At 54.3% G+C, this 113664-nt stretch carries 118 protein-coding genes, 3 tRNA genes and 4 rRNA genes (2 of these 125 only partly in view); 43 read left to right on the forward strand and 82 right to left on the reverse strand.

The features are described from left to right. Window positions 1–439 carry the start of an LPS export ABC transporter permease LptF gene (lptF, locus tag C2U54_RS02120; protein ID WP_103177199.1) on the reverse strand. Its footprint begins 662 nt before the window's first position, so the window shows 439 of its 1101 coding nt (coding positions 1–439); its start codon is at window positions 437–439; the stop codon falls past the left edge of the window. 266 nt (window positions 440–705) lie between these two features. Between lptF and pepA the strand changes: the two genes are divergently transcribed. The 5 genes from pepA to ahr all read left to right on the forward strand — a co-directional run bounded on the left by pepA (window position 706) and on the right by ahr (window position 7253). Next, window positions 706–2217: a leucyl aminopeptidase gene (gene pepA, locus C2U54_RS02130; RefSeq protein WP_103177200.1), complete on the forward strand. Its 1512-nt coding sequence runs from the start codon at window positions 706–708 to the stop codon at window positions 2215–2217. Window positions 2218–2337: 120 nt separating this feature from the next. Next, window positions 2338–2781, forward strand: a complete 444-nt coding sequence (holC, locus tag C2U54_RS02135) for a DNA polymerase III subunit chi (protein WP_103177201.1) — start codon at window positions 2338–2340, stop codon at window positions 2779–2781. Further along, a complete protein-coding gene (locus C2U54_RS02140) occupies window positions 2781–5636 on the forward strand; it encodes a valine--tRNA ligase (protein ID WP_103177202.1) in 2856 nt (951 codons plus the stop codon). The genes holC and C2U54_RS02140 overlap by 1 nt, the downstream gene beginning before the upstream one ends. 11 nt (window positions 5637–5647) lie before the next feature. After that, complete coding sequence (locus tag C2U54_RS02145) at window positions 5648–6151, forward strand: GNAT family N-acetyltransferase (RefSeq protein ID WP_103177203.1); 504 nt, start codon at window positions 5648–5650, stop codon at window positions 6149–6151. A gap of 82 nt (window positions 6152–6233) precedes the next feature. Beyond that, the gene (ahr, locus tag C2U54_RS02150) at window positions 6234–7253 is read left to right on the forward strand and encodes an NADPH-dependent aldehyde reductase Ahr (RefSeq protein WP_103177204.1); all 1020 of its coding nucleotides are present in this window, start codon (window positions 6234–6236) and stop codon (window positions 7251–7253) included. 86 nt (window positions 7254–7339) lie between these two features. Here the strand turns inward: ahr and C2U54_RS02155 are convergent, their stop codons facing one another. After that, entirely contained in the window at window positions 7340–8980 is a 1641-nt protein-coding gene (locus tag C2U54_RS02155) for a dihydroxyacetone kinase subunit DhaK (protein ID WP_103177205.1), read from the reverse strand. Window positions 8981–9117: 137 nt separating this feature from the next. On the opposite strand from C2U54_RS02155, the gene C2U54_RS02160 reads away from it, so the two are divergent. Beyond that, window positions 9118–10620, forward strand: coding sequence for a helicase HerA-like C-terminal domain-containing protein (locus C2U54_RS02160; protein WP_103180992.1), 1503 nt, complete (start codon window positions 9118–9120; stop codon window positions 10618–10620). On the opposite strand, the gene C2U54_RS02165 is transcribed toward C2U54_RS02160, so the two are convergent. After that, entirely contained in the window at window positions 10597–11541 is a 945-nt protein-coding gene (locus tag C2U54_RS02165) for a TIGR01212 family radical SAM protein (protein ID WP_103177206.1), read from the reverse strand. The two genes, C2U54_RS02160 and C2U54_RS02165, sit on opposite strands and share 24 nt — an antisense overlap. A gap of 681 nt (window positions 11542–12222) precedes the next feature. Between C2U54_RS02165 and gltB the strand changes: the two genes are divergently transcribed. Both gltB and gltD read left to right on the forward strand, forming a co-directional pair. Further along, window positions 12223–16683 carry a glutamate synthase large subunit gene (gene gltB / locus C2U54_RS02170; RefSeq protein ID WP_139156369.1) on the forward strand — a complete coding sequence of 1487 codons (4461 nt, stop codon included), beginning with the start codon at window positions 12223–12225 and terminating at the stop codon, window positions 16681–16683. Between the two features lie 9 nt (window positions 16684–16692). Then, the gene (gene gltD / locus C2U54_RS02175) at window positions 16693–18111 is read left to right on the forward strand and encodes a glutamate synthase subunit GltD (RefSeq protein ID WP_103177208.1); all 1419 of its coding nucleotides are present in this window, start codon (window positions 16693–16695) and stop codon (window positions 18109–18111) included. Between the two features lie 35 nt (window positions 18112–18146). Here the strand turns inward: gltD and C2U54_RS02180 are convergent, their stop codons facing one another. The 10 genes from C2U54_RS02180 to zapE all read right to left on the reverse strand — a co-directional run bounded on the left by C2U54_RS02180 (window position 18147) and on the right by zapE (window position 27456). After that, window positions 18147–18848: a DUF1120 domain-containing protein gene (locus tag C2U54_RS02180; RefSeq protein WP_231736565.1), complete on the reverse strand. Its 702-nt coding sequence runs from the start codon at window positions 18846–18848 to the stop codon at window positions 18147–18149. Then, window positions 18845–19375: a hypothetical protein gene (locus C2U54_RS02185; RefSeq protein WP_103177209.1), complete on the reverse strand. Its 531-nt coding sequence runs from the start codon at window positions 19373–19375 to the stop codon at window positions 18845–18847. Before C2U54_RS02185 ends, C2U54_RS02180 begins: the two co-directional genes overlap by 4 nt. Then, window positions 19372–21744 carry a fimbrial biogenesis usher protein gene (locus C2U54_RS02190; protein WP_103177210.1) on the reverse strand — a complete coding sequence of 791 codons (2373 nt, stop codon included), beginning with the start codon at window positions 21742–21744 and terminating at the stop codon, window positions 19372–19374. Before C2U54_RS02190 ends, C2U54_RS02185 begins: the two co-directional genes overlap by 4 nt. A 20-nt stretch (window positions 21745–21764) precedes the next feature. Beyond that, window positions 21765–22436 carry a fimbria/pilus chaperone family protein gene (locus tag C2U54_RS02195; protein ID WP_103177211.1) on the reverse strand — a complete coding sequence of 224 codons (672 nt, stop codon included), beginning with the start codon at window positions 22434–22436 and terminating at the stop codon, window positions 21765–21767. A 160-nt stretch (window positions 22437–22596) separates the two neighbouring features. After that, the gene (locus tag C2U54_RS02200; protein ID WP_103177212.1) at window positions 22597–23310 is read right to left on the reverse strand and encodes a DUF1120 domain-containing protein; all 714 of its coding nucleotides are present in this window, start codon (window positions 23308–23310) and stop codon (window positions 22597–22599) included. 449 nt (window positions 23311–23759) lie between these two features. Further along, a complete protein-coding gene (gene sspB, locus C2U54_RS02205; protein ID WP_103177213.1) occupies window positions 23760–24251 on the reverse strand; it encodes a ClpXP protease specificity-enhancing factor in 492 nt (163 codons plus the stop codon). Window positions 24252–24256: 5 nt separating this feature from the next. After that, the gene (gene sspA, locus C2U54_RS02210) at window positions 24257–24895 is read right to left on the reverse strand and encodes a stringent starvation protein SspA (protein ID WP_103177214.1); all 639 of its coding nucleotides are present in this window, start codon (window positions 24893–24895) and stop codon (window positions 24257–24259) included. A 312-nt stretch (window positions 24896–25207) separates the two neighbouring features. Then, complete coding sequence (rpsI, locus tag C2U54_RS02215; RefSeq protein WP_003860436.1) at window positions 25208–25600, reverse strand: 30S ribosomal protein S9; 393 nt, start codon at window positions 25598–25600, stop codon at window positions 25208–25210. 15 nt (window positions 25601–25615) lie between these two features. Continuing rightward, on the reverse strand, window positions 25616–26044 hold the full coding sequence (rplM, locus tag C2U54_RS02220; RefSeq protein WP_024551131.1) for a 50S ribosomal protein L13: 429 nt from the start codon (window positions 26042–26044) through the stop codon (window positions 25616–25618). A 287-nt stretch (window positions 26045–26331) separates the two neighbouring features. After that, window positions 26332–27456, reverse strand: coding sequence for a cell division protein ZapE (gene zapE, locus C2U54_RS02225; protein ID WP_103177215.1), 1125 nt, complete (start codon window positions 27454–27456; stop codon window positions 26332–26334). 190 nt (window positions 27457–27646) lie between these two features. On the opposite strand from zapE, the gene zapG reads away from it, so the two are divergent. The 3 genes from zapG to degS all read left to right on the forward strand — a co-directional run bounded on the left by zapG (window position 27647) and on the right by degS (window position 30739). After that, window positions 27647–28045, forward strand: coding sequence for a Z-ring associated protein ZapG (gene zapG, locus C2U54_RS02230; RefSeq protein ID WP_103177216.1), 399 nt, complete (start codon window positions 27647–27649; stop codon window positions 28043–28045). 170 nt (window positions 28046–28215) lie between these two features. Next, window positions 28216–29583: a serine endoprotease DegQ gene (gene degQ, locus C2U54_RS02235; RefSeq protein WP_103177217.1), complete on the forward strand. Its 1368-nt coding sequence runs from the start codon at window positions 28216–28218 to the stop codon at window positions 29581–29583. A gap of 88 nt (window positions 29584–29671) precedes the next feature. After that, window positions 29672–30739 (forward strand): outer membrane-stress sensor serine endopeptidase DegS, encoded by a 1068-nt coding sequence (degS, locus tag C2U54_RS02240; RefSeq protein ID WP_103180994.1) that lies wholly within the window; start codon window positions 29672–29674, stop codon window positions 30737–30739. Between the two features lie 68 nt (window positions 30740–30807). Here degS and mdh read toward each other — a convergent pair whose 3' ends face one another. Then, entirely contained in the window at window positions 30808–31746 is a 939-nt protein-coding gene (mdh, locus tag C2U54_RS02245; protein ID WP_103177218.1) for a malate dehydrogenase, read from the reverse strand. A gap of 404 nt (window positions 31747–32150) precedes the next feature. On the opposite strand from mdh, the gene argR reads away from it, so the two are divergent. The 3 genes from argR (at window position 32151) to yhcN (C2U54_RS02260) (ending at window position 33639) form a co-directional block, all read left to right on the forward strand. After that, complete coding sequence (argR, locus tag C2U54_RS02250; protein WP_103177219.1) at window positions 32151–32621, forward strand: transcriptional regulator ArgR; 471 nt, start codon at window positions 32151–32153, stop codon at window positions 32619–32621. 378 nt (window positions 32622–32999) lie between these two features. After that, complete coding sequence (gene yhcN, locus C2U54_RS02255) at window positions 33000–33263, forward strand: peroxide/acid stress response protein YhcN (RefSeq protein ID WP_103177220.1); 264 nt, start codon at window positions 33000–33002, stop codon at window positions 33261–33263. 112 nt (window positions 33264–33375) lie between these two features. After that, window positions 33376–33639 (forward strand): peroxide/acid stress response protein YhcN, encoded by a 264-nt coding sequence (yhcN, locus tag C2U54_RS02260; protein ID WP_103177221.1) that lies wholly within the window; start codon window positions 33376–33378, stop codon window positions 33637–33639. A gap of 61 nt (window positions 33640–33700) precedes the next feature. On the opposite strand, the gene C2U54_RS02265 is transcribed toward yhcN (C2U54_RS02260), so the two are convergent. The 5 genes from C2U54_RS02265 to aaeX form a co-directional block, all read right to left on the reverse strand. Then, window positions 33701–33970 (reverse strand): barstar family protein, encoded by a 270-nt coding sequence (locus C2U54_RS02265; protein ID WP_103177222.1) that lies wholly within the window; start codon window positions 33968–33970, stop codon window positions 33701–33703. Between the two features lie 44 nt (window positions 33971–34014). Next, window positions 34015–35469 carry an NAD-dependent succinate-semialdehyde dehydrogenase gene (locus C2U54_RS02270; RefSeq protein WP_103177223.1) on the reverse strand — a complete coding sequence of 485 codons (1455 nt, stop codon included), beginning with the start codon at window positions 35467–35469 and terminating at the stop codon, window positions 34015–34017. A gap of 87 nt (window positions 35470–35556) precedes the next feature. Continuing rightward, window positions 35557–37524: a p-hydroxybenzoic acid efflux pump subunit AaeB gene (gene aaeB, locus C2U54_RS02275; RefSeq protein ID WP_103177224.1), complete on the reverse strand. Its 1968-nt coding sequence runs from the start codon at window positions 37522–37524 to the stop codon at window positions 35557–35559. 5 nt (window positions 37525–37529) lie between these two features. Then, on the reverse strand, window positions 37530–38462 hold the full coding sequence (gene aaeA / locus C2U54_RS02280; protein WP_103180995.1) for a p-hydroxybenzoic acid efflux pump subunit AaeA: 933 nt from the start codon (window positions 38460–38462) through the stop codon (window positions 37530–37532). A 7-nt stretch (window positions 38463–38469) separates the two neighbouring features. After that, a complete protein-coding gene (gene aaeX / locus C2U54_RS02285; protein WP_032614553.1) occupies window positions 38470–38673 on the reverse strand; it encodes a p-hydroxybenzoic acid efflux pump operon protein AaeX in 204 nt (67 codons plus the stop codon). Window positions 38674–38850: 177 nt separating this feature from the next. Here aaeX and aaeR point away from each other — a divergent pair, with 177 nt between their 5' ends. Next, window positions 38851–39774 (forward strand): HTH-type transcriptional activator AaeR, encoded by a 924-nt coding sequence (aaeR, locus tag C2U54_RS02290; RefSeq protein ID WP_103177225.1) that lies wholly within the window; start codon window positions 38851–38853, stop codon window positions 39772–39774. A gap of 34 nt (window positions 39775–39808) precedes the next feature. Here aaeR and tldD read toward each other — a convergent pair whose 3' ends face one another. From tldD to csrD, 8 genes are all read right to left on the reverse strand, one after another. Next, entirely contained in the window at window positions 39809–41254 is a 1446-nt protein-coding gene (gene tldD / locus C2U54_RS02295) for a metalloprotease TldD (protein ID WP_103177226.1), read from the reverse strand. 86 nt (window positions 41255–41340) lie between these two features. Next, complete coding sequence (gene yhdP, locus C2U54_RS02300; protein WP_103177227.1) at window positions 41341–45138, reverse strand: AsmA2 domain-containing protein YhdP; 3798 nt, start codon at window positions 45136–45138, stop codon at window positions 41341–41343. Window positions 45139–45180: 42 nt separating this feature from the next. Continuing rightward, window positions 45181–46650, reverse strand: coding sequence for a ribonuclease G (gene rng, locus C2U54_RS02305; protein WP_103177228.1), 1470 nt, complete (start codon window positions 46648–46650; stop codon window positions 45181–45183). Continuing rightward, the gene (locus tag C2U54_RS02310) at window positions 46640–47233 is read right to left on the reverse strand and encodes a Maf family protein (protein WP_103177229.1); all 594 of its coding nucleotides are present in this window, start codon (window positions 47231–47233) and stop codon (window positions 46640–46642) included. The genes rng and C2U54_RS02310 overlap by 11 nt, the downstream gene beginning before the upstream one ends. Before the next feature lie 9 nt (window positions 47234–47242). Continuing rightward, on the reverse strand, window positions 47243–47731 hold the full coding sequence (gene mreD / locus C2U54_RS02315) for a rod shape-determining protein MreD (protein ID WP_103177230.1): 489 nt from the start codon (window positions 47729–47731) through the stop codon (window positions 47243–47245). Beyond that, on the reverse strand, window positions 47731–48747 hold the full coding sequence (gene mreC / locus C2U54_RS02320) for a rod shape-determining protein MreC (RefSeq protein WP_103177231.1): 1017 nt from the start codon (window positions 48745–48747) through the stop codon (window positions 47731–47733). Before mreC ends, mreD begins: the two co-directional genes overlap by 1 nt. A 62-nt stretch (window positions 48748–48809) precedes the next feature. Then, window positions 48810–49853: a rod shape-determining protein MreB gene (gene mreB / locus C2U54_RS02325; RefSeq protein ID WP_000913396.1), complete on the reverse strand. Its 1044-nt coding sequence runs from the start codon at window positions 49851–49853 to the stop codon at window positions 48810–48812. A 280-nt stretch (window positions 49854–50133) separates the two neighbouring features. After that, a complete protein-coding gene (gene csrD, locus C2U54_RS02335) occupies window positions 50134–52074 on the reverse strand; it encodes an RNase E specificity factor CsrD (protein ID WP_103177232.1) in 1941 nt (646 codons plus the stop codon). Between the two features lie 183 nt (window positions 52075–52257). Here csrD and acuI point away from each other — a divergent pair, with 183 nt between their 5' ends. The 14 genes from acuI (at window position 52258) to C2U54_RS02410 (ending at window position 65210) form a co-directional block, all read left to right on the forward strand. Beyond that, window positions 52258–53232: an acrylyl-CoA reductase (NADPH) gene (gene acuI, locus C2U54_RS02340; protein WP_103177233.1), complete on the forward strand. Its 975-nt coding sequence runs from the start codon at window positions 52258–52260 to the stop codon at window positions 53230–53232. 77 nt (window positions 53233–53309) lie between these two features. Continuing rightward, window positions 53310–54311 (forward strand): protein-methionine-sulfoxide reductase catalytic subunit MsrP, encoded by a 1002-nt coding sequence (gene msrP / locus C2U54_RS02345; RefSeq protein ID WP_103177234.1) that lies wholly within the window; start codon window positions 53310–53312, stop codon window positions 54309–54311. Continuing rightward, entirely contained in the window at window positions 54312–54911 is a 600-nt protein-coding gene (msrQ, locus tag C2U54_RS02350) for a protein-methionine-sulfoxide reductase heme-binding subunit MsrQ (RefSeq protein WP_103177235.1), read from the forward strand. A 233-nt stretch (window positions 54912–55144) separates the two neighbouring features. Next, on the forward strand, window positions 55145–55597 hold the full coding sequence (aroQ, locus tag C2U54_RS02355) for a type II 3-dehydroquinate dehydratase (RefSeq protein ID WP_103177236.1): 453 nt from the start codon (window positions 55145–55147) through the stop codon (window positions 55595–55597). Window positions 55598–55619: 22 nt separating this feature from the next. Beyond that, window positions 55620–56090, forward strand: a complete 471-nt coding sequence (gene accB / locus C2U54_RS02365; RefSeq protein ID WP_103177237.1) for an acetyl-CoA carboxylase biotin carboxyl carrier protein — start codon at window positions 55620–55622, stop codon at window positions 56088–56090. 10 nt (window positions 56091–56100) lie between these two features. Then, window positions 56101–57450: an acetyl-CoA carboxylase biotin carboxylase subunit gene (accC, locus tag C2U54_RS02370; protein WP_103177238.1), complete on the forward strand. Its 1350-nt coding sequence runs from the start codon at window positions 56101–56103 to the stop codon at window positions 57448–57450. Between the two features lie 108 nt (window positions 57451–57558). After that, complete coding sequence (locus tag C2U54_RS02375; protein WP_103177239.1) at window positions 57559–57804, forward strand: YhdT family protein; 246 nt, start codon at window positions 57559–57561, stop codon at window positions 57802–57804. Then, window positions 57794–59245 carry a sodium/pantothenate symporter gene (gene panF / locus C2U54_RS02380; RefSeq protein WP_103177240.1) on the forward strand — a complete coding sequence of 484 codons (1452 nt, stop codon included), beginning with the start codon at window positions 57794–57796 and terminating at the stop codon, window positions 59243–59245. Before C2U54_RS02375 ends, panF begins: the two co-directional genes overlap by 11 nt. 11 nt (window positions 59246–59256) lie before the next feature. Further along, a complete protein-coding gene (gene prmA, locus C2U54_RS02385) occupies window positions 59257–60138 on the forward strand; it encodes a 50S ribosomal protein L11 methyltransferase (RefSeq protein WP_103177241.1) in 882 nt (293 codons plus the stop codon). Between the two features lie 142 nt (window positions 60139–60280). Further along, window positions 60281–61021: a carbonic anhydrase gene (locus C2U54_RS02390; protein WP_103177242.1), complete on the forward strand. Its 741-nt coding sequence runs from the start codon at window positions 60281–60283 to the stop codon at window positions 61019–61021. A gap of 329 nt (window positions 61022–61350) precedes the next feature. Beyond that, window positions 61351–62316 (forward strand): tRNA dihydrouridine synthase DusB, encoded by a 966-nt coding sequence (gene dusB, locus C2U54_RS02395; RefSeq protein WP_103177243.1) that lies wholly within the window; start codon window positions 61351–61353, stop codon window positions 62314–62316. 23 nt (window positions 62317–62339) lie between these two features. Next, the gene (gene fis, locus C2U54_RS02400; protein WP_000462905.1) at window positions 62340–62636 is read left to right on the forward strand and encodes a DNA-binding transcriptional regulator Fis; all 297 of its coding nucleotides are present in this window, start codon (window positions 62340–62342) and stop codon (window positions 62634–62636) included. 200 nt (window positions 62637–62836) lie between these two features. Further along, entirely contained in the window at window positions 62837–63001 is a 165-nt protein-coding gene (locus C2U54_RS02405; protein WP_039030652.1) for a DUF2556 family protein, read from the forward strand. Window positions 63002–63128: 127 nt separating this feature from the next. After that, entirely contained in the window at window positions 63129–65210 is a 2082-nt protein-coding gene (locus C2U54_RS02410) for a putative bifunctional diguanylate cyclase/phosphodiesterase (RefSeq protein ID WP_103177244.1), read from the forward strand. Window positions 65211–65220: 10 nt separating this feature from the next. Here C2U54_RS02410 and envR read toward each other — a convergent pair whose 3' ends face one another. Next, window positions 65221–65859 carry an acrEF/envCD operon transcriptional regulator gene (gene envR / locus C2U54_RS02415; protein ID WP_103177245.1) on the reverse strand — a complete coding sequence of 213 codons (639 nt, stop codon included), beginning with the start codon at window positions 65857–65859 and terminating at the stop codon, window positions 65221–65223. A 395-nt stretch (window positions 65860–66254) separates the two neighbouring features. On the opposite strand from envR, the gene C2U54_RS02420 reads away from it, so the two are divergent. From C2U54_RS02420 to C2U54_RS02450, 7 genes are all read left to right on the forward strand, one after another. Further along, window positions 66255–67394, forward strand: a complete 1140-nt coding sequence (locus C2U54_RS02420) for an efflux RND transporter periplasmic adaptor subunit (RefSeq protein WP_103177246.1) — start codon at window positions 66255–66257, stop codon at window positions 67392–67394. A gap of 10 nt (window positions 67395–67404) precedes the next feature. Beyond that, window positions 67405–70518: an efflux RND transporter permease subunit gene (locus C2U54_RS02425; protein WP_103177247.1), complete on the forward strand. Its 3114-nt coding sequence runs from the start codon at window positions 67405–67407 to the stop codon at window positions 70516–70518. Between the two features lie 319 nt (window positions 70519–70837). Continuing rightward, a complete protein-coding gene (locus C2U54_RS02430; RefSeq protein ID WP_103177248.1) occupies window positions 70838–71059 on the forward strand; it encodes a lipoprotein in 222 nt (73 codons plus the stop codon). Between the two features lie 366 nt (window positions 71060–71425). Further along, window positions 71426–72451 carry an amino acid ABC transporter substrate-binding protein gene (locus C2U54_RS02435; RefSeq protein ID WP_103177249.1) on the forward strand — a complete coding sequence of 342 codons (1026 nt, stop codon included), beginning with the start codon at window positions 71426–71428 and terminating at the stop codon, window positions 72449–72451. Window positions 72452–72519: 68 nt separating this feature from the next. After that, window positions 72520–73701 (forward strand): amino acid ABC transporter permease, encoded by a 1182-nt coding sequence (locus tag C2U54_RS02440; RefSeq protein ID WP_103177250.1) that lies wholly within the window; start codon window positions 72520–72522, stop codon window positions 73699–73701. A 9-nt stretch (window positions 73702–73710) separates the two neighbouring features. Continuing rightward, complete coding sequence (locus tag C2U54_RS02445; protein ID WP_103177251.1) at window positions 73711–74814, forward strand: amino acid ABC transporter permease; 1104 nt, start codon at window positions 73711–73713, stop codon at window positions 74812–74814. Window positions 74815–74821: 7 nt separating this feature from the next. After that, on the forward strand, window positions 74822–75580 hold the full coding sequence (locus tag C2U54_RS02450) for an amino acid ABC transporter ATP-binding protein (RefSeq protein WP_103177252.1): 759 nt from the start codon (window positions 74822–74824) through the stop codon (window positions 75578–75580). 102 nt (window positions 75581–75682) lie between these two features. Here the strand turns inward: C2U54_RS02450 and rrf (C2U54_RS02455) are convergent. From rrf (C2U54_RS02455) to C2U54_RS02485, 7 genes are all read right to left on the reverse strand, one after another. Further along, window positions 75683–75798: ribosomal RNA gene (gene rrf, locus C2U54_RS02455) — 5S ribosomal RNA — on the reverse strand. A 43-nt stretch (window positions 75799–75841) separates the two neighbouring features. Then, window positions 75842–75917, reverse strand: a tRNA-Thr gene (locus tag C2U54_RS02460). Window positions 75918–75931: 14 nt separating this feature from the next. Beyond that, a 5S ribosomal RNA gene (rrf, locus tag C2U54_RS02465) occupies window positions 75932–76047 on the reverse strand. Between the two features lie 196 nt (window positions 76048–76243). Then, window positions 76244–79148 (reverse strand): 23S ribosomal RNA (locus C2U54_RS02470). 195 nt (window positions 79149–79343) lie between these two features. After that, window positions 79344–79419: transfer RNA gene (locus tag C2U54_RS02475), tRNA-Ala, on the reverse strand. 104 nt (window positions 79420–79523) lie between these two features. After that, window positions 79524–79600 (reverse strand) — tRNA-Ile (locus tag C2U54_RS02480). Between the two features lie 70 nt (window positions 79601–79670). Next, a 16S ribosomal RNA gene (locus C2U54_RS02485) occupies window positions 79671–81210 on the reverse strand. The 16S, 23S and 5S rRNA genes sit together here with 3 tRNA genes alongside, the layout of an rRNA operon. A gap of 469 nt (window positions 81211–81679) precedes the next feature. On the opposite strand from C2U54_RS02485, the gene C2U54_RS02495 reads away from it, so the two are divergent. Then, window positions 81680–82234, forward strand: coding sequence for a gamma carbonic anhydrase family protein (locus tag C2U54_RS02495; RefSeq protein WP_103177253.1), 555 nt, complete (start codon window positions 81680–81682; stop codon window positions 82232–82234). Here the strand turns inward: C2U54_RS02495 and C2U54_RS02500 are convergent. The 6 genes from C2U54_RS02500 to dprA are packed head-to-tail and all read right to left on the reverse strand — an operon-like array spanning window position 82210 to window position 85993. After that, complete coding sequence (locus tag C2U54_RS02500; RefSeq protein WP_103177254.1) at window positions 82210–82458, reverse strand: DUF1488 domain-containing protein; 249 nt, start codon at window positions 82456–82458, stop codon at window positions 82210–82212. The genes C2U54_RS02495 and C2U54_RS02500 overlap by 25 nt on opposite strands. Further along, entirely contained in the window at window positions 82455–83273 is an 819-nt protein-coding gene (gene aroE / locus C2U54_RS02505; protein WP_103177255.1) for a shikimate dehydrogenase, read from the reverse strand. The genes C2U54_RS02500 and aroE overlap by 4 nt, the downstream gene beginning before the upstream one ends. A 4-nt stretch (window positions 83274–83277) precedes the next feature. Then, a complete protein-coding gene (gene tsaC / locus C2U54_RS02510) occupies window positions 83278–83850 on the reverse strand; it encodes an L-threonylcarbamoyladenylate synthase type 1 TsaC (RefSeq protein WP_103177256.1) in 573 nt (190 codons plus the stop codon). Window positions 83851–83854: 4 nt separating this feature from the next. Then, window positions 83855–84397, reverse strand: a complete 543-nt coding sequence (locus tag C2U54_RS02515) for a DNA topoisomerase family protein (protein WP_103177257.1) — start codon at window positions 84395–84397, stop codon at window positions 83855–83857. A 26-nt stretch (window positions 84398–84423) separates the two neighbouring features. After that, complete coding sequence (gene smg / locus C2U54_RS02520; RefSeq protein WP_039032055.1) at window positions 84424–84897, reverse strand: DUF494 family protein Smg; 474 nt, start codon at window positions 84895–84897, stop codon at window positions 84424–84426. Next, the gene (gene dprA / locus C2U54_RS02525; RefSeq protein WP_103177258.1) at window positions 84869–85993 is read right to left on the reverse strand and encodes a DNA-protecting protein DprA; all 1125 of its coding nucleotides are present in this window, start codon (window positions 85991–85993) and stop codon (window positions 84869–84871) included. The genes smg and dprA overlap by 29 nt, the downstream gene beginning before the upstream one ends. A gap of 127 nt (window positions 85994–86120) precedes the next feature. Between dprA and def the strand changes: the two genes are divergently transcribed. From def to mscL, 5 genes are all read left to right on the forward strand, one after another. After that, on the forward strand, window positions 86121–86630 hold the full coding sequence (gene def / locus C2U54_RS02530) for a peptide deformylase (RefSeq protein WP_039032057.1): 510 nt from the start codon (window positions 86121–86123) through the stop codon (window positions 86628–86630). 25 nt (window positions 86631–86655) lie between these two features. Then, a complete protein-coding gene (gene fmt, locus C2U54_RS02535; RefSeq protein ID WP_103177259.1) occupies window positions 86656–87603 on the forward strand; it encodes a methionyl-tRNA formyltransferase in 948 nt (315 codons plus the stop codon). A 52-nt stretch (window positions 87604–87655) separates the two neighbouring features. Beyond that, a complete protein-coding gene (rsmB, locus tag C2U54_RS02540; RefSeq protein WP_103180997.1) occupies window positions 87656–88942 on the forward strand; it encodes a 16S rRNA (cytosine(967)-C(5))-methyltransferase RsmB in 1287 nt (428 codons plus the stop codon). A gap of 22 nt (window positions 88943–88964) precedes the next feature. Continuing rightward, complete coding sequence (gene trkA, locus C2U54_RS02545; protein ID WP_103177260.1) at window positions 88965–90341, forward strand: Trk system potassium transporter TrkA; 1377 nt, start codon at window positions 88965–88967, stop codon at window positions 90339–90341. 148 nt (window positions 90342–90489) lie between these two features. Beyond that, window positions 90490–90906: a large-conductance mechanosensitive channel protein MscL gene (gene mscL, locus C2U54_RS02550; RefSeq protein WP_103177261.1), complete on the forward strand. Its 417-nt coding sequence runs from the start codon at window positions 90490–90492 to the stop codon at window positions 90904–90906. Here mscL and C2U54_RS02555 read toward each other — a convergent pair. The 31 genes from C2U54_RS02555 to rpsJ form a co-directional block, all read right to left on the reverse strand. Continuing rightward, entirely contained in the window at window positions 90874–91119 is a 246-nt protein-coding gene (locus C2U54_RS02555; protein ID WP_103177262.1) for an alternative ribosome-rescue factor A, read from the reverse strand. The two genes, mscL and C2U54_RS02555, sit on opposite strands and share 33 nt — an antisense overlap. A gap of 55 nt (window positions 91120–91174) precedes the next feature. Then, window positions 91175–91600 carry a Zn(2+)-responsive transcriptional regulator gene (gene zntR / locus C2U54_RS02560; protein WP_103177263.1) on the reverse strand — a complete coding sequence of 142 codons (426 nt, stop codon included), beginning with the start codon at window positions 91598–91600 and terminating at the stop codon, window positions 91175–91177. Between the two features lie 2 nt (window positions 91601–91602). Beyond that, window positions 91603–91971: a DUF1992 domain-containing protein gene (locus tag C2U54_RS02565; RefSeq protein WP_103177264.1), complete on the reverse strand. Its 369-nt coding sequence runs from the start codon at window positions 91969–91971 to the stop codon at window positions 91603–91605. 105 nt (window positions 91972–92076) lie between these two features. Continuing rightward, window positions 92077–92460, reverse strand: a complete 384-nt coding sequence (gene rplQ, locus C2U54_RS02570; protein WP_001216368.1) for a 50S ribosomal protein L17 — start codon at window positions 92458–92460, stop codon at window positions 92077–92079. A 40-nt stretch (window positions 92461–92500) separates the two neighbouring features. Continuing rightward, the gene (locus tag C2U54_RS02575; RefSeq protein ID WP_002919219.1) at window positions 92501–93490 is read right to left on the reverse strand and encodes a DNA-directed RNA polymerase subunit alpha; all 990 of its coding nucleotides are present in this window, start codon (window positions 93488–93490) and stop codon (window positions 92501–92503) included. A gap of 25 nt (window positions 93491–93515) precedes the next feature. Continuing rightward, the gene (gene rpsD / locus C2U54_RS02580) at window positions 93516–94136 is read right to left on the reverse strand and encodes a 30S ribosomal protein S4 (protein ID WP_032614687.1); all 621 of its coding nucleotides are present in this window, start codon (window positions 94134–94136) and stop codon (window positions 93516–93518) included. Between the two features lie 34 nt (window positions 94137–94170). Then, complete coding sequence (gene rpsK, locus C2U54_RS02585) at window positions 94171–94560, reverse strand: 30S ribosomal protein S11 (RefSeq protein ID WP_003863312.1); 390 nt, start codon at window positions 94558–94560, stop codon at window positions 94171–94173. A 16-nt stretch (window positions 94561–94576) separates the two neighbouring features. Continuing rightward, window positions 94577–94933 carry a 30S ribosomal protein S13 gene (gene rpsM / locus C2U54_RS02590; RefSeq protein ID WP_003031135.1) on the reverse strand — a complete coding sequence of 119 codons (357 nt, stop codon included), beginning with the start codon at window positions 94931–94933 and terminating at the stop codon, window positions 94577–94579. 146 nt (window positions 94934–95079) lie between these two features. After that, complete coding sequence (gene rpmJ, locus C2U54_RS02595) at window positions 95080–95196, reverse strand: 50S ribosomal protein L36 (RefSeq protein WP_000868187.1); 117 nt, start codon at window positions 95194–95196, stop codon at window positions 95080–95082. Between the two features lie 31 nt (window positions 95197–95227). Beyond that, window positions 95228–96559 carry a preprotein translocase subunit SecY gene (gene secY / locus C2U54_RS02600; protein ID WP_103177265.1) on the reverse strand — a complete coding sequence of 444 codons (1332 nt, stop codon included), beginning with the start codon at window positions 96557–96559 and terminating at the stop codon, window positions 95228–95230. Between the two features lie 7 nt (window positions 96560–96566). Beyond that, the gene (gene rplO / locus C2U54_RS02605) at window positions 96567–97001 is read right to left on the reverse strand and encodes a 50S ribosomal protein L15 (protein ID WP_039032065.1); all 435 of its coding nucleotides are present in this window, start codon (window positions 96999–97001) and stop codon (window positions 96567–96569) included. Window positions 97002–97004: 3 nt separating this feature from the next. Next, on the reverse strand, window positions 97005–97184 hold the full coding sequence (gene rpmD / locus C2U54_RS02610) for a 50S ribosomal protein L30 (RefSeq protein ID WP_003863301.1): 180 nt from the start codon (window positions 97182–97184) through the stop codon (window positions 97005–97007). A 6-nt stretch (window positions 97185–97190) separates the two neighbouring features. Continuing rightward, the gene (gene rpsE / locus C2U54_RS02615) at window positions 97191–97691 is read right to left on the reverse strand and encodes a 30S ribosomal protein S5 (protein ID WP_007369821.1); all 501 of its coding nucleotides are present in this window, start codon (window positions 97689–97691) and stop codon (window positions 97191–97193) included. Between the two features lie 14 nt (window positions 97692–97705). Further along, window positions 97706–98059, reverse strand: coding sequence for a 50S ribosomal protein L18 (rplR, locus tag C2U54_RS02620; RefSeq protein ID WP_039076817.1), 354 nt, complete (start codon window positions 98057–98059; stop codon window positions 97706–97708). A 9-nt stretch (window positions 98060–98068) separates the two neighbouring features. Then, complete coding sequence (rplF, locus tag C2U54_RS02625) at window positions 98069–98602, reverse strand: 50S ribosomal protein L6 (protein WP_103177266.1); 534 nt, start codon at window positions 98600–98602, stop codon at window positions 98069–98071. Between the two features lie 12 nt (window positions 98603–98614). Continuing rightward, window positions 98615–99007 (reverse strand): 30S ribosomal protein S8, encoded by a 393-nt coding sequence (gene rpsH / locus C2U54_RS02630; RefSeq protein WP_003031127.1) that lies wholly within the window; start codon window positions 99005–99007, stop codon window positions 98615–98617. A 33-nt stretch (window positions 99008–99040) separates the two neighbouring features. Further along, window positions 99041–99346, reverse strand: coding sequence for a 30S ribosomal protein S14 (gene rpsN / locus C2U54_RS02635; RefSeq protein WP_042396030.1), 306 nt, complete (start codon window positions 99344–99346; stop codon window positions 99041–99043). A 14-nt stretch (window positions 99347–99360) separates the two neighbouring features. Continuing rightward, window positions 99361–99900, reverse strand: a complete 540-nt coding sequence (rplE, locus tag C2U54_RS02640) for a 50S ribosomal protein L5 (RefSeq protein ID WP_007702494.1) — start codon at window positions 99898–99900, stop codon at window positions 99361–99363. 14 nt (window positions 99901–99914) lie between these two features. Next, window positions 99915–100229 carry a 50S ribosomal protein L24 gene (gene rplX / locus C2U54_RS02645; protein WP_000729185.1) on the reverse strand — a complete coding sequence of 105 codons (315 nt, stop codon included), beginning with the start codon at window positions 100227–100229 and terminating at the stop codon, window positions 99915–99917. Between the two features lie 10 nt (window positions 100230–100239). Continuing rightward, the gene (gene rplN, locus C2U54_RS02650; protein WP_002919748.1) at window positions 100240–100611 is read right to left on the reverse strand and encodes a 50S ribosomal protein L14; all 372 of its coding nucleotides are present in this window, start codon (window positions 100609–100611) and stop codon (window positions 100240–100242) included. 165 nt (window positions 100612–100776) lie between these two features. After that, entirely contained in the window at window positions 100777–101031 is a 255-nt protein-coding gene (gene rpsQ / locus C2U54_RS02655) for a 30S ribosomal protein S17 (protein ID WP_008457160.1), read from the reverse strand. After that, window positions 101031–101222 carry a 50S ribosomal protein L29 gene (gene rpmC, locus C2U54_RS02660; protein ID WP_032614707.1) on the reverse strand — a complete coding sequence of 64 codons (192 nt, stop codon included), beginning with the start codon at window positions 101220–101222 and terminating at the stop codon, window positions 101031–101033. Before rpmC ends, rpsQ begins: the two co-directional genes overlap by 1 nt. Beyond that, complete coding sequence (gene rplP, locus C2U54_RS02665) at window positions 101222–101632, reverse strand: 50S ribosomal protein L16 (RefSeq protein ID WP_002919759.1); 411 nt, start codon at window positions 101630–101632, stop codon at window positions 101222–101224. Before rplP ends, rpmC begins: the two co-directional genes overlap by 1 nt. 12 nt (window positions 101633–101644) lie before the next feature. Next, entirely contained in the window at window positions 101645–102346 is a 702-nt protein-coding gene (gene rpsC, locus C2U54_RS02670) for a 30S ribosomal protein S3 (protein WP_000529945.1), read from the reverse strand. Between the two features lie 17 nt (window positions 102347–102363). Next, window positions 102364–102696, reverse strand: coding sequence for a 50S ribosomal protein L22 (gene rplV, locus C2U54_RS02675; protein WP_002919773.1), 333 nt, complete (start codon window positions 102694–102696; stop codon window positions 102364–102366). A gap of 14 nt (window positions 102697–102710) precedes the next feature. Further along, complete coding sequence (rpsS, locus tag C2U54_RS02680) at window positions 102711–102989, reverse strand: 30S ribosomal protein S19 (protein ID WP_001138115.1); 279 nt, start codon at window positions 102987–102989, stop codon at window positions 102711–102713. 16 nt (window positions 102990–103005) lie between these two features. Further along, entirely contained in the window at window positions 103006–103827 is an 822-nt protein-coding gene (gene rplB, locus C2U54_RS02685; protein ID WP_000301859.1) for a 50S ribosomal protein L2, read from the reverse strand. A 17-nt stretch (window positions 103828–103844) separates the two neighbouring features. Then, window positions 103845–104147 (reverse strand): 50S ribosomal protein L23, encoded by a 303-nt coding sequence (gene rplW / locus C2U54_RS02690; RefSeq protein WP_000617546.1) that lies wholly within the window; start codon window positions 104145–104147, stop codon window positions 103845–103847. Further along, the gene (gene rplD, locus C2U54_RS02695) at window positions 104144–104749 is read right to left on the reverse strand and encodes a 50S ribosomal protein L4 (protein ID WP_003031119.1); all 606 of its coding nucleotides are present in this window, start codon (window positions 104747–104749) and stop codon (window positions 104144–104146) included. The genes rplW and rplD overlap by 4 nt, the downstream gene beginning before the upstream one ends. 10 nt (window positions 104750–104759) lie before the next feature. Continuing rightward, complete coding sequence (rplC, locus tag C2U54_RS02700) at window positions 104760–105389, reverse strand: 50S ribosomal protein L3 (RefSeq protein ID WP_006817279.1); 630 nt, start codon at window positions 105387–105389, stop codon at window positions 104760–104762. Window positions 105390–105421: 32 nt separating this feature from the next. Continuing rightward, on the reverse strand, window positions 105422–105733 hold the full coding sequence (gene rpsJ / locus C2U54_RS02705; protein ID WP_001181005.1) for a 30S ribosomal protein S10: 312 nt from the start codon (window positions 105731–105733) through the stop codon (window positions 105422–105424). Window positions 105734–106122: 389 nt separating this feature from the next. Between rpsJ and C2U54_RS02710 the strand changes: the two genes are divergently transcribed. Then, window positions 106123–106596 carry a prepilin peptidase gene (locus C2U54_RS02710; protein WP_103177267.1) on the forward strand — a complete coding sequence of 158 codons (474 nt, stop codon included), beginning with the start codon at window positions 106123–106125 and terminating at the stop codon, window positions 106594–106596. Here the strand turns inward: C2U54_RS02710 and bfr are convergent. The 10 genes from bfr to C2U54_RS02760 form a co-directional block, all read right to left on the reverse strand. After that, window positions 106580–107056 carry a bacterioferritin gene (bfr, locus tag C2U54_RS02715; RefSeq protein ID WP_103177268.1) on the reverse strand — a complete coding sequence of 159 codons (477 nt, stop codon included), beginning with the start codon at window positions 107054–107056 and terminating at the stop codon, window positions 106580–106582. The genes C2U54_RS02710 and bfr overlap by 17 nt on opposite strands. A gap of 71 nt (window positions 107057–107127) precedes the next feature. Continuing rightward, window positions 107128–107322: a bacterioferritin-associated ferredoxin gene (gene bfd, locus C2U54_RS02720; protein WP_059180778.1), complete on the reverse strand. Its 195-nt coding sequence runs from the start codon at window positions 107320–107322 to the stop codon at window positions 107128–107130. A gap of 176 nt (window positions 107323–107498) precedes the next feature. Then, window positions 107499–108683, reverse strand: coding sequence for an elongation factor Tu (gene tuf / locus C2U54_RS02725; protein WP_059307073.1), 1185 nt, complete (start codon window positions 108681–108683; stop codon window positions 107499–107501). 67 nt (window positions 108684–108750) lie between these two features. Next, the gene (gene fusA / locus C2U54_RS02730) at window positions 108751–110865 is read right to left on the reverse strand and encodes an elongation factor G (RefSeq protein ID WP_103177269.1); all 2115 of its coding nucleotides are present in this window, start codon (window positions 110863–110865) and stop codon (window positions 108751–108753) included. Between the two features lie 96 nt (window positions 110866–110961). Further along, window positions 110962–111432 (reverse strand): 30S ribosomal protein S7, encoded by a 471-nt coding sequence (rpsG, locus tag C2U54_RS02735; RefSeq protein ID WP_004106370.1) that lies wholly within the window; start codon window positions 111430–111432, stop codon window positions 110962–110964. 96 nt (window positions 111433–111528) lie between these two features. Beyond that, window positions 111529–111903: a 30S ribosomal protein S12 gene (gene rpsL, locus C2U54_RS02740; RefSeq protein ID WP_003023654.1), complete on the reverse strand. Its 375-nt coding sequence runs from the start codon at window positions 111901–111903 to the stop codon at window positions 111529–111531. Window positions 111904–112027: 124 nt separating this feature from the next. Then, complete coding sequence (gene tusB / locus C2U54_RS02745) at window positions 112028–112315, reverse strand: sulfurtransferase complex subunit TusB (protein ID WP_103177270.1); 288 nt, start codon at window positions 112313–112315, stop codon at window positions 112028–112030. Between the two features lie 7 nt (window positions 112316–112322). Then, window positions 112323–112682 carry a sulfurtransferase complex subunit TusC gene (gene tusC / locus C2U54_RS02750; RefSeq protein ID WP_103177271.1) on the reverse strand — a complete coding sequence of 120 codons (360 nt, stop codon included), beginning with the start codon at window positions 112680–112682 and terminating at the stop codon, window positions 112323–112325. Next, window positions 112682–113068 carry a sulfurtransferase complex subunit TusD gene (gene tusD, locus C2U54_RS02755; RefSeq protein WP_103177272.1) on the reverse strand — a complete coding sequence of 129 codons (387 nt, stop codon included), beginning with the start codon at window positions 113066–113068 and terminating at the stop codon, window positions 112682–112684. The genes tusC and tusD overlap by 1 nt, the downstream gene beginning before the upstream one ends. Then, window positions 113068–113664 carry the 3' portion of a helix-turn-helix transcriptional regulator gene (locus tag C2U54_RS02760; RefSeq protein WP_103177273.1) on the reverse strand. 126 nt of this gene lie beyond the right edge of the window, so only the last 597 of its 723 coding nucleotides appear in the window; its start codon lies off the right edge, out of view; it ends in the stop codon at window positions 113068–113070. The genes tusD and C2U54_RS02760 overlap by 1 nt, the downstream gene beginning before the upstream one ends.

Below are 113664 nucleotides of genomic sequence, written 5' to 3' on the forward strand. Positions count from 1 at the left end.
CCTGGGCCAGCGCGGCCATACCAGGGTTGGCTTTCGCCTCAGCCAGCACTTCATCCTGATGACGAGAAGAGACAGGACCGGCCCACATAACGTTCACGGCGGCCACGATGCCGGTGAATAACGCCAGGAGCATAGCGGCTTTAACCAGAACCGCTTTGCTCAGACCGCACGCATGCATGACGGTGATTTCACTTTCGGTATAGAGTTTACCGAGCGTCATCAGCAGTCCGAGGAAAAGGCTAAGTGGCAGGATAAGCTGCGCCATTTCCGGCACGCCCAGCCCAAGCAGGGAAAGCACCAGATTTGTGGGAATTTCGCCATCAACAGCCGCGCCGAGGATCCTTACCAGTTTCTGACAGAAAAAGATCAGAAGCAGGATGAAGAGTATCGCCAGCTGGCTTTTGAGCGTCTCCCGCACCAGATATCTTATGATTATCACATTAAATACGCCCGTAAAAACCCGTCTCTTTGCAGGAAAATCGCTTGTTTCATGGCTTAAACGTCATTTATTCTCTTGAGTCGTCGAAATCATCGCTAAGATTAGAACACCCGACGGATTCGCGCTTCAGGAGTTATTATGACGTGCCGAAACCGTAATAACGTAAGATTAACACGAAGTCACCGCAACAGCGGGTACGAGTTACGAAAGGTTTCAATTCTATCCGTAGCTGTCGCTGTTGTCTTTAAGATTCAGGAGCGTAGTTCATGGAGTTCAGTGTAAAAAGCGGTAGCCCGGAGAAACAGCGGAGTGCCTGCATCGTTGTCGGCGTGTTTGAACCCCGCAGACTCTCTCCAATCGCCGAACAACTCGATAAAATCAGTGACGGCTACATCAGCGCCCTGCTGCGCCGCGGCGAGCTGGAAGGCAAACCGGGCCAAACATTGCTGCTGCATCATGTGCCAAACGTCCTCTCCGAGCGTATCCTGCTGATTGGCTGCGGCAAGGAGCGTGAGCTGGACGAGCGCCAGTACAAACAGGTCATTCAGAAAACGATCAATACGTTGAATGATACTGGCTCAATGGAGGCCGTCTGCTTCCTGACCGAACTGCACGTTAAAGGCCGCAACACCTACTGGAAAGTACGCCAGGCGGTTGAAACGGCCAAAGAGACCCTTTATAGCTTCGATCAGCTGAAAACCACCAAAAGCGAACCGCGTCGTCCGCTGCGTAAGATGGTCTTTAACGTCCCGACCCGTCGCGAGCTGACCAGCGGTGAACGCGCCATTCAGCATGGCCTGGCTATCGCAGCCGGTATCAAGGCCGCGAAAGATCTGGGCAATATGCCGCCAAACATATGTAACGCGGGCTACCTTGCGTCGCAGGCGCGTCAGCTGGCTGACTCCTACAGCAAAAATGTCGTCACCCGCGTAATTGGCGAACAACAGATGAAAGAGCTGGGGATGCACTCCTACCTCGCCGTCGGCAACGGTTCACAAAATGAATCCCTGATGTCGGTCATTGAGTACAAAGGCAACCCGGCGGAAGATGCACGCCCGATTGTGCTGGTGGGTAAAGGCCTGACCTTCGACTCCGGCGGTATCTCCATCAAGCCTGCCGAAGGCATGGACGAGATGAAGTACGACATGTGCGGCGCGGCGGCGGTTTACGGCGTAATGCGCATGGTGGCCGAGCTGCAGCTGCCAATTAACGTCACTGGCGTGCTGGCGGGCTGCGAAAACATGCCGGGCGGGCGCGCCTATCGTCCAGGCGACGTCCTCACCACCATGTCCGGGCAGACCGTTGAAGTCCTGAACACTGACGCCGAAGGCCGTCTGGTGCTGTGCGACGTGCTGACCTACGTTGAGCGCTTCGATCCGGAAGCGGTTATCGATGTTGCCACCCTGACTGGCGCCTGCGTGATTGCCCTGGGTCACCACATTACCGGCCTGATGTCGAACCACAACCCGCTGGCGCATGAGCTGATTGGTGCCTCTGAGCAGGCGGGCGATCGCGCATGGCGTCTGCCGCTGGGTGACGAGTATCAGGAGCAGCTTGAGTCTAACTTTGCGGATATGGCAAATATCGGCGGTCGTCCTGGCGGTGCAATTACCGCGGGCTGCTTCCTGTCGCGCTTTACCCGCAAGTATAACTGGGCACACCTGGATATCGCGGGCACCGCATGGCGCTCCGGTAAAGCCAAAGGCGCAACCGGCCGTCCAGTGGCTCTGCTGTCGCAGTTCCTGCTCAATCGCGCCGGTTTTAACGGCGACGAGTAAGGGTAAATGCCGGGTGGCGACTTCGCCTTACCCGGCCAACAAACGGCAGTAAACCGTAGGCCCGGTAAGCGTAGCGCCACCGGGCTTAAGCATTTAAAGTCACCACAAGAAACCCCATATATGAAAAACGCAACGTTCTATCTTCTGGACAATGACACCCAACAGGATGGCTTAAGCGCCGTTGAACAACTGGTGTGTGACATTGCCGCAGAACGTTGGCGCGCGGGTCTTCGCGTGCTGATTGCCTGCGAAGATGAGCAGCAGGCCATCCGTCTGGATGAAGCGCTGTGGGCACGACCGCCGGAAAGTTTTGTTCCGCATAATCTGGCGGGAGAAGGACCGCGCGGCGGTGCGCCGGTGGAGATCGCCTGGCCGCAAAAGCGTAACAGCAGTCCACGCGATATTCTGATTAGCCTGCGCAGCGGCTTTGCAGATTTTGCCACCGCTTTCACAGAAGTGATAGACTTTGTCCCTCACGAAGATTCCCTGAAACAACTGGCGCGCGAACGCTATAAAGCGTACCGCCTGGCTGGTTTTAACCTGAATACGGCAACCTGGAAATAATGGAAAAGACATATAACCCACGCGATATCGAACAGCCGCTTTACGAGCACTGGGAACAGCAGGGCTATTTCAAGCCTAACGGCGATGAAAGCAAAGAGTCCTTCTGCATCATGATCCCGCCGCCGAACGTCACCGGCAGTTTGCATATGGGGCATGCCTTCCAGCAGACCATCATGGATACCATGATCCGTTACCAGCGCATGCAGGGCAAAAACACCCTGTGGCAGGCCGGTACTGACCACGCGGGTATCGCTACCCAGATGGTGGTTGAGCGTAAGATTGCCGCTGAAGAAGGGAAAACCCGCCACGACTACGGTCGCGACGCCTTTATCGACAAAATCTGGCAGTGGAAAGCAGAATCCGGCGGCACCATTACCCGTCAGATGCGCCGTCTCGGCAACTCCGTGGACTGGGAGCGCGAGCGCTTCACCATGGATGAAGGCCTCTCCAATGCCGTGAAAGAAGTGTTTGTCCGTCTGTATAAAGAAGACCTGATTTACCGCGGCAAGCGCCTGGTAAACTGGGACCCGAAACTGCGCACCGCCATCTCTGACCTGGAAGTGGAAAACCGCGAGTCGAAAGGCTCCATGTGGCACATCCGCTATCCGCTGGCCGATGGCGCAAAAACGGCAGACGGTAAAGATTACCTGATTGTCGCGACCACCCGACCGGAAACGCTGTTGGGCGATACCGGCGTGGCCGTTAACCCGGAAGATCCGCGTTACAAAGATCTGATTGGTAAATTTGTGGTGCTGCCGCTGGTGAACCGCCGTATTCCGATTGTGGGCGACGAACACGCCGACATGGAAAAAGGTACCGGCTGCGTGAAGATCACCCCGGCACACGACTTTAACGACTACGAAGTGGGTCGTCGTCACGCCCTGCCAATGATCAACATCCTGACCTTTGACGGCGATATCCGTGAAAGCGCAGAGGTGTATGACACCAAAGGTAACGAATCCGACGTTTACTCAAGCGACATTCCGGCTGAGTTCCAGAAGCTGGAGCGCTTCGCCGCGCGTAAAGCGATCGTTGCCGCTGTCGACGCCCTGGGCCTGCTGGACGAAATCAAGCCACACGACCTGACCGTCCCTTATGGCGACCGTGGCGGCGTGGTGATCGAGCCGATGCTGACCGACCAGTGGTACGTCCGTGCTGACGTACTGGCGAAACCCGCGGTTGAAGCGGTCGAAAACGGCGACATCCAGTTCGTGCCAAAACAGTACGAAAACATGTACTTCTCCTGGATGCGCGATATTCAGGACTGGTGTATCTCCCGTCAGTTGTGGTGGGGTCACCGTATCCCGGCATGGTATGACAACGAAGGCAATGTCTACGTTGGCCGTACTGAACACGAAGTGCGTCAGGAAAACAACCTGAGCGCTGACGTTGCCCTGCGTCAGGACGAAGACGTACTGGACACCTGGTTCTCCTCCGCGCTGTGGACCTTCTCCACCCTCGGCTGGCCAGAAAACACCGATGCGCTGCGTCAGTTCCACCCAACCAGCGTGATGGTCTCCGGCTTCGATATCATCTTCTTCTGGATCGCCCGCATGATCATGATGACCATGCACTTCATCAAAGATGAAAACGGCAAGCCGCAGGTTCCGTTCCATACCGTCTATATGACCGGTCTGATTCGTGACGACGAAGGCCAGAAGATGTCCAAGTCGAAGGGTAACGTTATTGACCCTCTGGATATGGTTGACGGTATCTCTCTGGAAGAGCTGCTGGAGAAACGTACCGGCAACATGATGCAGCCGCAGCTGGCTGAGAAGATCCGCAAGCGCACCGAGAAACAGTTCCCGAACGGCATTGAGCCGCACGGTACTGACGCCCTGCGTTTCACTCTGGCGGCGCTGGCCTCTACCGGCCGTGATATCAACTGGGACATGAAGCGCCTGGAAGGTTACCGTAACTTCTGTAACAAGCTGTGGAACGCCAGCCGCTTTGTGCTGATGAACACCGAGGATCAGGATTGCGGCTTTAACGGCGGCGAAATGACCCTGTCCCTGGCAGACCGCTGGATCCTGGCTGAATTCAACCAGACCATCAAAGCGTTCCGCGAAGCGCTGGATAACTATCGCTTCGATATCGCGGCAGGCATTCTGTACGAATTCACCTGGAACCAGTTCTGCGACTGGTACCTGGAGCTGACCAAGCCGGTCATGAACGGCGGCACTGAAGCGGAACTGCGCGGCACGCGCCATACGCTGATTACCGTTCTGGAAGGTCTGCTGCGCCTGGCGCACCCGATCATCCCGTTCATCACCGAAACCATCTGGCAGCGTGTGAAGGTCATTGCGGGCATCAATGCTGATACCATCATGCTGCAGCCGTTCCCGTCCTTCGATGCCACGCAGATTGATGAAGCCGCCGCATCCGATACCGAATGGCTGAAGCAGGCAATCATTGCGGTGCGTAATATCCGTGCCGAAATGAACATCGCCCCGGGCAAACCACTGGCGCTGTTGCTGCGCGGTTGCAGCGAAGCGGCACAGCGTCGCGTGACCGAGAACAGTACCTTCCTGCAGACCATGGCACGTCTGGAGAGCATCACCGTGCTGCCAGCCGATGATAAAGGTCCGGTTTCCGTGACCAAAATCATCGACGGCGCCGAGCTGCTGATCCCGATGGCAGGCCTGATTGACAAAGATGCTGAGCTGGCACGTCTGGCGAAAGAAGTGGCTAAAGTCGACGATGAAATTGGCCGTATCGAAAGCAAACTGTCCAATGAAGGCTTCGTTGCCCGTGCCCCGGAAGCGGTGATCGCCAAAGAGCGTGAAAAGCTGAACGGTTATGCACAAGCAAAAGCGAAGCTGATTGAACAGCAGGCGATCATTAGTGCGTTGTAATGAGTGAAGCAATGCGTGTAAATGCTCCAGTAACGGCGCACCTGCGCCGTATCACCGCCACGGATAACCCGGCCATTGCCGGCGTTATCCGCCGGGTATCTGCCGAATACGGCCTGACGGCCGATAAAGGTTATACCGTTGCGGACCCCAATCTCGACGAACTGTACGCCCTGTACAGCCAGCCGGGACATGCCTATTGGGTTGTCGAGCAGAACGGGCAGGTTGTGGGCGGCGGTGGTATTGCACCGCTCGCCTGCAGCGAACCCGATATCTGCGAGCTGCAAAAAATGTATTTCCTGCCCGTCGTCCGTGGACAAGGCCTGGCGAAAAAACTGGCGTTACAGGCGCTCGATCATGCCCGCGCGCAAGGGTTTAAGCGCTGCTACCTTGAAACCACCGCCTTTCTGACCGAAGCCATCAGGCTGTACGAGCATCTCGGCTTTGAGCATATTGACCAGCCGCTGGGCTGTACCGGCCATGTTGATTGCGAAGTGCGGATGCTGAAAACGCTGTAACCTCTCTCCTGCCCCCTTCTGTTAAGCGGTTGTAAACTGAATGCTCTACACTCTCAGTTCAACACCACGAAGGGGAAAACTGATGTCAAAGATAAAAAGCTACGCCGCACCGCAGGCGGGTGCAGAGCTTGAGCTGTACGAATACGATGCAGGCGAGCTGAAAGCAGAAGACGTCGAAGTGCAGGTGGATTACTGCGGCATTTGCCATTCCGACCTGTCGATGATCGATAACGAGTGGGGCTTCTCACAATACCCGCTGATTGCCGGTCATGAAGTGATCGGTCGCGTTGTTGCCCTGGGCGATGCCGCACAGGATAAGGGGCTGAAAATTGGTCAGCGCGTGGGCATTGGCTGGACCGCCCGTAGCTGTGGTCATTGTGATGCCTGTATCAGCGGCAACCAGATCAACTGTCTGCAAGGGGCCACACCCACCATCCTCAACAACGGCGGCTTCGCCGACAAACTGCGTGCCGACTGGCAGTGGGTCATTCCTCTCCCTGAGCAGATGGATATTGAATCTGCCGGTCCGCTGCTGTGCGGCGGGATCACGGTCTTTAAACCGCTGCTGATGCACCACGTCACCGCCACCAGCCGCGTGGGGGTGATTGGCATCGGTGGTCTGGGCCACATTGCCATTAAGCTGCTGCATGCGATGGGCTGTGAAGTGACCGCCTTCAGCTCAAACCCGGCCAAAGAGCAGGAAGTGCTGGCGATGGGGGCTGACAAAGTGGTCAACAGCCGCGATCCCGAGGCGCTGACCGCTCTGGCGGGGCAGTTCGATCTGATCATCAACACCGTAAATGTCGATCTCGACTGGCAGCCCTACTTTGAAGCGCTGGCCTATGGCGGAAACTTCCATACCGTCGGTGCCGTGCTGAAGCCGCTCCCGGTTCCCGCCTTTACGCTGATCGGTGGCGACCGCAGCATCTCCGGTTCCGCAACGGGCACGCCGTACGAGCTGCGTAAACTGATGAAGTTTGCCGGCCGCACCGGTGTCGCGCCGACCATCGAGATGTACCCGATGTCGAAAATCAACGAAGCGATCCAGCATGTTCGTGACGGCAAAGCCCGTTACCGTGTGGTATTGAAAGCGGATTTTTGACGTGAATGTGCCGGGTGGCGGCTACGCCTTACCCGGCCTACATGTGCTTTGTAGGCCCGGTAAGCGTAGCGCCACCGGGCGTTTCTCTACAACCGCACCAGAGCCGTAAACACCTCGGCCACCGCAACCGCGCCAGGATCGGCAACGCCCTGCAGATTCTCTTTGTTCACATAGGATGAGCGCCCCGCTCCGGCTTTGCCCATGCTCGTCGTGGCATCTGCCCCCTCTTTTGCCGCCCTGACGGCAGCCTGAAGCCCCTCTTTCTGCCACGCTTCCAGCGCGGGCTGCAGCGCATCGATCAAGGTGCGATCGCCCAGATCGGCGCCGCCATAGTGCTTCATTTGCGCAAGCCCGGTCAGCAAAGCATCCGGCAGAGGCTTGCCGCTACGCAGCGCCTGCCCGGCGGCGGTAAAGAAGATCGACATCAACACCCCGCTCGACCCGCCCATCACCGTTGCCAGCCGCTCCCCCACCACCAGCAGCAGCTGCGGCAGATCGTTCAGCGGCAGGCGATCCTCCTCCAGCCATTGCGCAATGTCCCGCGCACCTTGCGCAAAGGTTGAACCGGTATCGCCATCCCCCACTTTCGCGTCCAGGGCGTTAAGGCGGTTTTCCAGGGCAATTAACCGCTCCGCCACCGCAGCGACGTGCTGCGCCACCTGCGCATTTGCCGACGGGGTAAATTCTACGCTGTCGTGCAGCGGGGTATGGGTCAGCGTACGCAGCGGCGCAAAGGCGACGGGCTTTTGCCAGCCCAGCGTCTCCACCGGGGCGTTCAGCGCCTGCTCAAATGCCGCGTTCAGCTTCAGCAACGATAACGAAAAGCCTTTCATGTCCAGCGAGCTCACCAGCGGCGCCGGGCCAATCAAATACGCAATCTGATCCTTCAGGGCGGAATGGGCCAGCTCTTTGGTCAACAGCGCCATCTCCAGGGCCGACACGCCGCCGAGGTTGTTGATCAGGATCGCCAGTCGCCCCTGCCCCGCCTGCGCCAGCAGGGGTTGCACCAGCGTATCGATAATGGCTTTGCTGTTTTGTGTCTCTACCACCGAGGCCCCGGGCTCGCCGTGGATCCCCAGCCCCAGCTCGACATGGCCTTTTTTGATGCGCCCTTCTTCGTCATCGCTGCCCGGCAGGTTGCAGGTCTGCATAGCCACACCCAGGCTCCAGAGATTATCGCAGGCCTGGCGGGCCATATCGCGCACCTCGTTTAGCGACTTGCCCTGTTCGGCAGCATACCCGGCTACCTTATGCACCAGCGCGGTTCCGGCGATGCCGCGCGGCTGCTTGTTATCCGGCAGGGCAATGTCATCGGCCACGATCACCATCTCCACTTTGAGCCCGTAGCGTTTGGCCTTTTCTGCCGCGAGGCCAAAGTTGAGACGATCCCCGGTGTAGTTTTTGACGATCAGCAGACAGCCCCGATCGCCCGTGACGGCCACAATGGCGCTGAGCACCGCCTCGACGCTGGGGGACGCAAACAGATCGCCGCAGACGGCCGCGGTCAGCATCCCTTTACCAACAAAGCCCGCGTGCGCCGGTTCATGGCCGGAGCCCCCGCCGGATATCACCGCCACGCGACTTTTATCCCAGTCGGCACGCACCACCACGCGGATAGCCGGATCGATATCCAGCCTGGCGAGATTGCCGTGCGGGGCGGAGATCAGCATCCCTTCAATGGCATCATTCACCAGCTGTTTGCGGTCGTTAAAGAAGAATCTGGACATAGCTTTCCAATATGTTGTTAACCGTATGCAAAAGCATAGTCCGCGCTGCGTAATGCGCTGCAAACTAAGAAATTGACACATTCATTTTGCCGTCAGGTTGCCTATACTCCACCCAGGATTCCACGAGGATGCGCATCATGAGTACACCCCTGCTGATTGCCCGGACGCCGGACACTGAGCTGTTTTTGCTGCCCGCGATGGCAAACCGTCATGGTCTGATCACCGGCGCAACGGGCACGGGGAAAACGGTAACGTTGCAAAAGCTGGCCGAGTCATTTTCCACTATTGGCGTGCCGGTGTTTATGGCTGACGTGAAAGGCGATCTCAGCGGCGTTGCCCGGGAGGGGGCCGCATCGGATAAGTTACTCGAACGGCTGAAGAGTATTGGCGTGACCGACTGGCAGCCGCAGGGCAACCCGGTGGTGGCGTGGGATATTTTCGGCGAGCATGGGCACCCGGTACGGGCGACCGTTTCCGATCTCGGCCCGCTGCTGCTGGCACGTCTGCTCGATCTGAACGAGGTGCAGACCGGCGTGCTGAACATTATCTTCCGCATTGCCGATGACCAGGGGCTGTTGCTGCTCGATTTCAAAGATCTGCGGGCCATTACGCACTATATCGGGGATAACGCCAAAGCCTTCCAGACGCAGTACGGCAATATCAGTCCCGCCTCCATCGGCGCCATCCAGCGTGGCTTACTCTCCCTGGAGCAGCAGGGAGCTGAACACTTCTTTGGCGAGCCGATGCTCGATATCAGGGACTGGATGCGAACCGACAGCAACGGCAAAGGTATTATCAACATCCTGAGCGCGGAAAAGCTCTACCAGATGCCGAAGCTCTACGCGGCCAGCCTGCTCTGGATGCTCTCAGAGCTCTATGAACAGCTACCGGAAGCGGGCGATCTGAACAAACCGAAGCTGGTCTTCTTCTTCGACGAAGCCCATCTGCTGTTCAGCGATGCGCCGCAGGTGCTGCTGGATAAGATCGAACAGGTGATCCGCCTGATCCGCTCTAAAGGCGTGGGCGTCTGGTTCGTTTCGCAAAACCCGGCCGATATTCCTGATAACGTCCTGGGCCAGCTGGGTAACCGCGTCCAGCATGCCCTGCGCGCCTTTACGCCGAAAGATCAGAAAGCGGTCAAAGCCGCGGCGCAGACCATGCGCGCCAATCCGGCCTTTGATACCGAGTCCGCTATTCAGGCGCTCGGCACCGGCGAAGCGCTGATATCTTTCCTGGATGCCAAAGGCAGCCCATCTATGGTGGAGCGCGCGATGGTCATTGCGCCCTACTCCAGAATGGGGCCGATTAGCGACGACGAGCGTAACGGGCTGATCAACCATTCCCCGCTCTACGGAAAATATGAAGACCAGGTGGACCGGGAGTCCGCGTTTGAGATGCTGCAAAAAGGGGTGCAGGCCACCACAGAGCAGCAGCAGGCGCCAGCCGCTAAAGGCCAGTCCGTGGCGGTCGATGAGGGCATTCTCGGCGGGTTAAAAGAGATTCTGTTTGGCAGCACCGGGCCGCGCGGCGGTAAACGCGACGGGGTGGTGCAAACCATGGCGAAAAGCGCGGCACGTCAGGTGACGAATCAGATTGTCCGCGGTGTGCTGGGCAGTTTACTGGGCGGACGCCGGAGATAGCGTGGGTACCCAGGGTGTGCCCAGCGCCGAGCCCTGCACGCCCTGCTCGTTCAGATAGCGGTCCAGTTCCACCATCCCCGTCCAGCGATTCTCACACCACAGCGGTGCCAGTAGCGTTGGGCGACGGGCGCTGGCGGAGATGCGGTGATAGACCACTTCCGGTGGTGTGTGGCGAATCATCTCCCCGGCGGTGAGAACATACTCGTCCAGCTCAATCCCGTTCAGCCGCCCGGCTTCCCACGCTTTCGCCATAATGCTGCCTCTGACGATATGCAGCGGGTGCAGCTTGATGCCATCCACGCCGGTCTCTACCACACTGTGCAGGGTTTCCAGTGCGTGATGCCGCCCTTCTCCCGGCAGGCCAACAATAAGGTGGGTACAGACCTTCAGCCCGCGCTCGCGCGCCAGCCGGGTGGTGCGCTGATAGCAGGCAAAATCGTGACCACGGTTGATGCGGTGCAAAGTTTTATCGTGGGCGGTCTGCAATCCCAGCTCCAGCCAGATCTCGTACCCCTGCGCTTTATATTCGCTGAGCAGATCCAGTACCGCTTCCGGTACGCAGTCGGGGCGGGTGCCGACGCAGAGCCCGACGATATTCGCCTGGCTCACCGCCTGTTGATACATCGACCGCAGCACCTGTACTTCAGCCCAGGTACTGGTATAAGCCTGGAAATAGGCCAGATACTGCTTCGCCCGGTTAACCCGCGTGGACTGATGGGCGAGCTGGGCAGCGATAGACTGGTACTGCTGCGCTTCGTCAGCAAAAGAGGCCACATTACAGAAGGTACAGCCGCCGCGTCCGATAGTGCCGTCGCGGTTCGGGCAGCTAAATCCCCCGTGGAGCGACAGCTTATGAACCTTTTGCCCGTACCGGCGCGAAAGATCCCCACCAAACATATTGACTAATTTCTGTAACTGCATAATCTGTTAGACCGCCCCGTTGAAAGGGGACAAGCCTGCCATTTTTAACCGCCGTCGGCGATGACCTGGATCAATCGCCCCGGCGCGCTTTTATCTTTTGAATAATTAACCAGGATAATTGCAATTTCATTCACCGCCTGCTTAATTACTTTTCCTTATGTTCTGATGGTTTTTTTCATTTATATCGTCTTTGCTGAAAAACAGTGACATCATGCGGGCTTTAGTAGCGTGACAGCATTTAATCCTGCTTAAATCGCACTATTTAGCATGCTACAGCGATAATACCGCTTTCATATAGTGAGTCAGATCACACTCCCCAAAAGCCCACAGCAAGGTTACAGTGATGTGAAAGCAGCTAAATATATATTTAAATCAATAACATAACCTATTAGTAGCACATATCTGGATAAATAAGATTGCCATTTGACCTGTGTACAGATTCCCGATAAGTTGGAAATCCGCTGGAAGCTTTCTGGATGAGCAGCCTGCTCATCATATTTATGCAGTAATTGAGATTCCCTCTGAAGCAAGTCCTCAAACTTGTTTACCTGCGCGAAAAGGATATTAAGAGGGCGAATGCGAGGTACGCGTATGAAGCGCAAACCCCGTCGCCATGCTCTTTCTGTGCCTGTGCGCCACGGTTCAGTGGGAAGCCCGACGAGCCTGGGGAGGTTCACTGATATGTTGTACGATAAATCCCTTGAGAAGGATAACTGTGGTTTCGGCCTGATCGCCCACATAGAAGGCGAACCTAGCCACAAGGTAGTGCGTACCGCTATACACGCACTGGCCCGTATGCAGCACCGTGGCGCTATCCTTGCGGATGGTAAAACCGGCGACGGTTGCGGTCTGCTGCTGCAAAAACCGGATCGTTTCTTCCGTATCGTGGCGGAAGAGCGCGGCTGGCGTTTAGCCAAAAACTACGCTGTCGGCATGCTGTTCCTGAATCAGGACGCTGAAAAAGCCGCCGTATCACGCCGCATCGTCGAAGAAGAACTTCAACGTGAAACCCTCTCTATTGTCGGCTGGCGCGATGTGCCAACCAACGAAGGGGTGCTCGGTGAAATCGCCCTCTCCTCGCTGCCTCGTATCGAGCAAATCTTTGTCAACGCGCCTGCGGGCTGGCGTCCGCGTGATATGGAACGCCGCCTGTTTATCGCCCGCCGCCGCATTGAAAAACGTCTCCAGGACGATAAAGAGTTCTACGTTTGTAGCCTCTCGAACCTGGTGAACATCTATAAAGGTCTCTGTATGCCGGCTGACCTGCCGCGCTTCTACCTGGACCTGGCGGACCTGCGTCTGGAATCGGCCATTTGCCTGTTCCACCAGCGCTTCTCCACCAACACCGTACCTCGCTGGCCGCTGGCTCAGCCGTTCCGCTATCTGGCGCACAACGGCGAGATCAACACCATCACCGGTAACCGCCAGTGGGCCCGCGCCCGTACCTATAAATTCCAGACCCCGCTGATCCCGGATCTGCACGATGCCGCGCCGTTCGTTAACGAAACCGGCTCGGACTCCAGCTCTATGGATAACATGCTGGAGCTGCTGCTCGCCGGCGGGATGGATATCGTCCGCGCCATGCGCCTGCTCGTTCCACCAGCATGGCAGAACAACCCGGATATGGATCCGGAGCTGCGTGCCTTCTTCGACTTTAACTCCATGCACATGGAGCCGTGGGATGGCCCGGCGGGTATCGTCATGTCCGACGGTCGCTTTGCCGCCTGTAACCTCGACCGTAACGGTCTGCGTCCGGCGCGCTATGTCATCACCAAAGACAAGCTGATCACCTGTGCCTCCGAAGTAGGCATCTGGGATTACCAGCCTGACGAAGTGGTAGAAAAAGGCCGCGTTGGCCCTGGCGAGCTGATGGTCATCGACACCCGTGGCGGTCGCATCCTGCACTCCGCGGAAACCGACAACGATCTGAAGAGCCGTCACCCGTATAAAGAGTGGATGGAGAAAAACGTCCGCCGTCTGGTGCCGTTCGAAGATCTGCCGGATAACGACGTGGGCAGCCGCGAGCTGGATGACGATACCCTCGCCAGCTACCAGAAACAGTTTAATTACAGTGCGGAAGAGCTGGACTCTGTTATCCGCGTACTGGGTGAAAACGGCCAGGAAGCGGTCGGCTCTATGGGTGACGATACCCCGTTTGCCGTGCTCTCCAGCCAGCCGCGCATTATTTATGACTATTTCCGTCAGCAGTTCGCGCAGGTCACCAACCCGCCGATCGACCCGCTGCGTGAAGCCCACGTAATGTCGCTGGCGACCAGCATTGGTCGCGAGATGAACGTCTTCTGCGAAGCCGAAGGCCAGGCCCACCGTCTGACCTTTAAATCGCCGATCCTGCTCTACTCCGATTTTACCCAGCTGACCACCATGCAAGAGGAGCACTACCGCGCCGACACGCTCGATATCACCTTCGACGTGACCGAAGCGAACCTCGAAGAGACGGTGAAAGCGCTGTGCGATAAGGCCGAACAGATGGTGCGTAACGGTACCGTTCTGCTGGTGCTGTCCGACCGTAATATCGCGAAGAACCGTCTGCCGGTTCCGGCGCCTATGGCGGTGGGTGCAATCCAGACCCGCCTGGTGGAGAAGAGCCTGCGCTGCGACGCCAACATCATTGTTGAGACCGCAAGTGCGCGCGACCCGCACCACTTTGCCGTGCTGCTGGGCTTTGGTGCGACGGCGATCTACCCGTACCTGGCCTACGAAACGCTGGCAAAACTGGTCGACACCAACGCCATCGAAAAAGATTACCGTACCGTGATGCTGAACTACCGTAACGGCATCAACAAAGGTCTGTACAAGATCATGTCCAAAATGGGCATCTCGACCATCGCCTCTTACCGCTGCTCGAAGCTGTTCGAAGCCGTTGGTCTGCATGATGATGTCGCCGATCTCTGCTTCCAGGGCGTGATCAGCCGTATCGGCGGAGCGGGCTTCAGCGACTTCCAGCAGGATCTGCTGAATCTCTCCAAACGCGCCTGGCTGGCACGTAAGCCGCTGGATCAGGGCGGACAGCTGAAGTACGTGCACGGCGGCGAATACCACGCCTATAACCCGGACGTGGTTCGCACCCTGCAACAGGCTGTCCAGAGCGGCGAGTACAGCGATTATCAGCAGTATGCTGAGCTGGTTAACAACCGCCCGGCGGCCACACTGCGTGACCTGCTGGCGCTGAACCCGGGTGACGAGGCTGTGAGCATTGACGACGTAGAGCCTGCGTCTGAACTGTTCAAACGCTTCGATACCGCTGCGATGTCCATCGGTGCGCTGAGCCCTGAAGCCCACGAGGCGCTGGCCGAAGCGATGAACAGCATCGGCGGCAACTCTAACTCCGGCGAAGGCGGTGAAGATCCGGCGCGCTACGGCACCAATAAAGTGTCGCGTATCAAGCAGGTGGCATCCGGTCGCTTCGGTGTGACCCCAGCGTACCTGGTCAACGCCGACGTGATTCAGATTAAAGTCGCTCAGGGTGCAAAACCGGGCGAAGGCGGCCAGTTACCGGGTGACAAAGTGACCCCATACATCGCCAAACTGCGCTACTCGGTACCGGGCGTGACGCTCATCTCCCCGCCGCCGCACCACGATATCTACTCTATCGAGGACTTAGCGCAGCTGATTTTCGATCTGAAACAGGTCAACCCGAAAGCGATGATCTCCGTGAAGCTGGTTTCCGAACCGGGTGTCGGCACCATCGCCACCGGCGTGGCAAAAGCCTATGCGGATCTCATCACCATCGCCGGTTACGACGGCGGCACCGGCGCAAGCCCGCTCTCCTCCGTGAAGTATGCGGGCTGTCCGTGGGAGCTGGGCCTGGTGGAAACCCAGCAGGCGCTGGTGGCTAACGGCCTGCGTCACAAGATCCGTCTGCAGGTGGATGGCGGCCTGAAAACCGGTCTCGACATCATTAAAGCGGCGATTCTGGGTGCAGAGAGCTTTGGTTTCGGTACCGGCCCGATGGTGGCGCTGGGCTGTAAATACCTGCGTATTTGTCACCTGAACAACTGCGCAACCGGTGTTGCTACCCAGGACGAGAAGCTGCGTAAGAACCACTATCACGGTCTGCCGTTCAAAGTGACCAACTACTTTGACTTCATCGCCCGCGAAACCCGCGAGCTGATGGCGCAGCTGGGCGTAACGCGTCTGGTGGATCTGATTGGCCGTACCGACCTGCTGAAAGAGCTGGACGGGTTCACGGCTAAACAGCAGAACCTGAAGCTTTCCCGCCTGCTGGAAACGGCTGAGCCTAAGGCGGGCAAAGCGGTCTACTGCACCGAGAACAACCCGCCGTTCGACAATGGCGTGCTGAATGCGCAGCTGTTACAGCAGGCGAAGCCGTTTGTGGATGAGAAGCAGAGCAAAACCTTCTGGTTTGATATTCGCAACACCGACCGTTCCGTAGGCGCGTCGCTCTCTGGCTACATCGCGCAGACGCACGGCGACCAGGGCCTGGCTGCCGATCCGATTATCGCGCACTTCAGCGGTACCGCGGGCCAGAGCTTCGGCGTCTGGAACGCCGGCGGCGTTGAGCTGTACCTGACTGGCGATGCCAACGACTACGTCGGTAAAGGCATGGCGGGCGGTCTGCTGGCGGTACGTCCTCCGGTGGGTTCTGCCTTCCGCAGCTGTGATGCGAGCATCATCGGCAACACCTGTCTGTACGGTGCCACCGGTGGTCGTCTGTTCGCCGCAGGCCGTGCAGGTGAGCGTTTTGCGGTGCGTAACTCCGGTGCTATCACCGTGGTGGAAGGTATCGGCGATAACGGCTGTGAATACATGACCGGCGGGATTGTCTGCGTACTGGGCAAAACGGGCGTTAACTTCGGTGCAGGTATGACCGGTGGTTTCGCCTACGTACTGGATGAAGACGGTGAGTTCCGCAAACGCGTGAACACGGAACTGGTGGAAGTGCTGGAGGTTGATAGCCTGGCGATCCACGAAGAGCACCTGCGTGGTCTGATTACCGAGCACGTGCATCATACCGGTTCCGTGCGCGGCGAAGAGATCCTGGCCAACTGGCCGGCGTTCTCTGCGAAATTCGCGCTGGTTAAACCGAAGTCCAGCGATGTTAAAGCCCTGTTGGGTCACCGTAGTCGTAGCGCAGCAGAGCTGCGTGTGCAGGCGCAGTAAGGAATTCAGATGAGCCAGAATGTTTACCAGTTTATCGACCTGCAGCGTGTGGATCCGCCGAAGAAGCCGCTGAAGATCCGTAAAATTGAATTTGTTGAAATTTATGAGCCGTTTTCCGAAGGCCAGGCCAAAGCACAGGCAGACCGTTGCCTCTCCTGCGGCAACCCGTACTGCGAATGGAAATGTCCGGTGCATAACTACATCCCGAACTGGCTGAAGCTGGCTAACGAAGGACGTATTTTTGAGGCCGCCGAGCTCTCTCACCAGACCAACACCCTGCCGGAAGTGTGCGGCCGCGTGTGTCCGCAGGACCGTCTGTGTGAAGGCTCCTGCACCCTGAACGACGAGTTCGGCGCGGTGACCATCGGCAATATTGAACGCTATATCAACGATAAAGCGTTTGAGATGGGCTGGCGCCCGGACATGACCGGCGTGCGTCAGACGGATAAACGCGTGGCGATCATCGGTGCCGGTCCGGCAGGCCTGGCCTGTGCCGACGTGCTGACCCGCAACGGCGTGAAGGCGGTGGTGTTTGACCGTCATCCGGAGATCGGCGGTCTGCTGACCTTCGGCATCCCGGCCTTCAAGCTGGAAAAAGAGGTGATGACCCGCCGCCGTGAAATCTTCACCGGCATGGGCATTGAGTTCAAACTCAACACCGAAGTGGGCCGCGACGTGATGCTCGACGATCTGCTGAAAGATTACGACGCCGTATTCCTGGGCGTGGGTACCTATCAGTCGATGCGTGGCGGGCTGGAGAACGAAGAGGCGCCGGGCGTATACGACGCGCTGCCGTTCCTGATTGCCAACACCAAGCAGCTGATGGGCTATGGCGAAACCGCCGACGAGCCGTTTGTGAGTATGGAAGGCAAACGCGTAGTGGTGCTGGGCGGGGGCGATACCGCGATGGACTGCGTGCGGACCTCCATTCGTCAGAATGCGGCACACGTAATCTGCGCATACCGTCGTGACGAAGAGAACATGCCGGGCTCAAAACGCGAAGTGAAAAACGCGCGTGAAGAGGGCGTGGAATTCCAGTTCAACATCCAGCCTCTGGGTATTGAAGTGAATGCCAACGGCAGAGTGAGCGGCGTGAAGATGGCGCGTACCGAGATGGGAGCCCCGGATGCCAAAGGCCGTCGCCGCGCCGAGATTGTGGCTGGTTCGGAGTTTGTGATCCCGGCTGACGCGGTCGTCATGGCGTTCGGTTTCCGCCCTCACAGCATGGAGTGGCTGGCGAAGCACAGCGTCGAGCTGGATTCACAGGGCCGCATCATCGCCCCGGAAGGCAGCGACAACGCGTTCCAGACCAGCAACCCGAAAATCTTCGCCGGTGGCGATATCGTTCGCGGTTCAGACCTGGTGGTGACCGCCATTGCCGAAGGCCGTAAAGCAGCTGACGGCATCATGAACTACCTCGAAGTGTGATCCTGACGGATCGGCGGGCCTGCTCGCCGATCCGATTACAAGTAAACAAGGCTGATAACGGCTTCACCATCCAGCTTAATCGTCTGGCTACTTCCTAACGCGTTCGCCACCGTGGCGCTAACCTGCAACGGTATCGTGGCTGTGCTGATGGGTTGCGGAGCCAGCGTGCCTTTTTGCACCAGGGTATAAAAATAATCCTGCTTTGTTGGCAACGGCAGCAGGTCACTTTTTTCCCAGGTTCCTTTCGGATTTACCGCACCGGCAACCTCCACCGCCACGCTGCGATCGCCATCTGATGCGATGACATTCATGGCATCAATCTGCACGGCATAACTGCCGATGGGCTTGTTTTCCGCCGTCATGCCCAGGCCAAACAGCCGTGATGGATCACTGACATACTGACCGCCGTTAATCTGAAAACGTGGCCCTTCCTGGCCTTGATTATCCCTGCCCCAGACGACCGAAGTGGCCCGCGTATCCCGCGCGGTGATGGCTACCGCCGTGGACGATTCACAGGTGATGCTCAAAACCAGATCCCGCGTTCCCAGCTGTGTAAAAGCGTTGCGGGTTAAGCTCCCGGCGCTGCGCGAATTGAAGTCCACAACGCCATTATTGCTCAGGACGGGCGTGCAGGCAGCGGCATCGGCGGTAAGCTCAAAATCAATACTGACGGTGTCACTCGCCATGACAGGCACCGCCATGAAGGCCGCAATTAGCAGGCAAAAACCACGCATCATTGCGCCTCCAGGTTTATATTCAGGTTTCCGCGCCAGGTGGTCTGTTCCGTTACCGGACCGGGTTTAACGCGCGTCGCCACCAGCAGGGAGATGGAGGCATTTTTGCCAAACACCTCATCGCCGTTGCTGAATGCCAGCCCCTCGTTCAGCGACACCTGTAACGTTTCACTGCTCCCGGAGCGGAGCACGGTATCCGCTCTGTTTACCGACGCAAGACGCACCGGACGATCGTCAACGTACGCATGTGCTGCCGTAATGAGCATCTCCCCTTCGCTACCGAATGAGAAGGTGCCGTTATGCGGCAGGTCGCTGCCGAAAAACAGCCGTATTCGCTGCGGTTCGCTACAGTTCACCTGCACCTTAATCTGTTTTTCCGGAAGCGTTATCCACGGCCCGGTAGCCTGCTGTCGCTCGGCCGGGCTTAGCCGGGTGTAGGCGATCTTTTGCTGGCTGGCGATAAGCTGGCACTCCGCCAGGCTCTGGCAGGGTATTAACCCTATCGCCGCCAGCAGCAGATAACATTTCATTGGCACACTCCTTTTGCCGTTTCATAAAATACGTCCGTCTGCGCCTGGTCTGGCAGGGTTAGCTGAATGCGGCAACTCCCGGATTCATCCTGCGCCACCAGTACCTGTCGCGCGCTGGCGTTGTTCAGGAATACCACGCCATCATCAACCGAGGTGGTAAGGTAGTTGCCTTGCGTATCCATAATGGCTCTGTTTTTCGGCAGCTTTTTGCCATCCTGCATGGTCACTTCAAGCAAGACGCGGCGCTGGGTTACGGCAGCAAACTGAACCTTACTTACCGATCCCCTGCCCAGACTCAGGAATCGAGTCCCGTTGCCAACATCCATATTCTTCGGCAACGTTTCGGTATTTAACTCCACACGCGAGTTTTGCCACGCGTTCAGCGCAGGCAGCACCGCGTAGCCGCGGGCATCCGTCCACACCGGCCCCTGCGGCGTGTCGATTTTAATACCGGCAATCGGCTGATCCAGCGAGACAACCCCAAAGGTGTCACGCACCGGCAACGGCGAAAAGGTAACGCCTTCTCCGTGCGCCACGATCCCGCCCTGCAGAGAGCCCGAATAGCTGCGTTGGCTATCGTTGGCCAGGCTGGCGTTAAGCATCAGCTGGGAGTAGTGCAGGTTACTGCTTAGCCCCGCGCTGACGCTTTGATTCTTCTCTTTCTGGTCAAACTCGGTCCCCAATGAATAACCATTTTCATTCGAGATATTTCCCATCACCGTTGAGCCATAGCGGGTGGAGCTGCCCTCCCGGCGGACGTAAGTGTTTACGTTGCTTTTGCCGAGCGGGAAGCTGACATTGAAGTAGAACAGATCGTCTTTTTTACCGTTGGTATCGCTCAGCTGATGCTGCCAGTTGGTCGAAACATAGGCTGAAAACAGATTGCTCCCCCATCCCGCGTTGATATACCGCGTTTTGCCGGACTGGTTACGGTTCTTCGTTTCGTAAAGGCTGGCGCTGAACGTCCCTGCCTTGCTGGTTTGCCACTGCAATCCAACGGAATAATCATGCTTTTTGATCGCCGTAAAACCGCGGTCAATAAACTCCGAGAACTCCCGATAGCCCGGCGAGTAATAGCCCGCCGACGCGGTCACGCTGATGCCTATCGCTGACGTCAGGCTGGCTTCGAGACGATAGCTTTGTCCCTGGCGCGCGTTTTCATGGTCATAGGACTGATTGACCTTAAGGCTCAGCAGGGTCGAAGAAGAAGGCGCCGTATTCAGGCCAACGCCGGCGGCCTGGAAGTCCCGGGCCAGGATTGCCCCCAGGTTGATATTACTCCCGGGCAGCAGCCGCCAGCCGCCCGACGCGCTCAGCACCAGCGGTTTTTTGTTGTAATCATCACTCACCTGGCCAAACGCCAGAAACAGACCCGCCGGATTACCCAGCCTCTGCAGATAGAGTGAGGCGGGGATCGTATAGCTATGCTGGGTGCCGTCGGTCTCGACAACCGTTACGCTGAGATCGCTGGTGTAGTTGCGCAGAGCAACATCAGTAAGCGTAAAAGGCCCCACCGGAACGAGGGTGGAATAGACGAGCGTACCCTGCTGGCGAATCTCTACGCGCGCCTGCGAGGTATTAGCGATCCCGCTCACCCTGACCATGCTCTGCTGCGCATCCAGACCGCTTTCCGGCGACAGGGAGACGCCGTACAGGCTGGTCCCCTGCAGCAGCCCGTTATTCATGCCGACTTCACCCAGTTGTGCGGTTGTGCGCAAATTAACAAAGGTGCGCTGCAAATAGGTCTGGCTGTTTTCGCTGTTAAACTTGCCTTCCGACTGGCTTAATAACTGGTTGGTGCGCAGTAGCCACCCGGCGACGTTCACCCCGCCTTCAAGCTGCGCCTGAGACCAGGTAGAGCTGCCGCCGCTATATTCGTTGCGCGAAGACATGGCGGAATAGTTAAGAACGGCGGCGGTTCCCTCCATGGCAAAATCCGTAACAGTTTTACCCGGTTGGGCGATCTCTTCAGGGGGGATCACCAGCTCGATCATCTCCTGGCCGGGATCGGCCTTTACCACGGTCTGAGGATGGAGTTTCAGATAATCGTAACACCCTTCCTGATAGTCGCTGGGGATACGAATATGGGCATGCTCCATTAATGACTTGTCGAAGCAAAGCTCGCCCTGCCGCTGGAAATGCGCCAGCGTGCGACCTTTATTCTGCCCGTTAACTTTCAGCGTAACCGTCGTCTGCCCGGGCATAAAACGTGCTTCCTCAGCAAAATATGACGAAACCGTGGGATCGATGCCCAGCGACCTTAAGGTTTCACTATCAAATTCGAGAGAGCCTGCATCGATTTCTGCAGCTTTCCCCTGTCGCGCGCAGATCAGGCTGACTGCACACATAAGCAGCGTTCTTTTAAACATCCTTGTTTTCCCTGAACGACTTACTGCAATGGTGCTATATAGTTTTCACCTTTGTATCCGTAACGGCTGGCGGGATAAAATTGCACTTTTGTATCCGCTTTATTGGGTAAGGCTACGGTCGTGCTGGTGTGCGGCAGTAAATAAGTATTTTTCAACGTACCCTGTTGACCGGAGGGTAATGTTGTAAACCCGGCCGCCATACGAACCACGTAATTCGAGGGATTGGTCACGACCAGAGAATTGCCCTGCTTATGCCATTCAAGATGCTTCCAGGGAGTGAGATCCTGGGCAAGCCCCGCCGGGTGAATAATCACCGGTAAATCCTGACGAATGGTGACCGCAACCCGCTCTTTGCCCTTTTCCCTGGGCGGTATACCTTCGAAGGTGACTCTTTTGAGCTCTTCCTGCATCAGCGGCTTTTGTAACTGCAGCATAAAACGCATCCGCTGTACGGCCCCCGTCTCAACCCTGACAACGGGTTGAGAAACAATAACGCGAACACCTTTATCGCTTTCCGGCAAATCCACAATATTGGTATAAAGCAAAGCAGGTCTGGAATCCGTATTCCTCACGTTCATACTGGCTTCCCCTTTTTCGGCATCAATTAATAAGACCGATGTTTCGGGTACCATACCGGAGGCGTAACTCTGCACAGAAATAAATAAAAGAGAGAAAATAACGCTACGCTTCATAACATTCCCTTCCGCTGCGATAATGAAAAAGTTTATTAACTCCCAGAGAGGGTATTATGAATCCTGAAATGTAATTATTTGACAGGAAACAGGTGTCCTATATTTAAATGCAGTGCGGCGTGTTTTTATTATTAAATCGCCGCACTCATTATTTTACGGCTTACAGATAAACAAGGCTCAGAGTGGCACTACCATTCAGAACGATTTCATCACTACCCAGTACAGAACTTGGCTGCACGCCTGCTGCAATTTTCAAAGGTACAGTCATTTCTTTGAACATCTTCGGTTCCAGGGAACCCACCTCTCCTGCAGTGACAATACGCGAGTTGTCATTACTCTGTTGCCCGTAAGACGCGGTACGCCAGGTTGCCCCTTGATCATCAGAAACAAGCATGTTTGCCGCTACGCTATCTGCGGTGAGTTTTGCGCCGTCTACGGCGACACTATAGGCACCGATTTTCGCATCATTAGTCGCTACACCCAGACCAAAGGCGAAATAGGGTTCTGTGACCTTCATGCCACCTGTGAATGCAGAATTAATATACGCACTGGAAGAGAGATTGGCTGCTGAACTGGCGCGGTTATCAGCCATGGTGAAGCCAATGGCTGTTGCGGCATCACAGGTTACGGTTAAGGTAATATCTTTAGAACCCAGCTGCACCAGGGCATTGCCAGCGGGAGCTTTACGAATTGACGAGGCAGCAATGGAACCAAAAGCGACTTCACCGCTATTGCTTAATGCCGGGGTGCACGCAGCGGGAAGAATGGTGCCAGAGACTTTCATGGTGACATCGTCAGCAGCATTCACCTGAGCAGAGACCAGCAGTGCAGCGCCCACAGCCAGAGTGGCTACGTTCTTTTTAAACAGAGTCATTTTATTCTTTCCTTAATGTTATTAACCAGCAACTTTCCCGGTTGGCCATGTTTTAACAACCAGATACGCTTTACTATGAAATATATCATTCATAGACTATTTGTAAGAAACAGTGTCGACAAGACTACAGGATAAAATGACGGCCATCATTTAAGTTCGCTACATCAACCTTTCATAACTTCTAAAGATATTTATTTTCATAAAGTTAGCGCGTCGAACACGAGAAGGAATTTTATATTGAAGCTTCTATCAACGGCTAATTCTTTTCATAAAAATAAACCCACCCAATAACCAAAAGCAATTCATCATAGTTACGAATGCTTTAAGGAAATAAAAAAATATGCTTTAGGATATATAGTGTGATAAACATCATTGCCAAAAATAATAAAATAACAATATATTGATGATTCTAAATATCAGACAAAAAAAGGGCCCATGGGGCCCTTTTTTTATTTCACTACACGTAACGCCGGACGCCCACCGCGTGGCGGCGGGGTGTCGTCTGGATCATCGTCGTGATCGGGCTTATCGCCATCGATAATCGACATGACCGGTTCGCTTTCACTCTCGGTCGCGCCATGCTCATCATTGAGGCTGGAAACGTCTTCATCGTAAGCCGCTTCCGGCTCAAACATGGTGCCCGCGCCGTTTTCCCGTGCGTAAATAGCCAGTACAGCAGCCAGCGGCACAGAAACCTGACGCGGAACGCCGCCAAAGCGGGCGTTAAAGCGAACTTCGTCGTTCGCCAGCTCAAGACCACCCACCGCGCGCGGCGCAATGTTCAACACAATTTGCCCGTCACGTGCATATTCCATAGGAACCTGCACGCCCGGTAACGTCACATCCACTACCAGGTGCGGCGTGAGCTGGTTATCCAGCAGCCATTCATAGAAGGCACGCAGCAGATACGGACGGCGCGGAGAAAGCTGTGACATTTCCACAATGATTAACCCCGGCCGAGACGCATTTCACGTTCAGCTTCAGTCAGAGAAGCAAGGAAGGAGTCGCGTTCAAATACGCGCGTCATATAACCTTTGAGCTCTTTCGCACCAGGACCGCTGAATTCAACACCCAGGGTTGGCAAACGCCACAGCAGCGGAGCCAGGTAGCAATCCACCAGGCTGAACTCATCGCTCAGGAAGAACGGACGCTGACCGAACACCGGTGCGATCGCCAGCAGCTCTTCACGCAGCTGTTTACGCGCTGCATCGGCTTCCGAAGAGGAACCGTTCGCAATGACGTTCATCAGCGTATACCAGTCTTTCTCGATACGCTGCATGTACAGACGGCTTTCCCCACGCGCAACCGGATAGACCGGCATCAGCGGCGGATGCGGGAAACGCTCATCCAGATATTCCATAATGATACGGGATTCCCACAGGGTCAGCTCACGATCCACCAGCGTTGGTACGCTCTGGCTTGGGTTGAGATCAATAAGATCCTGAGGCGGGTTATCCTTTTCCACATGCTCGATCTCAAAACTGACACCCTTCTCGGCCAGCACGATACGAACCTGATGGCTATAAATGTCAGTAGGACCAGAAAACAGCGTCATTACCGAACGTTTGTTGGCAGCGACAGCCATGAAAACCTCCAGGTATATTCAGAATTTTTACTGCTACCGGCCATACAGGCCAGCCAGATGTTTTGTTGCCCATCCCAGGGAATTCCTACTCTTGTTCAAAAAGAGAACAAAAATCGAGCATTCACCATTATTTGGGCAGAAAAGTGGATGATAGTTTACCAGATTTTGCGACCTTTGTGGTGAGGGTATTCTGGAAATGCGGAAAAAGAGGTCAGAAAGGGCGTCTGGATGTGGATGCGTTGAGCATGAACCATAAAAAAACCCGCCGAAGCGGGTTTTTCGCAAATTGTTGTCTGCCGAAGCAGAAAGCAATTAACGCTTGGAGAACTGTGGACGACGACGTGCTTTACGCAGACCCACTTTCTTACGTTCAACCTGACGAGCGTCACGAGTAACGAAGCCAGCTTTACGCAGTTCAGAACGCAGGGATTCGTCGTACTCCATCAGAGCGCGGGTGATACCGTGACGGATCGCACCTGCCTGACCGGAGATACCACCACCTTTAACGGTGATGTACAGATCCAGTTTTTCTACCATATCAACCAGTTCCAGCGGCTGGCGAACTACCATACGGGCAGTTTCACGACCGAAGTATTGTTCCAGAGAACGCTGGTTGATTACGATTTTACCACTGCCCGGTTTGATGAACACGCGAGCGGCGGAGCTTTTGCGGCGACCAGTGCCGTAGTATTGATTTTCAGCCATTGCCTATAATCCCGATTAGATGTCAAGAACTTGCGGTTGCTGTGCCGCGTGGTTGTGCTCGTTACCTGCGTAAACTTTCAGTTTACGGTACATAGCACGACCCAGCGGGCCTTTTGGCAGCATGCCTTTAACCGCGATTTCAATCACACGCTCAGGACGGCGGGCAATCATCTCTTCAAAGGTCGCTTGTTTGATACCGCCGATGTGGCCGGTGTGGTGATAGTACACTTTGTCAGTACGCTTGTTGCCGGTTACAGCAACTTTGTCAGCGTTCAGAACGATGATGTAATCACCGGTATCGACGTGCGGAGTGTATTCCGCTTTGTGCTTACCGCGCAGGCGACGAGCCAGTTCGGTAGCCAGACGGCCCAGAGTTTTACCGGTCGCGTCAACAACATACCAGTCGCGTTTTACGGTTTCTGGTTTAGCTGTAAAAGTTTTCATTAAAAGCTTACCCAAATAAATAAGTTACACGTTGGTGAACACCCAAACGTTTAGTAGTTGAGGTTCACACGACATTGTCCAGCAAACCTACCCCTTCGAATAGCCTATGCCGGCGCAGAGAAAGTTTTGGGAAAAAAACCTTCTTGTAACGTGGGGTCGCAAGATTATAGAGAAGTCAGGGGTAAAGATCGACCCTTAATTGTGATTTGAAGCGGGTTTTTACGGGGAGCCGAAAAGCCGGGCGGCGGTGGTGCCTTATCCGGCCTTGCGCGCTTAACGGAGGAGATTTACGGCATATGCTGGCGCTTCAGATACTCTTCGCTTTGCATCTCCTGCAGGCGTGACAGGCAGCGCTGGAACTCAAACTTCAGTCGCTCCCCCTGATAGATCTCATATAAAGGCACGGCTGCGCTCACCACCAGCTTAACGTGGCGTTCGTAGAACTCATCCACCAGCGCGATAAAACGTCGGGCTTCGCTCTCCATCAACGTAGTCATCACCGGCACCTCAAACAGCATCACGGTATGGAACAGGCGCGAGAGCGCAATATAGTCATGCTGGCTGCGGGCATCGACACAGAGGGTGGCAAACGACACGGCGAGGGTCTGGTTGACGACGCCCAGCGTTTGCAGGGGACGATGGTTTACCTCCAGCACCGGGGCGTTACCCCGCTCCGCGCCGGCAAGCGCCAGCCACAGCTTGTCCATCTGCTGTTGCGTGTCGTCATTCAACGGCGAAATCCACAGATGGGCCTGGGTCAGCGTACGCAGACGGTAGTCGATGCCGGCATCCACATTCATGATGTGACAATGCTCTTTAATCGCCGCGATAGCCGGCAGGAAGCGGGCACGTTGCAGGCCGTTACGGTAGAGCTCATCTGGCGGAATGTTTGATGTCGCCACCAGGGTGATACCCCGGTCAAAGAGCGCTTTCATTAATCCGCCCAGCAGCATGGCGTCGGTAATATCCGAGACAAAAAACTCATCGAAGCAGAGCACATCGGTTTCAGCTTTAAAACGCTCAGCGATGATATCCAGCGGATCGCTCTGCCCCTGCAGGGCCGTCAGCTCTTCATGCACCCGCAGCATAAAGCGGTGAAAGTGCAGACGCTGCTTACGCGTCCCCGGCAGGCTCTGGTAAAAAAGATCCATCAGCCAGGTTTTGCCGCGCCCGACGCCCCCCCACATATATAAGCCGCGCACTGGCGTGACGCTCTGCGGCGCTTTCTTGCCCAACAACCGTCCAAATGCGGCTTTTAACCCACCGGAAGGCGCAGCTTCGGCTGGCCGGGCCGTCAGCTCATGCCAGATGCCGTCCAGACGGCTTACCGCTTCACGCTGTACCTCATCTGGCTGGTGGGAGCCCTCGCTCAGGGCCTGTTGATAACGCGATGTAGGGGAGAGACTTTGCATAATGTTATTGTTATTCCTTCAATTAATACCCGTCATACTGCTCAGTTGACGAAAAAAAGGCCGTTCTACAGTACGCGATGATGCGGCGGGATTCCACTTCTAAGGAAATAGCGGTTATAGTGGCATAATCAGGCCCTGGCATGGAGCCGAGCCAACACCCTACGGAACCACAAGACAACGGGAGAAGTTCATGACCTGGGAATATGCGCTAATTGGTTTAGTCGTCGGCATCGCTATCGGCGCCGTGGCCATGCGTTTTGGTAATCGCAAATTGCGTCAGCAACAGGCGTTGCAGTACGAACTGGAAAAGAACAAAGCTGAACTGGACGAGTATCGTGAAGAGCTGGTCAGCCACTTTGCTCAGAGCGCCGAGCTGCTGGACAACATGGCGCATGACTACCGTCAGCTTTATCAGCACATGGCGAAAAGCTCCAGCAGCCTGCTGCCGGAGATGAGCGCGGAAAACAATCCGTTCCGTAACCGTCTGGCCGAGTCCGAAGCCAGTAACGATCAAGCGCCTGTACAGATGCCACGTGACTACTCCGAAGGGGCTTCCGGCCTGCTGCGCGGTGGCGCAAAGCGCGACTAATCGCAGATCGAAAATAAATTTTACGGGCGCAGCCTTTGCGCCCGTCCTTTCTTCCTGACCCCAGCTATTATTTAGTCAAACACCTCATTGTTCAGCGTTTTAAAATTCAATAACATCAGTCTGTTTCAGGGCCGTTATCCCTTCATTCCAGGTTGCGAGAGCCAGCAAAAATGAACAAAAAAAATCAGCTGTTGAGCGCGTTAGCATTGAGTATCGGTTTATCCCTGTCGGCCTCGTATCCGCTGGCTGCCGCACTCCCTTCGCAGGTTCCCGGCGAGGCCGCCCTGCCGAGCCTGGCGCCAATGCTGGAGAAAGTCCTGCCCGCCGTCGTAAGCGTGCAGGTCGAAGGCACCGCGGTGCAAAGCCAGCGTATTCCGGAAGAGTTGAAGAAGTATTTTGGCGATGAAGCTCCTGACCAGCAGGGACAGCCCTTTGAAGGTCTGGGCTCCGGGGTCATCATCGACGCCGCGAAGGGCTATGTCCTGACCAATAACCACGTCATCAGCCATGCCGATAAAATCAGCGTGCAGATGAATGATGGCCGGGAGTTTGATGCCAAACTGATTGGCGGTGACGATCAGAGCGATATCGCCCTGCTGCAGTTGCAAAACCCAACCGGCCTGACGCAAATCGCCATTGCTGACTCCGATAAACTACGCGTCGGCGATTTCGCGGTGGCGGTGGGTAACCCCTTCGGCCTCGGCCAGACCGCCACCTCCGGCATTATCTCCGCGCTGGGCCGCAGTGGGCTGAATCTTGAAGGGCTGGAAAACTTTATCCAGACCGACGCCTCCATTAACCGGGGTAACTCCGGCGGCGCGCTGCTGAACCTGAACGGCGAGCTGATTGGCATTAACACCGCCATTCTTGCCCCTGGCGGCGGCAGCGTCGGGATTGGCTTTGCCATTCCCAGCAACATGGCCCGCACGCTGGCCCAGCAGCTGATTGAATTTGGCGAAGTGAAACGTGGCCTGCTGGGTATTAAAGGCACCGAGATGAGTGCGGATATCGCCAAAGCGTTTAACCTGAACGTGCAGCGCGGCGCCTTCGTCAGCGAAGTGTTGCCGAATTCCGGTTCCGCAAAAGCGGGCGTGAAATCCGGGGACGTGATTGTCAGCCTGAATGATAAACCGTTAAGTAGCTTTGCCGAACTGCGTTCGCGCATCGCCACCACGGAGCCGGGTGCGACGGTTAAGCTCGGCATTTTGCGTGACGGGAAGCCGCTGGATCTGCAGGTCACGCTCGATAAAAGCACCTCTTCTTCGGCCAGCGCAGAGATGATTGCTCCCGCGCTACAGGGGGCGACCTTAAGCGACGGACAGTTAAAAGACGGCACCAAAGGCATCACCCTCGAAAGCGTCGAGAAGAGCAGTCCTGCCGCGCAGGCTGGGCTTCATCAGGACGATGTGATTATCGGGGTGAACCGCGTTCGCGTGCAGTCTATCGCCGAAATGCGCAAGGTGCTGGAGAGCAAACCTACCGTTATCGCCCTGCAGATCGTGCGTGGTAACGATACGCTCTATATTCTGCTGCGCTAAGCCTGTACCTGTCCGGACATCGCCCCGTGTGATGTCCGGATAAGTCATGTTATGCTGCTTGCGTTCTCCCTTTAACGACGCCCGTATCATGGTTTTTAAGCTCATTCGTTCGGTCGCCATCGGCCTGGTAGTAGGTGGCCTGTTACTGGCCGCGATGCCCTCTTTACGTCAGTTCAATCAGCTGGCTGCGCCGCAGTTCGACAGCGCAGATGAAACGCCTGCCAGTTATAACCAGGCAGTACGCCGCGCCGCCCCTGCGGTGGTTAACGTCTATAACCGTGGGCTGAACAGCACCAGCCATAATCAGTTGGAGATCCGCACCCTTGGCTCCGGGGTGATTATGGATGAACGCGGCTACATTATTACCAACAAACATGTGATCAACGATGCCGATCAAATCATCGTGGCGCTGCAGGATGGCCGCGTCTTTGAGGCATTGCTCGTGGGCTCCGACAGTCTGACGGATCTGGCAGTCCTCAAAATCAACGCCACGGGCGGCCTGCCCGTTATCCCCATCAACCGTAAGCGGACGCCCCATATCGGCGACGTGGTGCTGGCCATTGGCAACCCCTATAACCTGGGACAAACCATTACCCAGGGGATCATCAGCGCAACCGGGCGTATCGGCCTGAACCCATCCGGACGGCAGAACTTCCTGCAGACGGACGCCTCCATCAACCATGGCAACTCCGGCGGCGCGCTGGTGAATTCGCTGGGCGAACTGATGGGCATCAACACCCTCTCGTTTGATAAGAGCAACGACGGGGAAACACCCGAAGGGATCGGCTTCGCCATCCCGTTCCAGCTCGCCAACAAGATTATGGATAAGCTGATTCGCGACGGACGCGTGATCCGCGGCTACATTGGTATTGGCGGGCGTGAGATTGCTCCGTTGCATTCTCAGGGTGGCGGAATCGATCAGATCCAGGGGATTGTAGTGAACGAAGTGACCCCTGGCGGCCCAGCGGCAGAAGCGGGTATCAGGGTCAACGACGTGATTGTCTCGGTGAACGGCAAACCGGCCGTATCGGCGCTGGAAACCATGGATCAGGTGGCAGAGATCAGGCCAGGCTCTATCATCCCGGTGGAAGTGATGCGTGATGATAAGAAACTGACCCTGCAGGTGACCATTCAGGAATATCCGGCCACCAACTGAGTTGGCAGGCATAAAAAAACCGGAGTTCATGCTCCGGTTTTTTATTGCCCTGACGGGAAGCGCGTCGCTTATTTATTAACGAACTCTTCGCCCAGAACGATATCGTTCTTCAGGGTTTCCAGCATGCCAGCCATCGCCTGCTGTTCAAACGCGCTCAGGGTGCCGATAGACTTACGCTCTTCGATACCGTTTTTACCCAGCAGCAGCGGCTGAGAGAAGAAGCGCGCGTGCTCGCCGTCACCTTCAACGTAAGCGCATTCCACCACGCCTTGCTCACCTTGCAGGGCGCGGACCAGAGAGAGGCCGAAACGTGCCGCAGCCTGGCCCATAGAGAGGGTTGCTGAACCGCCACCCGCCTTCGCTTCCACCACTTCGGTGCCGGCGTTCTGGATACGTTTGGTCAGGTCAGCCACTTCCTGCTCGGTGAAGCTTACGCCTGGGATCTGGGACAGCAGTGGCAGAATGGTCACGCCAGAGTGACCGCCGATAACCGGGACTTCGAGCTCGGTTGGCTGTTTGCCTTTCAGTTCCGCAACAAAGGTGTTTGAGCGGATGATGTCCAGCGTGGTCACGCCGAACAGTTTGTTCTTGTCATACACGCCCGCTTTTTTCAGCACTTCTGCCGCGATAGCCACAGTGGTGTTAACCGGGTTAGTGATGATACCGATGCAGGCTTTCGGGCAGGTAGTAGCAACCTGCTGAATCAGGTTCTTAACGATACCCGCGTTCACGTTGAACAGGTCGGAACGATCCATACCTGGCTTACGCGCCACGCCTGCGGAGATCAGCACCACGTCTGCGCCTTCGAGCGCCGGGCGAGCATCTTCACCGGAGAAGCCTTTGATTTTAACAGCCGTCGGGATGTGGCTGAGGTCTACCGCCACACCAGGTGTTACCGGGGCGATATCATAGAGAGAGAGTTCTGAGCCTGCAGGCAGCTGAGTTTTCAGTAGTAGGGCAAGCGCCTGGCCGATACCGCCAGCAGCGCCGAGGACTGCGACTTTCATCCTAAACTCCTTATTATGGTGAGCTAACTTTCTGTTACTCCGTCGCGGCGACCTTAATTCAGCAGATCAATAAATACAATCGTGATGTATCAGGAATTAGCGGTCACGCGCTTTTCGCTTCTGCCGGAAAGCTATCGGGCGTTATGCGATAACTAAGCAACGAATCAAGAGGTGGTTACAATACACCCTCGCCAGCCACCAAAACAACATCAATTTGATAACATTTAATTTACTTTTAAGCTTATTTGCGAGGCGTGACGCAGGCATGTTCCTTGATAACGAATTTTGATAAAATTACTCCCTTTCATAACATTATTTCAGCCTAACATTGGGCAGATAATTTGCATAAAAATTCATCCATGTGCATAATAATGTTGTTTCTACCGCTATATTTCGGGTGATTTATGCGAATCTCTTCTAAACAAGAAGAATTGGTTAAAGCGTTTAAAGCGCTGCTTAAAGAAGAAAAATTTAGTTCCCAGGGGGAGATTGTCCAGGCTCTACAGGATGAGGGTTTTGAAAACATCAACCAGTCGAAAGTCTCCCGCATGTTAACCAAGTTCGGCGCGGTGCGTACCCGCAACGCCAAAATGGAGATGGTCTACTGTCTGCCAGCCGAACTGGGCGTCCCGACCACCTCGAGCCCGCTGAAGAATCTGGTACTGGATATCGACTATAACGAAGCTGTGGTGGTGATCCACACCAGCCCGGGTGCGGCACAACTGATTGCGCGCCTGCTCGACTCGCTGGGTAAAGCGGAAGGTATCCTCGGCACTATTGCCGGTGACGACACCATCTTCACGACCCCGGCCAATGGTTTCTCCGTGAAAGATCTCTACGAAGCCATTCTGGTACTGTTCGAACAGGAACTCTGATCCTCTTCCCTGCCGCCGCTCGCGGCGGGGAACCTTCTGCTCCCGCCCCGTTTCACCCTACAATCTGTTATCTGTAATTTAACAAATAGTGCGTTTTTCTGCCTCATTGCTTTTACACAGCGAATGATAAACCACAAGATCGCACAAATAATCAAAGTTACGTATCTTATTAATTTCAATAGAAATAACTGCTCAAGCCCCGCTTATCTCCCTGCTTTTTATTTCTCTTAGTTATATAAAATCCCTTGTTTAATTCTTGATCACCCAAGAAACAATTAGCATGGTATTAATTTATGTCGTTATTAGTGTATACTTGATTTTGTGATGAGGGTCACGAAACGACGACCCCAGTAAAAGAATATGACGAGGAAAAGAATCATGAAAATCAAAACTACCGTAGCCACACTAAGCATTCTCTCTGTCCTGTCTTTCGGCGCCTTTGCTGCTGATGCGATCAACGCCGAGCAGGCTCAGTCTCGTGAATCTATCGGTACCGTTTCTATCGGTGCGATCGGAACCTCTCCGATGGACATGAACCAGATGCTGAACAAAAAAGCGCAGGAACAGGGTGCCTCTTCCTATCGCGTTATCGAAGCGCGTACAGGTGACCACTGGCATGCAACTGCTGAGCTGTACAAATAAGTCGTACCGAGTATTACCCGTACTACCCGATATCTCTGTTCAACGGCACCAGGCATAAAAATAGCAGCACAACCCTTCTTGCCGTTGAGCCTGCACTCCAGGAGTAAAGACTATGAACACTAAATTAATTATCGCCGCTGGTTTCGCTTCCGTTCTCTCATTTGGTGCCAGCGCTGCTGTACATCAGGTAAACGCCGACCAGGCGCAAGGCCTGCAATCTATGGGGAGCATCTCCGTAAGTGAAGTGGCCGGCTCGCCGATGGATGTCCGTCAGGCTCTGGCCGCAAAAGCTGAAAAAGCGGGCGCCAGCAGCTATCGCGTTACTGAGCTCAACACCGGTGACCACTGGCACGCGACCGCTGAGTTGTACAAATAAACCCTCGTCGTATTGATATACGACTTGCCCCTGCTTCGCAGGGGCTTTTTTATATCCTGCACTAATGTACGTTAAAGCGAATCTGCCCCTCCAGCTCCTCTTCCGCCTCATCAAACAGCAGGATCAGCGCCCCAAAGCGTCTGCGCAGCTTTTCCGGTAAATGGATGAATTCGATTTCAAGCGGTAGCGGCAACTGGCTGCTGGTCACTATTTCCCACAGGGAGTCCAGATCCGTCACCCTCTCTTGCCCTATACCGAAGGTCCGTGAAAACTCACGGTAGAACGCCTCCTGACTGTCAATTTCATCAAAATCAAACGTATAGATATTCATGCCAGCCACCCCGTCCAGGTGAGCGGCTTCTGCCGCTCTGCCAATTATAATCCCCCGATATGCAGGGTTTTGACTTCCAGGAACTCCTCCAGCCCCAGCACTGACCCTTCGCGGCCCAGCCCCGACTCTTTCACCCCGCCAAAAGGCCCAAGCTCCGTGGATACCGCGCACTCGTTTATGCCGATCATCCCGCTCTCAAGGGCCTGTGAAACGCGGAACACCCGCTGCAAATTCTGAGTATAGAAATAGGCAGCCAGGCCAAACGGTGTATTGTTGGCGCGCTGGATCACCTCCTCTTCAGAGGTGAAACGGAAGCAGGCCGCCACGGGTCCGAAGGTCTCTTCGCTGGCAAGCGCCATCCCTTCATGGCAGTCTGCCAGCACCGTCGGTTGCCAGAAGTTGCCGCCGAGAGCATGGGCTTTGCCGCCCGCCAGCACCGTCGCCCCTTTGGCGACGGCATCCTCCACATGCTCACGCACTTTTTTCACTGCGGCAGGTTCAATCAACGGCCCGACGACGGTCCCCTCTTCCAGACCGTCACCCACTTTTAAGTCGTTTACGGCAGCGACGAGTTTGCTGACAAACGCCTCATACACCGACTCCTGAATATAGAAGCGGTTAACGCTGACGCAGACCTGCCCCGCGTTACGGAATTTATTGGCTATTGCCCCTTTCACCGCCGCATCGATATCGGCATCGTCAAAGACGATATAAGGCGCATTCCCGCCCAGCTCCATCGACACTTTTTTCATGGTCTCGGCGGCATTGCGCATCAGGGTTTTGCCCACCGCCGTCGAGCCGGTAAAGGAGATTTTGCGCACCTCAGGGCTATACATGATCGCGTCGCTTATCTCAGCGGTATTTCCCGCCACCGCGTTGAGTACGCCATCCGGGACCCCCGCTTTTTTAGCCAGAGTGAGCAGCGCAAAGGCGCTCAGCGGCGTGTTATTAGCCGGTTTAATCACGCCGGTACAGCCTGCCGCCAGCGCCGGGCCCAGCTTGCGGGTCAGCATCGCCATCGGGAAGTTCCACGGCGTGATAGCCGCCACCACGCCAATGGGTTCGCGGGTGGCAAGAATGCGGGAGCCGGGTTTAACAGGAGGGATGATTTCGCCGTTGGCGCGTTTGGCCTGCTCGGCAAACCACTGGATGAAACTGGCCGCGTACTCCACTTCCCCTTCCGCCTCTTTCAGCGGTTTGCCCTGCTCGGTGGTCATCAGCTGGCCAAGCCACTGCTTGTTTTCAATGATTAATTCATACCAGCGATAGAGGATGGCCGAACGCTCTTTAGCGGTTTTTGCACGCCAGGCCGGGAAAGCCCGGCTCGCGGCGGCGATGGCCTCTTCGGTCTCTTTCTTGCCTGCTTTTGCCACCTGGGCTACCACAGCCCCGGTCGACGGGTTAAGTACATCGAATGTAGTATCGAGCGTTTTCCATACGCCATCGACTAAATATCCGGTCTGAAATAGCGCACTATCCTGAAGAGACTGGGTAGTCATGTATCCTCCCATTTTGAGTTTATGTCCTCGCCAGGATAAGTATAGTCACAAAAAAACCGACGCTTATGGCGTCGGTTTTCGGAAGGATTAGCTGTCGGTCAGGGCATTCTGGTATCGATGCAGCATGCCCACCAGCCGCTGCACCGGTTCGGTCACCTGTCGCGGCGCCTCCCAGATACGCAGTTTTTCCTGATAGATTTCCAGCTCCGCCAGCAGCTGCGTGAAATAGCGCCGGCGCTTATCGTCGCTGGAGGCTGAAATCACATGATCGGCAGTACGGCGCAGCTGGCGGTGGAACGCAGAGAGATCGTCATTCACCGGAATCGGCGCGTTGCGCAGACGCTGATGGGCGATGATCAGCGTCAGGGCCAGGCGGAATTTCGCCAGATCGCCCGGGAACTTGTTCAGCAGTAAAAAGAGCTGCTGATAGAGCGCAGGCAGATGGTTCTCTTTACGTCGGGCGGTATTGGTGGTCATCGCCGAGACGGCGGCAGAAACGAACTGGTTCAGCAGCACGCGTCCGGTTCGGGCCTGAGAGTTATCGCGCACCAGCAGGATCACCATCATCGCCAGGAAGCAGCCGACAATCTGTCCCAGCGCGCTGTCGAGAAACTGGCTGAAGTGGAACGTCATCGGGTTATCCAGGACCAGAATATTGATGGTACTGGCCAGGGCCCCCAGCGATCCCAGGCGTCGCTTCTGTACCTCGATACCAATAAAGAAGGCCATAACCGCGAGACTCAGACAGAGCAACAGCATGCTTTGCTGGGTTGACGGGAGGACCACCAGGAAATAGAAAGCGCCAATCGGCAACGCCGCCAGGGTGCCGTACAGAAAATCGAGCGCCACCATCCGGGGATTAGGCAGTCGCATCGCCAGCGAGGTGACCACCGCGATCATCACCATCGCGCCGCTGCCGGAGGTCCAGCCGGTCCAGAGCCAGAAAAGCGTCCCCAGCATACAGGCGATCGTGGTACGCCAGAAGTTAACCATCGCATGGTGGCGCTCCGCCGACTCGGCTTTTACCACCACTTCCCCCTGCAACACCTCCTCTTCGGTGGCGCTGATTTTAGTGTTGCCGATAACGCCGCGTTTGAGCAGCAGGTAGCGCGTCGCCGCGCCGACCCAGGTATAGATGGTGACCGGGGTATCGCGTTCACCGGTCCAGGCGATGACCCGGCGCATGCGTTTGAGCTGCTTATGCACGTCCTGAGCAGTGGCAACGGGGGTGGCAAACAGCTCGCGGAAGGTCCCGGTGATCGCCTCGGGGCGCGTGTTCTGGATCAGATAGGTTTCACAGGCCTGGGTGATGAGGGTTAAGGAGACGGTATTAAGTGCCTTCAGGCGGCGGTTTGCCCGCGACCAGCGCGACGACTCCATATTGAGGTTGCTGCGCATCCCCTCCAGCGCGGTGGTACGACGCACCAGCGCGCTCCAGGCGTTATCGACCTCTTCACTGTCGCCGTGCTCGATGCACAGCTGCATGAGTTGATACTGGGCAACGATCAGCGCATCCAGCTCGCGATCCACCTCCTGTTTGATCGAGCGGGGAGAGAAGAGCAGATCCGCCACGATCGCGCAGACGATCCCCATCACGATCTCACTGCAGCGCTCTACGGCAAACTGTGGGGCCAGCAGGGGATTGGCCTGAATGGTGATGATAATAATCAGCGCCGTATAGCCGGAAAGGCCCCAGGCGTAGGAGTTCTCCACCCGCACCAGGGAGGAGATCCAGGTACAAAAACCGGCCCAGATACAGCACACCATCAGCATCAATAGCGGGGTGCGGATCATCAGGATCACGATGGTGAGCGCCGCGATACAGCCGATAAAGGTGCCGACGATACGCAGCATCCCGCGATAGCGGATGGCGCCGGAGTAAGGCTCACCGCCTGCGGCAAACGCCGGGCCGGCGGCGACAATCGCGGCCGTCAGCACCGCCCAGCGGGGCGTTTCCAGCTGAAAATGAAACCCGACAAACAGCGCCAGCACGATGGCGAAAGCCAGCTTAATCGCGAAGCGCAGGTGCTGGTTGGCGATGGAAAAGATACCCATGGCGATTAACCAAACTCGCGCAGACGGTGGGCAATTTTGCGGAACAGCGAATCGTGGCGTGCATCCCGATCTTTCTCACCGGTGATCACCACCGTCGCCGTCGTTCCTGCTGGCCACAGGTCGCCCTGCTGTGCATCCAGACGAATACGCACCGGCACACGCTGCGCCAGACGCACCCACTCCAGATTGGAATCTACCGTCGCCATCCCTTTGCCGTCGCGGGTGGCGCTGGCGTTAGTCACCCCTGCCGCTATGCTGTCGACAGTACCTTTCAGCACCTGGTTGCTGCCAAGGGGAGTGATCTCCGCCCGGTAACCCGGACGGACATTTTCCAGTTTGGTCTCTTCCATATAGGCGAGTACATAGAAGGAGTGCTGTTTCACCAGTGCCACGGCGGTGGAGCCGCGGGTAATAAATTCACCGGTATAGACGTTGAGGTTGGTCACCCAGCCATCGGACGGCGCGCGGATGACGGTGCGCTCGAGATCGAGCTTCGCCAGATCGCGGGTGGCCTCGGACTTCGCCAGCTGATGCAGTACGGTTTGCAGCACGTTGTTGGACTGGTCAATCTCCTCGCGGGACATCGCCTGCACCCCCAGCTTATTACGGCGCCCAGCCTCACGACGTTTTTCCGCCGCCAACGCCTCGTAGTATGAGACATCCGCTTCGGCTTGTTCCAGCGCTTTCCGGTAACGAGGCTGGTCGATGGTAAACAGCACCTGATCCTTTTTGACCAGCTGGTTGTCATGCACATTGACGGCGGTGATCAGCCCCGCCACATCGGGGGCGATGGCGACGATGTCAGCGCTAAAACGCGCATCACGCGTCCACGGTGACTCAGTGTAATAGACCCACGCGCGAAAAATAGCGATGAACGCGAGGATGACCAGTGCCACGGTAATGGCGGTACGGGAGATTTTTCTTGTTAGTGTTTTCACATCAACCTCAAACAAACAGGCGCGATACCAGATAGAACAGGCAGCAATAGAGCGCGGAATTAAACAATGCAGGGTGCCAGACGAAATCATAGATCCCGGTTGGAGCCAGCACCTTTCGCACCAGCCAAAAAATCGCCAGTGATAAAAGCAGTTCGAAGAATATCGGTGGGAACGACAAACCGAACACCACGATAACGGGAAACAGACTCATGTTGACCTTGATTAGAGCGAGCAGGCGAAAGAATTATTCAGCGTACACCACCGCAGAAGTGGCCAGAAAAGCCGGGCGAGAGTGGCGTAGCTATAATGTATTAATAATATATTAGCGTAACTGTTATGCTGTTATCTATCATATGTGATCTAAATCACTTTTAAGCCAGAGTGAATAATGGAACGTCTAAAACGGATGTCAGTTTTTGCCAAAGTCGTTGAGCTGGGCTCCTTTACCGCCGCGGCCAGGCAACTACAGATGAGCGTCTCTTCTATCAGCCAGACCGTTGCCAAACTGGAAGATGACCTCCAGGTGAAGCTTCTCAACCGCAGCACGCGCAGCCTCGGCCTGACGGAGGCCGGGAAAATCTATTATCAGGGCTGCCGGCGAATGTTGTATGAAGCCCAGTCGGTACATGAGCAACTCTACGCCTTCAATAACACCCCCATCGGCACGCTGCGCATCGGCTGCTCTTCAACTATGGCACAAAATGTCCTGGCTGAAATGACCGCTGAGATGTTGCAGGAGTATCCGGGGCTGACGGTTAATCTGGTCACCGGTATTCCCGCTCCGGATCTGATCGCCGATGGCCTGGATGTGGTGATCCGCGTCGGGGCTTTGCAGGATTCGAGCCTCTTTTCGCGTCGTCTGGGGAGCATGCCGATGGTGGTGTGCGCGGCGAAAAAATACCTCGCCAGAGCGGGTATCCCGGAAAAACCGGCGGACCTCAGCAATCACGCCTGGCTGGAGTACAGCGTGCGGCCGGATAATGAATTTGAGCTGACTGCGCCAGAGGGTCTGTCAACAAAGCTGCTGCCGCAGGGGCGTTTTGTCACTAACGATCCGATGACCATCTCCCGCTGGCTGGTGGCTGGAGCCGGGATCGCCTATGTGCCGCTGATGTGGGTGATCAACGAGATCAACAGCGGCGAGCTGGAGATCCTCTTCCCGCGCTATCAGTCGGATCCACGCCCGGTTTATGCGGTCTATACCGAAAAGGATAAGCTGCCGCTGAAGGTGCAGGTGTGCATTAACTATCTGACGGACTATTTTGTGCAGGTGGCGACGCTGTTTCAGGAGATGCGGGGAAGGAAGGAGTAACCCTCTCCCGCGGGAGAGGGTCAGGATGAAAAGATTACGCAGTACCACCGACGGTCAGGTTATCCACTTTCAGGGTTGGCTGACCGACGCCTACCGGCAGGCTCTGCCCCTCTTTACCGCAGACACCGACGCCGTTATCCAGCTTCAGATCGTTACCCACCATTGAGATCTGCTGCATCGCTTCGATGCCGGAGCCAATCAGGGTGGCGCCTTTCACCGCTTTGGTCACTTTGCCCCTCTCAATCAGATAGGCTTCTGAGGTTGAGAAGACAAATTTACCGGAGGTGATATCCACCTGGCCACCGCCGAAGTTCGGCGCGTAGATCCCGTAATCAACGGATTCGATAATTTCCTGCGGCGTGGATTTACCCGCCAGCATATAGGTGTTGGTCATACGCGGCATCGGCAGGTGCGCGTAGGATTCGCGACGGCCATTGCCGGTTGGCGCAACGCCCATCAGGCGCGCATTCAGCTTGTCCTGCATATAGCCTTTCAGGATGCCGTTTTCGATCAGCACGTTGTACTGGCCCGGCGTGCCTTCATCGTCGATGGAGATCGAGCCACGACGATCGGTCATGGTGCCATCATCCACTACGGTACAGAGTTCCGAGGCTACCAGCTCCCCTACCTGACCGCTGAATACAGAGGTGCCGCGGCGGTTGAAGTCGCCTTCCAGACCGTGGCCTACCGCTTCGTGCAGCAGTACACCAGGCCAGCCTGCACCCAGCACTACCGGCAGCGTACCCGCAGGCGCCGCCACGGCAGAGAGGTTAACCAGCGCCATGCGCACCGCCTCTTTCGCCCAGGCGTCGGCACGCACTTCGCCATCCACCGGATTGAGGAACCATTCATAACCGAAACGACCGCCGCCGCCGCTGGAGCCGCGCTCGCGTTTGCCATCCTCTTCCACCAGCACGCTGACGGAGAGACGCACCAGCGGACGCACGTCGGCGGCCAGGGTGCCGTCGGTTGCCGCCACCAGAATCAGCTCATATACGCCGCTCAGGCTGGCCGAGACTTCCTGTACGCGCTTGTCTTCCGCGCGGGCGACTTTGTCCACCCGGCGCAGGATATCCAGCTTCTCTTCACGACTCATGCTTTGCAGCGGATCGACGCTGGTATAGAGCGCAGAGTGCTGCACTTCACCCAGGGTTTTCACCCGGCCATCGCCACTTTCGCGCACGATGGTGCGGGCCGCCTGCGCGCTCTGTTCCAGCGCGGTCAGGCTAACCTGGTCCGCATAGGCAAAACCGGTTTTCTCACCGCTAACGGCACGTACGCCGACGCCCTGGTCGATGTTATACGAGCCATCTTTGATGATGCTGTCTTCTAAAACCCAGGATTCGTGATAGCTCGACTGAAAGTAGAGATCGCCGTAGTCGAGACGGCGTTCGGTCAGTTGACCAAGAATGGAAAAGAGGTCCTGATGGCTCAGGCCGTTCGCTGCCAGCAGATGTTCACTTACCAGGTTCAGACTCATCGTTTTGCTACTCGTTCGTTGCCGTCCACAGGACGTATCTAAGATCTTATCTATTGAGAGTGAGGCAATTAATTGCCCGCGTCAAATCATTGCTGTGCATCTTTGCGAGGCTGACGCAGCACTTCATTAATCTGCGGTTTATCCACCGGGCCGGTAATGTGATAGCGCAGAATGGAGACTTTGCTCCACAGTGGCCCCAGCACTTTACTGGCGGCAAACACCGCCGCGCCCACAATCGGGTTAACGGCAAAGGCCGCCGCCACGCCGACGGTGGCGGAAATTTCCGGCGCCACCACCGCTTCCATATCCAGCTCACGACGCACCAGATTGACGGAGCCTTTCATGGCGATATCTGCTTCCAGCCCGTCCACCAGCGTATCGTCGGTGTGCAATACGCCATCTTTGATCCACGCGGTGCTGCGGATCGAGTCGAAGTAGAAGCCTTCATTAAAGGTATCGTTGAAGTCAAAGCGCAGCTTGCGCAGCAGGGCGTCGAAACTGAGTAACCGCAACAGTTGCCCTGCATGGCCGGTGCTGAGATCGGCGATTTCACCTCTCCCCAGCCGCGTTTTCAGAATGCCGTTAAGCGAGGCTTCGTCAGGCTTCCAGGGCATGTCGCGCCAGTGCAGATCGTAATCGACATCAAACGATGAACCGCGAATCGGGGTCGTGACGCCAAAATAGTTAGCGGCGGCATCCAGCTTGTTGCCCTTAATTTGCCCCTTCAGAGAGGTGCGCTTCTCGCGGACGCCGTTCACCCATTCGCCGTTGGCGGTCAGGCGCCCGAAGCCGGTATCAATCAACCCTCCCGCCAGGGTCAGGGTATCGCCCTTGATGGTGAAATCGCCATTAACTCGGCCATACTTCTGTCCCCAGAGCCAGCACTCGGCGCAGCGCAGCTGTAGGTCAGGCCAGCCGCTAAAATCGATTCGTGAGGTACTGGATAACGGCGAGACGTTATTGCTTGTCCCGGCGGTGACGGAGGCCGGATTGTAATAGAGATAGCGGATCTGCGCCTGCCACGGCGCGGTGTCACGCATCAGCAGGCTGGCGTTGATCTCCCGTCCCTGGGCATCGATTTTCGAACCGTTGAGGGTGGGCTGCGAGACAATGCTCAGGTTATTCCACTGCTGCCCGCCCAGCGTCAGCGCTGGCGTGCGCACCGTGATGTGTTGCGGGAACTGCGCCGCTTCATCCACATTTTGCCCCACCCCGCGCTGGAAAAGCGCCAGCCATTCTGCCCCGTCCATCGGCGGCAGGTTGAGCTCTATACCCGCCTGCTCCGGCAGCGGCGGCAGGGTGCGGCTGTCGGTGGTCCAGATGGCGCGATCCAGCGTTAGCTTACGGTTCAGCAGCCAGCGGCTGTTAAAGTGATTTGTCCCGCAGGCGTTGCCGGTCAGGGTAAAGCTGTTGAGATCCCCGTCGACATTTAGCTTCACCGGCAGCGGCTCGCCTGCGCGCTTGTTCAGGGGAGAAGGCAGATCGCTGCTGACGCTTTTCAGGTCGCCGCTGATGTCCACTTTGTAATGCGGGGTGCCACGATAAGGCAGATCGATTGCGACTTTGCCGTTCCAAGGTAAACGGCCTTCAAGGGACTGGCTGACCACTTTGGGCAGCACATCCATCCGCGAAGGTTGCCAGTTGGCATCCATATTGACCGCCACCTGGTAGGCTTTCTCGCCCTCGGTGGTGGAGAAATCGATCTTCACCGGCTGGCTGAACCAGTTTGCGGTCAGCGGCCCGCTTTTCAGATCGCCATTCACGAAGCTGAACTGGCCGGTCAGGTTTTTCAACGTGCTGTTCAGTGGCTTGATGAACAGGCTGTTATTTTTCAACCTGACGTCGCCTTCTGCGGTGGTCATGGTGCCGTCCAGCGGGATATCCAGATGTAAGCGAGCATTCACATCGCCATCCAGCTGGAGCTGCTGGAGCGTGGCGCCCAGCGAATCGTCTAATGGCGTCTCGTCAAAATAGGGCCCAACGGCTTTTCCAGGCCCGTTGATATCGGCGTCGATCAGCAGTTTTTCTTTTGAATAATCGGGGATCACCGCCGTCAGGTTGCTGGCCTTCACGCCGCCCAGCGCCACGCCGTCGGTTTTCATCCACAAGCCGTCATTGATGAAGTTGAGCTCAATATCGAGGTTTTTCAGCGCCGGCCAGCCAGGCTGGAAGGCATAGGTGGCGTTGCGTAGCGGCACCAGCACCTGGAACTGCCCTTCGTTGTGCTTGTAGGGGAAGAGATGCGGATTGCCGCCATACGCCAGGGTGGCGTTGTCCGCCTGCCCGCCCTGAATGGCGCCGCTCAAATAGTCCACCAGCGCTTTACCCATCAGGTTTTCAGGAAAATAGCGCCAGGCCTGTGAGCCGTCGTCGGTGCTGATGCCCGCCAGGATCCCCAGCCAGGGCTCATCGCCCGCCGGTTGCAGATAGCGGAAATCACCCCGGGCATGCACCGCTTTGGCTTTCACGTCGATGTCGCGCCCGTCGAGCTGGAAACCTTTCTCGTTCTTCAGCCAGTGGAGGGTGGCGGTCCCTTTTTCAATTTCCAGCGGCGCGCGGAAGACCGTTTCATACGGCATTTTCGCGTCACGCATATGGGCCACCAGACGGCCATCTTCCATGCTGCCTTCCAGCGTGCCGCTAAAATGCTCGGCGCCCGGCAACATCTCCCACTGCTTCCAGGCGAGATCGGTCCAGGCAATGTTGAAGCGGGTTTTTTCTGTTGCCTGCAGCGGAATATCCAGTGCCAGGGCGTTGATCGCCCCCACCGGCTGGGTGGCCTGCCAGACTTCGCCCAGCGCCGGAGAGAGTTTCGCCGCAAGGGTCCGTAGCCCCTCAAGGCCAGACAGCTCCAGATTGCTGGCGCGAATGCGCAGTTCATCGCTGCGTTTACTGTCAACGCCGCCCACATCCTGCGCCGGAATCCAGGCCAGCGACAAGGCCCCGCGTGGCCAGGCTTTGTCATCCAGGGTGATACGGGTATCCGGAATGGCGAACTGCCAGCCCTCATTGGCACGGGTCACATGGGCGGTGAGATTATCCACAGAGAGCTGATGCTGACGCGTTTCCCCCGGCCAGGTGGCGCCGCCCTGCTTTAGCCAGAGATCGCCGCTGGCGAACTGGCCGTTGGTGAGGGTCATCCAGCCTTCAATGCTAAAGCGCGCGGTTTCGAGCTGCATGTCCTGCTGCAGCCACTCTCCCAGCCAGGGTTTGACGTCCACGTCGTCGGCCTGCATCCACACTTTACCGTTATTCAGCAGGCCATTGTCGTCACGCAGATCCATACGCACCTGCATCACGCCGTGCTGTCCGTTCAGGCTGGAGAGGCTGACCTGGCCTTCGGCGCGATGGCGCTCTTTGCCGTTGAGCCAGGTTAACTGGGGGATCGCCAGCTCGGCACGCTGCCCGGAAAGGGTGATAAAGCTTATCTCGCTGTCGCGCAGATCGAAATGATCGAACTGGCGCAGAAAGAGATCGCTGATGCGGTTGGCTTCGAAGCCTTCGCCCCGATCGTCGCTGCGCAGCGGGGTGTTGGTCAGAAATTGCAGCTGATAGAAGGTGAGATCGCGAAACTGCCAGCGCAGGTGCAGCAGGCTTTGCCAGACATCCAGCGCCAGGGTCACACGCTTAATCTTAACGTGGCCGCCATCCTTCAGCTGCGCGTTGATGTCGCGCACTTCCAGGGTCGGGCCAAAGTTTTGCCAGCTCGCGTTGAGCTGGCTGGCCGCGACGGGCACACCGGTCGCGGATTCGATCTTCGCCAGCAACTGCGGGCGCCAGTTGTCCAGATGCGGCAATACGAGACGCAGCCCGCTTACCAGCAGCGCGACAATCACTATCAGCGTTGCCCCTGTAAGCAGTAAAATCCCCGGCAATCGCCTCACGCGTCTCTCCTTGTCAGCCGTTTTCTCGCAGCACGCTGCGTTTTACATCATCACCACGTCAAACTGCTCCGGGTTATAGAGCGGCTCGATTTGTACTTTTACCTGTTTGCCGACAAAGATTTCCACTTCCGCCAGAGCGTGTGACTCTTCCCCTTTCAGGGCTTCCGCCACCGAAGGAGAAGCATAGACCAGGAAACGGTCGGAGTCGTAGGCGTGATGCACGCGAACGATCTCACGCATGATCTCGTAGCAAACCGTCTCTACCGTCTTCACCGTGCCGCGACCATGGCAGGTTGGGCACTCGTTACACAGCACATGCTCCACGCTTTCACGGGTGCGCTTGCGGGTCATTTCTACCAGCCCAAGCTGGGAAAAGCCGTTAATGCTGGTTTTCACGCGATCTTTACTCAGCGCCTGCTCCAGCGAATGCAGCACGCGACGGCGGTGGTCTTCGTTACTCATATCGATAAAGTCGATGATGATGATGCCACCCAGATTGCGCAGACGAAGCTGACGCGCAATGGCCTGCGTCGCTTCAATATTGGTGTTGAAAATGGTGTCGTCCAGATTGCGATGCCCGACAAACGCCCCGGTGTTGATATCCACGGTGGTCATCGCTTCGGTCTGGTCGATAATCAGATAGCCGCCGGACTTCAGCTCGACCTTACGCTCCAGCGCGCGCTGAATTTCGTTCTCAACGTCGTAGAGATCGAAGATGGGCTGTTTGCCGGTGTAGTGCTCCAGCAGGCCCGGCATTTCAGGAATGTACTCCGCAGTGAATTCGAGCAGCGCATCATAGGTCAGACGGGAGTCGACGCGGATGCGATCGAGCTGGGCATCGGCGAAGTCACGCAGGACGCGCTGGGCCAGCGCCAGTTCACCGTACAGCTGACAGCGGGTCTGGTTGCGTTTTTTACGCTCCATCACTTTGGTCCAGACGCGTTTCAGGTAGGCGGCATCCGAGGCCAGATCCTCTTCGCTAATCCCCTCTGCGGCGGTGCGAATGATAAAGCCGCCCTGCTCATCGCAGTAAGCACTGACGACTTTTTTCAGCCGTTCGCGCTCGCTTTCACTTTCGATACGCTGGGAGACGCCAACGTGTGACGCGCCAGGCATAAAGACCAGATAACGGGAGGGTAAGGTAATGTCGGTGGTCAGGCGCGCCCCTTTGGTGCCCAGCGGATCTTTCACCACCTGCACCATCAGATCCTGGCCCTGACGCACCAGCTCGGAGATATCACGGACGGTAAACTGCTTCTGCTCTTCTCCCGCCACGCATTCGGTGTGCGGCATGATATCCGAGGCGTGTAAAAATGCCGCTTTATCGAGTCCAATATCTACAAATGCCGCCTGCATACCCGGTAGTACACGACTGACACGACCTTTGTAGATATTGCCTACTATTCCGCGTCGCGCTTCGCGCTCAATATGGATTTCCTGAAGAATGCCGCCATCAATATAGGCCACACGGGTTTCCGATGGCGTTACGTTTACCAACAATTCAGCCGTCATAATTATCCCTTCCCTCACGCAGTGAGTTAAAATTGCTCAGCAACTCATACGTTTCCACCAGCGGTAAGCCGACTACGGCGTGATAGCTGCCATTGATCTTCCTGACAAAACAGCCACCCAACCCTTGAATACCGTATGCACCTGCTTTATCCATAGGTTCACCGCTGGTGATATAACCGGCGATATCCTCATCTGTGAGTACTCTGAACGTGACATCGGTGACAACCAGACAGTCGAGCACGTGCTGACGGTCAGCCAGCGCGACGGCGGTCATCACCTGATGCGTTTGTCCGGACAATTTGCGCAGCATCCTGAAGGCATGCTCGCCGTCGTGAGGTTTCTCGAGGACTTCACCGTTAAGGATCACGATGGTATCTGCACCCAGCACCGGTAAATCGCGCGGCACCTGCGCCACGCCAGCCTGCGCTTTCTCCCGCGCCAGGCGAGAGACATACTGCTGAGCGCTTTCGCCCTCAGCCCGTTTTTCCTCAATGCCGGTAACGATACGTTCAAAAGAGAGACCCAACTGCGTGAGCAACTCCTGACGGCGCGGGGAGCCGGAAGCGAGATATAAAGACGTCATAGAAACCTTTTATTGCACGGCAAATTGCTGGCGGACCTTACGCATCAACAGGAACAGCCATGGCCAGAGCACACCGTTTACTACACTACTCCAGAACACTTCCGGACGGAAAGAGACGTTGATCACTAAAAACTCTGCCCAGAAAACAATGATATCCGCGGCCATGGATAACAACATCACCACCAGCGCCTGTTGCCAGAGCGCCAGATTACGAAAGAGCTGATATTTCAGTGCGACCAGGTATGCGATGATACTCATGGACAGCGCGCGTACGCCAAGCGTCGAGCCACTGATCAGATCCAGTATGGCACCCATCACAAAACCTGTGCCCACATTTACGCGGTGCGGCAGAGCAAGGATCCAGTAGAGCAAAATCAGCAGCACCCAGTTTGGCCGGAAAACGAGAATGTCGTCCGGCCAGGGCATGACTTGCAGCAACAGCGCGATCAAAAACGAGAGCCAGATAACCCAGCGTCCCTGGCTACGGTAGCTTGCCACTATTGCCCTCCCGGAGAGAGTTGCGGTGGCGGCGGCGCATCAGGCGGTGGCTGGGTCAGCCCTGTCGCCGGCGCAGGAACTGGCGCAGGCGGCCCCATGGAATTTGGCGCAGGCAGAACCTGCGGCATCATCTGCATCAGACGTTCATTCGCCACGCGGTGCACCTCTTCCGGCGTCATGGGATTGCTACCGTTACGATCGGCGCCCCACAACAGCAGCAGATAGCGCAGACGCTGTAAGCCAGCGGTAGGACGTGCCTGAATCACCGTATACGCGCGCTGAGTATCCAGCTTCACGGAGGAGACCACCCCAACCGGGTACCCTTCCGGGAAACGCCCGCCGAGACCGGAGGTCACCAGTACGTCACCCACGCGAATATCGGTATTCGCCGGCAGATGTTCCAGCTGTAGATCGTCCGTACAACCGTTACCGGCGGCGATCACGCGGATGTCGTTACGCAGAACCTGGATCGGCAGCGCATGGGTCGCATCGCAAATCAGCAATACGCGGCTGGTGAGCTTAGCAACGGCTACCACCTGACCGACGACGCCTTTATCGCTGATAACAGGCTGGCCTTCGTAGACGCCATTAACGCTGCCTTTGTCGATGACCACCTGATCGCTGTACGGATCGTTAACGGTGGAGATCACCTGGGTCACCATCTTCTGCTCATCCTGACGCAGCGGGGAGCCCAGCAGCTCGCGCAGACGGGCATTCTCCTGCTTGTACTGGCCCAGCATCAGCAGTTCGCTGTTTTTCAGCAGCAGTTCCTGACGTAACGCGCGGTTTTCAAGTTCGAGTTGATCGCGTGAGGACAGAGTTTGCGAAACGCTGTCGAGTAATTCACGGGGACCATTTGATACAAAATAGAAAGGACTGACGGCGGTATCCATGTACGTTCTGATCTGGCTGAACGTACCGAGGCGGCTATCGGCAATAATGACACCAAGCGCTACCAACACCCCAAGGATGAGGCGAAACTGTAGCGACGGGCCACGGCTAAAAATTGGCTTCATAGGCTATGCGTACTCTCGCGTCAGAGAGAAAGGGTAGCCATCCGCTACCCTTTCACACCTGACTACTCTTCGCTGAACAAGTCGCCGCCGTGCATGTCGATCATCTCCAGCGCCTTGCCGCCGCCACGGGCTACGCAAGTCAGTGGATCTTCTGCAACTACGACAGGAATTCCTGTCTCTTCCATCAACAGGCGGTCGAGGTTACGCAGCAGCGCACCACCACCGGTCAGAACCATACCGCGCTCGGAGATATCGGAAGCCAGTTCCGGCGGGCACTGCTCGAGGGCAACCATGACGGCGCTGACGATACCGGTTAACGGCTCCTGCAGCGCTTCGAGGATCTCATTGGAATTCAGGGTAAAGCCACGCGGAACCCCTTCTGCCAGGTTACGGCCGCGAACTTCGATCTCGCGAACTTCATCACCCGGATAAGCAGAACCGATTTCGTGCTTGATACGCTCTGCGGTGGCTTCACCGATCAGAGAGCCGTAGTTACGGCGAACGTAGTTAATGATGGCTTCGTCAAAGCGGTCGCCACCGATACGTACCGAGGAGGAGTAAACCACACCATTCAGGGAGATAACGGCCACTTCAGTGGTACCGCCACCGATATCCACCACCATGGAACCGGTTGCTTCGGAAACCGGCAGACCCGCGCCGATTGCCGCCGCCATTGGCTCTTCAATCAGGAAAACTTCACGCGCACCAGCGCCCTGAGCGGATTCACGAATAGCACGACGTTCAACCTGGGTAGCGCCAACCGGCACGCACACCAGAACACGTGGGCTCGGACGCATAAAGCTGTTGCTGTGCACTTGCTTGATAAAGTGCTGAAGCATTTTCTCGGTCACGAAGAAGTCAGCGATAACGCCGTCTTTCATCGGACGAATGGCAGCGATATTACCCGGCGTACGGCCAAGCATCTGCTTAGCGTCATGGCCTACAGCCGCTACGCTTTTCGGTGAACCAGCACGATCCTGACGAATGGCCACAACTGAAGGCTCATTCAGTACGATGCCTTGTCCTTTTACATAAATGAGGGTATTCGCGGTACCCAGGTCAATGGACAGGTCATTGGAAAACATGCCACGAAATTTTTTCAACATACTAAGGGATAATCCTGAAAGCTGGGGCGGAAAACAAAATCCGCTTACTTTACCAACCACACGCAGCAGCGACAAGGCGCAAAAATCGCCTGCTACGGTGAAAATTAGTGCAGCACGTTTCCTTTGTTACAAATCGTCGCCTGACTCCCTCAGGGCTGAGAAAACAGCAGCGTTCCTCACGTACATTTGTAACCCGTTAAAGGTCGTTCACTGTCATTTTGCTCGTCATACATCACGCTACAGGCGCGATATTCTACGTGAAAACTCACCAAACGGCAGGTTAAACAGAGTATCTTTGCGAATATTTTTTCACATTGCTGTCAAGAGGCTGAGAGGCCGCAAAAAAATCGCCCTGACCCCCTGTCACGCCGCGCTCTGTCAATGTCTGCCATTCCGTTCGCGACCGCACACCCGTAGCAAATACACGCGTTTGCGTTCCTTTGCACGCTTCCACCAGGCTCTGTACCAGCAGCTGGTTTTCCGTGCGCTTTTCAATATTTCTTACCAGCCCCGGATGCAGCTTCAGGAGCTCAACCTCCAGCGCCTTGATCCAGCTGGTGCTGACCAGCGTTAAACCCGCCTGCGTCACCGCGACGCGCGCGCCCAACGCGTTAATCAGCCGAACAACCGGCTGTAACCGACTGATGTGTTGACAAACATCCGCCTCTGCAAGTTCAAAAATAATCCGTTTCCGCTGCGATTTTTCACATTGCATCAGCAGATCCCGCAGCCAGCGCTGGAAACGCGGGCGGATCAACGACTCCACCGTCACCTGCAGCGCCAGGTTCTCTTCGGGCCAGTAGGATAAAAATGGCATCAAGCGCGATATCTGCTGGCGATCGTACTCTTCAGACAGGCCAAACTGCAGGATCATCGGCAGATACTCGGCCGATATCACCTCTTCGTTGCCGTCGAAGATTCGACAGAGCAGTTCCCGATGATGGACCTTGCCGCTGGTCAGCACCGCCGGTTTTTGGTAAATCCGCGGTCCGCCTCGGGTCAGCATCTGCTCGATTAAGGTTCGCCAGCGCACGTTGCCGCGTCCTTTTTCGGGCAGGGAGTCATCATAAACCGCCCAGCCGTTCGCCCCTTGCAACACCGCATTACGGGTGGCAGCCTCGGCATGTTCCATCACCTGCTCGGTAGACTGGCCGCCGCGCCAGGCGCAGATGCCGATATGCACCATGTCATCACGATCGAGCATTTTGCTGGGTGGGAGCGCATCCACCGATTTCAACAGCAGCCCGGCAATGCTTTCAGACTCCTTCAGCGTGCGGTGCGGCAACAATACGGCGTAATCACTGCGGTGATAGCGTGCCAGCAGTGCGCCGGGGTAACGCATGATAAAGGTGGAGAGCATATTAATGAGCGTAAACTGCTGCTCCTCCGCCACTGCCCGCCCCCAGTTATCTTTCAGCAGATCGAAGTCCGGCAGACGGATAATCATCACCACCCCATGTGTGCCCACGTTCTCCTGATCTTCCAGCAAAGTGCCCAGCTGATTATCAAAGAACAGGCGGTTATTGAGGCCGGTTTTATTGTCCTGGGCGGCATAGGATCGGATCAGGGTATCTATCCGGCTGCGCTGGTCGCTGGCGAACTGAATTTCGGACAGCAAAACGTCCAACGCGCTGCTGGTGCGTGAGGGCCACTCATAGACCGAGCCGCGCACCTGCGCGCCGCGTTCACCGTTAAGGATCCGCGTAGAACGCGACTCCAGTAGCTCCTGTCCGGCGAGCTGACGCCGCAGCCAGCGCACCGCCAGGAAGATCAGCACCACGATGAAAATCACCGCCACCGTGAGCGGTGCGGTAGTCATCAATGAACGAAAATAACTGGTCATTGGGTCCAGATAGACCAGGCTTATCGTCATACCGGGGTTTTTCAGGGAGGGGACGGTGAGCTGGAGCATCTGCGGAGGTGAACCCACCTGCCGGTAATGCGTATGCCCGGTGTGGCTTAAAAGGAGGTTGCCGCCCTGCTTAATCTCCACCCGCATGATATCCACCGGGGCCATCAGCTCATCCAGTTGACGGGAAAGTTCTGGAAAGGGTGTGCTGACAAGGCGGGAATCAATCACTGACGCCACGGAGTGGACGCGGTTCGCCAGCTTTCCCTGGATCGCATTATAAAAACTGAGCGAACAGCCGATAAAGGTGACGAATATGGTCAACCCGGTAAGCAAGGAGATAAAAGCGGAGAACTTCGTCGATAATCGCATCCTTGAGATTACTCCGTGAGTTGGTGAGGATAGCAAGTAAGTACTAACTCGCAATACGGCACTGGCATACTACCAAATCAGGTGTATCTGGCAATTTATTGCGTTAAATCGGCATTGCATGTCATTGAGCGAGTATAGTCTCCAAAAATTTTTTTCCAATCATCATGCTGAGTAAGGAATCGTATGCAGGCTTTGATCTTAGAACAGCAGGAAGGCAAAACTCTTGCGTCAGTACAATCTATCGAAGAGAGCCGCCTGCCTGAAGGCGCCGTGACTGTAGATATCGACTGGTCCAGCCTTAACTATAAAGACGCCCTGGCCATTACGGGCACCGGAAAAATTATCCGCAATTTCCCAATGGTTCCAGGTATCGATTTTGCGGGACGCGTACATGCCAGCGAAGACCCACGTTTTCATGCCGGCCAGCAGGTGCTGCTGACCGGCTGGGGCGTGGGGGAAAACCACTGGGGCGGGCTGGCGGCGCAGGCGCGCGTCAACGGCGACTGGCTGGTACCCATGCCAAAAGGGCTGGATGGCCGGAAAGCGATGATCATCGGCACCGCCGGTTTTACCGCCATGCTCTGCGTAATGGCGCTGGAAGAGGCCGGAGTACGTCCTGAATCGGGTGAAGTGGTGGTGACGGGCGCCAGCGGTGGCGTCGGTAGCACGGCGGTTGCCCTGCTGCATAAGCTGGGCTATCAGGTCGCGGCGGTCTCTGGCCGTGAAAGCACCCATAACTATCTGCGTTCCCTGGGCGCGAGCCGCATTCTGGGCCGCGACGAATTCGCTGAGACCCGCCCGCTGGAGAAACAGATCTGGGCCGGTGCCATTGATACCGTGGGCGACAAAGTGCTGGCGAAAGTGCTGGCGCAGATGAACTACGGCGGCTGCGTCGCGGCGTGCGGCCTGGCGGGCGGTTTTGCCCTGCCGACTACGGTGATGCCGTTTATTCTACGCAACGTCCGTCTGCAGGGTGTCGATTCGGTGATGACCCCGCCAGAGCGCCGTGCCCAGGCCTGGGAGCGACTGGTTCGCGATCTGCCGGCCGCCTTCTACGACCAAAGCGCCACTCAGATTAGCCTTGAGCAGGCACCGGAGTATGCCGCGAAGATCATCAATAACCAGATCCAGGGCCGTACGCTGGTGAAGCTGGCGTAATCTTCAAATTTTCGTGACATATTCGCTTTAAACCCGCTCCTCCGTCATGCTTAGAAAAATGCATGACGGAGGATGCCATGAAAGTGAAACCCCTGACGGAAGCCGATATCACCGCGGAATCCGTTTTTATGCTCAAGCGCCGCCAGATCCTGAAGATGCTGGGGATCGGCGCTGGTGCGCTGACCCTTTCGCCTCTCGCCCAGGCCGACCTGCTGGACTGGTTCAAGGGCAACGATCGCCCAAAAGCGCCACCCGGAAAACCGCTCACCTTTACCCAACCTGCCCAGTGGCAAAGCCAGCTTGCGAAGACGCCTGAAGAGAAAGTGACGGGCTATAACAACTTCTATGAGTTTGGCCTCGATAAAGCCGATCCTGCCGCCAACGCCGGCAGCCTGAAGACCAATCCCTGGACGCTGAAAATCGACGGCGAAGTGGCAAAACCGCTGACCCTTGATTACGACGACCTGACTAACCGTTTTCCGCTGGAAGAGCGAATTTACCGTATGCGCTGCGTTGAGGCCTGGTCAATGGTGGTGCCGTGGATAGGTTTTCCGCTGCATAAACTGCTGGCGCTGGTAGAGCCCACCAGCAATGCGAAGTATGTCGCCTTCCAGACCCTTTACGCCCCGGATATCATGCCTGGCCAGAAAGATCGGTTTATCGGCGGCGGACTCGATTACCCTTACGTGGAAGGGCTGCGCATTGACGAGGCTATGCACCCGCTTACGCTGCTCACCGTAGGTGTGTATGGCAAAGCCCTGCCACCGCAAAACGGCGCACCCATCCGCCTGACCGTACCGTGGAAGTATGGCTTCAAGGGGATCAAATCGATTGTCAGCATCAAGCTAACCCGCGAGCGTCCGCCCACCACCTGGAACCTGGCCGCACCTGACGAGTACGGTTTTTACGCCAACGTGAACCCGCACGTCGATCATCCGCGCTGGTCGCAGGCTACCGAGCGTTTTATCGGCTCAGGCGGCGCGCTGGATGTGAAGCGCCAGCCCACGCTGCTGTTTAACGGCTATGCCGACCAGGTGGCCTCGCTCTACCGCGGCCTCGATTTGAAGGAGTTTTTCTAAGTGCGTCTGACGGCAAAACAGATTACCTGGCTGAAGGTCGCCCTGCATCTTGCAGGGTTACTTCCTTTTATATGGCTCTTCTGGGCCGCCAGTCATGGCGGCTTTAGCGCCGACCCGGCTAAAGATATCCAGCACTTTACTGGCCGGACGGCGCTGAAATTTTTACTGGCGACTCTGCTGGTTTCACCGCTGGCGCGCTATGCAAAACAGCCGCTGCTGATCCGCACCCGTCGCCTTCTGGGGCTATGGTGCTTCGCCTGGGCGACGTTACACCTCACCAGCTATGCGTTACTGGAGCTGGGCATCAACAATCTGGCCCTGCTGGGAAGCGAACTGGTGACCCGTCCATACCTGACGCTCGGGATCGTCAGCTGGATAATTTTGCTGGCTTTAACCCTCACCTCTACCCAATATGCCCAGCGAAAACTGGGGAGGCGCTGGCAACTTCTGCATAATTTCGTTTATCTTGTCGCGATCCTGGCCCCCATCCACTACCTTTGGTCAGTGAAAATTCTCTCGCCACAGCCGATCATCTACGGGTTACTGGCTTTAGGGCTTCTGGCATGGCGTTATAAGAAGTTTCGCCAGTGGTGGCGATAGTGAACGAAAACGTGCGTATCCCCGCAGATCGTTTAACCTTCCTGGGCATTTATCCGAATGCTGTTGATAATCTTCCCTGATAAGACCAGTATTTAGCTGCCAAATGCTACGAAATCGTTATAATGTGCCACTTTGGTCTCCCCGACGGGTTTTTCGTAGCCTGAGAGGGTGACAATCGTGCATCGAAGGTATATTTTGTTTTTTACCGGAGAATCGCAGGAGATAGCGGCACAATGGCTGACAAGTTTCACATCTTAGTTTTAAACGGACCGAACCTGAATATGCTCGGCACCCGTGAACCCGAGAAGTACGGCACGCTGACGCTCACCGATATTGTTACACGTCTGGTTAGCGAAGCAGCGGCGCTGAATGTGGAACTTGACCATTTTCAGTCGAACGCGGAGTACGCACTCATCGACCGAATTCATCAGGCTAAAGAGACCACAGACTATATCCTGATCAATCCGGCCGCGTTTACGCACACCAGTGTTGCTATTCGCGACGCGCTGCTGGCAGTGAGCATCCCGTTCATCGAGATCCACCTCAGCAACGTGCATGCGCGGGAGCCGTTCCGCCACCACTCCTACCTGTCGGATATCGCCACTGGCGTCATCTGTGGACTGGGGGCTGACGGTTATTCATTCGCTTTACAGACAGCGGTAAAACGCCTGTCACAATCACACTAAACAAAGAGTACGGAACCCACTCATGGATATTCGTAAGATTAAAAAACTGATCGAGCTGGTTGAAGAATCAGGCATCTCCGAACTGGAAATTTCTGAAGGCGAAGAGTCTGTACGCATCAGTCGTGCAGCGCCAAACGCAGGCTTCCCGGTTATGCAACAAGCTTATGCTGCACCAATGATGCAGCAGCCAGCGCTGTCTAACGCTGTCGCGCCAACAGCGGCTCCAGCAATGGAAGCGCCAGCAGCAGCGGAAATCAGTGGCCACATCGTACGTTCCCCAATGGTTGGTACTTTCTACCGCACCCCGAGCCCGGACGCGAAAGCGTTCATCGAAGTGGGCCAGAAAGTTAACGTGGGCGATACCCTGTGCATCGTTGAAGCCATGAAAATGATGAACCAGATCGAAGCAGACAAATCAGGTACTGTGAAAGCGATTCTGGTCGAAAGTGGTCAGCCGGTTGAATTTGACGAGCCGCTGGTCGTCATCGAGTAACGAGGCGAACATGCTGGATAAAATTGTTATCGCTAACCGTGGCGAGATTGCCCTGCGAATCCTTCGTGCCTGTAAAGAGCTGGGCATCAAGACCGTCGCTGTGCACTCAAGCGCGGACCGCGATCTGAAACACGTATTACTGGCGGATGAGACGGTCTGTATTGGCCCGGCTCCGTCCGTCAAAAGCTATCTCAACATCCCGGCCATCATCAGCGCCGCTGAAATCACCGGCGCGGTGGCTATTCACCCGGGTTACGGCTTCCTCTCTGAGAACGCCAACTTTGCTGAGCAGGTTGAACGCTCTGGCTTTATCTTCATCGGCCCGAAAGCTGACACCATTCGTCTGATGGGCGACAAAGTGTCTGCGATCACCGCAATGAAGAAAGCGGGCGTACCGACCGTACCGGGTTCCGACGGCCCACTGGGCGACGATATGGATGCTAACCGCGCCCATGCAAAACGCATTGGCTACCCGGTTATCATCAAAGCGTCCGGCGGCGGCGGCGGTCGCGGTATGCGCGTTGTGCGCAGCGATGCCGAACTGGCCCAGTCTATCTCCATGACCAAAGCGGAAGCGAAAGCCGCGTTTAACAACGACATGGTCTACATGGAGAAGTACCTGGAAAACCCACGCCACATCGAAATTCAGGTGCTGGCTGACGGTCAGGGTAACGCTATCTATCTGGCAGAACGCGACTGCTCCATGCAGCGTCGTCACCAGAAAGTGGTCGAAGAGGCACCAGCACCAGGCATCACGCCGGAGCTGCGTCGCTACATCGGCGAGCGTTGCGCCAAAGCCTGTGTGGATATCGGCTATCGCGGGGCGGGTACTTTCGAGTTCCTGTTCGAAAACGGCGAGTTCTACTTCATCGAGATGAACACCCGTATTCAGGTTGAACACCCGGTTACCGAAATGATCACCGGCGTTGACCTGATCAAAGAGCAGCTGCGTATCGCTGCGGGCCAGCCGCTCTCCATCAAGCAGGAAGAAGTGATTGTCAAAGGCCATGCGGTGGAATGCCGTATTAACGCCGAAGACCCAAACACCTTCCTGCCAAGCCCGGGTAAAATCACGCGTTTCCACGCGCCGGGTGGTTTTGGTGTGCGTTGGGAGTCTCATATCTACGCCGGTTACACCGTACCGCCGTACTATGACTCAATGATCGGCAAGCTGATCTGCTACGGCGAATCCCGTGATGTGGCGATTGCCCGCATGAAGAACGCCCTGCAGGAGCTGATCATCGACGGCATCAAAACTAACGTTGATCTGCAGATGCGTATCATGAGCGACGAGAACTTCCAGCATGGTGGAACCAACATCCACTATCTGGAGAAAAAACTCGGTCTTAATGAAAAATAAGCCTGCATAAGCGTAAAAAGGTCGGTTAATCCGGCCTTTTTTTATTTCTGGGGATCGCCAGGCCCCATAAGGTACAATCCCGCTTTCTTTTTCCACAAGGGACAAAAAATGGACAAACGTTTTGTTCAGGCCCATAAAGAAGCGCGCTGGGCGCTGTGGTTAACCCTTCTCTATCTCGCGGCATGGTTAGTGGCCGCTTACTTACCTGGCTCTGCAATCGGGATCACCGGTCTGCCTCACTGGTTTGAGATGGCCTGCCTGCTCATCCCGCTGGTGTTTATTCTGCTCTGCTGGGCGATGGTGAAATTCATCTATCGCGATATTCCGCTGGAGGATGACGATAATGCAGCTTGAAGTGATCCTGCCCCTCGTCGCGTATCTTTTTATTGTTTTTGGCCTCTCTGTTTACGCCATGCGCAAACGGACAACGGGCACGTTCCTGAACGAGTATTTTCTTGGCAGCCGCTCGATGGGTGGTATTGTGCTGGCGATGACCCTGACCGCCACCTATATCAGCGCCAGCTCTTTCATTGGCGGCCCGGGCGCGGCCTATAAATATGGGCTGGGCTGGGTATTGCTGGCGATGATCCAACTGCCCGCCATCTGGCTCTCGCTGGGCATTCTGGGGAAAAAATTCGCTATCCTGGCGCGTCGCTATAACGCCGTCACTCTCAATGACATGCTCTTTGCCCGCTACCAGAGCCGCCTGCTGGTCTGGCTGGCCAGCCTGAGCCTGCTGGTGGCCTTCGTGGGTGCCATGACCGTGCAGTTTATCGGCGGCGCGCGTCTCCTTGAAACCGCAGCCGGTATTCCCTATGAAACGGGCCTGCTGATTTTTGGGGTCAGTATTGCGCTCTATACCGCCTTTGGCGGCTTCCGCGCCAGCGTGCTCAATGACACGCTGCAGGGCATGGTGATGCTGGTCGGCACCCTTGTGCTGCTGGTGGGCGTGATGCATGCCGCGGGCGGGTTAAGTCACGCGGTGGAGACACTGCAAGCCATCGATCCGAAACTGGTTTCGCCGCAGGGTGCGGACGACATTCTGTCGCCAACCTTTATGACCTCCTTCTGGGTGCTGGTCTGCTTCGGGGTGATTGGTCTACCCCATACCGCCGTGCGCTGCATCTCTTATAAAGACAGCAAGGCGGTACACCGTGGGATTGTCATCGGCACTGTCGTGGTGGCGATCCTGATGTTCGGTATGCACCTTGCAGGTGCGCTGGGCCGGGCGGTAATACCTGACTTAACCGTGCCGGATCTGGTGATCCCTACCCTGATGGTGAAAGTGCTGCCGCCGTTTGCTGCCGGGATCTTCCTTGCTGCGCCAATGGCGGCGATCATGTCGACAATTAATGCTCAACTGCTGCAAAGTTCCGCTACGATCATTAAAGATCTCTATCTGAATATTCATCCTGAGCAGATGAACAACGAGCGCCGCCTGAAGCGGATGTCAGCCGCGATCACCCTGGTTCTGGGCGCGTTGCTGCTGTTGGCCGCGTGGCGACCGCCGGAGATGATCATCTGGCTCAACCTGCTGGCGTTCGGCGGGCTGGAAGCGGTGTTCCTCTGGCCGCTGGTGCTTGGCCTCTACTGGGAGCGCGCCAATGCAGCCGGTGCGCTGAGCGCAATGATTGTCGGCGGCGTGCTCTATGCCGTGCTCGCCACCTTTAAAATTCAGTATCTGGGCTTCCATCCGATTGTGCCTTCGTTACTGCTAAGTTTGCTGGCGTTTGTGGTGGGGAACCGTTTCGGTCAACCCGCTCCGCAGACCGCCGTCATTTCTACTGATAAATAAAGAGTTTTGCCATGCCGTGGATCCAACTAAAACTGAATACGACCGGCGCCAATGCCGAAGAGATGAGCGATGCGTTGATGGAGGCCGGAGCGGTCTCCATCACCTTCCAGGACACGCATGACACGCCGGTGTTTGAACCGCTGCCGGGTGAAACGCGTCTGTGGGGCGATACCGATGTCATCGGTCTGTTTGATGCCGAAACCGACATGGCCGAGGTTGTGGCCATTCTGGAAAATCATCCGCTGCTGGGTGCAGGCTTCGCGCATAAGATCGAGCAGCTGGAGGATAAAGACTGGGAGCGCGAATGGATGGATAACTTCCACCCGATGCAGTTCGGCAAGCGTCTGTGGATCTGCCCGAGCTGGCGCGACGTGCCGGATGAAAATGCGGTAAATGTGATGCTCGATCCGGGCCTGGCATTTGGTACCGGTACCCACCCGACCACCTCTTTGTGCCTGCAGTGGCTGGATGGTCTGGATCTGGACGGCAAGACGGTGATCGACTTTGGTTGCGGCTCCGGGATCCTCGCCATCGCGGCCCTGAAGCTGGGTGCGGCAAAAGCGATTGGGATCGATATCGATCCGCAGGCGATTCAGGCCAGTCGCGACAACGCTGAACGCAACGGTGTCTCCGATCGCCTTGAGCTCTATCTGCCGGATGACCAGCCGCAAGCCATGAAAGCCGATGTCGTGGTCGCTAACATTCTGGCTGGCCCGTTACGGGAACTGGCGCCGCTAATCAGTGTGCTGCCCGTTGAGGGGGGTCTGCTGGGCCTTTCCGGTATCCTTGCCAGCCAGGCTGAAAGCGTATGCGATGCCTACGCCGAGCTGTTCACTCTTGATCCGGTCGTGGAGAAAGAGGAGTGGTGTCGCATAACAGGTTGTAAGAAGTAATCACTCCAGCGTGGTCATCCCTGGCCACGCTATTTTTTTACCCGCAATAACACTCTTTCCCGAATTAATTCTCCTGTAAAATAGTAATAACTAATTGTTTTTATTTATTATTTTACTCATTACCATTTATAAGGAGAATATAATGAAAGCTTACGTTAGTAAGGCGGCGGTACTTGTCCTCAGCTTAATGTCAGTCTCAGCATGGGCGTCCCATTGGAGTTATGAAGGCGAAGGAGCCCCCGAGCATTGGGGAGAGATAGACAGTAACTTCAAAACCTGCCAGACCGGTATGTACCAGTCGCCGATCAACGTCGAAAAAACCCTCAAAGCACATATTCTTCCCCTTGCAACCCACTATTCCGACGGTCCGGTAACGTTAACGAATAATGGGCACACTATTCAGGCTGGCGAGAAAGACGGTACAAAAGACACTATTACCCTGGATAATCAGGCCTGGACACTGCAACAATTCCACTTCCATGCCCCCGCTGAAAACATGATCCACGGTAAAAAGTTCGCGCTGGAGATGCATCTGGTTCATAAAAACGCAGCAGGTGAGATAGCGGTTGTGGCCGTCATGTTCAACACAGGCAAGGCGAACGCCGAACTGGACAAATTGTGGAGCGTCATGCCGCAGAAGGTGGAGCAAAGTACCTCCCTTACTACGCATCTGGACCTGAACAAACTCTTGCCACACGAGAAAACGTACTGGCGTTATAGCGGTTCCTTAACCACGCCACCCTGCTCAGAGGGGGTGATCTGGATTGTCATGCAACACCCGCTCACATTGTCTGTAGCCCAGCTGGAAAAATTTACACGAACTATGCACCACGATAATAATCGCCCGGTACAACCATTACATGGCCGTACTGTCGTGGAATAACGCTCGCTTTTCATCCTGATATCATGTTCTAAAATGCGACCTGGATCGCAAAGAAGCGGGATAATCTGCTGTTAAAAACAGCAGATTATCCCGAATAACCAATTCATTTATCAGAAACGATAAGAAGTTACGGGAAAATGTTACACCCAACGAAACAACACGCCCGCGCTAACCCAATGATTTAAATGATGAATAAATTCAATGGGAGTAATAGAGCGGCGATTCATTGATCTACCGCAGTGGATTGTTCAAAGTTTGGCCTTTCATCTCGTGCAAAAAATGCGTAAGATACGCCGCCTTGCAGTCACAGTATGGTCATTTCTTAACTCATGCGTATCGGAAACCACCAGCTCAGAAATCGCCTGATCGCAGCACCTATGGCAGGTATTACCGACCGACCATTCAGGACGCTGTGTTATGAGATGGGAGCAGGATTAACCGTTTCAGAGATGATGTCGTCTAACCCGCAGGTTTGGGAAAGCGATAAATCCCGTCTTCGGATGGTGCACATTGACGAACCAGGTATCCGCACCGTGCAAATCGCCGGGAGCGTGCCTGAAGAGATGGCAGATGCCGCGCGTATCAACGTGGAAAGTGGCGCCCAGATTATTGATATCAATATGGGATGCCCGGCCAAAAAGGTGAATCGCAAGCTTGCAGGTTCAGCCCTTCTGCAATACCCCGATCAGGTGAAGTCGATCCTGACCGCGGTTGTCAGCGCAGTGGACGTTCCTGTTACGTTAAAGATTCGCACGGGTTGGTCGCCGGATCACCGTAACTGTGTAGAGATTGCCCAACTGGCCGAAGACTGTGGCATTCAGGCCCTGACCATACATGGACGCACCCGCGCCTGTTTGTTCAACGGTGAAGCTGAATACGACAGCATTCGGGCAGTTAAGCAGAAAGTTTCCATTCCGGTTATCGCGAATGGCGACATTACTGACCCGCTTAAAGCCAGAGCTGTGCTCGACTATACAGGGGCTGATGCTCTGATGATAGGACGTGCGGCTCAGGGAAGACCCTGGATCTTTCGGGAAATCCAGCATTATCTGGACACTGGGGAGCTGCTTGCCCCGCTGCCGCTGGCAGAGGTTAAGCACTTGCTATGCGCGCATATTCGGGAACTGCATGACTTTTATGGTCAGGCTAAAGGGTACCGAATCGCGCGTAAACACGTATCCTGGTATCTCCAGGAACACGCTCCGGATGACCAGTTTCGGCGCACATTCAACGCCATAGAGGATGCCAGCGAACAGCTGGAGGCGTTGGAGGCATACTTCGAAAATCTTGCGTAATGAAATAAAGAGCTGACAGAACTATGTTCGAACAACGCGTAAATTCTGACGTACTGACCGTTTCCACCGTTAACTCTCAGGACCAGGTAACTCAAAAGCCCCTGCGTGACTCGGTTAAACAGGCACTGAAGAACTATTTTGCTCAACTGAATGGTCAGGACGTTAACGACCTGTATGAGCTGGTACTGGCTGAAGTTGAACAGCCCCTGTTGGACATGGTGATGCAATACACCCGCGGTAACCAGACCCGTGCTGCTCTGATGATGGGCATCAACCGTGGTACGCTGCGTAAGAAACTGAAAAAATACGGCATGAACTAATTTCAATTAGCTAAATGCTTGTTTAAAAAGGCGCGAACCGGCATGGGGAAGCGCCTTTTTTTATGCCTGTTGTTCCCCTGTTTTTTGTTCTCCACCCCCTCGTTATCTCCCGAAACGTAAACATCTCTCAGCCCACTTCTCAGCCGCTATTTTTCGTGTATATTTCCTGCACTCTTGTCAATTGTCCCCGGAAATTCCGAATGATCCGTAAGTATTGGTGGTTAGTCGTCTTCGCGATTAGCGTTTTCCTTTTCGATGCGCTGTTAATGCAGTGGATTGAGTTGATGTCTACGGAAACGGACCAATGCCGCAACATGAATTCGGTTAATCCGCTTAAGCTGGTTAATTGCTCGGATCTAGATTAAGCCCCTGCTTTTCCTCGAAAAATGTGCGGTTTTAAAAACCTTTGAGGCATCTTTATTGGATGATAATGTCTCAGCCCGTCTCACCCGGTATCACGTAATACCCCACTGCGTATGAGTTGATGAGATCATGCTGGTTAGCCAATACGACCAACTTCTTGTGGTTATCTCCTTTGTTGTCGCCATTCTTGCATCCTATACCGCGCTGAATATGGCAGGACGGGTTGCCGGCAGTACCGGCGTCGCGGCACATATCTGGCTGACGGGCGGGGGGATCGCCATGGGTATCGGGATATGGGCTATGCATTTTATCGGCATGCTGGCGATGGATATCTCCATGCGGATGAACTACGACCTGCCAAAAACCGCCCTTTCCATGCTGATCGCTATTGGCGCCTCACTGTTTGCCCTCTGGCTGGTGAGCCGCGACCACTTACGCAGACGTCGCTTGTTTACCGGCGCGGTGATTCTGGGAGCGGGCATCGTGGCGATGCACTACACCGGCATGAAAGCCCTGCAGGTAGCGCCCGCTATCGTCTGGGATATGCGCTGGGTTGCGCTGTCGGTGGTTATCGCTCTCCTCGCCTCGCTGGCCGCCCTGTGGCTGACGTTCCGTTTACGGCGGGATGCCGCCCAGGTCGCGCTGATGCGTGCGGGCGCTGCGGTGCTGATGGGCATCGCGATTGCCGGCATGCACTATACCGGCATGAAAGCGGCCCAGTTTCCGCTTCAGGTGCACATGCATCATCAGGGGGTGAACGGCAGCTGGCTGGCGGTGCTGGTGAGCGTTGTGGCGCTCTCTATCTTGGGTATAACGCTGCTGGTTTCTATGTTTGATGCCCGGCTGCAGGCCCGCACCTCCCTTCTCGCTTCATCGCTGGCGGAAGCCAACCGCGAACTGGCCCAGCTGGCGCTGCACGATACGCTGACCCGCTTGCCGAACCGCGTGCTGCTGGAAGATCGCCTCGAGCAGGCAATTAACAAAGCCGATCGCGAAGGCAAACTGTTTGCCCTGCTGTTTATGGATCTGGATGGCTTCAAAGCTGTTAACGATGCCTACGGCCATGATACGGGCGATAAGCTATTGGTTGCCGTGACGGAGCGTCTGGAACAGCCCCTGAAGGGCCAGTACACTCTCGCCCGTATTGGTGGCGACGAGTTTGTGCTGCTGGCCGAGATCGACTCCCCGAACGACGCCGCATCGCTCGCCAGCGCGCTGGTGCATGTCGTCGACCAACCCTTCAGCCTTGAGCTGTATGATGTGGTAGTGACCCTCAGCGTGGGCATCGCTATTTATCCCCATGATGGCAAAAACCAGCGCGAACTGATGTTCAACGCCGATGCGGCAATGTATCACACCAAGCACATGGGGCGTAACGGCTACCACTTCTTCCAGCCGTCGATGAATACCCTGGCGCAAAATCAGCTACAGCTAATGAACGATCTGTGGCTGGCGCTGGAGCGCAAGGAGTTGCATCTGGTTTATCAGCCTAAGTTCCAGGCGCCGGTGGGCCCCATTGTCGGCTTTGAAGCCCTGCTGCGCTGGCAACATCCTGTCCAGGGCTTGTTATCCCCCGACCAGTTTCTGCCGCTGGCGGAGAAAAGCGGGCTGATTATTCCTATCGGCAACTGGGTAATTGATGAAGCGTGCCGCCAGCTACGCGAATGGCATCTTAATGGCCATACTGAATGGTCGATGGCGGTGAACCTCTCTACGCTGCAGTTTGAACAGCCCCAGCTGGTGGAGACGGTGATGGGCAGCCTGGCACGACACCGTATTCCGCCGCATACCCTGATTCTGGAAGTGACCGAAACCACGGCCATGAATAATCCCGATGAGAGCGTCCGGGTGCTGACTGAGTTAACTCAGGCCGGAGTAAAAGCCTCGATCGATGATTTTGGCACCGGCTATTCCAGCCTGCTCTACCTGAAAAAGTTGCCCGCCTGTGAGCTAAAAATTGATCGGGCGTTTGTGAAAGATCTCAACAGCACGGGTGATGATGCGACCATCGTATCCGCCATTGTTGCGCTGGCAAAAACGCTCAACCTGAAGGTGGTTGCCGAAGGGGTCGAAACCGAGGAGCAGCAGACCTTTTTGACCAGTCTGGGATGTAATACGCTACAGGGCTATCTGCTGGGTAAACCCGTCACGGCGCAAGCTGTCAACGCGCTGAGCCACGATCCGCAGGCCATGCTGACCCAGCAAATCTGACGCGATGCCGCTATGAGGCGGTGTCGTATTCTCTGTGGGCTAGCGGCAACGTTGAGAGGATATTATCGACCAGTTCCGGGGCCTGCCGGTAGAGATCCAGGTGTTCCGGGCTCATTAACCAGTTTTTAATCAGCCCGCAAAAAAAGCCATGGAAAACAATTAACGTCGTGTCGATATTGATCTGCGCGGAGATGCTGCCAAGCATAATGCCTCTCTGCAATATTTCACGGACGTTTTCATAATTGAACCCGATCCTTTCACGAATTTGATTTTCTGAGATCATATCCTCATCAAATTCACATTTGTGATACAGGATCTGCAATAAGGTCCGCTGGCGGCTGTCCCGGGCAATATATTGCAAAGCAGTAACAAACTGCTCACGCAAAATTAATAATGGATCGCTCTCTTCCGCCTGCGACAGTTGACCGCGAATAATCTCGCGCAGCGGGCGTTGCTCCTGCCAGATAGCGTTAAATATCTCGGCTTTACTGGCGAAATGCCAGTAAACGGCCCCCCGTGTCAGGCAGGCGGCATCGGCGATATCCGTCAGCGTCGTGTTGGCGACACCCCGCATGGCAAACTGCTCTATTGCCGCCTCAATCAATAACTGGCGTGTCTTCTGCGCCTCAGCTTTGGTTTTGCGCGCCATAGAAAATCACTCATTTAACGGATTGGTTACTTTTATAAAACAATGACGACAATCGTCGGAGCAGGAATTATCCATCAGTCAGAAAAATAAATATGAACAAAAAAAGTTAACCTGCCTAACTTATAAACCGCGATGATACTTGCCATGCATTTAATTCACAAAAAACATGAATGCATCTAAAGCAAAACGGCCAGCAATACATAGCCGGACGTGCTATATCATTCTTTACGCTCACTTGCTGCTCTTTTTTTTATCCTCAGTTCATTCTCCGCACTTATAAATCAAAAACCCGCACGGTCATTCTTTATTATTGCGCCCGCCGTTTTCCGTTTTACCTCTCCTTAACGCATAACCCTTGTCGGTGAATGCGGATTGATGATCTTGAAGGAATAGTCATGACGCCTAATTTCAGGTTTTTACCCTTATCCGGTTTTATCATCGGTGCCGCATTGCTTGTGGGTTGTGATGATCATGCAGGCCAGGCGAAGCAGCCGCCGACTCCACAGGTCGTGGTGCATGTCGTGAAAAGTGCGCCGCTGGAGGTGACCACCGAACTGCCTGGCCGGACCGATGCTTACCGCGTCGCCGAGGTTCGCCCGCAGGTCAGCGGCATTGTGCTGAAGCGCAACTTTACTGAAGGCAGCGACGTAAAAGCTGGCGAGTCGCTGTATCAGATCGATCCCGCCTCCTATCAGGCCGCATTTGATAGTGCGTCGGGCGAGCTGGCCAAAGCCCAGGCAGCCGCCAGCATTGCTCACCTGACGGTAAAACGCTATTTACCTCTGGTCGGCACACAGTACGTCAGCAAACAGGAGTACGATCAGTCAGTGGCGAACGCCCGTCAGGCTGATGCCTCGGTGATTGCGGCCAAAGCCGCTGTCGAAACCGCGCGCATCAATCTTGCGTACACCAAAGTGACGTCACCTATCAGCGGGCGGATCGGTAAATCCAGCGTCACCGAAGGGGCCCTGGTTGCGAACGGACAGGCCACGGCACTGGCAACGGTTCAGCAGCTTGATCCGATTTATGTCGATGTCACCCAGTCCAGCAATGATTTTATGCGTCTCAAGCAGTCCAGCCTGCAGACCGGCGAAGGCACCCGCAGCGTACAGCTGCTGATGGAGAATGGTCAGCCCTATCCACTAAAAGGATCGCTGCAATTCTCGGATGTCACCGTGGATGAGAGCACCGGCTCCATCACCCTGCGGGCTATCTTCCCCAACCCGCAACATATCCTGCTGCCCGGCATGTTTGTCCGCGCGCGTATTAACGAAGGCACCCAGCCGCACGCCATTCTGGTTCCGCAACAGGGCGTTACGCGAACCCCGCGCGGTGATGCCAGCGTGATGGTGGTCAACAGTAAAAACCAGGTTGAAGCCCGTAACGTTGTCGCCCCTCAGGCGATTGGCGATCAATGGCTGATTACAGACGGCTTACAGGAAGGCGACCGGGTGATTATCAGCGGGCTGCAGAAAGTACGTCCTGGCGTCGCGGTGGTGGCGACGCCGGATACCGCTGCGCAGAAAGTGGGATAAGGAACAGAGCATGGCTAACTTCTTTATTCAGCGCCCAATCTTCGCGTGGGTGCTGGCCATTATCCTGATGCTGGCGGGCGGGCTTGCGATCCTCAAGCTGCCGGTGGCGCAGTATCCCACCATTGCGCCACCTGCCGTGGCTATCTCGGCGACCTATCCCGGCGCGGATGCCCAGACGGTGCAGGATACGGTGACCCAGGTTATCGAGCAGAACATGAATGGTATCGATAACCTTATGTACATGTCCTCCACCAGCGATTCAGCGGGCAGCGTCACCCTTACCCTGACCTTCCAGTCGGGCACCGACCCGGATATTGCTCAGGTACAGGTGCAGAACAAGCTGCAGCTGGCCATGCCGTTACTGCCGCAGGAAGTGCAGCAGCAAGGGATAAGCGTGGAGAAGTCGAGCAGCAGCTTCCTGCTGGTGGCCGGTTTTGTCTCGGACAATAAGAACCTGAGCCAGGACGATATCTCGGACTATGTCGCCTCTAACGTCAAGGATGCTATCAGCCGCACCTCCGGGGTGGGCGATGTGCAACTGTTTGGCGCCCAGTATGCGATGCGTATCTGGCTGGATGCGAATAAGCTGAACGCCTATCAGTTGACGCCGCTGGACGTGATTAACCAGTTAAAAACGCAGAACAACCAGATTGCCGCCGGTCAGCTCGGCGGAACACCGTCGGTGCCGGGCCAGCAGCTCAACGCCTCCATCATCGCCCAGACGCGCCTGAAAACCGCAGAGGAGTTCGGCAACATCACCCTGAAGGTCAATCAGGACGGGTCGATGGTGCATCTGAAAGATGTCGCCCGCATTGCGCCAGGCGGTGAAAACTACAACATGGTGACCAAAATCAATGGTCAGGCGGCGACCGGGCTCGGTATTAAGCTCGCTACCGGTGCCAACGCGCTGGATACCGCCGCGGCGATCAAAAGCAAACTGGCGCAGCTGCAAGCCTTCTTCCCGCAGGGGCTGAAGGTGGTCTACCCCTATGACACCACGCCGTTCGTGAAGATCTCCATTCATGAAGTGGTCAAGACGCTGTTCGAAGCCATCATTCTCGTCTTCCTCGTGATGTACCTGTTCCTGCAAAACCTGCGGGCCACGCTCATCCCGACCATTGCCGTACCGGTGGTTCTGCTAGGCACCTTCGCGGTGCTGGCGGCGTTTGGCTTCTCGATAAACACCCTGACCATGTTTGGTATGGTGCTGGCAATAGGCTTGCTGGTGGATGATGCCATCGTAGTGGTGGAGAACGTCGAGCGCGTGATGGTGGAGGAGAAGCTTCCGCCAAAAGAGGCGACACAAAAATCGATGTCGCAAATTCAGGGGGCGCTGGTCGGCATCGCCATGGTGCTCTCAGCGGTATTTATCCCGATGGCCTTTTTCGGCGGCTCCACCGGGGCGATTTATCGCCAGTTCTCTCTGACCATTGTTTCGGCGATGGCGCTCTCGGTGCTGGTGGCGCTGATCCTGACCCCTGCTCTGTGTGCCACCCTGCTAAAGGCCCCCAGCGAGCATCATGCGAACAAAGGCGGCTTCTTCGGCTGGTTTAATGCCCTGTTCGACAGAAGCGTGGCCCATTACAGCAACAGCGTCAGCCATATCCTGCGTAAGACGGGCGGCTACCTGGTGGTCTACATCCTTATAGTGGGCGGAATGGCGGTACTGTTCCTGCGTCTGCCTACGTCGTTCCTGCCGGAAGAGGATCAGGGCGTGTTTATGACGATGGTGCAGCTCCCGGCGGGCGCGACGCAAAGCCGCACCCAGAAGGTGCTGGATCAGGTTGAGCACTACTACCTCAACAATGAGAAGGCCAACGTAGAATCGGTATTTACCGTTAACGGCTTCAGCTTCAGCGGCCAGGGGCAAAACGCCGGGGTAGCGTTTATCAGCCTGAAGCCCTGGGAGGAGCGCCCGGGTGCGGAAAACAGCGTTGGGGCCATCGTCAGCCGGGCAACACGGGCCTTTAGTCAGATCAAAGACGGGCTGGTCTTCCCGTTCAACCTGCCCGCCATTATCGAACTCGGCACCGCAACGGGCTTCGATTTTGAACTGATTGACCAGGCCAACCTGGGACATAACCAGCTGACGCAGGCGCGAAACCAGCTGCTGGGCATGATTAAAGAGCACGCCGATATGCTGGTGCGTGTGCGACCCAATGGGCTGGAAGATACCCCGCAGTTCAAGCTGGATATCGATCAGGAAAAAGCGCAGGCGCTGGGCGTGAGCGTATCGGATATCAACCAGACCATCTCCACCGCGCTGGGGGGAACCTATGTCAATGACTACATCGACCGTGGCCGGGTGAAGAAAGTCTATGTCCAGGCGGATGCCCACTTCAGGATGCTGCCGGAGGATATTAACCGTCTCTATGTCCGCAGCGCCAACGGTGAAATGGTGCCGCTCTCCGCGTTCAGCCAGTCGCACTGGATCTACGGCTCACCGCGCCTGGAGCGCTATAACGGCAGCCCTTCCATGGAGATCCTCGGGGAAGCCGCTCCCGGCAAGAGTACCGGTGAAGCCATGGTGCTAATGGAAAAACTGGCGGCGAAACTGCCAACCGGCATCGGTTACGACTGGACAGGTATGTCTTATCAGGAACGGCTCTCCGGCAACCAGGCGCCTGCCCTGTATGCCATCTCGCTGGTGGTGGTGTTCCTCTGCCTGGCGGCGCTGTATGAGAGCTGGTCGATTCCTTTCTCGGTGATGCTGGTGGTGCCATTAGGGGTGGTTGGCGCCCTGCTGGCCGCTTCCCTGCGTGGGCTGAATAATGATGTTTACTTCCAGGTGGGGCTGCTTACCACCATTGGTCTGTCGGCCAAGAACGCCATCCTGATTGTCGAATTTGCTAAGGATCTGATGGAGAAAGAGGGGAAAGGGATTATTGAAGCCACGCTGGAGGCATCACGCATGCGTCTTCGTCCTATCCTTATGACCTCACTGGCATTTATCCTTGGCGTGTTGCCGCTGGTCATCAGTCACGGAGCGGGCAGCGGCGCGCAAAACGCCGTGGGTACCGGCGTGATGGGCGGTATGCTTTCAGCTACCCTGCTGGCAATCTTCTTTGTGCCGGTCTTCTTTGTGGTAGTACGGCGACGCTTTACGCGTCATCGTGAACAGTAATGGGTAAAGGCGCTTCGGCGCCTTTTCTTATGATAATAAACAGAGAGTTAGCCTTACTATTTATTTACCTTATTGATTAGCGGTCCAATAAATTGTTTACTCACGATTTCAGCACCTGACTGTTTACTCTGTCGCTCTCCTCAATCTCTCCATTATTGCCCGGCAAGAATGACCGTTTCTCCATATTTTTTACAATCCAAATAATTTGAGATTATTGACGTTTCATGGCGAATTTGAAGCGGTGGTAAAATAGCCTCCAGCTTTGCAGAAGTCGTTACTGGTTATATCGCAAAGTTAGATTTCATTTTGAGGTAACACCATGAAAAGATTCATTTCGGTTGCACTCCTTGCCACGTTGCTTGCGGGCTGTGCACATGACTCACCGTGCGTACCGGTATACGACGATCAGGGCAGACTGGTTCACACCAATACCTGTATGAAAGGCACCACGCAGGATAACTGGGAAACTGCGGGGGCAATCGCAGGTGGCGCAGCGGCTTTAGCTGGCCTGACACTGGGTATCATTGCCGTGTCCAGGTAATCCAGAAAGCGCGGATCCGTCCGCGCTTTTGCTTTTTCATTGCAGATGAACAAATAAGCCTGAATGGGCCCACATCTTATTTTCTTTCTATTTTCCCGCTATTAACCCTCCGTTTTATTTCTTCCTTTACCCATCCATATTTTGCTCTGATTTGTGGCGCAGATTGTAATTTCGCACCATTTCAGGGCGATCGATTTAATTATCACTGCCTACATCCTGCTTCACGCGTTGTGTAATCCCTTATGACGTTAAAAGCAAAAGCTGGCATTACGTTTGCTTTATTAACGTCGGCCACAGCCACAGACAGGTTAAAGCGTTTATAAACGCCTCACTATAACGATAATTTTTCGCTACACAGGATGCATTATGAAAAAGATGATGATGGCCAGCCTCGCCGCTGCAGGTGTGCTCATTGCAATGACCGGCCAGGCTCAGGCGGGTGCCACTCTGGATGCAGTTAAACAAAAAGGGTTTGTGCAATGCGGGATCAGTGACGGTCTGCCGGGTTTCTCTTACGCCGACGCCAACGGTAAGTTCTCCGGTATTGATGTCGACGTGTGCCGTGGCGTTGCCGCTGCGGTATTTGGCGACGACACCAAAGTGAAATATACCCCGCTGACGGCGAAAGAGCGCTTTACTGCCCTGCAATCCGGCGAAGTGGATATGCTTTCGCGTAATACCACCTGGACCTCATCCCGTGATGCCGGGATGGGAATGACCTTTACCGGTGTCACCTATTACGACGGCATTGGTTTCCTGACGCACAATAAAGCGGGTCTCAAAAGTGCGAAGGAGCTGGATGGTGCCACCGTCTGTATTCAGGCGGGTACGGATACTGAACTGAATGTCGCCGACTATTTCAAAGCCAACAACATGAAATATACGCCAGTGACCTTTGACCGCTCTGACGAATCCGCCAAAGCGCTGGAGTCCGGCCGCTGCGATACCCTGGCCTCGGATCAGTCTCAGCTCTATGCGCTGCGGATCAAGCTGAGCAATCCGGCGGAATGGATCGTCCTGCCAGAAGTGATCTCCAAAGAGCCGCTGGGGCCGGTCGTCCGTCGCGGGGATGATGAATGGAACGCTGTTGTTCGCTGGACGCTGTTCGCCATGCTCAACGCGGAAGAGATGGGGGTCAACTCAAAGAACGTCGATGAGAAGGCGGCTAATCCGGCCACGCCTGATATGGCCCATCTGCTGGGCAAGGAAGGTGATTACGGCAAGGATCTGAAGCTGGATAATAAATGGGCGTACAACATCATTAAAAAGGTGGGTAACTACGCTGAGATCTTCGAGCGTAACGTTGGATCTGAGAGCGCGCTGAAGATCAGCCGTGGGCAGAACAACCTCTGGAACAATGGCGGCATTCAGTACGCGCCGCCAGTACGCTAAGCATCTTGCTGTAACGGGCACTGCCAGTGCAGTGCCCAGTCCAGAGTCATGGTTACCCGAGGTTTTATATGTTCCATCGCCGCTTAGCCCTGAAAGGAGCTTTCTCCTTTTCTAATCCTGCGGTTCGCGCCTGGCTGTTTCAGATTCTCGCTGTTCTCGCTGTCCTGGCCGTCGCGATCTACCTGTTCCACAACACTGTTACCAACCTCAGCACACGCGGCATTACGTCGGGCTTTGCCTTCCTTGACCGTAGTGCAGGGTTTGGCATTGTTCAGCACTTAATTGATTACGGTGAAGGCGATACCTATGGCCGCGTATTCCTTGTCGGCCTGATGAATACCCTGCTGGTTTCAGCCTTATGCATTCTGTTTGCTTCTCTGCTGGGCTTTTTCCTCGGACTCGCGCGTCTCTCGGATAACTGGCTGCTGCGTAAGCTCTCCACGTTTTATATCGAGACCTTCCGTAACATTCCCCCGCTGCTGCAGATCTTCTTCTGGTATTTCGCCGTCCTGCGCAATCTGCCTGGCCCCCGTCAGGCGGTGGATGCGTTCGATCTGGCCTTTTTAAGCAACCGCGGTCTCTATATCCCCGCGCCGCAGATTGCCGAAGGGATGCTGGCATTGCTGGCCGCGCTGGCGTGCGCCATCTTGGTTTCCATTGCGCTGTTTCGCTACAATCGCACGCATCAGATTAAAACCGGGCAGCTACGGCGCACCTGGCCCGTCACCCTGGCTTTAGCAGTGATCCTGCCGTGGCTGGCGCATACAATAGCTGGCCCGGCAATGCACTGGGATGTTCCGCAGCTAAAGGGGTTTAACTTCCGGGGTGGCATGGTATTGATCCCGGAGCTGGCCGCCCTGACGCTGGCGCTCTCCATCTATACCTCGGCCTTTATCGCAGAAATTATTCGCGCCGGTATTCAGGCCGTTCCCCATGGTCAGCATGAAGCTGCTCGCTCCCTTGGGCTCCCGAATCCCGTCACCCTGCGCCAGGTCATCATCCCCCAGTCCCTACGGGTGATCATCCCTCCGCTGACCAGCCAGTATCTCAACATCGTGAAAAACTCCTCTCTCGCGGCGGCGATCGGCTATCCCGATATGGTCTCGCTCTTTGCCGGCACCGTTCTTAACCAGACCGGCCAGGCAATAGAAACCATTGCCATTACGATGTCGGTCTACCTGATTATCAGCCTGACCATTTCACTGTTGATGAACATCTACAACCGTCGTATCGCGCTGGTTGAACGCTAAGGAACCATGATGACAAAAGCGGTCTTGTCTCACCCTGCGCGTCCGGCCACAACCGGCAACGGACGCATCATTAACTGGGCTCGTAAAAACCTGTTCTCCAGCTGGAGCAACAGTTTGCTCACCCTGTTCTGCTTCTGGCTGATGTGGGAACTTATCCCGCCGCTCATTAACTGGGCATTTTTGCAGGCTAACTGGATCGGTACCACCCGCGCCGATTGCACAAAAGAGGGAGCCTGCTGGGTCTTTATTCATCAGCGCTTCGGCCAGTTTATGTATGGGCTCTATCCCCACGATCAGCGCTGGCGCATCAACCTTGCGCTGGTTATTGGGCTGCTCTCTGTCGTTCCCATGTTCTGGAAGAAGTTACCCCAACGGGGACGATACATCGCCTGTTGGGCGGTGATTTATCCCCTGCTCGTCTGGGGGCTGTTGTATGGCGGCGTGCTGGGGCTGGATCGCGTTGAAACCCGCCAGTGGGGCGGTCTGACGCTGACGCTCATTATCGCCTCGGTAGGGATTGCCGGCGCATTGCCATTAGGGATTTTACTGGCGCTGGGTCGCCGCTCAACCATGCCGGTCGTGCGCGTCCTCTCGGTAATTTTTATTGAGTTCTGGCGCGGCGTTCCGCTTATCACCGTGCTCTTTATGTCTTCCGTGATGCTGCCGCTGTTTATGGCGGAAGGCACTACCATCGACAAGCTGATCCGCGCCCTGGTCGGCGTCATTCTGTTCCAGTCTGCTTATGTCGCTGAGGTCGTGCGCGGCGGATTGCAGGCGCTCCCCAAGGGCCAGTATGAAGCAGCCGAATCGCTGGCGCTGGGTTACTGGAAAACGCAGGGACTGGTGATCCTTCCCCAGGCGCTGAAGCTGGTGATCCCGGGTCTGGTGAACACCATCATTGCGCTGTTTAAGGACACCAGTCTGGTGATCATTATTGGATTATTTGATCTGTTCAGTAGCGTGCAGCAGGCTACCGTCGACCCGGCGTGGCTGGGCATGTCGACAGAAGGCTACGTTTTTGCAGCACTTATCTACTGGATTTTCTGTTTTAGCATGTCGCGCTACAGCCAGCATCTGGAAAAGCGCTTTAACACCGGGCGTACACCGCACTGAGGAACCTATGAGCCAGATAACTATGACCCCCGCTGACGCGATGATTACCCTGGATAATGTGAATAAGTGGTACGGGCAATTTCACGTTTTGAAAGACATTAACCTGAAGGTAAAGCAAGGCGAGCGCATCGTCCTTTGCGGGCCTTCAGGCTCGGGTAAATCAACAACGATCCGCTGTATCAACCATCTGGAAGAGCATCAGCAAGGCCGGATTGTGGTGGATGGTATCGAGCTGAATGACGACATCCGCAACGTTGAGCGTGTCCGTCAGGAGGTAGGCATGGTCTTCCAGCATTTCAATCTGTTCCCTCATCTGACCGTTCTGCAAAACTGCACCCTGGCGCCTGTCTGGGTCCGTAAGATGCCGAAAAAAGAAGCTGAGGCACTTGCCATGCACTATCTGGAGCGGGTACGCATTGCTGAACACGCCCATAAGTTTCCCGGGCAGATCTCGGGCGGGCAGCAGCAGCGCGTGGCCATTGCCCGCTCTCTGTGCATGAAACCTAAAATTATGCTGTTTGATGAGCCGACTTCAGCACTCGATCCCGAGATGGTGAAAGAGGTTCTGGATACGATGATAGGCCTGGCGGAATCGGGAATGACCATGCTCTGCGTCACGCACGAGATGGGCTTCGCCAGAACCGTTGCGGACCGGGTGATCTTTATGGATCGCGGAGAAATTGTTGAGCAGGCGCCGCCGGAAGAGTTCTTCTCTCACCCGAAATCAGAACGTACGCGCGCGTTTTTGTCGCAGGTTATCCACTAATGTTGATTGGCCCGGCGGCGCTGTACGCGTCGGGCCCTGTTTTTTTATGGTGCAGAAATGCAAAAAGGCCATCCTTTCGGATGGCCTTTTCACTTAATTGATGTCTGGCAGTTCCCTACTCTCGCATGGGGAGACCCCACACTACCATCGGCGCTACGGCGTTTCACTTCTGAGTTCGGCATGGGGTCAGGTGGGACCACCGCGCTACAGCCGCCAGACAAATTCTTTTACTTCTTGCCGAACTTTAACCTAAGTATAAAGTGGTGCTGATACCCAGAGTCGAACTGGGGACCTCACCCTTACCAAGGGTGCGCTCTACCAACTGAGCCATATCAGCACGCTAAATTTGATGCCTGGCAGTTCCCTACTCTCGCATGGGGAGACCCCACACTACCATCGGCGCTACGGCGTTTCACTTCTGAGTTCGGCATGGGGTCAGGTGGGACCACCGCGCTACAGCCGCCAGGCAAATTCTTGGTGCTCTGTACGCAATACTTTATCGCATCAGCCGCGTTGGCCGCGCTCGTAAAGTCAGTCACATACTTCAGTATGCTCCTTCCTTTCCTTCGCTTGCCGCCCTGCTGCTGCGCAAACTATTGTGTACTTAACTCTGAATCAATGCTGAAAATTTTCTCAAATCCACCGAAACAGCTTCGGCGTTGTAAGGTTAAGCCTCACGGTTCATTAGTACCGGTTAGCTCAACGCATCGCTGCGCTTACACACCCGGCCTATCAACGTCGTCGTCTTCAACGTTCCTTCAGGACCCTCAAAGGGTCAGGGAGAACTCATCTCGGGGCAAGTTTCGTGCTTAGATGCTTTCAGCACTTATCTCTTCCGCATTTAGCTACCGGGCAGTGCCATTGGCATGACAACCCGAACACCAGTGATGCGTCCACTCCGGTCCTCTCGTACTAGGAGCAGCCCCCCTCAATTCTCCAGCGCCCACGGCAGATAGGGACCGAACTGTCTCACGACGTTCTAAACCCAGCTCGCGTACCACTTTAAATGGCGAACAGCCATACCCTTGGGACCTACTTCAGCCCCAGGATGTGATGAGCCGACATCGAGGTGCCAAACACCGCCGTCGATATGAACTCTTGGGCGGTATCAGCCTGTTATCCCCGGAGTACCTTTTATCCGTTGAGCGATGGCCCTTCCATACAGAACCACCGGATCACTATGACCTGCTTTCGCACCTGCTCGAGCCGTCACTCTCGCAGTCAAGCCAGCTTATGCCATTGCACTAACCTCCTGATGTCCGACCAGGATTAGCTGACCTTCGTGCTCCTCCGTTACTCTTTAGGAGGAGACCGCCCCAGTCAAACTACCCACCAGACACTGTCCGCAACCCGGATTACGGGTCTACGTTAGAACACCAGCCATTAAAGGGTGGTATTTCAAGGACGGCTCCACGCAGACTGGCGTCCACGCTTCAAAGCCTCCCACCTATCCTACACATCAAGGACCAGTGTTCAGTGTCAAGCTATAGTAAAGGTTCACGGGGTCTTTCCGTCTTGCCGCGGGTACACTGCATCTTCACAGCGATTTCAATTTCACTGAGTCTCGGGTGGAGACAGCCTGGCCATCATTACGCCATTCGTGCAGGTCGGAACTTACCCGACAAGGAATTTCGCTACCTTAGGACCGTTATAGTTACGGCCGCCGTTTACCGGGGCTTCGATCAAGAGCTTCGCGTTGCCGCTAACCCCATCAATTAACCTTCCGGCACCGGGCAGGCGTCACACCGTATACGTCCACTTTCGTGTTTGCACAGTGCTGTGTTTTTAATAAACAGTTGCAGCCAGCTGGTATCTTCGACTGATTTCAGCTCCACCCGCAGGGGCTTCACCTACATATCAGCGTGCCTTCTCCCGAAGTTACGGCACCATTTTGCCTAGTTCCTTCACCCGAGTTCTCTCAAGCGCCTTGGTATTCTCTACCTGACCACCTGTGTCGGTTTGGGGTACGATTTGGTGTTACCTGATGCTTAGAGGCTTTTCCTGGAAGCAGGGCATTTGTTGCTTCAGCACCGTAGTGCCTCGTCATCACACCTCAGCGTTAAAAAGGTACCGGATTTACCTGGAACCTCCGCCTACATGCTTAAACCGGGACAACCGTCGCCCGGCCAACATAGCCTTCTCCGTCCCCCCTTCGCAGTAACACCGAGTACAGGAATATTAACCTGTTTCCCATCGACTACGCCTTTCGGCCTCGCCTTAGGGGTCGACTCACCCTGCCCCGATTAACGTTGGACAGGAACCCTTGGTCTTCCGGCGAGCGGGCTTTTCACCCGCTTTATCGTTACTTATGTCAGCATTCGCACTTCTGATACCTCCAGCATGCCTCACAGCACACCTTCGCAGGCTTACAGAACGCTCCCCTACCCAACAACACATAAGTGTCGCTGCCGCAGCTTCGGTGCATGGTTTAGCCCCGTTACATCTTCCGCGCAGGCCGACTCGACCAGTGAGCTATTACGCTTTCTTTAAATGATGGCTGCTTCTAAGCCAACATCCTGGCTGTCTGTGCCTTCCCACATCGTTTCCCACTTAACCATGACTTTGGGACCTTAGCTGGCGGTCTGGGTTGTTTCCCTCTTCACGACGGACGTTAGCACCCGCCGTGTGTCTCCCGTGATAACATTCCCCGGTATTCGCAGTTTGCATCGGGTTGGTAAGCCGGGATGGCCCCCTAGCCGAAACAGTGCTCTACCCCCGAGGATGAGTTCACGAGGCGCTACCTAAATAGCTTTCGGGGAGAACCAGCTATCTCCCGGTTTGATTGGCCTTTCACCCCCAGCCACAGGTCATCCGCTAATTTTTCAACATTAGTCGGTTCGGTCCTCCAGTTAGTGTTACCCAACCTTCAACCTGCCCATGGCTAGATCACCGGGTTTCGGGTCTATACCCTGCAACTTAACGCCCAGTTAAGACTCGGTTTCCCTTCGGCTCCCCTATACGGTTAACCTTGCTACAGAATATAAGTCGCTGACCCATTATACAAAAGGTACGCAGTCACACCCGAAGGTGCTCCCACTGCTTGTACGTACACGGTTTCAGGTTCTTTTTCACTCCCCTCGCCGGGGTTCTTTTCGCCTTTCCCTCACGGTACTGGTTCACTATCGGTCAGTCAGGAGTATTTAGCCTTGGAGGATGGTCCCCCCATATTCAGACAGGATACCACGTGTCCCGCCCTACTCTTCGAGTTCACAGCAAGTGTGCTTTCGTGTACGGGAGTATCACCCTGTACCCTGCGACTTTCCAGACGCTTCCACTAACACACAAGCTGATTCAGACTCCGGGCTGCTCCCCGTTCGCTCGCCGCTACTGGGGGAATCTCGGTTGATTTCTTTTCCTCGGGGTACTTAGATGTTTCAGTTCCCCCGGTTCGCCTCGTTAGCCTATGTATTCAGCTAACGATAGTGTGACGAATCACACTGGGTTTCCCCATTCGGACATCGCCGGGTCAAGGGTTCATATCACCTCGCCGGCGCTTTTCGCAGATTAGCACGTCCTTCATCGCCTCTGACTGCCAGGGCATCCACCGTGTACGCTTAGTCGCTTAACCTCACAACCCGAAGCTGTTTCACTTCGTGTTGTGAAAATTTGAGAGACTCGAACACACCTTTATCTGTTCTTATTACGGAGAACAGACACAGTGTGTCGTTTCAATTTTCAGCTTGATCCAGATTTTTAAAGAGCAAAACTTCGCAGCGCACCTTCGCAGGTACACTCTGAAGTTTTCAGGTTTTCGCAGTAAAGATGGTGGAGCTATGCGGGATCGAACCGCAGACCTCCTGCGTGCAAGGCAGGCGCTCTCCCAGCTGAGCTATAGCCCCATCGTGGTATCTCTGTACCGCCAATTTTTTCTGAGGCAAGGCGTGGTAACACGAAGCATACTGAAGTATGTGAGTGTCGCCGCAACGCAGCATCAGTAAAAATTTGGTAGGCCTGAGTGGACTTGAACCACCGACCTCACCCTTATCAGGGGTGCGCTCTAACCACCTGAGCTACAAGCCTGCAGAGATTTTTTACTGCTAATTTTCATCAGACAATCTGTGTGAGCACTGCAAAGGCAGGTTCTTTAAGGTAAGGAGGTGATCCAACCGCAGGTTCCCCTACGGTTACCTTGTTACGACTTCACCCCAGTCATGAATCACAAAGTGGTAAGCGCCCTCCCGAAGGTTAAGCTACCTACTTCTTTTGCAACCCACTCCCATGGTGTGACGGGCGGTGTGTACAAGGCCCGGGAACGTATTCACCGTAGCATTCTGATCTACGATTACTAGCGATTCCGACTTCATGGAGTCGAGTTGCAGACTCCAATCCGGACTACGACGCACTTTATGAGGTCCGCTTGCTCTCGCGAGGTCGCTTCTCTTTGTATGCGCCATTGTAGCACGTGTGTAGCCCTACTCGTAAGGGCCATGATGACTTGACGTCATCCCCACCTTCCTCCAGTTTATCACTGGCAGTCTCCTTTGAGTTCCCGGCCTAGCCGCTGGCAACAAAGGATAAGGGTTGCGCTCGTTGCGGGACTTAACCCAACATTTCACAACACGAGCTGACGACAGCCATGCAGCACCTGTCTCAGAGTTCCCGAAGGCACCAAGCCATCTCTGGCAAGTTCTCTGGATGTCAAGAGTAGGTAAGGTTCTTCGCGTTGCATCGAATTAAACCACATGCTCCACCGCTTGTGCGGGCCCCCGTCAATTCATTTGAGTTTTAACCTTGCGGCCGTACTCCCCAGGCGGTCGACTTAACGCGTTAGCTCCGGAAGCCACGCCTCAAGGGCACAACCTCCAAGTCGACATCGTTTACGGCGTGGACTACCAGGGTATCTAATCCTGTTTGCTCCCCACGCTTTCGCACCTGAGCGTCAGTCTTTGTCCAGGGGGCCGCCTTCGCCACCGGTATTCCTCCAGATCTCTACGCATTTCACCGCTACACCTGGAATTCTACCCCCCTCTACAAGACTCAAGCCTGCCAGTTTCAAATGCAGTTCCCAGGTTGAGCCCGGGGATTTCACATCTGACTTAACAGACCGCCTGCGTGCGCTTTACGCCCAGTAATTCCGATTAACGCTTGCACCCTCCGTATTACCGCGGCTGCTGGCACGGAGTTAGCCGGTGCTTCTTCTGCGAGTAACGTCAATCACTGTGGTTATTAACCACAATGCCTTCCTCCTCGCTGAAAGTACTTTACAACCCGAAGGCCTTCTTCATACACGCGGCATGGCTGCATCAGGCTTGCGCCCATTGTGCAATATTCCCCACTGCTGCCTCCCGTAGGAGTCTGGACCGTGTCTCAGTTCCAGTGTGGCTGGTCATCCTCTCAGACCAGCTAGGGATCGTCGCCTAGGTGAGCCATTACCCCACCTACTAGCTAATCCCATCTGGGCACATCCGATGGCAAGAGGCCCGAAGGTCCCCCTCTTTGGTCTTGCGACGTTATGCGGTATTAGCTACCGTTTCCAGTAGTTATCCCCCTCCATCAGGCAGTTTCCCAGACATTACTCACCCGTCCGCCACTCGTCACCCGAGAGCAAGCTCTCTGTGCTACCGTTCGACTTGCATGTGTTAGGCCTGCCGCCAGCGTTCAATCTGAGCCATGATCAAACTCTTCAATTTAAGTTTGATGCTCGTGAATTAAACTTCGTAATGAATTACGTGTTCACTCAGAGACTTGGTATTCATTTTTCGTCCGAGGACGTTAAGAATCCATGTCACTTTGAGTGCCCACACAGATTGTCTGATAAATTGTTAAAGAGCAGTGCAACGCGGCTTTCGCTCACCGTTGCGAGGTGGCGTATATTACGCTTTCCTCTTTCAGAGTCAAGCGATTATTTTCGCTTTTCTCCTCAACCGGCCCGGCTGTCTGTGTGAAGTGATTCACATCCGCCGTGTCGATGGAGGCGCATTATAGGGATCCCAGTTTTTAGCACAAGCATTTTTTCGATCTTTTCTTCTGACTGTTCTTTTTTCGTTCTTTCCGCTGAAATCCCATCCGATATGCTCAAATAATGACGTAACTGGCCCTTGATCAAGCTACGTATTAGGATCAAAGTCATCAAAAGAATGCACATCACTCGAGGTTGATATGTCTGCAGTACTCCGTCCCTATAAAGATCTTTTCCCAAAACAAGGCGATCGCGTCATGATCGACAGCAGTAGCGTGGTCATTGGCGATGTCCGGCTGGGTGATGATGTCAGTATCTGGCCGCTGGTTGCTATTCGTGGAGATGTGAATTACGTCGCCATTGGCGCCCGTACTAATATTCAGGATGGCAGCGTGCTGCATGTGACCCATAAATCTTCTTATAACCCTGAAGGTAATCCCCTGATCGTTGGTGAAGAGGTCACTGTCGGTCATAAAGTGATGTTGCACGGCTGCACGATCGGCAATCGCGTTCTGGTCGGCATGGGATCGATTTTGCTGGATGGTGTGGTAGTAGAAGATGACGTAATGATTGGTGCTGGCAGCCTGGTTCCGCAAAATAAGCGGCTCGAGAGCGGCTTTCTCTATTTAGGAAGTCCGGTAAAACAGATCCGCCCCCTGACGGAAGCGGAAATAGAAGGGTTAAAGTACTCAGCCAATAACTACGTTAAATGGAAGAATGATTATCTGGATCAGGAAAGCCAGAACCACCCTTGATCGTCCTCGTCCCCCTTGCGGATCGCATCGCTGGCTTCTTCTTCCAGATCCCAGCGATGTTCACGAAACATCTCAATTGGCAGGCCATCGCCAAAACGACGCGCCAGCGTTCTTCCTTCAATGGCACACATCATTTGCATGCCATTTACCAGCGCGGGAAAACAGACTGCCTGTTTGTCTTCATCCCAGCTTTCTCGATCCGGGAACTGGATCGCCTGGTTCATGCCGATAGCTCCAGTTTGAGTTTTTCAATGACCGGCTCCACTTCCGGCAGCACGCCGTGCCAGAGCATCACCGCATGCGCGGCCTGCCCCACCAGCATCCCCAATCCATCAGCCACACGTTTTGCGCCTTGCCGTTCACACCAGCTCAGAAAAGGCGTTTTGCCTTTCTGATAGAACATGTCATAGCAATTAACCTGTCCATTGATCAATGACGCCGGAATGGCGGGAACGTCGCCACCAATGCCGCTTGAGGTCGCATTAACGATCAGATCAAACTCATGGCCGTGTAACGCGTCCAGGGCGACCGCATCAATACTGCCAGTGTGGGCAAACAGAGCGGCCAACTCTTCTGCCCGGGAGTAAGTACGATTCGTAATGGTTACTGCGCAATCCAGGGAGAGCAGAGGTAAAATCACACCTCGCGCCGCGCCGCCCGCGCCAATCAAAAGGATACGCGCGCCAGGTTTGATAAATGACAGACGTTCCAGATCGCTCAGCAGGCCAATGCCATCAGTGTTGTCTCCCAGAATTCGGCCATCTTCAAGCCGCTTGAGCGTATTCACAGCTCCCGCAAGAGAGGCGCGCTCTGTTAACTCATCGGCACGCCCGAATGCCTCTTCTTTAAAAGGTACTGTGACATTCGCCCCTTTTCCGCCACCAGCAAAAAAAGCCTCCAGCGTCGTCACAAAGGCATCAATGGGTGCAAGCACTCGGCCATAAGGGTGATCGATATGCAACTGCTGGGCGAACTGTTGGTGAATAAACGGCGATTTGCTATGCGCAACTGGATTACCAAAAACGGCGTACGCTTCCATCTGATTACCCCTGGCGAAAAAGTTCGCCGGTCAAAGCATCACGAATTTCTGACGGGTTCAGGCGACCACCGGTTTCACCGATGACCACCGGGAACTCACTACCAAACTGCGCTGACACCTCTTCTGCAGTGCGGCAAGGAGGCAATCCCGTCAGATTGGCGCTGGTAGAGACCAGCGGTTTACCAAAGCGATTACATAGCTCGATGACTAATGGATGGTCCGTCACGCGAACAGCAAGGGAGTCAAAACGCCCCGTCAGCCATCGAGGCGTTGTCGGCAGCGCCGGAAACACAAACGTTACCGGCCCAGGCCAGGAGGAGAAAATGGTTTCACGCTGCGCTGACGTCAACATGGAATCATCTATATAAGGTTTAAGCTGTTCAAAACTGGCGGCGATAAGAATCAGCCCTTTTTCTACCGGGCGCTGTTTAAGCGTTAAGAGACGTGTTACGGCTACTTCGCTGTCGGGATCGCATCCCACCCCAAAAACCGCTTCTGTTGGATAGGCGATGACTTCTTCATTTTTCAGCACATCCACTGCATGCGCAACGGAGCCTGACTGCAGGTTATTCTTCACTTTTTTATTCCGCCGAAACCGGCTTTCCACATTGTTTACTGGCGCAGAAGCGCTTCATACCTTGCGCCGTTTTTTTCTCGATAAGTAGCGGGTAATGGCACTCAGGGCAGCTGCCCGCCACCGGTTTGAAATTGGTAACAAACTGACATTCAGGATAGCGATCGCAGGAGTGGAATGTCTTACCATAGCGTGAACGGCGTTGCACGAGATGCCCGCTGCCGCATTGCGGGCAGGCTACGGCTGTTTCATCAGGTTTATCGATTTGTTCGGTGTGATGACATTCGGGATAGCGACTACAGCCGATAAACATGCCAAAACGCCCCTGGCGCAGCGCCAGATCGCCGCCGCATTGCGGGCAGGCTTGTCCCTCCAGAATCTTAACAATATGCCCGTCCGCCTGATTTTTCAGGGGACGGACATAATCACATTCTGGATAGTGTGAACAACCGAGAAACGGCCCGTGTTTACCGGACCGGATAACAAGTTCTGCCCCACACTGCGGGCAGGACTCATGTTTACGCACCGTAAATAGTGCTGATTTGGCCATAACAACTCTTGGTGCTGCAAAATGAATTAATGCAGCATACCTTCATTCACTTCAAAGAGTAATTCTTCCATTTGCTGATAGGCATTTTCACACCCTGGAATATTGAACAGAACCATCAGGATGACCCACTTCAGGTCCTCCAGCTCAAATTCTGCGGTATCCAGCGCCATGACGCGCTCTATCACCATTTCTCGTGTTTCGAGGTTCAGCACCTGAATCTGCTCAAGGAATAAGATAAATCCCCGGCAACTGGCATCCAGCCTTTCACACTCTTCAGCCGTATAGATGCGTACAGACAGTGGATCGGAAACTAACTGCATCGGTTCGGCAAGGCCTTCCTGATAATCAGCCAGTTTTTCCAGCCATATTAACGCGTTGTAGATATCTTCCCGTTCGAAACCTGCATCGGTGAGATCGCGTGTGAGTTTGTCCTGATCCACGCGTGCTTCAGCTTCGTTATGGATGTAAGTCTCAAACAAATACATGAGTACGTCGAACATGGCTTGCCCTCCTTAATCGGACATAGCCGCCGGGTACAGCTGCGATCCATCCTGCTAACTCCAGTTCGAGTAGCTGTGCTACGGTTACTGGCACAGGTTGGCCGGCACGTTCAGCGACAACGTCAACAGGTGTTACCTCATCTCCTACGTTAGCCAGGAGCTCAGGAAATGGCAATGCTACCTGGTCCTGATCTGAAGAATAAAGCCAATTTTTGGGATCCTCTGGCAGCCAGTTCAGTCCGTTTTGCAACGTTTCCAGAATATCTTCTGCCGTTGTCACGGGAGTCGCCCCTTGCTTTATTAACCAGTGAGGACCTTCACTCCCCGGGTTGCCAATGGCTCCCGGTAATGCAAAGACCTCACGCCCCTGCTCAAGGGCGCATTTGGCGGTAACGAGAGAACCGCTTCTTATCATCGCTTCGATTACGAACACCCCCAGGCTGAGGCCGCTAATGATGCGGTTACGTCGCGGGAAATTACCCTGCCAGGGAGGCGTCGCGAGTGAAAACTCAGAGATCACTGCACCGCCGCTTTCAACAAGACGCATGGCCAGCGACGAATGGCGGCGGGGATAGACATCCGCCAGACCGTTACCCAGCACCGCGACGCTTTTGCCTTTAACGTTGAGCGCAGCGCGATGCGCTATACCATCGATGCCGCAGGCCAGTCCGCTGGTAATCGTCAGTCCCGCCTGGGCTAGCTGCTCACAAAGCACTTTTCCCCAACGCTCTCCATACCAGGAGTGAGAACGGCTGCCGACCACGGCAAGTTGCAGACTCGACAGCACGGAGGGCTCCCCCTTAACAAACAAAGCCCCAGGGTAATCGGCAATAGCGCGAAGCTGCCCTGGATAGAGGGCATTATCCGCACATATCAGATAATGGTCCTGTCCGGCCAGCCAGGCCATACTGCGGTCGAGTTCCCGCGGTGAAAACGATAAAAACTTCTCCTTTTGCCTGTGGGTGAGCCCCCTTTCCACCAGCAGAGCACCATCAATATGGGATTCGCGCTGCAGCTGCTGCGCTATCGCCACCATCTTGTCGCCGTACAACTCTCCGGTGCTTATCAGGCGTAGCCAAATCTCTGTGGATGTCATCCTTTCCCCTGCCAGAAGCCGCTATAGCAATCTTTGCGATTGGTCACTGATGCTGTCAATCAGAGGGGGTTTTGTCTAGAATAGAGGTTATATTCTTATCAACTCCTGAATACGACTCTGGAAATATATGGCAGTTTTGCAAGTGTTACATATTCCGGACGAGCGCCTTCGCAAAGTCGCCGAGCCGGTTAAAGAAGTGAATGCAGAAACTCAACGTATCATTGATGATATGTTCGATACGATGTACGCCGAAGAAGGCATCGGTCTCGCGGCGACTCAGGTGGATATTCACCAGCGCATCATTGTGATCGACGTTTCTGAGAACCGCGACGGGCGCCTGGTATTAATCAATCCGGAGCTTCTGGAAAAAAGCGGTGAAACCGGTATCGAAGAAGGCTGCCTCTCTATCCCTGAGCAGCGAGCACTGGTACCACGTGCAGAAAAAGTCAAAATCCGCGCGCTTGATCGCGACGGTAAGCCGTTCGAACTGGAAGCGGATGATCTGCTGGCCATCTGCATTCAGCATGAGATGGATCATCTGGTCGGTAAACTGTTTATCGATTATCTCTCTCCACTGAAGCAGCAGCGTATTCGTCAGAAAGTAGAGAAACTGGATCGCATGCGCGCTCGCGCTTAATGTGACCCCGGATACAAGGAATAACGTGTCTACATCACTACGTATCATCTTTGCAGGAACACCTGACTTTGCAGCGCGTCATCTCGACGCGCTGTTGTCGTCTGGCCATAAGGTTGTGGGCGTGTTTACTCAGCCCGATCGTCCGGCAGGCCGGGGTAAAAAATTGATGCCGAGCCCGGTAAAAGTCCTGGCTGAAGAGCACGGTTTACCGGTCTTTCAGCCTGCTTCGTTACGGCCGCAGGAAAATCAGCAGCTGGTTGCTCAGTTAAATGCAGATGTCATGGTGGTTGTGGCGTATGGCCTCATCCTGCCGAAAGCGGTGCTTGATATGCCGCGTCTGGGCTGCATTAATGTTCACGGTTCACTTCTCCCACGCTGGCGTGGCGCAGCGCCGATCCAGCGTTCATTGTGGGCTGGCGATGCCGATACTGGCGTGACGATTATGCAAATGGACGTAGGGCTGGATACTGGCGACATGCTGTATAAGCTCTCTTGTCCTATTACCGCCGAAGATACCAGTGCCACCCTGTATGACAAACTGGCAGAGCTTGGGCCAAAAGGGCTGATTGATACACTGCAACAGCTTGCAGAGAATCGGGCTCAACCAGAAGTTCAGGACGAAGCATTAGTGACCCATGCTGAAAAGCTCAGCAAAGAAGAGGCCCGCCTCGACTGGACTCTCCCTGCTGCTCAGCTTGAACGCTGTATTCGGGCTTTCAATCCATGGCCAATGAGTTGGCTTGAGATAGACGGACAGCCGGTGAAGGTATGGAAGGCCTCTGTGATTGATGGCCAAACTCACGCTGCCCCTGGAACAATCATTGCAGCCAGTAAACAGGGTATTCAGGTCGCGACAGTTGAAGGGATCCTTAATCTGGAATCCTTACAACCAGCAGGTAAAAAAGCCATGAGCGCGCAGGACCTTCTTAACTCCCGCCGTGAATGGTTTACCCCTGGCAACAGTCTCGCCTGAGATCATTTCAAATTAAGGCCCGGTGTTTCCGGGCATTTTTATTTTTGCGGTTATGAAAAAACAAAATTTACGCAGCCTGGCAGCACAGGCGATTGAGCAAGTGGTCGAGCAGGGTCAGTCCCTGAGCAATGTCCTGCCACCGTTACAGCAAAAGGTTTCCGATAAAGATAAGTCGCTGCTTCAGGAGTTGTGCTTTGGTGTTCTGCGCACGTTACCCCAGATGGAGTGGCTGATCGGAAAACTTATGGCGCGCCCGATGGCGGGCAAGCAACGCGTCATTCACTACCTGATCATGGTCGGCTTCTATCAGCTGCTGCATACCCGTATTCCACCTCATGCCGCACTGGCAGAGACCGTAGAAGGCGCAGTTGCGGTAAAACGCCCGCAGCTGAAAGGATTGATCAACGGCGTGTTGCGACAGTTCCAGCGCCAGCAAGATGAATTGCTGGCTGAGTTCGCCCGCACGGAAAAACGTTTCCTGCATCCTGACTGGTTATTAAAGCGATTGCAAAAAGCCTATCCTGAGCAGTGGGAAGCGCTAATTAATGCCAATAACCAGCGTCCACCTATGTGGCTACGCGTTAACCGCAATCACCACACCCGGGACGCCTGGCTGGCGCTACTGGAAGAGGCCGGAATGACCGGGTTCCCTCATCCTGAATACAGCGATGCAGTGCGTCTGGCGGCCCCTGCACCGGTACATGCTCTGCCTGGCTTTGAACAGGGCTGGGTTACCGTTCAGGACGCTTCAGCCCAGGGTTGCATGACCTGGCTTGAGCCGCAGAATGGCGAGCGGATCCTCGATCTTTGCGCCGCGCCAGGCGGTAAAACGACACATATTCTGGAGGTCGCTCCGCAGGCTAACGTGATGGCTGTCGACGTTGACGAACAGCGTCTTTCTCGTGTCTACGATAATCTCAAACGTCTGGGTATGAAGGCGGAAGTTAAGCAGGGTGACGGGCGTACCCCTGGGCAGTGGTGCGGGGATGAGCAGTTCGATCGCATTTTACTGGATGCCCCTTGCTCAGCGACCGGCGTTATCCGCCGCCATCCGGATATCAAATGGTTGCGCCGCGATCGGGATATCAACGAACTGGCACAGTTGCAGTCAGAGATCCTCGACGCTATCTGGCCGCATCTGAAAACAGGCGGGACGCTGGTTTATGCCACCTGTTCTGTTCTGCCGGAAGAGAATAGCCAGCAGATCGCCGCGTTCCTGAAGCGCACACCTGATGCCCGCCTGCATCTGACCGGCACACCAGAACTGCCCGGCAAGCAAAACCTGCCAGGGGCAGAAGAAGGCGACGGTTTCTTTTACGCTAAGCTAATCAAAGAGTGATGTTGATAACGGGTCACAAGATATGAAGATAATCATTCTGGGCGCGGGGCAGGTAGGCGGTACGCTGGCAGAAAACCTGGTCGGTGAGAATAACGACATCACTATCGTTGATACCAATGGCGATCGTCTGCGCGGCCTGCAGGATAAATTCGATCTGCGCGTGGTTCAGGGGCATGGCTCTCACCCACGAGTGTTGCGTGAAGCCGGAGCGGATGACGCAGATATGCTGGTTGCTGTCACCAGTTCTGATGAAACGAATATGGTGGCCTGTCAGGTGGCCTATTCGTTATTTAATACCCCAAACCGAATCGCGCGTATACGTTCGCCGGATTACGTTCGTGATGCCGATAAGTTGTTTCAGTCCGATGCGGTCCCAATCGACCACTTAATCGCGCCGGAACAGCTGGTTATCGACAGTATTTACCGCCTGATTGAATACCCGGGCGCACTGCAGGTAGTCAACTTCGCAGAGGGCAAGGTCAGTCTTGCGGTAGTAAAAGCCTACTATGGCGGCCCGCTGATCGGTAACGCACTCTCTACGATGCGCGAACATATGCCGCACATCGATACGCGCGTCGCCGCGATTTTCCGTCATGACCGCCCTATTCGTCCCCAAGGCTCTACCATTGTCGAAGCTGGTGACGAGGTCTTCTTTATCGCCGCGTCACAGCACATCCGTGCGGTAATGAGCGAGCTTCAGCGACTGGAAAAACCCTATAAGCGCATCATGCTGGTCGGGGGCGGTAATATCGGCGCTGGCCTGGCCCGGCAGCTGGAAAAAGACTACAGCGTAAAATTGATCGAACGGGATCAACAGCGCGCCGCTGAACTGGCAGAAAAACTGCAAAATACGATCGTTTTCTATGGCGATGCGTCGGATCAGGAGCTGCTTGCCGAAGAGCATATCGATCAGGTTGATCTTTTCATTGCTGTTACCAACGACGACGAAGCCAACATCATGTCAGCGATGCTGGCAAAACGGATGGGTGCGAAGAAGGTCATGGTGCTTATCCAGCGCAAAGCCTATGTCGATCTGGTGCAGGGAAGCGTTATCGATATTGCGATTTCGCCGCAACAGGCCACTATCTCTGCCCTGCTGAGTCACGTGCGAAAAGCGGATATCGTTGGCGTTTCTTCCCTCCGTCGTGGAGTGGCAGAAGCTATCGAAGCCGTGGCGCATGGCGACGAAAGCACGTCCCGTGTGGTTGGGCGTACCATCGATGAGATTAAACTCCCGCCGGGCACTATCATTGGTGCAGTGGTGCGGGGTAACGATGTCATGATCGCTAATGACAATCTACGCATTGAGCAGGGCGATCACGTTATTATGTTCCTGACAGACAAAAAGTTTATTACCGACGTCGAGCGCTTATTCCAGCCAAGTCCTTTCTTCCTCTGACGCTTGCAAAGGTGCTGTTTTCAGCACCTTTTCTTTTTAACCCAATAATATGTAAGGGTTATATTTCTGTGACGTATGTCTCTCTTCAATGGCAATCCGCTAATGATTTGTTAGACTTGTATTTGTCAGCTGGCACAAGGAGAACAAAATGAGTTTTATTAAAGAATTTCGCGAATTTGCGATGCGCGGAAACGTAGTGGATTTGGCTGTGGGTGTGATTATTGGTGCGGCGTTTGGCAAGATCGTTTCATCACTGGTTGCGGATATCATCATGCCACCACTGGGCCTTTTAATTGGCGGAATAGATTTCAAGCAATTCGCCATAACGCTGCGGGAAGCTCAAGGTGATGTCCCTGCGGTGGTAATGCACTATGGCGTGTTTATTCAAAACGTATTTGATTTCATGATTGTTGCTTTCGCCATCTTTATGGCCATTAAGCTCATCAACAAATTAAACCGTAAGAAAAAAGAAGAACCGGCTGCGCCGCCAGCCCCATCGAAAGAAGAAGTGCTGCTTACTGAAATTCGTGACTTACTGAAAGCGCAGAACAACCGCACTTTGTAAGCCACTCAAAGCAAGAAGGCCAGTGGTAAGAAAGCGATTCGCTTGCTTGCTACTGGCCTCCCAGTTACCCCGTTTTGCATGTTTAGTTTTGCGCAGATAACTTCCTTTCCCTTTCTTGTTCTTCTCGATTCGCTGTCTGAATAAAGGATCATGCAGTAACGCCTCAATGGCATTGTCGTTGATCTGACCTTTCTTGTGTTGATAATGGCTCATACTTTCTCCAGTGTTCAAAATATCGACGCGAGTTTAGAAGGTGCTGACAATAAAATCAACATCCGCGAGACTCGCCATTCGCCCCTTGTTCAAGGGTTTCCAGAATAGAACAGTAAACGCTGCTATGTGCAGTACCGCAACAGGCATCGTTCAACCGCTGTAAAGAGAGCCGCATGGTTTGAAGCTCTTCGATGCGCGCCTCGACTTCACTCAATCTCGCCTGCACAATACTTTTTGATTCCTGGCAGGTGTGATGCTCGGGATCGATACGGATCGACAGTAGCTCGCGGATCGATTCCAGAGTAAACCCCAGCTGTCGCGCATGACGAATAAACTTAAGGCGCTGAAGATCCCGGTCGGTATAAAGCGGGAAGCCCCCTTCAGTGCGTATCTCATGTTCCATCATCTGCTGCTTTTCGTAATAACGAATAGTATCAGGGGTAACCTCAGCCAGCTTAGCAAGCTCACCAATACGATACATCGCTACTCCTCCTTCATTTTTTGCATTAGACGTTCAGCATAATCCCCGCGCAGAAACTCCGTACTCGCTCCCACCTGGCGCAGCTTTAGTTCCAGAAGGGCGAGACGGCGGGCGTAATCCGCATGCGCTGCAGTTCCCTCTTTGACTGTGGTAAGCAAGTGAGACAGTTCGATCGCCTCTTTACGCTGTTCAAGTTCAGGAGGGAGGCAACCCGCGTTTTTCAACATGCGGTAGGCCGCTCGCAGCTCTGGGGGAACATGTGAATCATCATCCAGTTTCAGCGGCTGGCCACTGCCGGGCAGGTCATCGAATTCACCCTGGCGCTGGGCATCCAGGATATGTCGTTCTGCCCATTGGTCCAATAACCACATAGCAAAACTCCAGAGAGTAGGAAAAGAATAAGAGTAGTGTAGAAAATGGGGATTCAGCGGATATAAAAAAACCCGCCGGAGCGGGTTTTTTTACGTTACTGCAGATTACTCTGCAGCAGCTTCTGCTTTCTCTGAACGATCAACCAGCTCGATGTAAGCCATCGGAGCGTTGTCGCCTGCACGGAAGCCACACTTCAGAATACGAGTGTAACCACCGGCACGGCTCGCGAAACGCGGGCCCAGTTCGTTAAACAGTTTTGCCACGATCTCGTTATCACGAGTGCGGGCGAATGCCAGACGACGATTAGCAACGCTGTCAGTCTTGGCAAGAGTAATCAGCGGCTCAACTACGCGACGCAGCTCTTTCGCTTTAGGCAGGGTCGTCTTGATGATTTCATGACGAACCAGTGAACCTGCCATGTTGCGGAACATAGCCTGGCGATGGCTGCTGTTGCGGTTCAGTTGACGACCACTCTTACGATGGCGCATGACCTTATCCTTCTCAGTAAAACCTTAACCTGTGATCCGGTTACTCGTCAGCAATGCTTGCTGGTGGCCAGTTTTCCAGGCGCATGCCCAGAGACAGACCACGTGAAGCCAGCACGTCTTTAATCTCAGTAAGAGATTTTTTACCCAGGTTCGGCGTTTTCAGCAACTCAACCTCGGTACGCTGTACCAGATCACCGATATAGTGGATAGCTTCTGCCTTGAGGCAGTTAGCAGAGCGGACAGTCAATTCCAGATCGTCAACAGGGCGCAGCAGGATCGGATCGAATTCTGGTTTCTCTTCTTTCACTTCCGGCTGACGTACATCACGTAAGTCAACGAAAGCTTCCAGTTGTTCTGCCAGGATGGTTGCCGCACGACGAATCGCCTCTTCAGGATCGATTGTGCCGTTGGTTTCCATTTCGATGACCAGCTTGTCCAGGTCGGTACGCTGTTCTACACGCGCTGCTTCAACATTGTAGGCAATACGCTCTACAGGGCTGTAGCATGCGTCGACCAGCAGACGGCCGATTGGGCGCTCATCTTCTTCCGAATGAATTCGGGCAGAAGCCGGCACATAACCACGACCGCGCTGAACTTTGATACGCATGCTGATAGCTGCGTTCTCATCGGTCAGGTGGCAGATCACGTGCTGCGGCTTGACGATTTCAACATCACCGTCGTGGGTGATGTCGGCTGCAGTCACAGGGCCAATGCCAGATTTATTCAGAGTAAGAATAACTTCATCTTTACCCTGAACTCTCACCGCCAGCCCTTTCAGGTTGAGCAGGATTTCAAGGATATCTTCCTGAACGCCTTCTTTGGTGCTGTACTCATGAAGTACACCATCAATCTCAACCTCGGTCACCGCGCAACCCGGCATCGATGAGAGCAGAATACGGCGCAGTGCGTTACCCAGAGTATGGCCAAAGCCACGCTCTAAAGGCTCAAGGGTCACCTTGGCGTGCGTCGAACTCACTTGCTCGATATCTACCAGGCGCGGTTTTAGAAACTCTGTCACAGAACCCTGCATTGTGTCCTCTCTTTGGTACTAAGCTTTACTTGGAGTAAAGCTCGACGATCAGGTGTTCGTTAATGTCCGCAGACAGATCAGAACGTTCTGGCTGACGCTTGAACGTACCTTCCATCTTGCCAGCATCAACTTCCAGCCAGGTTGGCTTTTCACGCTGCTCAGCCAGCTCCAGAGCGGCTTTCACGCGAGATTGCTTTTTCGCTTTCTCACGAATGCTAACAACGTCATTCGCTTTAACCTGATAAGAAGCGATGTTAACAACACGACCGTTTACCATGATTGCTTTATGGCTAACCATCTGACGTGCTTCAGCACGAGTGGCGCCAAAGCCCATACGGTATACAACGTTGTCCAGACGACCTTCCAGCAGAGCCAACAGGTTTTCACCGGTGTTGCCTTTCAGACGTGCTGCTTCTTTATAGTAGTTACGGAACTGACGCTCCAGCACACCGTACATACGGCGAACTTTTTGCTTTTCACGCAACTGCACACCATAGTCAGACAGACGCGGTTTACGCGCACCGTGCTGGCCAGGAGCTTGTTCAATTTTACACTTGGTATCGATCGCGCGAACGCCAGACTTAAGGAATAAGTCGGTGCCCTCACGACGGCTCAGCTTGAGCTTAGGACCCAAATATCTTGCCATTTTCTATCTCCAACAAACCTGGAAAACGAACGCGTTATACGCGACGTTTTTTCGGCGGACGACAACCGTTATGAGGGATCGGAGTCACATCAGTAATATTAGTGATGCGGAAACCAGCGGCGTTCAGAGCACGAACGGTAGATTCGCGACCCGGACCCGGACCTTTTACCATAACTTCCAGATTCTTGATGCCGTATTCTTTTACGGCTTCAGCGCAACGCTCTGCTGCAACCTGAGCTGCGAACGGAGTGGATTTGCGAGAACCACGGAAACCGGAACCACCGGCTGTTGCCCAACCCAGCGCGTTACCCTGACGATCAGTAATAGTAACGATGGTGTTGTTGAAAGAAGCATGGATATGAGCCACGCCGTCAGAGACTTGTTTTCTTACACGCTTACGTGCACGAACTGGTGCCTTTGCCATTATTCAATCACCCCGATTATTTCTTGATCGGTTTGCGCGGACCCTTACGGGTACGTGCGTTGGTCTTAGTACGCTGACCGCGCACTGGCAGACCACGACGATGACGCAAACCGCGATAGCAACCAAGATCCATCAGGCGCTTGATGCTCATGCTAACTTCACGGCGCAGATCACCTTCAACGACAAATTTGGCAACTTCGTCACGCAGCGTGTCGATTTGTTCTTCAGACAGCTCACTGATCTTAACATCTTCAGCGATACCCGCTGCAGCCAGAATGGCTTTAGAACGGGTCTTGCCGACGCCATAGATCGAAGTTAATGCGATCACAGCATGTTTCTGATCAGGAATGTTAATGCCTGCTATACGGGCCACTATGCACTCCTACTATTTAATATGTACGCACCATGCTGAAAAGCCCGTTTTCAGGATACTCAAATGGAAACGTACAGACATACAAAAGATTGGCTGGCTAATCTAGCCAGCTCAACCCAACTTTGCAAGAAAAATATGCGAAATAATCAGCCTTGGCGCTGTTTATGCTTCGGCTCGGCACTGCAAATCACACGGATGACACCATCACGCTTAACGATTTTGCAGTTACGGCATAATTTCTTGACGGAAGCACGAACTTTCATTTTTACTCTCCGTAACTTCTCGGGCGACCTATTAGCGGCCGTAGCCTTTCAGGTTCGCCTTCTTCAATGCAGACTCGTACTGACTTGACATCATTAGAGTTTGCACTTGAGCCATAAAGTCCATAATCACGACAACAACGATAAGCAGTGAGGTTCCACCGAAGTAGAACGGTACTTTCATTGCATCACGCATGAACTCCGGGATCAGGCAGATAAAGGTAATATAAAGCGCACCAACCAGAGTCAGGCGGGTCATTACTTTATCGATATACTTCGCCGTTTGCTCTCCCGGACGAATTCCTGGTACAAATGCACCGGACTTCTTCAGGTTATCTGCTGTTTCACGCGGGTTGAAGACCAACGCCGTGTAGAAGAAACAGAAGAAGATGATCGCAGACGCATAGAGTAACACATAAAGCGGTTGCCCAGGCTGCAAATACAGCGAAATTGTTGTCAGCCAGTTCCAACCAGTACCGCCCCCGAACCATGACGCGATGGTCGCCGGGAACAGAATAATACTGGAAGCGAAGATTGCCGGGATTACCCCTGCCATATTCACTTTCAGCGGTAAATGTGTGCTCTGTGCAGCATAGACACGACGGCCTTGTTGACGTTTCGCGTAGTTTACCACAATGCGGCGTTGACCACGTTCAACGAAGATAACAAAGAACGTCACTGCAAATACTAATACTGCAACCAACAGCAACAGGAGGAAGTGCAGGTCGCCTTGACGCGCTTGCTCGATAGTATGGGCAATGGCTGGCGGGAGTCCCGCAACAATACCGGCGAAAATAATGATCGAAATACCGTTACCGATACCCCGTTCAGTAATTTGTTCGCCGAGCCACATGAGGAACATTGTTCCTGAAACCAGACTTACAACAGCGGTGAAATAGAATGCAAAGCCTGGGTTAATAACCAGGCCCTGCATACCAGGCATATTCGGTAGACCGGTAGCAATACCGATCGACTGGAATATTGCCAGCACCAGAGTACCGTAGCGGGTGTACTGGCTGATCTTACGACGACCAGACTCCCCTTCTTTCTTCAGTTCTGCCAGGGCCGGATGAACGACCGTCAGCAGCTGGATAATAATCGATGCCGAAATATACGGCATGATACCCAGAGCAAAGATAGAAGCACGGCTGAGAGCACCACCAGAGAACATGTTAAACATTTCAATGATGGTGCCACGCTGTTGCTCAAGCAGTTTGGCAAGTACAGCGGCATCAATACCAGGGATCGGAATAAAAGAGCCAATACGGAAAACAATCAGCGCACCGATCACAAACAAAAGTCTGCGTTTCAGTTCGCCAAGCCCACCTTTGGCACTTTGAAAATCTAATCCCGGTTGTTTAGCCATCTGCTACTTATTCCTCAATTTTACCGCCAGCAGCTTCGATAGCAGCACGAGCACCTTTAGTAACACGCAGGCCACGAACAGTTACCGGGGTAGAAACTTCACCAGACAGGATCACTTTCGCGAACTCGATCTGAATACCGATAATGTTTGCTGCTTTCAGCGTGTTCAGGTCTACAACGCCGCCTTCAACTTTCGCCAGGTCAGACAGACGAACTTCGGCTGTGATCGCTGATTTGCGAGAGGTGAAGCCGAACTTCGGCAGACGACGGTACAGTGGCATCTGGCCACCCTCGAAACCGCGACGTACGCCACCGCCAGAACGAGAGTTCTGACCTTTGTGACCACGACCACCGGTTTTGCCGAGGCCAGAACCGATACCACGACCCAGGCGTTTACCCGCCTTTTTAGAGCCTTCGGCCGGAGACAGAGTATTTAAACGCATCTCTTACTCCTCAACTTTAACCATGAAGTAAACCGCGTTGACCATACCACGTACAGCAGGAGTATCCTCGCGCTCAACGGTATGACCAATACGACGCAGACCCAGGCCAAGCAGCGTTGCCTTGTGTTTCGGCAGACGTCCGATTGCACTGCGGGTTTGTGTAATTTTAATAGTCTTTGCCATGGTCAATTACCCCAGAATTTCTTCAACGGATTTACCACGCTTGGCAGCGACCATTTCTGGAGATTTCATATTTTCCAGGCCATCAATAGTTGCACGAACCACGTTGATCGGGTTGGTGGAACCGTATGCTTTAGCCAGAACGTTATGAACCCCAGCGACTTCCAGAACGGCGCGCATTGCACCACCGGCGATGATACCGGTACCTTCGGAAGCCGGCTGCATGAAGACACGAGAACCCGTGTGAGTACCCTTAACTGGGTGCTGCAGGGTGCCGTGGTTCAGCGCGACGTTAATCATATTGCGACGGGCTTTTTCCATCGCTTTCTGGATCGCTGCTGGAACTTCACGCGCTTTACCGTAACCAAAACCAACGCGGCCGTTACCATCGCCAACTACAGTCAGAGCTGTGAAGGAGAAAATACGACCACCTTTAACGGTTTTAGATACGCGGTTAACCGCGATCAGCTTTTCCTGCAGTTCGCCAGCTTGTTTTTCGATGTGAGCCATCTTACACCTCTACCTTAGAACTGAAGGCCAGCTTCACGGGCAGCATCTGCCAGTGCCTGGACACGACCATGATATTGGAACCCGGAACGGTCAAAGGAAACATCTTTGATGCCTTTTTCCAGAGCGCGTTCAGCAACAGCTTTACCTACAGCTGCAGCGGCGTCTTTGTTACCGGTGTACTTCAATTGTTCAGAGATAGCTTTTTCTACAGTAGAAGCAGCTACCAGAACTTCAGAACCGTTCGGTGCAATTACCTGTGCGTAAATATGACGCGGGGTACGATGTACCACCAGGCGAGTTGCACCCAGCTCTTTGAGCTTGCGGCGTGCGCGGGTCGCACGACGGATACGAGCAGATTTCTTATCCATAGTGTTACCTTACTTCTTCTTAGCCTCTTTGGTACGCACGACTTCGTCGGCGTAACGAACACCCTTGCCTTTGTAAGGCTCAGGACGACGGTAGGCGCGCAGATCTGCTGCAACCTGACCGATCAGCTGTTTATCAGCACCTTTCAGCACGATTTCAGTCTGAGACGGACATTCTGCAGTAATACCTGCTGGCAGCGCGTGTTCAACAGGGTGAGAGAAGCCCAGAGCCAGGCTTACTGCGTTCCCTTTGATCGCTGCACGATAACCTACACCAACCAGCTGCAGCTTCTTAGTGAAGCCTTCGGTAACACCGATAACCATTGAGTTCAGCAGGGCACGCGCGGTACCAGCCTGAGCCCAGCCATCAACGTAACCAGTACGTGGGCCGAAAGTCAGAGCGTTATCTGCATGAGTAACTTCAACAGCATCGTTGAGAGTACGAGTCAGCTCGCCGTTTTTACCTTTGATCGTAATAACCTGACCGTTGATTTTTACATCAACGCCGGCAGGAACAACGACCGGTGCTTTAGCAACACGAGACATTTTTTCCTCCGATTAGGCTACGTAGCAGATAATTTCGCCACCAAGACCAGCCTGGCGCGCTGCACGATCAGTCATAACACCTTTAGAGGTAGAAACAACTGCGATACCCATGCCGGCCATAACTTTTGGCAGCTCATCTTTACGTTTGTAGATGCGCAGACCTGGGCGGCTGACACGCTGAATGCTTTCTACAACAGCCTTGCCCTGGAAATACTTAAGAGTAAGTTCCAGTTCAGGCTTGGTGTCGCCTTCAACTTTAAAATCTTCGATAAAACCTTCTTCCTTCAGCACGTTGGCGATTGCCACTTTCAGCTTGGAGGAAGGCATGGTGACCGCAGCTTTGTTCGCGGCCTGACCGTTACGGATACGGGTCAGCATATCCGCGATCGGATCTTGCATGCTCATCTGTCTTTACTCCCGTGATTCAATTGGTGACAATTACCAGCTAGCCTTTTTCAGACCCGGGATTTCACCGCGCATTGCGGCTTCACGGACCTTGATACGGCTCAACCCGAACTTCCGCAGGAAAGCGTGCGGACGACCAGTTTGACGGCAGCGGTTACGCTGACGAGACGGGCTGGAATCACGCGGCAGAGTCTGCAGCTTGAGAACTGCATTCCAACGATCTTCGTCGGAAGCGTTCACATCAGAAATGATCGCTTTCAGTTCAGCGCGTTTAGCGAAGAATTTATCAGCTAAAGCTACGCGCTTTACTTCGCGTGCTTTCATTGATTGCTTAGCCATTCAGTAACCCTACCTTACTTGCGGAACGGGAAGTCAAAGGCAGCCAGCAGAGCACGGCCTTCTTCGTCAGATTTCGCAGTAGTGGTAATGGTAATATCCAAACCACGCACGCGGTCGACTTTATCGTAGTCGATTTCTGGGAAGATGATCTGCTCACGGACACCCATGCTGTAGTTACCACGACCGTCGAAAGACTTAGCGGACAAGCCACGGAAGTCACGGATACGAGGTACAGCAATAGTGATCAGGCGCTCAAAGAACTCCCACATGCGTTCGCCACGCAGAGTTACTTTACAGCCGATCGGATAGCCCTGACGGATTTTGAAGCCTGCAACAGATTTGCGTGCTTTGGTGATCAACGGTTTTTGACCGGAGATAGCTGCCAGGTCAGCTGCTGCGTTATCCAGCAGTTTCTTGTCAGCGATCGCTTCACCAACACCCATGTTCAGGGTGATCTTCTCGACCCGAGGGACTTGCATGACAGAATTGTAGTTAAACTCAGTCATGAGCTTATTAACTACTTCGTCTTTGTAGTAATCATGCAGTTTCGCCATCGTACTACTCCAAATTACTTGATAGTTTCGCTGTTAGACTTGAAGAAACGGACTTTTTTGCCGTCTTCGAATCTAAAGCCTACACGGTCAGCCTTGCCGGTTGCCGCATTGAAGATTGCAACGTTAGAAACCTGAATAGCAGCTTCTTTTTCAACGATGCCACCTGGCTGGTTCAGGGCCGGAACCGGCTTCTGATGTTTCTTAACCAGGTTGATACCTTCAACAATGACCTTGCCGGAAGACAGGACATTTTTTACTTTACCGCGTTTACCTTTATCTTTACCGGTTAACACGATAACTTCGTCATCACGACGGATTTTCGCTGCCATGATTCGCTCCTTAGAGTACTTCTGGTGCCAGAGAGATAATTTTCATGAACTTCTCAGTACGAAGTTCACGAGTTACCGGCCCAAAGATACGCGTGCCGATAGGCTGCTCGCTGTTATTGTTTAAAATAACGCATGCATTACCATCGAAGCGAATGACAGAACCGTCAGGGCGACGAACACCCTTCTTGGTGCGCACCACTACCGCTTTCAGCACATCACCTTTCTTGACCTTACCACGTGGAATTGCTTCTTTGATGGTGATCTTGATGATGTCGCCTACGCCTGCGTAGCGACGGTGCGAGCCACCCAGAACCTTGATACACATTACGCGACGTGCACCGGAGTTGTCGGCGACGTTCAGCATAGTCTGTTCTTGGATCATTTTAGTGCTCCGCTAATGTCAACTACTACCTGAGACTCTAAAATCAGAGCCGTTAAAAAGCCCCATATCGAGGGCGCGGCATTATAACACCGCTTCTGCAATATGGGTAGAAAAAATAAACGGCTCATCGCTGAGCCGTTTATTCGTATCGAGAAGGCTACTCTATTACAGAACCGCTTTCTCTACAACGCGAACCAGCGTCCAGGACTTAGTCTTGGACAGTGGACGGCATTCGCGGATTTCTACCACGTCACCGATACCACATTCGTTGTTCTCGTCATGTACGTGCAGTTTGGTCGTACGCTTGATGAATTTACCGTAGATCGGGTGTTTCACAACGCGCTCGATAGCAACAACGATGGATTTCTCCATTTTGTCGCTAACAACACGACCTTGCAGAGTACGGATTTTATCGGTCATTACGCACCCGCCTTCTGAGTCAGTAAAGTCTTAACGCGTGCAACATCACGACGCACTTGCTTCAGCAGGTGAGTCTGTTGCAGCTGGCCACTTGCAGCCTGCATGCGCAGGTTGAACTGCTCACGCAGCAGGTTCAGCAGCTCAGCGTTCAGCTCTTCAACGCTTTTTTCACGCAGCTCATTTGCTTTCATTACATCACCGTCTTAGTTACAAAGGTGGTTTTAATCGGCAGTTTCGCTGCTGCCAGGCCGAATGCTTCACGGGCCAGCTCTTCCGGTACGCCGTCCATTTCATACAGGACTTTACCCGGCTGAATCAAGGCAACCCAGTACTCCACGTTACCTTTACCTTTACCCATACGAACTTCCAGCGGCTTCTCGGTAATTGGTTTGTCCGGGAATACACGGATCCAAATTTTACCTTGACGCTTAACTGCACGGGTCATAGCACGACGTGCTGCTTCGATCTGACGTGCAGTCAGACGACCACGGCCAACAGCTTTCAGACCGAAAGTGCCGAAGCTAACATCCGTACCCTGCGCCAGACCACGGTTGCGGCCTTTGTGCACTTTACGGAATTTTGTACGCTTTGGTTGTAACATCAGCGACGCTCCTTATTTACGGCCTTTACGCTGCTGCTTTTTAGGTTGAGCAGCCGGTTTTTCCGGTTGTTCAACAGCAGCCATACCACCCAGGATCTCACCTTTGAAGATCCATACCTTAACGCCGATTACACCGTAAGTGGTGTGCGCTTCAGAGGTGTTGTAGTCGATGTCAGCACGCAGAGTGTGCAGCGGTACGCGACCTTCACGGTACCATTCGGTACGTGCGATTTCCGCGCCGCCCAGACGGCCGCTAACTTCAACTTTGATACCTTTAGCGCCCAGACGCATTGCGTTCTGTACAGCACGCTTCATAGCACGACGGAACATAACACGACGTTCCAGCTGAGAAGTGATGCTGTCAGCAACCAGTTTTGCGTCCAGTTCAGGCTTACGAACTTCAGCGATATTGATCTGTGCAGGAACGCCAGCGATATCCGCTACGACCTTGCGCAGTTTTTCTACGTCTTCGCCTTTCTTACCGATAACGATGCCAGGACGAGCAGTGTGAATGGTCACACGGATGCTCTTAGCCGGACGCTCGATTACGATACGAGATACGGACGCTTTAGCCAGTTCCTTAGTCAGGTACTGACGTACTTTAAAATCGCTGTCCAGGTTGTCAGCGAATTCTTTGGTGTTCGCAAACCAGGTTGAGTTCCATGGTTTTACAATACCCAGGCGAATACCATTAGGATGTACTTTCTGACCCATTGCTAGTCTCCAGAGTCTCAGCGATCGGACACAACCACAGTAATGTGGCTGGTGCGCTTCAGGATGCGATCTGCACGACCTTTCGCACGCGGCATAATGCGCTTCATGCTCGGGCCTTCGTCTACGAAAATTTTCGCAACTTTCAGATCGTCAATGTCAGCGCCATCGTTGTGTTCAGCGTTAGCAATGGCAGATTCCAGAACTTTCTTGACCAGTACAGCCGCTTTCTTATTGGTGTAGGTCAGAATATCCAGGGCCTGCGACACTTTCTTACCGCGAATCAGGTCAGCAACAAGGCGAACCTTCTGAGCAGAAGAACGAGCATGGCGATGTTGAGCTAAAGTTTCCATCTCTTCCTCCTACCTTATTTCTTCTTCGCTTTTTTATCAGCAGCGTGGCCGCGATAAGTACGAGTCGGTGCGAATTCACCCAGTTTGTGACCGACCATTTCATCGGAAACGAATACTGGAACGTGCTGACGACCATTATGGACAGCGATGGTCAAACCGATCATGTTAGGAAAGATCGTTGAACGACGGGACCAAGTGCGCAGGGGCTTCTTGTCTCCGCTTTCCACCGCTTTCTCTACCTTCTTCAGCAAGTGCAGGTCAATAAAAGGACCTTTCTTGAGAGAACGTGGCATGGCTTATCCTCTAATATTATTTGCTACGGCGACGTACGATAAATTTATCAGTACGCTTGTTGCTGCGGGTCTTCTTACCTTTGGTCTGAACGCCCCACGGAGTTACCGGGTGCTTACCAAAGTTACGACCTTCACCACCACCATGTGGGTGGTCGACTGGGTTCATCGCAGTACCGCGAACGGTAGGACGAACACCACGCCAGCGTGCAGCACCTGCTTTACCCAGAACGCGCAGCATATGCTCAGCATTGCCAACTTCGCCCAGGGTAGCGCGGCAGTCTGCTTCGACTTTACGCATTTCACCAGAACGCAGACGCAGGGTGACATAAGCACCATCACGCGCAACGATCTGAACGTAAGTACCAGCGGAACGTGCCAGCTGACCGCCTTTACCTGGTTTCATTTCTACGTTATGAACGGTAGAACCAACCGGGATATTGCGCATCGGCAGGGTGTTACCTGCTTTGATTGCAGCATCAACGCCAGACTGAATCTGGTCGCCAGCTTTCAGGCCTTTAGGGGCCAGGATGTAACGGCGTTCGCCATCTTTGTACAGAACCAGCGCGATGTTCGCGGAACGGTTCGGATCGTACTCAAGACGCTCAACAACTGCTGGGATACCGTCTTTGTTGCGTTTAAAGTCAACAATACGATAAGCCTGCTTGTGGCCACCACCGATGTGACGAGTGGTGATACGGCCATTGTTGTTACGACCACCGGATTTGCTGTTCTTTTCCAGCAACGGAGCAAAAGGCTTGCCCTTGTGCAGCTCAGGGTTAACCACTTTAACAACGTGGCGACGACCCGGAGATGTCGGTTTACATTTAACAACTGCCATTGTATTACTCCTCCGACTTACTCAGCGCCGCCAACGAAGTCCAGATTCTGGCCTTCTTTCAGGGTGACGTAAGCTTTTTTCCAGTCGCTACGACGACCGATACGCTGTCCGTGACGTTTAACTTTCCCTTTAACTACCAGGGTGTTAACGACTTCGACTTCGACTTCAAACAGTTTCTGCACAGCAGCTTTGATTTCTGCTTTGGTCGCGTCTTTAGCAACTTTGAGAACGATAGTGTTAGTTTTTTCCATCGCAGTAGACGCTTTTTCAGAAACGTGCGGTGCGCGCAGCACCTTCAGCAGACGTTCTTCACGAATCATGCCAGCATCTCCTCAACTTGCTTAACAGCATCAGCAGTCATTACGACTTTGTCGAAGGCGATCAGGCTAACCGGGTCGATACCAGTCGCATCGCGTACGTCAACCTTGTGCAGGTTACGTGCGGCCAGGAACAGGTTCTCGTCCAGCTCACCGGTGATGATCAGCACATCTTCCAGAGCCATGTCTTTCAGTTTCTGTGCCAGCAGCTTAGTTTTAGGCGCTTCTACAGAGAAAGATTCGACAACGATCAGACGATCCTGACGTACCAGCTCGGACAGGATGCTTTTCAGCGCGCCGCGGTACATCTTTTTATTAACTTTTTGACTGTGGTCCTGCGGGCGAGCAGCGAAGGTCACGCCACCGGAACGCCAGATCGGGCTCTTGATAGAACCTGAACGCGCACGGCCAGTACCTTTCTGGCGCCACGGCTTTTTGCCGGAACCAGTTACTTCAGCACGAGTCTTCTGAGCACGAGTACCCTGACGAGCACCAGCTGCATAAGCAACAACAACCTGGTGAACCAGCGCTTCGTTGAAATCACGACCGAAGGTAGTTTCGGAAACAGTCAGCGCGCTCTGCGCGTCTTTCAATACTAATTCCATTGCTATCCCCTTACGCCTTCACAGCTGGTTTAACGATCAGGTCGCTACCGGTTGCACCCGGGACCGCACCTTTAACCAGCAGCAGGTTGCGCTCAGCGTCAACACGTACTACGTCCAGGCTCTGAACGGTTACACGTTCGTTACCCAGCTGACCTGCCATTTTCTTGCCTTTGAACACTTTGCCCGGAGTCTGGTTCTGACCGATAGAACCCGGAACGCGGTGAGACAAGGAGTTACCGTGAGTAGCGTCCTGGGTACGGAAGTTCCAGCGCTTAACGGTACCAGCAAAACCTTTACCTTTAGAGGTACCGGTTACGTCAACTTTTTTAACTTCAGCAAACAGTTCAACGCTAATGTCCTGACCTACGGTGAACTCTTCGCCTTCAGCCAGGCGGAATTCCCACAGACCACGGCCAGCTTCTACGCCAGCTTTAGCGAAGTGACCCGCTTCTGGTTTGGTTACACGGTTAGCTTTTTTAGCACCAGTGGTAACCTGAATAGCGCGGTAGCCATCGTTAGCCAGATCTTTAACCTGAGTAACGCGGTTTGCTTCAACTTCGATTACGGTTACTGGGATAGAAACGCCATCTTCAGTGAAGATGCGGGTCATACCCACTTTTTTACCGACTAAACCAATCATTGTATCAACCTCTCAATCGCTCGATGACCTGATTAACCCAGGCTGATCTGCACGTCTACACCGGCAGCCAGATCCAGACGCATCAGAGCATCAACGGTTTTCTCAGTTGGCTCAACGATGTCAACCAGACGCTTGTGAGTGCGGATCTCGTACTGATCACGCGCGTCTTTGTTAACGTGCGGGGAGATCAGAACGGTAAAGCGCTCTTTGCGGGTCGGCAGCGGGATCGGACCACGGACTTGCGCACCAGTGCGCTTAGCAGTCTCGACGATTTCCGCGGTTGATTGATCGATCAGACGATGATCAAACGCTTTAAGGCGGATACGGATTCTTTGGTTCTGCATGAGACCAGAGCTCCAATTATTTTATAAACGAAAATGATCACTACTCAGACCCATTACGATTGATGGGAGAGTGTAACCGTTCTTACGTAGCTCCCCGATTGGGAGCATTGTTAGGCAACTGAAAAAGATTGCTGCCCGGGGTTCAGATTGAACCAGCTGTCAATTACGACAAGCCCGCGCATTATACGTAAATCTGGGCAGGACGCAAGCCCAGTTTAGAAAATAGACGGCAGAGCTCAATTTTGCGTGTCCCCTCGTAAATGCGGTGCAATCGTACATTGTCGTGAAAACGGCCAGGAAGACCTCTCGCATCGTTTTAGTTTGCCGTTTGTTTCACCCTTGGGGTTACATGGAATATGGGCGCAAACATTCCATTGAGGTTTACGCCAATGCTTACTCTCCTCCCCTTCTTGTTTGCCTACCTTGGATTAACAGCACTGTTAGTTCGCGAGGATCTCCAGTCACATCTGCTTCCGGACCGATATCTCTGCCCGCTACTATGGGTTGGTCTGCTTTATCACCTCTGTCTTCAACCCGAGCGGCTGCCTACTGCCGTCGCAGGGGCGATAGCGGGATACACCGGATTCGCGATTATTTATTGGGGTTACAGGCTGCTGCGTAAGCGTGAAGGGCTGGGTTACGGTGACGTAAAGTATCTGGGTGCGCTGGGCGCATGGCATGGATGGTGCGTACTTCCTGTGCTGGCATTATCAGCAGCTTTGCTGGCTACGCTTTATCTTCTCATCCTGGCGATGTGTAAACCCGGGGAACAGATATTAAAAAACCCACTGCCATTTGGACCTTTCATGGCGGCAGCGGGTTTAATGATGAGTGGGCAAAGCCTGATCAGCTTTCCACTTTAATTTGCGACTGGAGGTAATTTTGCAGCCCAATTTTACTGATAAGATCCAGTTCTGTTTCCAGCCAGTCGATGTGCCCTTCTTCATCGGCCAGAATCTCAATCATCATATCGCGGCTGACGTAGTCATGAACGCTGTCTGCATAAGCGATAGCTTCACGCAGATCTTTCGCCCCTTCGAGCTCCAGCGTCAGATCCGAACGCAATATCTCTTCGACATCTTCGCCGATACCCAGCTTGCCGAGATCCTGCAGGTTGGGAATACCCTCGAGGAACAGAATACGCTCGATGTACTTATCAGCGTGCTTCATCTCATCGATGGACTCATGGTATTCAATATCGTTGAGGCGAGTCAGACCCCAGTTTTTGAACATTCTCGCATGGAGAAAGTATTGGTTGATTGCGACAAGCTCATTTCCCAATAATTTATTGAGATAACTTATGATTTTGATATCACCTTTCATTATAGTCCCTCCGCTTCCACTCATTGAAGCGTAGATGGGGCTACAGGGATGTCAAAAGAAAAGTATGAGCCTCAGGCAATCTCTTTGTATTCCGGGATCTGCATCAATTCGTCCTGCATAATCTCGCGGGCAGCGCGAACGCACTTACCGCATTGATTTCCAACCGGAACAAACTTACGCAACTGCTGAAAAGATTGAGGATGAAACTGGCGAACGGCCTGACGAATTTTTTTATCACTCACACCGTTACATAAACAAACGTACATAACCACTCCCGTTCAAAATATGGGCAAAGTGTAAGTGAGAATAATTATGATTACAATAGCACAAGCACGAAGATGCGGGACGGGAGCGAACAAAAAATACGAAAATTTGTGACAGCCATAAACGCTGAAAACAAAAAAGGACGCCGAAGCGTCCTTTTTAATTCAGGGATAATTAATTAGCCCAGAACTTTAGCAACAACACCCGCGCCAACGGTACGGCCGCCTTCGCGGATTGCGAAACGCAGACCATCGTCCATTGCGATTGGGTGGATCAGGGTAACAACCATTTTGATGTTGTCGCCTGGCATTACCATCTCAACGCCTTCTGGCAGTTCGATGGTACCGGTCACGTCAGTAGTACGGAAGTAGAACTGTGGACGGTAGCCTTTGAAGAACGGAGTATGACGGCCGCCTTCGTCTTTGGAGAGGATGTACACTTCAGATTCGAACTTGGTGTGTGGCTTGATTGAGCCTGGCTTCGCCAGAACCTGACCACGTTCGATTTCTTCACGCTTGATACCACGCAGCAGAACACCAACGTTCTCACCAGCACGGCCTTCGTCCAGCAGTTTGCGGAACATTTCAACGCCAGTACAGGTAGATTTCGCAGTATCTTTGATACCAACGATTTCAACTTCTTCACCCACTTTGATGATACCGCGCTCTACACGACCGGTAACAACGGTACCACGACCGGAGATGGAGAATACGTCTTCGATTGGCAGCAGGAATGGCTTGTCGATAGCGCGCTCTGGTTCTGGGATGTAAGAATCCAGGTAGCCAGCCAGTTCGATGATTTTCTCTTCCCACTCAGCTTCGCCTTCCAGCGCTTTCAGCGCGGAACCACGAACGATTGGGGTATCGTCGCCTGGGAAATCGTACTGAGACAGCAGTTCACGAACTTCCATCTCTACCAGTTCCAGCAGCTCTTCGTCATCAACCATGTCGCATTTGTTCAGGAACACGATGATGAAAGGAACGCCTACCTGACGACCCAGCAGGATGTGCTCACGGGTCTGAGGCATTGGGCCGTCAGTCGCAGCAACAACCAGGATCGCGCCGTCCATCTGCGCAGCACCGGTGATCATGTTTTTAACATAGTCGGCGTGGCCTGGGCAGTCTACGTGTGCGTAGTGGCGAGTCGGGGTGTCATATTCAACGTGAGAAGTGTTGATGGTGATACCACGAGCTTTTTCTTCTGGTGCGTTATCGATCTGGTCGAATGCACGAGCAGAACCACCGTAGGTTTTTGCCAGAACGGTAGTGATTGCAGCGGTCAGGGTAGTTTTACCGTGGTCAACGTGGCCGATAGTACCAACGTTGACGTGCGGTTTTGTACGTTCAAATTTTTCTTTAGACACGGCTATATTCCTTACTATAGTGCCCCCTCACCGAGGGGGCACGGGACTTAGATTTTAACCCTACGGCTTATTTACCACGGGCTTCAATTACGGCCTGAGCAACGTTGTTCGGCGCATCATCATACTTCAGGAACTCCATGGAGTAAGAAGCACGACCTTTGGTCAGAGAACGCAGCTGAGTTGCATATCCGAACATTTCAGACAGCGGAACTTCAGCGTGGATCACAACGCCAGTAACGTTAGTTTCCTGACCACGCAGCATACCACGACGACGGCTCAAGTCACCGATGACGTCACCGGTGTTCTCTTCAGGCGTTTCTACTTCAACCTTCATGATTGGCTCAAGCAGAACTGGTTTCGCTTTCTTAAAGCCTTCTTTAAAGGCGATAGAAGCAGCCAGTTTAAACGCCAGTTCAGAGGAGTCAACGTCATGGTAAGAACCGAAGTGCAGACGAATACCCATGTCTACTACCGGGTAACCAGCCAGCGGACCAGACTTCAGCTGCTCCTGGATGCCTTTATCAACGGCAGGGATGTATTCGCCAGGAATTACACCACCTTTGATGTCGTTGATGAACTCGTAACCTTTAGGGTTAGAGCCCGGCTCCAGTGGGTACATGTCGATCACAACGTGACCGTACTGACCACGACCACCAGACTGCTTAGCGTGTTTACCTTCAACATCGGTAACTTTCTGGCGAATTGCTTCGCGGTAAGCAACCTGAGGTTTACCCACGTTAGCTTCAACGTTGAATTCACGCTTCATACGGTCAACGATGATGTCCAGGTGCAGTTCACCCATACCAGCGATGATGGTCTGGTTAGATTCTTCATCAGTCCATACGCGGAATGATGGGTCTTCTTTAGCCAGACGGCCCAGAGCCAGACCCATTTTTTCCTGGTCAGCTTTGGTTTTTGGTTCAACGGCGATAGAGATTACTGGTTCTGGGAACTCCATGCGCTCCAGAATGATCGGGTGATCTGGGTTACACAGGGTATCACCAGTAGTCACGTCTTTCAGACCGATAGCAGCAGCGATGTCACCCGCGCGAACTTCTTTGATCTCTTCACGTTTGTTCGCGTGCATCTGTACGATACGACCGAAACGCTCACGTGCAGCTTTCACGGAGTTCAGGATGGTGTCACCGGAGTTAACCACACCAGAGTACACGCGGAAGAACGTCAGGTTACCAACGAACGGGTCGGTAGCGATTTTGAACGCCAGAGCAGCAAACGGCTCGTCATCACTTGCGTGACGCTCAGCCGGCGTGTCTTTACCGTCGTCCAGGATACCGTTGATCGCAGGAACGTCTACCGGGGATGGCAGGTAATCAATTACCGCATCCAGCATCGCCTGAACACCTTTGTTCTTGAACGCAGAACCACAGGTTACCAGGATGATTTCGTTGTTCAGAACACGCTGACGCAGAGCTTTTTTGATCTCTTCTTCAGACAGTTCTTCACCACCCAGGTATTTCTCCATCAGATCTTCTGAAGCTTCTGCAGCGGACTCGATCAGGTTCTGGTGCCATTCGTCAGCCAGGTCCTGCATGTCAGCCGGGATATCTTCATAAGTGAAGGTTACGCCTGCGTCTTCTTCATTCCAGTTGATGGCTTTCATTTTCACCAGGTCAACAACACCGGTGAAACCTTCTTCAGCACCAATCGCCAGCTGCAGCGGAACAGGGTTCGCGCCCAGACGGGTTTTGATCTGACCAACAACTTTCAGGAAGTTCGCACCCATACGGTCCATTTTGTTAACGAACGCAATGCGTGGAACTTTATATTTGTTTGCCTGACGCCATACGGTTTCAGACTGTGGCTGAACACCACCAACTGCGCAGTAAACCATTACCGCACCATCAAGAACACGCATGGAACGTTCTACTTCGATGGTGAAGTCAACGTGGCCCGGGGTGTCGATGATGTTTACGCGGTGTGGTTCATACTGCTTAGCCATACCAGACCAGAATGCAGTAGTCGCTGCGGAGGTGATGGTAATACCACGCTCCTGCTCCTGCTCCATCCAGTCCATGGTTGCGGCGCCGTCATGAACTTCACCGATTTTATGGTTTACACCGGTGTAGAACAGAATACGTTCGGTGGTAGTGGTTTTACCGGCGTCGATGTGCGCACTGATACCGATGTTACGGTAGCGTGCGATGGGTGTTGTACGAGCCATTTGATTCCTCGTTTATCTTTTTAGGCGTTCAGTTAAGTAACCCAAAGCGGGCTGCTTCGCTGAAGCGCCCGCCTGGTGACTAATACTCCGAAGGGATTACCAACGGTAGTGTGCGAACGCCTTGTTGGCTTCTGCCATACGGTGAACGTCTTCACGTTTCTTAACTGCAGTACCTTTGTTGTCTGCAGCGTCAGAAAGTTCGTTCGCCAGACGCAGAGCCATGGATTTATCACCGCGTTTACGAGCAGCTTCAACGATCCAACGCATTGCCAGAGCATTACGACGGACCGGACGGACTTCAACTGGTACCTGATAAGTAGAACCACCAACGCGGCGAGACTTAACTTCTACAGTCGGACGCACGTTGTCGAGAGCTACTTCGAAAGCTTCCAGTTCATTTTTACCAGAACGCTGAGCCAGGGTCTCCAGCGCGCTGTATACGATTGCTTCTGCAGTAGATTTTTTACCATCTACCATCAGGATATTTACAAATTTTGCCAGCAGTTCTGATCCGAATTTCGGATCTGGAAGAATTTTACGCTGACCAATGACGCGACGACGTGGCATGGGAATACTCCGTTGTTAATTCAGGATTGTCCAAAACTCTAAGAGTTTAGTGTGACATTAAGATAAATCAGTTTGGCCTTACTTAACGGAGAACCATTAAGCCTTAGGACGTTTCACGCCGTATTTGGAGCGAGATTGCTTACGGTCTTTAACGCCGGAGCAGTCAAGCGCACCACGAACGGTGTGGTAACGAACACCCGGAAGGTCTTTTACACGACCGCCACGGATCAGGATCACGGAGTGTTCCTGCAGGTTGTGACCTTCACCACCGATGTAGGAAGTCACTTCAAAACCGTTAGTCAAACGCACACGGCATACTTTACGCAGTGCGGAGTTTGGTTTTTTAGGAGTGGTAGTATATACACGAGTACATACGCCACGTTTCTGCGGGCAGGCTTCCAGCGCAGGCACGTTGCTTTTTGCAACTTTGCGTGCACGTGGTTTGCGTACCAGCTGGTTAACTGTTGCCATTAAATAGCTCCTGGTTTTAGCTTTTGCTTCGTAAACACGTAATAAAACGCCCTCATACAATATGAGGACGCGAAATTTTAGGGCTACGTCGAAAAGGTGTCAAGAATTATACAGCGATCTCAGATCACCAGTTCATTTGGCCGGTGTGCTGGATGGCCAGATTGACGAAATCAGTATAGCTAACCACGTCAATTTTGGTTGAAATTTGACCAATGAGGCCGCGGGCCTCGATATCATCTTTAAGCGCTGAGACAGAGATGGGGGCATTACAGAGAATATCAACAAAGCGGCTACCTTCTACTGCCGCCAGAACGCCATCCTGGATCAGCAGCACAGTATCACCCTCACGCAGCATGCTTAACAGGCTTTCGATGTCGCAGTGCCAGGGGGAACGGCTCAGGGTATGGAGCATGCGCGCCTCAGAATGTCAGGATTGTGTCGTAGTGGGAAAGCTGTTCCCGCAGTAATGCCGGTGCAAGTACAGTCGCGTCCAGAATGAAGGGGGTATTCTCTTTCAGGCCGCGGGCCTGCAGTGAAGCTGCACAGACATAGAACGTCTCGATGTCATACAACGGCAGGACTTTAAATGTCGAGATGTAATCCCGCGCCAGCACCGCCTGCGGCTGCTGACCGGCAAGCAGCTGAAATACGCCGTCTCCGATAAAGAACACACCGATCTCTTCCGTCAGTGCAGAAGTGGCCAGTAACGCATCCAGCCCTTCCCTTCCAGCGGCACTGCCATGTGGGGCAGAATGAAATACAAACGCAACGCGGTTCATCAGAATTGCACCATACGATCGCAGGTTAAGGCAGCCTGTGCCAGCGCCCCAAGACCGCTAAGGGAGAAGCCCTCGTTAAGATTCGCGGCAGGCAAACCGAGACGTTGCGCTTCATTCGCATCGCTTACGCCCCGACGCAGAGCCGCCGCCACGCAGATATGCAGGGCAACGCCATGCTCCTGGTTCAGCGACTGCCAGGCCCGGACCAGATCGAACTCGTCTGATGCGGGAGAGGTCAGCTGGTTTGCGTTATACACCCCTTCCCGATAAAAAAAGACGCTGACCAGCTCATGTCCGGCCGCCAGCAGTGCGCGGGCAAACTGCAACGCGCTGCTGGCCTGCTGTGTACCGTATGCCGGGCCTGTCACCATTAATGCAAAACGCATTACTTCTCTTGCCCCAGGAAATCGCCGCTTTTGAACTGACGGATGTAGAGATAGACCGTGTGCTTGGAGATGTTGAGGCGATCGGCCACCTGGTTAATGGCGTCTTTAATATCAAAAATGCCTTTTTCGTAGAGGTTAAGCACGATCTGACGATTCTTGGCATTGTTGGAGACGTTACGATCGGCATTAACTTCTTCAATGGTGAATTCCAGCGTCTGGGTCACGAGATCTTCAACGGAAGAGGCAAAGTTTACTGTGGATCCAACATCCGGCGTTTCTGGCGGAATGAAGGTGTTCATGATCTGGGAGAACGGCACATCAAGGTTCATGTTGATGCACAGCAAACCAATCACGCGATGATCGCGGTTGCGGATCGCGATGGTCACGGACTTCATGAGAACACCGCTCTTCGCGCGGGTGAAATAACATTTGGAGACGCTGCTGTCCGCGCCGGTCATGTCGTGCAGCATACGCAGTGCAAGGTCAGTGATTGGCGAGCCGATTTTACGGCCAGTATGCTCACCATTGGCGATGCGGATGGCAGAACATTTCAGATCTTGCAGGGAGTGCAAAACGATTTCGCAGTGGGACCCAAT

It is taken from the genome of Leclercia sp. LSNIH1 (assembly GCF_002902985.1).
Classification (GTDB): Bacteria; Pseudomonadota; Gammaproteobacteria; order Enterobacterales; family Enterobacteriaceae; genus Enterobacter.

What these genes read in the sequence shown, in the direction of transcription:
- pepA (WP_103177200.1), top strand. Translation starts at nt 706, where the DNA reads ATGGAGTTCAGTGTAAAAAGCGGTAGCCCGGAGAAACAGCGGAGTGCC.
- holC (WP_103177201.1), top strand. Translation starts at nt 2,338, where the DNA reads ATGAAAAACGCAACGTTCTATCTTCTGGACAATGACACCCAACAGGAT.
- C2U54_RS02140 (WP_103177202.1), top strand. Translation starts at nt 2,781, where the DNA reads ATGGAAAAGACATATAACCCACGCGATATCGAACAGCCGCTTTACGAG.
- C2U54_RS02145 (WP_103177203.1), top strand. Translation starts at nt 5,648, where the DNA reads ATGCGTGTAAATGCTCCAGTAACGGCGCACCTGCGCCGTATCACCGCC.
- ahr (WP_103177204.1), top strand. Translation starts at nt 6,234, where the DNA reads ATGTCAAAGATAAAAAGCTACGCCGCACCGCAGGCGGGTGCAGAGCTT.
- C2U54_RS02155 (WP_103177205.1), bottom strand. Translation starts at nt 8,980, where the DNA reads ATGTCCAGATTCTTCTTTAACGACCGCAAACAGCTGGTGAATGATGCC.
- C2U54_RS02160 (WP_103180992.1), top strand. Translation starts at nt 9,118, where the DNA reads ATGAGTACACCCCTGCTGATTGCCCGGACGCCGGACACTGAGCTGTTT.
- C2U54_RS02165 (WP_103177206.1), bottom strand. Translation starts at nt 11,541, where the DNA reads ATGCAGTTACAGAAATTAGTCAATATGTTTGGTGGGGATCTTTCGCGC.
- gltB (WP_139156369.1), top strand. Translation starts at nt 12,223, where the DNA reads ATGTTGTACGATAAATCCCTTGAGAAGGATAACTGTGGTTTCGGCCTG.
- gltD (WP_103177208.1), top strand. Translation starts at nt 16,693, where the DNA reads ATGAGCCAGAATGTTTACCAGTTTATCGACCTGCAGCGTGTGGATCCG.
- C2U54_RS02180 (WP_231736565.1), bottom strand. Translation starts at nt 18,848, where the DNA reads ATGATGCGTGGTTTTTGCCTGCTAATTGCGGCCTTCATGGCGGTGCCT.
- C2U54_RS02185 (WP_103177209.1), bottom strand. Translation starts at nt 19,375, where the DNA reads ATGAAATGTTATCTGCTGCTGGCGGCGATAGGGTTAATACCCTGCCAG.
- C2U54_RS02190 (WP_103177210.1), bottom strand. Translation starts at nt 21,744, where the DNA reads ATGTTTAAAAGAACGCTGCTTATGTGTGCAGTCAGCCTGATCTGCGCG.
- C2U54_RS02195 (WP_103177211.1), bottom strand. Translation starts at nt 22,436, where the DNA reads ATGAAGCGTAGCGTTATTTTCTCTCTTTTATTTATTTCTGTGCAGAGT.
- C2U54_RS02200 (WP_103177212.1), bottom strand. Translation starts at nt 23,310, where the DNA reads ATGACTCTGTTTAAAAAGAACGTAGCCACTCTGGCTGTGGGCGCTGCA.
- sspA (WP_103177214.1), bottom strand. Translation starts at nt 24,895, where the DNA reads ATGGCTGTCGCTGCCAACAAACGTTCGGTAATGACGCTGTTTTCTGGT.
- rpsI (WP_003860436.1), bottom strand. Translation starts at nt 25,600, where the DNA reads ATGGCTGAAAATCAATACTACGGCACTGGTCGCCGCAAAAGCTCCGCC.
- rplM (WP_024551131.1), bottom strand. Translation starts at nt 26,044, where the DNA reads ATGAAAACTTTTACAGCTAAACCAGAAACCGTAAAACGCGACTGGTAT.
- zapE (WP_103177215.1), bottom strand. Translation starts at nt 27,456, where the DNA reads ATGCAAAGTCTCTCCCCTACATCGCGTTATCAACAGGCCCTGAGCGAG.
- zapG (WP_103177216.1), top strand. Translation starts at nt 27,647, where the DNA reads ATGACCTGGGAATATGCGCTAATTGGTTTAGTCGTCGGCATCGCTATC.
- degQ (WP_103177217.1), top strand. Translation starts at nt 28,216, where the DNA reads ATGAACAAAAAAAATCAGCTGTTGAGCGCGTTAGCATTGAGTATCGGT.
- degS (WP_103180994.1), top strand. Translation starts at nt 29,672, where the DNA reads ATGGTTTTTAAGCTCATTCGTTCGGTCGCCATCGGCCTGGTAGTAGGT.
- mdh (WP_103177218.1), bottom strand. Translation starts at nt 31,746, where the DNA reads ATGAAAGTCGCAGTCCTCGGCGCTGCTGGCGGTATCGGCCAGGCGCTT.
- argR (WP_103177219.1), top strand. Translation starts at nt 32,151, where the DNA reads ATGCGAATCTCTTCTAAACAAGAAGAATTGGTTAAAGCGTTTAAAGCG.
- yhcN (WP_103177220.1), top strand. Translation starts at nt 33,000, where the DNA reads ATGAAAATCAAAACTACCGTAGCCACACTAAGCATTCTCTCTGTCCTG.
- yhcN (WP_103177221.1), top strand. Translation starts at nt 33,376, where the DNA reads ATGAACACTAAATTAATTATCGCCGCTGGTTTCGCTTCCGTTCTCTCA.
- C2U54_RS02265 (WP_103177222.1), bottom strand. Translation starts at nt 33,970, where the DNA reads ATGAATATCTATACGTTTGATTTTGATGAAATTGACAGTCAGGAGGCG.
- C2U54_RS02270 (WP_103177223.1), bottom strand. Translation starts at nt 35,469, where the DNA reads ATGACTACCCAGTCTCTTCAGGATAGTGCGCTATTTCAGACCGGATAT.
- aaeB (WP_103177224.1), bottom strand. Translation starts at nt 37,524, where the DNA reads ATGGGTATCTTTTCCATCGCCAACCAGCACCTGCGCTTCGCGATTAAG.
- aaeX (WP_032614553.1), bottom strand. Translation starts at nt 38,673, where the DNA reads ATGAGTCTGTTTCCCGTTATCGTGGTGTTCGGTTTGTCGTTCCCACCG.
- aaeR (WP_103177225.1), top strand. Translation starts at nt 38,851, where the DNA reads ATGGAACGTCTAAAACGGATGTCAGTTTTTGCCAAAGTCGTTGAGCTG.
- tldD (WP_103177226.1), bottom strand. Translation starts at nt 41,254, where the DNA reads ATGAGTCTGAACCTGGTAAGTGAACATCTGCTGGCAGCGAACGGCCTG.
- rng (WP_103177228.1), bottom strand. Translation starts at nt 46,650, where the DNA reads ATGACGGCTGAATTGTTGGTAAACGTAACGCCATCGGAAACCCGTGTG.
- C2U54_RS02310 (WP_103177229.1), bottom strand. Translation starts at nt 47,233, where the DNA reads ATGACGTCTTTATATCTCGCTTCCGGCTCCCCGCGCCGTCAGGAGTTG.
- mreC (WP_103177231.1), bottom strand. Translation starts at nt 48,747, where the DNA reads ATGAAGCCAATTTTTAGCCGTGGCCCGTCGCTACAGTTTCGCCTCATC.
- mreB (WP_000913396.1), bottom strand. Translation starts at nt 49,853, where the DNA reads ATGTTGAAAAAATTTCGTGGCATGTTTTCCAATGACCTGTCCATTGAC.
- csrD (WP_103177232.1), bottom strand. Translation starts at nt 52,074, where the DNA reads ATGCGATTATCGACGAAGTTCTCCGCTTTTATCTCCTTGCTTACCGGG.
- acuI (WP_103177233.1), top strand. Translation starts at nt 52,258, where the DNA reads ATGCAGGCTTTGATCTTAGAACAGCAGGAAGGCAAAACTCTTGCGTCA.
- msrP (WP_103177234.1), top strand. Translation starts at nt 53,310, where the DNA reads ATGAAAGTGAAACCCCTGACGGAAGCCGATATCACCGCGGAATCCGTT.
- aroQ (WP_103177236.1), top strand. Translation starts at nt 55,145, where the DNA reads ATGGCTGACAAGTTTCACATCTTAGTTTTAAACGGACCGAACCTGAAT.
- accB (WP_103177237.1), top strand. Translation starts at nt 55,620, where the DNA reads ATGGATATTCGTAAGATTAAAAAACTGATCGAGCTGGTTGAAGAATCA.
- accC (WP_103177238.1), top strand. Translation starts at nt 56,101, where the DNA reads ATGCTGGATAAAATTGTTATCGCTAACCGTGGCGAGATTGCCCTGCGA.
- C2U54_RS02375 (WP_103177239.1), top strand. Translation starts at nt 57,559, where the DNA reads ATGGACAAACGTTTTGTTCAGGCCCATAAAGAAGCGCGCTGGGCGCTG.
- panF (WP_103177240.1), top strand. Translation starts at nt 57,794, where the DNA reads ATGCAGCTTGAAGTGATCCTGCCCCTCGTCGCGTATCTTTTTATTGTT.
- prmA (WP_103177241.1), top strand. Translation starts at nt 59,257, where the DNA reads ATGCCGTGGATCCAACTAAAACTGAATACGACCGGCGCCAATGCCGAA.
- C2U54_RS02390 (WP_103177242.1), top strand. Translation starts at nt 60,281, where the DNA reads ATGAAAGCTTACGTTAGTAAGGCGGCGGTACTTGTCCTCAGCTTAATG.
- dusB (WP_103177243.1), top strand. Translation starts at nt 61,351, where the DNA reads ATGCGTATCGGAAACCACCAGCTCAGAAATCGCCTGATCGCAGCACCT.
- fis (WP_000462905.1), top strand. Translation starts at nt 62,340, where the DNA reads ATGTTCGAACAACGCGTAAATTCTGACGTACTGACCGTTTCCACCGTT.
- C2U54_RS02405 (WP_039030652.1), top strand. Translation starts at nt 62,837, where the DNA reads ATGATCCGTAAGTATTGGTGGTTAGTCGTCTTCGCGATTAGCGTTTTC.
- C2U54_RS02410 (WP_103177244.1), top strand. Translation starts at nt 63,129, where the DNA reads ATGCTGGTTAGCCAATACGACCAACTTCTTGTGGTTATCTCCTTTGTT.
- envR (WP_103177245.1), bottom strand. Translation starts at nt 65,859, where the DNA reads ATGGCGCGCAAAACCAAAGCTGAGGCGCAGAAGACACGCCAGTTATTG.
- C2U54_RS02420 (WP_103177246.1), top strand. Translation starts at nt 66,255, where the DNA reads ATGACGCCTAATTTCAGGTTTTTACCCTTATCCGGTTTTATCATCGGT.
- C2U54_RS02425 (WP_103177247.1), top strand. Translation starts at nt 67,405, where the DNA reads ATGGCTAACTTCTTTATTCAGCGCCCAATCTTCGCGTGGGTGCTGGCC.
- C2U54_RS02430 (WP_103177248.1), top strand. Translation starts at nt 70,838, where the DNA reads ATGAAAAGATTCATTTCGGTTGCACTCCTTGCCACGTTGCTTGCGGGC.
- C2U54_RS02435 (WP_103177249.1), top strand. Translation starts at nt 71,426, where the DNA reads ATGAAAAAGATGATGATGGCCAGCCTCGCCGCTGCAGGTGTGCTCATT.
- C2U54_RS02440 (WP_103177250.1), top strand. Translation starts at nt 72,520, where the DNA reads ATGTTCCATCGCCGCTTAGCCCTGAAAGGAGCTTTCTCCTTTTCTAAT.
- C2U54_RS02445 (WP_103177251.1), top strand. Translation starts at nt 73,711, where the DNA reads ATGACAAAAGCGGTCTTGTCTCACCCTGCGCGTCCGGCCACAACCGGC.
- C2U54_RS02450 (WP_103177252.1), top strand. Translation starts at nt 74,822, where the DNA reads ATGAGCCAGATAACTATGACCCCCGCTGACGCGATGATTACCCTGGAT.
- C2U54_RS02495 (WP_103177253.1), top strand. Translation starts at nt 81,680, where the DNA reads ATGTCTGCAGTACTCCGTCCCTATAAAGATCTTTTCCCAAAACAAGGC.
- C2U54_RS02500 (WP_103177254.1), bottom strand. Translation starts at nt 82,458, where the DNA reads ATGAACCAGGCGATCCAGTTCCCGGATCGAGAAAGCTGGGATGAAGAC.
- aroE (WP_103177255.1), bottom strand. Translation starts at nt 83,273, where the DNA reads ATGGAAGCGTACGCCGTTTTTGGTAATCCAGTTGCGCATAGCAAATCG.
- C2U54_RS02515 (WP_103177257.1), bottom strand. Translation starts at nt 84,397, where the DNA reads ATGGCCAAATCAGCACTATTTACGGTGCGTAAACATGAGTCCTGCCCG.
- smg (WP_039032055.1), bottom strand. Translation starts at nt 84,897, where the DNA reads ATGTTCGACGTACTCATGTATTTGTTTGAGACTTACATCCATAACGAA.
- dprA (WP_103177258.1), bottom strand. Translation starts at nt 85,993, where the DNA reads ATGACATCCACAGAGATTTGGCTACGCCTGATAAGCACCGGAGAGTTG.
- def (WP_039032057.1), top strand. Translation starts at nt 86,121, where the DNA reads ATGGCAGTTTTGCAAGTGTTACATATTCCGGACGAGCGCCTTCGCAAA.
- rsmB (WP_103180997.1), top strand. Translation starts at nt 87,656, where the DNA reads ATGAAAAAACAAAATTTACGCAGCCTGGCAGCACAGGCGATTGAGCAA.
- trkA (WP_103177260.1), top strand. Translation starts at nt 88,965, where the DNA reads ATGAAGATAATCATTCTGGGCGCGGGGCAGGTAGGCGGTACGCTGGCA.
- mscL (WP_103177261.1), top strand. Translation starts at nt 90,490, where the DNA reads ATGAGTTTTATTAAAGAATTTCGCGAATTTGCGATGCGCGGAAACGTA.
- C2U54_RS02555 (WP_103177262.1), bottom strand. Translation starts at nt 91,119, where the DNA reads ATGAGCCATTATCAACACAAGAAAGGTCAGATCAACGACAATGCCATT.
- zntR (WP_103177263.1), bottom strand. Translation starts at nt 91,600, where the DNA reads ATGTATCGTATTGGTGAGCTTGCTAAGCTGGCTGAGGTTACCCCTGAT.
- C2U54_RS02565 (WP_103177264.1), bottom strand. Translation starts at nt 91,971, where the DNA reads ATGTGGTTATTGGACCAATGGGCAGAACGACATATCCTGGATGCCCAG.
- rplQ (WP_001216368.1), bottom strand. Translation starts at nt 92,460, where the DNA reads ATGCGCCATCGTAAGAGTGGTCGTCAACTGAACCGCAACAGCAGCCAT.
- C2U54_RS02575 (WP_002919219.1), bottom strand. Translation starts at nt 93,490, where the DNA reads ATGCAGGGTTCTGTGACAGAGTTTCTAAAACCGCGCCTGGTAGATATC.
- rpsD (WP_032614687.1), bottom strand. Translation starts at nt 94,136, where the DNA reads ATGGCAAGATATTTGGGTCCTAAGCTCAAGCTGAGCCGTCGTGAGGGC.
- rpsK (WP_003863312.1), bottom strand. Translation starts at nt 94,560, where the DNA reads ATGGCAAAGGCACCAGTTCGTGCACGTAAGCGTGTAAGAAAACAAGTC.
- rpmJ (WP_000868187.1), bottom strand. Translation starts at nt 95,196, where the DNA reads ATGAAAGTTCGTGCTTCCGTCAAGAAATTATGCCGTAACTGCAAAATC.
- secY (WP_103177265.1), bottom strand. Translation starts at nt 96,559, where the DNA reads ATGGCTAAACAACCGGGATTAGATTTTCAAAGTGCCAAAGGTGGGCTT.
- rplO (WP_039032065.1), bottom strand. Translation starts at nt 97,001, where the DNA reads ATGCGTTTAAATACTCTGTCTCCGGCCGAAGGCTCTAAAAAGGCGGGT.
- rpmD (WP_003863301.1), bottom strand. Translation starts at nt 97,184, where the DNA reads ATGGCAAAGACTATTAAAATTACACAAACCCGCAGTGCAATCGGACGT.
- rpsE (WP_007369821.1), bottom strand. Translation starts at nt 97,691, where the DNA reads ATGGCTCACATCGAAAAACAAGCTGGCGAACTGCAGGAAAAGCTGATC.
- rplR (WP_039076817.1), bottom strand. Translation starts at nt 98,059, where the DNA reads ATGGATAAGAAATCTGCTCGTATCCGTCGTGCGACCCGCGCACGCCGC.
- rplF (WP_103177266.1), bottom strand. Translation starts at nt 98,602, where the DNA reads ATGTCTCGTGTTGCTAAAGCACCGGTCGTTGTTCCTGCCGGCGTTGAT.
- rpsH (WP_003031127.1), bottom strand. Translation starts at nt 99,007, where the DNA reads ATGAGCATGCAAGATCCGATCGCGGATATGCTGACCCGTATCCGTAAC.
- rpsN (WP_042396030.1), bottom strand. Translation starts at nt 99,346, where the DNA reads ATGGCTAAGCAATCAATGAAAGCACGCGAAGTAAAGCGCGTAGCTTTA.
- rplE (WP_007702494.1), bottom strand. Translation starts at nt 99,900, where the DNA reads ATGGCGAAACTGCATGATTACTACAAAGACGAAGTAGTTAATAAGCTC.
- rplX (WP_000729185.1), bottom strand. Translation starts at nt 100,229, where the DNA reads ATGGCAGCGAAAATCCGTCGTGATGACGAAGTTATCGTGTTAACCGGT.
- rplN (WP_002919748.1), bottom strand. Translation starts at nt 100,611, where the DNA reads ATGATCCAAGAACAGACTATGCTGAACGTCGCCGACAACTCCGGTGCA.
- rpsQ (WP_008457160.1), bottom strand. Translation starts at nt 101,031, where the DNA reads ATGACCGATAAAATCCGTACTCTGCAAGGTCGTGTTGTTAGCGACAAA.
- rpmC (WP_032614707.1), bottom strand. Translation starts at nt 101,222, where the DNA reads ATGAAAGCAAATGAGCTGCGTGAAAAAAGCGTTGAAGAGCTGAACGCT.
- rplP (WP_002919759.1), bottom strand. Translation starts at nt 101,632, where the DNA reads ATGTTACAACCAAAGCGTACAAAATTCCGTAAAGTGCACAAAGGCCGC.
- rpsC (WP_000529945.1), bottom strand. Translation starts at nt 102,346, where the DNA reads ATGGGTCAGAAAGTACATCCTAATGGTATTCGCCTGGGTATTGTAAAA.
- rplV (WP_002919773.1), bottom strand. Translation starts at nt 102,696, where the DNA reads ATGGAAACTTTAGCTCAACATCGCCATGCTCGTTCTTCTGCTCAGAAG.
- rpsS (WP_001138115.1), bottom strand. Translation starts at nt 102,989, where the DNA reads ATGCCACGTTCTCTCAAGAAAGGTCCTTTTATTGACCTGCACTTGCTG.
- rplB (WP_000301859.1), bottom strand. Translation starts at nt 103,827, where the DNA reads ATGGCAGTTGTTAAATGTAAACCGACATCTCCGGGTCGTCGCCACGTT.
- rplW (WP_000617546.1), bottom strand. Translation starts at nt 104,147, where the DNA reads ATGATTCGTGAAGAACGTCTGCTGAAGGTGCTGCGCGCACCGCACGTT.
- rplD (WP_003031119.1), bottom strand. Translation starts at nt 104,749, where the DNA reads ATGGAATTAGTATTGAAAGACGCGCAGAGCGCGCTGACTGTTTCCGAA.
- rplC (WP_006817279.1), bottom strand. Translation starts at nt 105,389, where the DNA reads ATGATTGGTTTAGTCGGTAAAAAAGTGGGTATGACCCGCATCTTCACT.
- rpsJ (WP_001181005.1), bottom strand. Translation starts at nt 105,733, where the DNA reads ATGCAGAACCAAAGAATCCGTATCCGCCTTAAAGCGTTTGATCATCGT.
- C2U54_RS02710 (WP_103177267.1), top strand. Translation starts at nt 106,123, where the DNA reads ATGCTTACTCTCCTCCCCTTCTTGTTTGCCTACCTTGGATTAACAGCA.
- bfr (WP_103177268.1), bottom strand. Translation starts at nt 107,056, where the DNA reads ATGAAAGGTGATATCAAAATCATAAGTTATCTCAATAAATTATTGGGA.
- bfd (WP_059180778.1), bottom strand. Translation starts at nt 107,322, where the DNA reads ATGTACGTTTGTTTATGTAACGGTGTGAGTGATAAAAAAATTCGTCAG.
- fusA (WP_103177269.1), bottom strand. Translation starts at nt 110,865, where the DNA reads ATGGCTCGTACAACACCCATCGCACGCTACCGTAACATCGGTATCAGT.
- rpsG (WP_004106370.1), bottom strand. Translation starts at nt 111,432, where the DNA reads ATGCCACGTCGTCGCGTCATTGGTCAGCGTAAAATTCTTCCAGATCCG.
- rpsL (WP_003023654.1), bottom strand. Translation starts at nt 111,903, where the DNA reads ATGGCAACAGTTAACCAGCTGGTACGCAAACCACGTGCACGCAAAGTT.
- tusB (WP_103177270.1), bottom strand. Translation starts at nt 112,315, where the DNA reads ATGCTCCATACCCTGAGCCGTTCCCCCTGGCACTGCGACATCGAAAGC.
- tusC (WP_103177271.1), bottom strand. Translation starts at nt 112,682, where the DNA reads ATGAACCGCGTTGCGTTTGTATTTCATTCTGCCCCACATGGCAGTGCC.
- tusD (WP_103177272.1), bottom strand. Translation starts at nt 113,068, where the DNA reads ATGCGTTTTGCATTAATGGTGACAGGCCCGGCATACGGTACACAGCAG.